Consider the following 87,995-nt stretch of genomic DNA (forward strand, 5'->3'; position numbering starts at 1 on the left):
TCATCAAGTTCAGCGTTAAGCGCTGTTTCAACGGTCACCTTGGTTAACATTTTACGGAAGTCATCAAGATCAGAAGGTGTCTTAATTGACTTAGCGGCTTCACGCGCAAATGCTTCTAGAGCTTTCTTATCCATGTTGCTTATCCTTAGCCATGACTGGCTTAATTATAAGCAGATACACAAATTAAATTACAGTCTCCATTAATGATTTACTTATCATTTACTAACTATAGCTACAGTGAGTCGACCAAGGTTCCTTACACACATTTTTATCATTACATATCCGATAATAGACACCGAAAAATTTATCCGCAGATACCCTACAATTTATATGCCAATGTAAATAATCCACCTGCAGAGCAGGCTGTCTCTTGAACACAAGTCCTGCTCAAGAGACAGAGCGAGTTCGTAGCCTTCAAGGATGGCTTGTAATTTGAGCCATCCTTCCCATAACGTCTTAACTGACGCTCTTCCATTTCTTTTGCTGTCTTTCCAACCACCAAGTCTTGCGAGGTGTTCATAAGCCCATTTTGCTGTTGGAACTTCCTTTGGTAGTGGTGTCTTTACTCTTTTCAACCAAAGCAACTTCCATGCTCTTGAGGACAAGATTCTCTCGCAACTAACGTCTTCGATTTGCTCATTGGCAAATTTTAATTGGAAGATTCTTACTGCTAAAAATGCATAAATTGTTGCTAATCTATCTAAGTTATCTTTACTTTGTACTCGAATGCCTTCCACTCCCGTTCCTTCACTTTTCCAAACTTTGTGGTACTCCTCAATTAGCCAGCGCTTTTCGTAATAACCGATAATTTTTAATGCATCTTCTGCACTATTAACAGGTTCACTGGTTAAAATATGCCAATTGAGCCTCTTCTCTCCATCACCGATTTCAGAGCAGCCAACATAGTTGAGAGAAATAGGAGCTCCTTTTTTATTCGAGGGTGTTTTTAAGGTCACCGCTGCATATTTTACATCCAGAGTGACTTCACGGGCTTTACGCCCCCCTCTTTGAGCTATTTGGATTTGACGTTGTTTCACACTTTGAAGTTCTGATGCAAAGTGATAAAGCTTATCTGAACCTTCTTCTATATGACGGCTCATCATTGAGCGCACAACAAAACGTTGCTGATTCGCCATTTTGTAAATGAGGTAATCGTAGATGTCGGCCTCACGATCACAAACCGATATTACGTTAACCATCGAGGTACCTAAACGGGCAGCCATATTGCGTGATGCCCTTTCCCATTTATAACCTTCTTTTTCTTCATAAGGTCGTTTTAACCCCTTACGGCGGATACCTCGAGTCTTGATATCTCTCGTCCATCGTTGTTGTTCAATTAGTCCAACAACATCAAGAGTTTTTGGAGCAAACAGCAAAATACTATGGGCAAACAACCCCCTATAGCGATTACCTTGGTTTACATGTCCTAAGTCCGCTCGAATAGAACGATGCTTGTAGCTTAAGGTAGTTGTATCTTCTAACGCGAGAAGGAGAGGGTAACGATGAACTTGATTGACGGTTGCTTTAAAGCCAGCTTCAGCAATATCGTCTGATGAGACATTGTCGTTCCGAATAAATCGGTAAGCGCCCTCCATACTTGCTGGAGAGTGAGATGATTTTACTACCGATTTACCTGGATGCTGAGCTAAGTCTGACGCCATTTTTACGAGTCTAGCCGTTCTTCTTGGGTCTCCAAGTGTAGCATGACCAAATTGTTCTTCAGCCCAATCATTATTGCTTTTAATCATCTCAAAAATCCTTAACTAAGTTCGTTAAAGATCTGATCGTGAGCCAAGAATTAAGTTCAAAAAAATCCCTCACATTATGCGAGGGACTTCTGTATAAAAGACAGCCTTCCTAGAAGGTGGTTTAAGGGTTGAAAACAAAAATATAACGTTTCCGATCCCTGCATCTCTATAAGAGGGTATACTATAGTCAGTTTACAATAAATCGTGTTTTAGTTTATATGAAGATATTACAGGTTATGGTTCACGGCTCAGCTCATAGCTATGCTGGTGGCACACAAAAAGCAATGGTTGAGTTAGGTAATAATCTCTCAAAAAGAGGGCATCATGTATCTTCCCTCTACAATGACACCAAACCGGGCAAACTTTTTTTTGAAGCAGAGCATAACGCTAACATAATAAACCTTTGTACTGAGATTAAAGGTCCTTTTCATAAAGGCTATAAATTACTAAGAGAATTAACACGGCCATTAAGAGATACGAAACTTAGTCCCTACTTTCCAAACCCAGTTCATAGAGAAAAAGCAAAACGTTTAGCTGCGCCGGTAGGTCAGTTTATTAAGCAATATCAACCAGATGTGATTTTCGCTTATGGTATTCAAGATCTTAACTCTATTGTCTGGGGCATTAGTGATGATAAAAGCAAAAACATTCCTATTTTACACCTTACTCATAGTGATATAAATGCTTACTATAAAGGACTCAGCTACTTTGACAAGGCTCGCATAAAGAACTGTTCAGCTGTTCACGCATCACTTCCTGACTTCGCAGATACTTTCGGTAGATTACTAGGTAGAGAGGTAATTGCAATCCCGAATACCGTTACTCCGCCAATTGAGTTTGCTAATTTAGACGATTCAAAATCGCGCAAACGAATAATGATGCATTCACGCTTAGATAAACAAAAGCAACAACACATGTTACTAGAGTCATTTGCTTTAGTTAAAGATGATTTTCCAGATTGGGATATTGCCATTTTTGGTGGTGAGAACACCAAAAACTATAAACAAAAATTACAAAACATTATTACTGAAAACAAAATGGAAGAGAGGGCGCATATATACTCTGCTACACAAAATGTAGAACATGAACTGAGCAAGTCAGATATTTTTGCATTTCCTTCTCTGTTTGAAGGGTGGGGATTAGTACTTACAGAAGCCATGTCCGTAGGCTTGCCCTGTATCGGTTTAAAAGGAACACCTGCAATCAATTACCTTATTACGACTGAAAATGCTGGATTGGTTTGTGACAATGATGTAATTGAGTTTGCACAACAACTTCGAACTCTGATGGCCGACAGTAAATTACGTCAAGAGTTTGGTAATAACGCTAAAATAGGAATGAAAAAATATCACATTGATCCAGTATGTGAACAATGGGAAGCGCTCATGGAAAAGATGGTTAATCGTCATTAGCACTCACTTAATCAAACTACTGTGAAACTAATTTTCTATTAATTTATAACAAAGTTGACAGACATATTTTTTGAAGCAATGACTTTAGATATACCAATTAAACCAACTCGCTACAAGCTAATCTCAACTATTAGGTAATACTAAGGTTCCAGCAATTGTACAACGTAGTCAACGAACTTTACTGTTCTTCACTGATATTTCAAAGTTAAGTTAATCACCTTACAAGGTTTGTTTTATGAACATCTTTCTTATCACTTCTCCCTTTCAATACATTTGTGCGAATGAAGCACGAGAGGCTTATAATACTAAAAACAACCTTCTAGTCTTAGTTCTGCAAGATACAGAAAAAGGTAAACAGCATTTAGCACAACTCTATGATAAGACAAAATGGGATCACATCATCGAAGTTCGACGCTCAAATAGAACATTTACCATACCTAAAGTACTAAAACAAATTAACAACCTCACAGCAGGAAAAACTATTGAGAACTTATTTTTCTCCGAGTACACCTCTTGGAGAACAAGGATGTTTCAAAGAAACTTGCCAGCTCAAAAACTTATCTTTATCGATGACGGAATGGCCAACTTATACGAATATTTTCAGTTTATCAAAGATAAAAAATCATTTACCCGAAAGCGCTGGCTGCAAGACTTTCTTATTGAGCTCCAAGGTTGCAAAAAGATTGGTACACTTCCTTACGCTGACAATTTTGAAATGTTCTCAATATTTGATATTCCCCACCCAGTCTGCCCATTAAAATTAAATAGACTTCATTCTATTAGACAGAAAATTGGTGCAGCCGCTTGTTATGAACCGACGGCACCTATCGCATTTATTGGTGAGGGAGCTATCGGAGATAAAAACCAACCAAGTATTAGTAACTACATTCAAAGATTAAAAGTTCTTATTGCCAATTGCTCAACAGATGTACTGTACTTCCCTCATCGAACAGAATCAAAGCAGGTAACAGAGGCTGTAAAATCATTACCTAACCTAATTTATCATCAAAGCGAAACTCCAATAGAACTAGAGATAGCAAACAAGGGCATTAAAATTTCGTCTATCACAGGAGTTACCTCAACCGCACTTTACACACTATCTTTACTGTATAAAGAGGTACCTATAACCGCGCATACCTATGAATCACATGTAGGTAATGAAATGATCGAGTTTTTAGTTGCCCATTTTGAAACACGAACAATACAAATGACAAACAATGCGTAAAGCTAATCATTACGCATTTTCATACCAATGATTGACATCTGCATTGTGTTTTTTAGGTAAATCATTGGTATCTAATCTTGGTAGTAATAGTAGGTGGTCACGTTCAATATCCGCGACTCGAACCTCTGTAGTGAAAGCGGCATTGCAACCTTGCTTCTCCAGTTCGGCCATAACCTTTTCACTCGATGAACCATACGGATAACACGCTGTCCACTCATCCATATCACAGCCAATTGAAGCCAAAAATTGTTTAGATTTACTTAGTTCTTGTTGCAAACTTTCACAATCTAGCTTGTTCCACCAATAGTGATCATATCCATGACACCCTACATGCATCCCATCACGAACTAGTTGTTCCAATTGATATTTATCCATGTAGAGTTCTCGACAAAATACTTTTTCGTCCATTCCTACATACTTTACAAACAATTTGTCCGAGATAATATTGCGTAGATTCTCAGGTAACACATGTTGTAACATGCGCTTTACAAAAACAACATTCTTACCATCAAAACGATTAGCAATTGCAACTTCAGAAAAATATTCTTCAAATGTCTTTAGCTTATATTCTTCACGATAGACTTCTATTTCACTTTTCAGTGAATTAACTAAATCATTAATATTGCTAGTAGAAGCTAAGATAAAATGAATTTTATTAACATCGAGTACCTTATGTTCCAGAACTGTCTTGGCTGGTACATAAAAAGAACCCTGCATGCCCATTTTTTTTAAGACTGGGTATACATGAGTAAAATGCTCAGCATAAGCATCATCAAAGGTTAAAAGCATCGCTTTTTCAGGCAAAGAAACACCCTGATACTTAGCCGCTAAAACTTGTTCCATAGTGATCACATTATAATGCTTAGCAAAAAACTCCAACTGTTCCACAAATAGGTCAAATTCAAGCCCTTTAATTTGTGGGTAACGAGACTGCTCAATGCGTCTAACGTAGTGATACATGACTATAGTTAATGCTTGAGGCATTATTCTCTCCTACATGATATTCGGGCGGTCTTGGTCGGCGTCACCTTTAAATAGAGTAAATGAGGCTTCATGTTCTAAACTTTGACGAGCAAAAAAGATAGATATGTTTTTTTGGACGAAAGGTTGAAAATAATCAGGAATAACAATATCGTCTGCAGCACCAACTTTAATAAAACCAGCGTTTAATAATTCATTCTCATCCATACCATATTGCATGATATCAAGGTACTCATGCCCTTTATCAGCAATTAGGTCATGTAAATTAGAGGATACTTTGCTGATAGCAGACAATTCACCCTGTATATCAACAACTCTCATAGCACTACTTTGTTTATAATTGACAACTCGAACTACCATAAAAGTTTTCAATTTATTTTGTTCATAAACACCAATAAACTGATAGTCGAACTTTGGGTGTTTAACAAAGCGTTCAACAAAGTAAACATAATCTTTTTGAGTTTTGTTTTGGAATAAATTTGCGTTAGCTAACTCTACTGAGAGATGTGGTTCTGTAATTTCTGCAACGGTAAAACCACATGTCGATACCAGACTTGGGTAGCAAAAACTCCTTGGTAACTTAGCAATTGAATACGTTTTTAATAACGCATTAACTAAAACCATCTGACTCATCTTCCCAACTTCAAAGCCTAGCGCCTGATACATAGGAAAGACAATCTGACTAATACCAATAGAACAAATATTCTTAATTGAAAACTCACGCTTTAGGAAGTTCAATAATCCTAATCCTAATCCTATATATTTGGGGCCTTCATTCACTTTCCATATCGCAAGCCAAACTTCTTTTTCTGGTTCTAGTTCCGCAGAGAAATGTGAGGTTGGAATGAATCCTAATACACCACATATTTGGCCACTTTTATTATGTCGAGCCATAATAAAATTATAGTAATCACCTTGTTTGCTCTTATGCTGCCAATCAAGCAGTTTCCGTGAAGTAACCAGAATATGATTTCTTGCCCAATGAGTATCGATATACTCTACCAGCTCTCTAACTTGATCTTGCTGGCACACCTCAAAAGTAAATCTAGCCATTCTTATCTTCCAAAAATAACGAAAGCACCTAAAGTGCTCTCGTTTATATTATATCGGTCCGCCTAAAGAAACCCATCTCACTAATCTATCTAGCGCAAACAAACCATCCCATGGTGAGTCAAAATGCGTCATATATCCCACGTCAGGACAACGCATAGCTCCTCTAAGCATAATCTCATTAGCAAATTGCAAACGTTTTTCGCCTGTCATTGCTAATCCTACGGTCTGAATATCTTCATGAACATTATCAATAATATCAAAAACATTATCGACTGCTTTTACAGTAATTACACGTTGATATGTCGGCTCAACCAAGTCATTTCCTTCATCATAAAGTACTGTCCAGCGTAAGTGTCTATCATGCCAGGACTCGCCAATAAAATCGTACTCCGCGATTTTTGAGCGAATTTTATTTACTTGGCCAATATCAGGAACTTGTGTTGGCAAACGTACTAGCGCTTTTTCCATTGCAAAAGAGAGCTTTTCAGCAAATTCTTTTGGTGAAATACTTCCACCCTTTTCAACAAAAATGGTATGAGGAGATGCGCAAGCAAACTGGTCAAATACACTAGAATCTGTTGCCGCTCGTCGAATAAGCTTACGAATAGCTTTATCAGAGTTCATTACATCATTGCCTATTACCATCATCGAGAGCTTCGGCCCAAATAAAATATCTTGGCTATTGTACTTTCTAGGCAACGCACCAACTGATTCAATCGCTTCTCTACCACCCCATGCAATTCGCACATCTGCATTAGCAGAAAATTTTTCAGCAATCTTAAGCTGATTCCGATCAAAGTAAACCACGGCGAGTGTTTGTAGTAGATCATTACCATAAATAGTATAGCCGCCCGGAGTGGTATAACTTAAATTTTTAAAAGTACTAAGTAATACTGGTAACGCTTGAGATTCACTTGCTGATACCTTCAGAATATTGGCATTTTTACTCAATATACTTTGTACGAGAGCGAACATTCCTAACAAAGGAACATTTCCAGATAACCAATGAGAAACCACCCCTCTTGGCATAGCTTTTAATGAGCTATGGCTAATATCTGCACGAGGCATAAAATTATCAAGAAAACCTCGCTGCCCATGTAAGGCTGAGCCTAGCAAGGCGCGTAAACGATTGGGTTCACACCAATCAGCTAAAAAATTAAGTCCTGTATGTCTATATGGGTCCAATTCTGATGTTTCAGGCCAAATTTTTCTAGCTTCATTCAGTAACCCTAAAATCGCTTCTAATGGTTGCTTCGCCAGCCATTTTTGCTTCTGCTTCAGCGAAGAAAAAATCAAATCTAATTGATTCGATGGTATTAGAGACTCATCTAATACCACTGGTGAATGATAAACAACCATATGCTCTAATTGGTTATCTAGTAACTTAGACGCAGATTTCTTGGCAACCTTCTCAGACATAACATCGCCACAACCACGCACCTCTGCCTTTCTCGCTCGACCGATAACTTTAAAACGCTTACCTGTTTGTCCGCATTCACAATAGGTATTTTCAATCACGCCTAAGTCATCTGTTAATACCACATTACCTGGATAAGAGTGCTGTAATGGACTTATGAATTCTAACAGGCCAACTTTGCCTTCTTCACATACCGACAAATCTGATTCATCGCGAACAATAACATCCGAATAAGCGTGTACGTGCTTCCATCCAGCCTTACAGTCTGGATAATTCAACCCCATCTGTTCAGTAAAGCCATAAATATCAATGACATTATCTGTTGGAATACCAAGAACCTCAGAAATGTCTTTATTAAATGTTATTTTATCAACCTTATCTGATTCTAATTTTTTCCAGCCGCCAATATGAATAACCTGAGATCCTTTTGGCAATGTAAATGCAATTCCTTTCTCTTTAAGTGTTTTAAATACCGTATGGTATAAAACGAATGTAAAACCGAAAACAATAACTGGTTCATCAGTTTTTAAAGAGTTTAAATGTTCGACAAATTGCTGCTCTAAAAATTCTAATGGTGCAGAAGGACAATCAGCATCAATAAAGTAGTGTGATGATGATGCAAAGTTAAGGTAGCCTTTCACTGCTGCAATTCGTGCACCAAGGTTACTCGCATTAGGGCTAGTTGGATCAATATCCATAATGCAAAACGGACGACGCTTTGAACCTAAAATCTCTTGCATCACCCTTGCCATTGCTCGGGTTTGACGACGAGCTGTTACCTTATCAAGCAGAACAGTACTTGGAATTCCACTCGTTGCTGATGACTGCAATTTTGTCTTAATAGAAGCACTATCCACAGAAGAAAGCTTATGCCCTAGTGCTTTAAATATATGAACAGGTATCGGGGGAATATCGGCAATTTCACCACTAAAAGAACATGGGTCAAACGCATTTTTCTGACAAAATTTACGGTACATTTCATTATTTTTATAATGATGCACAAGTTCATCGAGCAAGTTTGATTTAAATAAAGGAGCTTTGTCTGTCTCAGACAATTCAAAAGGACGAGCATCAAGAACACTTATTAAACTATCATTTTTTATAGACATTGCTTCACAATCTCTTTGACATCATCTTCAGTAAAAGCCACAGGGTTAGATTTTGCTGCTGGATCTTGCAACGCATTTCCAGCAATATCGTTCAATTGTTTATCTGTAAAAGTCATATTGGTTCGTTGTTCATTAACTAAACCATTCAGCAAAACGATAAGAGCCTCCATATTAGGAACCCCTGCATTTTCCATTAAGCTAGCATACTTTTTGGACACCAACTCATTTTGACAATTAAAATTAATCACAGCAGGCATTAGTAAGCCATTAGCTAAACCATGGCCAATTTTGAATTGACCTAGCTGATGTGCAATTGCGTGTGACAAACCAACAATACAGTGATTTTGTACCCAGCCTGCTAACATTGCTGCATACTGAAGATCGGATAACATTTCACTATCCCAAACATCCCTTAATAATTTAAAACGATATCGATAGACAAGAGACACCGCTTGTTCAGCAAAGGTTGCCATTAAAGGGTGTTCTATGACTGAAACATACCCTTCAATAGCATGAGAAAGTGTATCAGCCACCGTAGTTCGCAAAATATTTAAAGGAACTTCTGCTACTAAGTCCGGGTCAAGAATTACTAAATCAGGTAAAAAATCATGAGTCACAACTGCTTTTTTACTCTGAGTTTCTGTATCCAACATGACTGCTGCTGATGAAACTTCAGAACCCGCACCAACGGTGGTTGGAATCGCTGCAAACTTCGCACGCCCACGCAAAGGGGGAAGAGAAAATGGCCGGAAGAGCACTTCAGGCTCTAATGTAGGACACTCATAGAAAAGCCATGCGAGCTTAGCTCCATCAATGATAGAGCCTCCTCCTAAAGCTACAATATAGTCGGGCTGGAAAGCTTCTAACTCACCAATTACTCCTGAAAGTTCCTCTACACAAGGCTCACCCTGCCAAGATTTTTCAATAACACGTACACTTTGAGCGCTAATCAACCTAACAACTTGTTCAAAGTATTGCGACTTTCGAAATGAAGGACTAATAATAAGCGCAGCACGATTAGCAATAAGCCCTTTCAAGGCCATTCTAGCATTTTTACCATTTGCTATTTCACGCGCATTGCGAAATACAGGTAGAGGAAATCGAAGTTTAAGCATTACATTCTCTTACATTGAAGCCAGTTGAAGACGTTGAAGTTTTCCTGAAGCCGTCTTTGGTAAGGCATTAATTTGCTGGTATCGATGAGGCCGCATATGTACAGGTAAGTGCTTAGCGACTTCAATTTTTAGTTGTTCCACCACATGTTTAAAATCATCTTCAACATTAGATTCTAATACAATAAATACTTGAACAACTTCTCCCATATTACTGTCGGCATATGGAATACAAGCACACTCCAAAACCAAGTCACTTTGATTTATAATACGTTCAACTTGATATGGACTTACCTTTTTCCCACCAACATTAATTATTTCTTTTAAACGTCCCGTCAAATACAAGTAATCGCCTTCAACCTTACCTAAGTCACCAGTTCGAAAATAACCATCAATAAAACTCGTCAACGTTAAATCGCTGTTTTCATAGTAGCTAGTGAACATCCAAGGAGCTTTAAATGCGATCTCCCCTACAGTTCCTTGCTCGGCTTGAATACCATTTTCTTTAAAAATAACAAACTCAGCACCACGTGAAACATGACCAACCGCCTCATGATCATCAGCATGAAAGTGAGTAAAGACTGCTCGAGAGACCTCAGTTAATCCATAATGCATAACAAGATGTGTATTTGGAAACCACTCGGTTAACAATGCTTTGTCTTCAGGAGAAAGATATGCGCTTCCAAACTCAATATAGTTCAACTGAGATGCATATTTCTTAATAAGATCTTTCGACATTTGAGTTATAAACGACCATGCTGATGGTACCAACCCAAGCCCTGTAATATGGTGATTTTTAAATGCTTTAAATACCCCCTTCAAACGTTGCAAGGGGTAACCAACAACCAAAGCCCCTCCAGCGTATAACGTTGTTCTCATTCGTGCCATACCAAATGAATGGCTTAACGGCATTAACAATAGTTCAACATCATCTGCTGTATTACCAACTTGAGAGATAATATGCTCTGTTGCCTCAGTCAATTGGTTATGTGTCAAAGCTACACCTTTAGGTTCACCCGTTGTTCCACTGGTAAACATTAAATCAGCATAACCCAAATAACTAGCTTGACAGGTATCTAATTGGCTATCGCTATCTAGCTTTTGAATAAAGTTATGACAATCATCGATACACAAACTGGGGCGAACTTTATTGGTTACAAATCGCTTATAATTTTCGTCAACGTCTGTTGCTATATTGACTACTTTAGCCCCTGCATAATGAATAGCAAAGTAAACCACAATAAATGAGTAACTATTAGATGCCTTTACTAAAACAGCGTCACCAAAATCCACTTGTTGTTGCAGATTAAAAGCCACACGCTTTATATCTTTAGCAAGTTCCTCGTAAGTAATACCACTATTTTTATCGTGAATTGCTATTTTCTTAGGGATTGACTCTGCGTGAGCCAATACTTTTTCGACAATTGACATATGACTGTTACTCGTTATTCAACACAGCATCAATGATATCTTCTACGTCTTCAATCTCTAACGTTTGTTCAATATCCAATACTACGCCAAGATCCGACTCAAGAGCGGCTATAATACGCATATGAGCTAAAGAATCCCACTCTGGAATATCACCAACGGCAAGTTCATCTTCAACAACTTCTAGTGATACTTCTAGCACTTTCGCAATAAGCTTTTTTACTGACTCTTTAGTATTTGCCATTTTTCCTTTTTTCCTTTTTGCTGATGAACATTATATTTTACCACTCAACAGAAACATGTGCGAGACTAAGCATCAATGCAGAACTTATCATCACATTCTAAGAGATATAGATCGCGATAATTTAATACAGATAGTTTTTTACATCAGATACACTAATAGTGTTTTTCTTTCGCACTTTTCAGAAGAGCTAATAATCCGAACAATAGAATCCCACATGACAAAAAGGCTTATAGGGGCAATATGATGATTCCCTAACAAACCCTTTTACTGTCGATAACGCATTACAACAATGGGAGACCTAACACTACAAACTAAACCCATCATCAACCACAATATTCTGCCCAGTCACGTATTTAGACTGTTCAGATAACAGATACAAAACGGAACCAACCATCTCTTCTACATCAAGCATGCCTGCTCCATGTGTATTCTTCTTATAAGCTTCAAGAAACGCATCGGGTTGATGGTCAAACAGCCCTCCAGGACTGACACAATTGATTCGAAAGCGGCTATCGTTAATGTAGGCAGCGGCATATTTATTTAAATGAAGAAGCGCAGATTTAATGGCAGCATACTCCACTGGCATAGTCATTGGCGTATTGTCATAAATATCAAATTTTGGCGCAACCACGCCATAAATGGAGGAAATATTGACCAAAGAAAAAGGTGTTTTGTGCAGGTTAAAATAGGCTGCGCATTGTTGAGTAAACAAAAAAGCGCTACCTAAATGCAAAGAGAGATTTTCATTGAAGCTCTCCAAAGTTACATCAAAAAAGTGAGCACCATACGTTTTGTTTCTTGGGTAAGTAGCATTTACAGCACCATCAATATCGCTAAATTCAGCCAAAAACTGTTTTACGCTATCACTATTGGTAATATCAAAAGCTTTCAGTTGCAAACGAGTATTTGTTAAATCAACACTAAGATTGTTTAAACGCTCTTTCATTGTCTCAATGTTTATATCTGCAGCAATAACTTTGCCACCTTGCGCCAATATACCGGCAACCAATCGACAACCTAAAAGGCCAGCTGCACCTGCAACAATGATAGTTTTATCTTTTAATAAATTGTTCATTCTTCACCCTGAAGCAGTACTTCTGCGAACTTAAAATCGTAAATGTCATCAATGTCCACAGCTCTATGCTTAGGAACTTGAATACTGGTTACTTTTCCTGAAAATAGACCGTAGTTTGTCAGAACAAAGCTCGGCGTAGTAGCATACACCACGGTAGTAATGTCAAAAACATCCGGCGCATCCTGACGACGAGTCACCTTTTCGCTGGGTTGATTAACCAACTGAACAAAACCTTGTTCATCTTCAGCAACCATATTAAAAAATGGACTACGACTTGCTGGTGTCGTTGATATACAAATATCAGCACCTTGAGTAACCCGTTTATTGATTGCGTCTTCTACATCTTCAACGCTTCGCAAAGGGCTAGTGGCAGGAAGGCTAACAAAACCATCAAACTCACCCACATTCTCATTCACCCACTCAATCGCATGTCGCCATGACAGCCACTCAGGGCTAGTGTCTGAAGCGAGTTCATCTGGCCGATCTATTACTGTGGCTCCACACTGCTTAGCCACAGTGGCAATAGCCGGATCATCAGTAGAAACAAACACTTGCTGAATTGAAGGTGATGCTTTAGCCGTTTCTATGGAGTATTGCAATAATGGCTTACCCGCTAAAGGTTTAATATTTTTTCCCGGAAGACCTTTTGAGCCACCACGAACAAAAACAAATGCAAAATTTTTCATAGTTAATCGCTCACAATTTCAGATTTCTGCTTAATATTATCTATTAAGTAAATGGTTTCCGCTGCTTCACTTACTGTTATACATTGATTGCTTTCACCTTTAATACTGTTAACAAAGTCTTCCAGCATCAGCAGGTACATTTGGTTTTTATCCCATTCTGGTTCGCTATACAGCACTTCAGTCCCTTTAGCGGTGCAGAGCAATACCTCATTACCAACTAAATCCCAATCAACCCTTCCTTTACTGCCAATAAAAGAGCACTGGCGAGAAGCTTTACGCTGCAAAAAATCCAGATGAACATGAGCGACTGCACCTTGTTCTGTTAACAGAGAAATATCGGCCATATCTTCAACATCAAGAGCTAACTCTTGGGAGGAGCGTAAAATCGCATGCTGCAGTGAAAGCGGTCCCAATAACCAACGACTGTAATCAAGATCATGGCTCAGTTCCAGCAGTGCACCACCACCTAAGCTTGCATTAGCAGAAACACTATTACGAAAATCTTTTGTAGGCCTCCAATCTGGCAAATATTGACCAACGCTAACAAAGGCATTATACAGTGTACCTAACCCGTTTTTGGAAAGTAGGTTCTTCACAACATTCGTTGAAGGTAAGTAACGCAGGCAGTATCCTACTGCGACAGGCGTATCTGGGTACTTTTCAGTAGTTTGAATTAACGTCTCAACGTCTGCAGCGCTGGCTACCACCGGCTTTTCTATAAAGGTCGCTACTCCAGACTGTATAAAGGGAATAGCATGTTGCGCGTGACAAGTAGCAGGTGACGCGATAATCACCATATCTAATTGCTTTTCTATGAGCTCATCAATGCTAGCAACAATAGCATCACAGTCATTTACCTCTTCTTGAGGTTGTCGTCCACTGGCCGACATAGCGTATAAAGTCGCATTCGGAAACAACGTCTTTAAATTTCTGCGATGCCTTGTCGCTATGTTTCCAAGACCTATTACGGCAACTTTTTGCATTTATCTATCCATTTTTATATACAGGCATATTCTTGAGAGCTAAAGCAGTATCACTATATTAAACCCAAAGTATGAATATCTGCTTGAGCACGATTAAAATCGTCCATACGACCAATATCCAGCCAATACTCATGGATAGGAAACATTAGTATATTGTTTCGCTCTCTCATATGCTGCTCGAGCAGTGTCGGCATATCAATGGCGTGATTTTTAGGCACAGACTGAATCACTTGTGGCGAAACAACATAAATACCCGCATTAACAAAAAAACGTTGTACTGGCTTTTCTACCATACTTGTAATTTTGTTACCTTCACCATTTATCACACCATAAGGAATCTGATAGTCGTACTCACGTACACACATAGTGGCATCAGCGCCATTATCACTATGAAACTCTAAAAGGCGCTGAAAATCGACTTTAGTAAGAATGTCACCATTAATCATGATTAACGGTAAATCCTCAGGTAAATCATTAGGTAGCAAGCCAAGTGCGCCTCCCGTCCCTAATGGCATATCTTCATGAACATACTGAATGTTAATACCCAGTTTTTCTCCATCACCAAAGTACGCTTTAATTTGTTCTGGCATATAGTGAGTAGAGATATAAAAGTTGCTAAAACCAGCATTGATAAAGCCACGAATAACCGTCTCCAACATTGGTTTTCCACCAATTAGCAACATAGGCTTAGGGCAGTTATCCGTTAAGGGTTTTAAGCGCGTACCAAAACCGCCCGCCATAATAAAAACAGGATTATCATATTTAGGTTTACTAAGAACACCTTGTAGTGTTTCAAGGCCAACAACCTTACCTTGTGAGAGAATAGGTATAGATAAAATGCCTTTACTCTCCATCAAGCTAGCAAGCTTCTCACGAGACGTGCTCACGTCTGCTGTTACTGGCAATGTATTCATGACTTCCGTCACCGGAGCTGCAAGTGAAAGGTTATCCAATATCCCTCTACGAATATCACCATCAGTAACCACGCCAAGTAACTCATGGTGTTCATTTATCACCAATACTACTCGTAGTGCTTCGTTGTTAATAATTTCCAACGCTTCACGAATAGTACTGTTTGCCTTAATTAAGACATTGTTCCAGCAATGGCTCATCAGATACCTTACTTTTACTTAATTTGACTTCGACTAGGGTAGCAGGTTTGGCCTGCAAGCAAAGAGCGAGTAAGTGTTGCTCCCGCCCCAACTATACAACCTTGTTTCAATTCGACATTTGGGATAATGGTAGCGTTCGCTCCAATAAATACGTCTGCTTCGGTCTTCACCTGTCCACATAAGGTTGCACAAGGTGCAATATGATTATTCACGCCAATATTGCAATCATGTTCAACAACGGCAGCAGTATTTATAATGCTATGCTCGCCAATTACTGCACCAGCTTGTACTCTAGCGCCAGACAACACCTGAGTACCTTGCATAATCGTAGCATACGAAGAAACCATGGCATCTTCAGCCACCACAGTTGCGAACTTATATCCATTTTCTATATAAAGTTTAGTTAGATGTGCTCGAACCGTTGATCGCGGCAAAAAACCAATACCGTTGACCAATAAGATATCTTTAATTGAGTACTTAAAAACATCCTTATCAGAGAAAAGCTGTTTCACATTCGTAAATACCGCTCTTTCATCTACTTTGTCAGGGCTGACTATTGCTAATATTTCACGGTTTTGCTGTCGCAATATATCAGCAAGTACGCTTGCATGCCCACCACCACCAATAATAATAATCGGTTTATGACTATCCACTGATCAATTCTCCAGCACGGTAAGCTTTATTAGCTTTACAGCCCAATAGCTCCCAATATAAATAAGGGGACATACCATAACCTGGACGTTTAACGGTAAGATTGTCTTTGCTGAACATCTCACTAGGACGGATTGGCTTAGAAGCAACCAAACTTTTACGAGCTACAACTTTATTTTTTATTTCAGATACCGTAGGCGCTTTTATCGGTGACCCCAATGCTTTGTCCACTTGACGAATTGCTTCCGTCATTGCGGTTAACTCATTCGGCTCAAGAGAGGCTTTATGGTCAGGACCTTCCATATTTCGATCCAAAGTAAAATGCTTTTCTATAAGAACCGCCCCTCTAGCAACAGCGGCAATTGGAATCGTAATACCTTCACTATGGTCTGAATAGCCGATAGTAAGATCAAATGCATTAGCAATAGTATCCATCGCTTTTAAGTTAACTTCATCTAATGGAGCAGGATATTCCGTAGTACAGTGTAGTACAGTCACTTTCTGTTTAAGCTGGCTTTGACCTTCTATCGATGCATATGCTTGTTGAAAAGCTTCAGTACTTGGTTGTTCATCATTATCAGCAGTATACCCAAATGCTATCACTCCCAACGCCATTTCAATTTCCGCTAGCGTAGCCATACCAGTAGAAACAATAATATCGCATCCTGTTCTAGCATGCTCCAGAACCAGTGGAGCATTGGTTAATTCTCCAGAAGGTAATTTAAGACGCTTTAGTCCTAAATCATTAACTAAAAATGCCAAACTTTCGGAATCAAATGCTGTAGACAAAAACTCTATACCAAGCTTATTACAGTGTTCAATCAACTTGTGGTGAGCCTGATACGAGAGCTCTAATCGCGTTAGCATTTGTAATTGAGATTCTTCTTTCTTAGTGTTTTCGACTTGATACTCAGCTTGTTTAGCGGCTTCCGTTACCAAGTTCTTCGCCTTAAATGTCTGGAACTTAACAATATCTACACCAGCTTTATACGCGGCATCTACCAGCTCAAATGCTAAGTTTTCATCTCCATTATGGTTAACTCCTGCTTCTGCGATAATTAACGTCATCACTTACTCACTTAATATCATAAAATGTTTTACATGATTCAAATTGCAAGGTTCGAATCATATCAATAACTTGCGAACTAGAATCACCTTGCCCATATGGATTTATTACCACTTCATCATCGACAAGATAATCACGTCTTACCGCACTATTAATCGCTTTAACAATATCATCGGTATTAGCCGCGGCATCAATCACGCTTTTCGCGGCTAAACGCCCTTTTTGTCTAACACCAATATTTACCGTGGGCACATCAAACGATGGCACTTCAATAACCCCGCTCGATGAATTTCCAATCACTGCGGACGCAAGTTTTATCGCACTCAAGTAACGGACTTGTCCTAATGATGGTATAGCGAATACTCGGTCAGCATTTTTCGCCGCATAAGCTTCTAACAAAGGAATAATCTGGCGGCCACCATCATCAGCATTGGGATAAGTTAATATCACCTGATGATCTGGAAACTGATCCAACGCTTTTAGTAGTGCACTAAAACTGGCAGTAGGCTGCTCTTCACCTAAAGTAACCGGATGATATGTAACGACAAAAAATGGGCGCTCTAATGAAAAATTGAGAGAAGAAGAAAGCTCATCAAGCTCCATGAACTTGCCTCGTTTAAGATGATCAAGCCCAATGGCACCTACATTTCGAACTCTATCAGGATGTTCTCCCAACTGAATCACTCGCTGACGATATTCATCAGTAGATGTAGCATGTAAATAACTCAGCTTGGTAATGGCATGACGAATTGCATCATCATAAGCCCCTTCGGTTATTTCTCCACCATGAAGATGTAAAATTGGAATGCGCATAATCATGGCCGTTTGAGCAATAGCAAGCGCTTCAAAACGATCACCCAACAACACCAAAACATCGGGGTTTAACCGAGCTAAAGCATCAGAAAACCCAAGCACCCCCAAACCTATGCTTTTAGCTGTCCCTACAGCCGAATCTGATGACAGCAAAATCTCAATTTTTTCATCAATGTGAAAACCATCTTGTTCAATTTGCTGATAAGTTTCTCCATGTTCAGGCGACAAGTGCGATCCTGAAACTAAAAGCTGCAATTGCATCTCGTCATCTGCTTGAATGTCTTTCAGCAACCAAAACAACAAGCCATATTCCGCTCTTGTTCCAGTAAATACGGCAACTTTAATTGTCATCATTTCGCCTATTGGGTAAGTCTAATCACACTTTACAGGTGAACTTGGTAAATTAATCAAATGCGCTTCAATATATTCAGAATGCGTCAAATCCCCTCGCATCGCACCAGAAAACATAGGTAAACGATGCATCAACTGCCAGATAGGCCGAGTCATAACACCGGCGTTATTTGTCTGCTCTAATAGCAAGTTCCTGCTCTCTGCATCAGGGCATAGAATTGCATTTAACCAATAGTTCGACTGAGCATATTCTGGCTCAACGACAAACTGATAGTCACTTCCAGTAAATAGCGCTTGATACTGATGGGCAAGCTCTCTTTTCTGTTTTAAATAATGCGGCAAGGATTCCATCTGCGCGCAACCCAATGCGGCATTGAGGTTTGGCATTCGGTAGTTAAAACCGGGTTCATCATGATAAAACTCAAACGGGTGCGGAACCTTCGCTGTTGTCGTGACATATTTTGTTTTATTTCCTAGCGCTTCATCGTGACACAACACCATCCCACCGCCGCCGGTAGTAATAATTTTATTACCATTAAAACTAACCGCAGCTAAGTCACCAATAGTACCCGTGTGTTTTCCTTTATAAAAAGAGCCCAAACTTTCAGCAGCATCTTCTACTAATGCAATTTTCCATCTGCGACACACGGTAAGCAGCTCATCTAATTCAACTGGATGACCAAAGGTGTGCATAGGCACAACAGCAGAAATTTTTTGACCTGTTGATTTATGAACACAGCCGTCTTCTGTCGTCACTGCAAACTCATCAAGATAAGTTTCTAACGCTTTTGGGCAAAGCCCTAAACTAACAGGTGACACATCAACAAATACAGGCTCAGCTCCCATGTGATATAACGCATTACACGTAGCAACGAATGTCAGTGCTTGAGTAATAACTAAATCACCTCGCTGAACACCTGCCATATACAAAGCAGCGTGCAAGGCCGCGGTACCATTAACAGTTGCAACGGCTTTTGCCGCGCCAGTATAAGCTTCTATTTTTTTCTCAAAATCGTCTACAAATTTGCCGACACTGGATACAAAAGTGCTCTCAATGGTTTCCATTACATAGTTTTTCTCATTGCCTGAAAAACTGGGCGCATGTAAAGGAATAAACTCTTTAGTAGAGTATGTCTCTTGTACAAAATCAACAATGCGTTTAGCGGTTATAGTCATTACTTCTCACTACATTTTGCTGTCTAAGTATTTACCCGTTTCTTTATGTCCAAAATCTGGAATCATCTTAAAGAAAAGCTCGACAATCTGCTCTTTAGTCCACTCTTTGTTCTCTTTCATATCAGCGATCTGCTTTTCAAATAAAGCAAGTAATTGAGAGTCATATAGAGGGTCATTCTTGATAATGCCTAAGTTTTGGAATCGTTCCATATCCAATACTTCACTATCAGTAAAAAATTCTTCGAAATCTTTTTCACCTGTCGTATCACTCGCGGTAAATAGGCAGGGCCATTTGCCTTGCTCAGGCAAGGTTTTCGCTAGCTCTCTCGCCTCTTCTTCCGATGAGCACAAATACGGCTGGTAACCTCTTTGCTTTAGGTATTTTATCGCAATGTCTGCAAAAGAGATTAAATGCAAAGCTTCGCTGAGCTTAGGAAAGAAAATGTCTCTGTTTTCACCAAAAATACAAGACATTAAACATAGCTCACCTGACTCTTGAGGTGTCACGAAATAGCGCTTTATATCATTAGGAGCAACAATAGGTTGATTCTTCTGTAGTCTTTGATTAAACCCATGCAATAAAGAGCCATCTGAAAAGGCAACGTTAGCGAAACGAGCTGTTGAGATGGTTATCTGCTCACTTTTACGCATTAGGAACATTTCCATAATACGCTTCGATGCGCCCATCATATTGACAGGGTTGGCTGCTTTGTCTGTTGATACACAAAAATATTTTTTAACACCGGACTGAATCGATTGTTGAATGGTTTTGTCGGTGTTAAAAACATTAACATCGATCATACGCATCAAAGTGAATGGGTCTTTTTCACTGCGAACATGTTTTAGAGCTGAGAGGTTCAGCACATAGTCATATTCACCATCGGATTTGATGAAAGCATCATATTCGGTAGAACCAATATCTAATGCAAACGTTTGAAAATCTCCCCCAATATAGCCAAATGAACTTCGAATATCTCGAACCAGCTCAACCATATTGTTTTCACTAATATCCACAACATGCAATTTTTGAGGGTTACGTTTAAATATCTCTTTAGTGACAGCTTGGCCAATAGAGCCGGCACCACCTAACACCAAAAATTTAGATGTTGACACCTCAGCTCTTAGTGCTTTTTCGTTATCACTAATGTCTTTTTCAAACAGAGCATCAGAGCGACCAATCAATGACAAATATGCGTTCATAGTTTCAATTACTTCAATTCGTTTGCTAGATTTTAAACCATGCCTATCAATGGTGAAAGGATAACACTAAAAAAGTTAGTTCTATCATTCGGTAAACCGTCCTAGTTCAACCTATCATGCTAGTATTTCACCAGTTTTCCGTACATAATTATCAACATCATCAACAACCATTATTTAATAATTTTATGCATTTTCTGTTTCACTCGCTATCCCTAACTTCCTCGGGAGGAAGCCGAGTCACCACCAACTTGAGCAACTATCTTGTTGAAGAGGGACATCAAGTATCTATTATCATCGATCGAAATAGAATAGCATTCCCACTACATAAAGATGTGAAGGTTTACCACCTTAAAACCTTCACGATTAAAGATGTAACCCCTAAAGTTGTCGGTGATACCTCTCATTTTCAAAAACATGTAGCAACCAAAAGTGCAAAAAAGAAGAAGCAAAAACTGAGAGAAAAATACAAGGTCATAGAGAGTATTAATGAGTGGAAAAAGTACTTATTAAAACTGTTTACCTTTCCAACAAAATACTTTTTAGTTAAAAATTTCACCCAAAGAAATCATATTGATATTGTATTATGTGGTAATATTTATTACTTCTTGGAGCATTATTCTTTTTATTCAAACCAAAACCTTTGTGTTGTTCTCCATAATTCCCCTAAACAAGTTTTTATTGATCGCACGGTTAAGTCATTGCGCCCTATCAATAAAATATTCCAAGATATTCAATGCATTGGTGTTTCCGAGGGCGTATCACGTGAAATGAATATGCTCTATCCTGCACTAACAAAAAGAACTAAAACTATTTACAACCCCGTTGATATTGCTGCTATCAGAGAATTATCAACCGGAAGACTATCTGATTTTTTCATTAAAAATGATTACATCATTTCTGTATCTTCTCTCGCACCTGGAAAAAGAATTGAAAGAACTATAAGAGCATTTAGCCAATTGAATGATGAACAGTTATATTTGGTTATATTAGGTAAAGGACCAGAAGAGCCGAAACTAAAACAGCTTGCAGAAAATTTAGGGATTGAAGAACGCGTAATATTTAAAGGATTTGTTGAAAACCCCCTCCCCTATATGGCCCATGCTGAACTCTTATCCTTCACATCAGATTATGAAGGGATGGGGATGGTACTGATTGAAGCATTAGCTTGTAATACCCCCGTAGTTAGCACTAATTGCCCTAGCGGACCAAGTGAAATACTTACAGGTGAATTACAAAAGTACTTAATAGACATTACTGGCAGAGATGAGAATGATATTGTTGAAGATATCACTATTGCTATGTCTTCAATGTTAGCCAATAAACCGATGATTACTGATGACCACCTAAAACCTTTTGACCGCGCAAACATTATCAGTCAATGGGAAGAGGTGGCCACCAAATCGATGTATTAAACGTTACTTATTAAAGCGGCTTACATGCTCTAAGGCATCGTTTAGCTGCTTATAGTTAATTTCTCCGCCTTTTATCTCTCTATTGGTTTTGTCCATCAGTTGGTAAGCACCGCTAATCTTCACTTCTAAAATGCTTTCATCGCTTACCACGGCATAACCCCCATAACTTGAAGATAGAGTCCAATCTCGTTTCACTGGTGACGCTAGCAAGTCTTCACCAACAGAGTAATCTGCTAGCTCACTCGTTACCCCAAGATAATTCTTCATAAATGTAGGAACAACATCTTGATGACTGGTGAGTGCATCCGCAGGCCAAAGCATGCTATTGGCGCTAATTTTCGGGCCAAATATAGCGAAAGGCACCTTGATTTGGGCATCAGTAAAATTACTATTGTGACCCCAAAAATTCAGCTTATTATCATTCAATTCTTGAGCATGATCGCCAGTGATGATTACAACCGTATTATCGAGATCACCGCTTTGCTTCAACTTATCCAACACTCGTTTCATCTGGCTATCAACAAAGTGAGCACTGGTTTTATAACGATTAAAGAACTCTGTCGTATCTGTGTCATTATTCAATTTTAGATAGTTAAGGGTTTTCAGATAAGGCTCGAACTTATTTGGGTAGTCATCAGGAAAATCATAGCCATGGGGCGCATCATAAAATAAAAACGAGAAGGTCGGTTTCGTTTTATCTTTTTGATCATACCAAGCTAACCAATCATTGGTTAAATCAATATCTAACTCAGATGGTCGGCCACCTTCCGAGCCATCTACTCGTAAATCCGCCACATTGGTGAATACCGTTTTATCAAACTCTGGCGATCTCAGTTGGGCCGCAGAAAAAATGCCCAAATTATAATTTAGCTGCTGAAGCCTATCGATAAATAACGGTGCTTTTTGGTTTGCCAGAAAGCCGTGCCAATAAGTACCAGGAACACCATAAAACAAACCAAAAATACCCGTTCGAGTCGAGTTACCCGTCGACATATGGTTATTGAATATAATGCCATCTTGTTCTTCTACTACTGCCCATGTATTAGGGGTAATCTCAGCATTAAAGGTATCGGCGCGCCATGAGTCCACCACCAACCAAAGAATATTCACTGGCTTTTCTACTGGCTCAGTTTGCAAAGGATTTAATGGGTAGTGTAAATCGCTCTTTCGATCCATTTTCATCGACTGTTGGCGCTTTAACGCTTCTTCATCAATCCAGCCGTACTTACGCATCAATTTATTGGAAGTAGCCGGCTGGAAAAGAGGCAGATATCGCTTAACGACCGTAACAGGCTGGTAGGCGTGTGCAGCAGCCCAGATATGGATACCATTTGTCGCCAATAGAGCCAAAAAAGTCACAAATGCAAACTTTCGTCCAAGCTTATGTTGTGTGATCACTGGTTGACCATCTAGCCAGCGTACTAACATCCACTGACTCACTAACAATGCCGCGACACCTCCAATCACCATCGCCCAAGTAACCAGTGGAAAGCTTACAATCTGCCCAGATAAAATCATATTGACCACAACAAAGTTAATATGAAAACGGTACTGAGCAAACACAATGGTATCGATGAATAGAACCGCGATACCAATGGAGGCAATGAGACTTTGCACCAGCCTACGACTGCGAGTGGGGAGAAACAGAAACGGAATGCTAATCAACCCAACCACAGCAGACAGCAATACCATTTGGCTAAACGTACCTGCAAAAATAAACACTATTGCCTGAATATCACTAGGGAACTCTGGCAAGAATGCAAAGTAGCGACTCGATATAGCCATGGCGACCAAAGCATTAATAAGGATAAGCCACCCATGAGAGTGTAACTTCTGTTTAAACGAAAGCTTGTTCAATGTTTTCTCCACGAAACCTGATCAATAAAAAATCATACGACACAAAAAGATCAATCCAAAAATAAGTTACTCTTCAGAGTGGTAACCTATCAACAGTTGCTCAAAATCACTCTCTTGCCAGCAAATATCTCTTTTATTTTTTTCTTTATAGAATGACCGCTTTAATCGACTAAGGTTCGATTCTTTCCAAGAATCCCCCTCCTTAACACCACATTTATCAAAATCAATCAACCAAACGACACTATTGTTATCCACCAGAATATTATGAATATTGAGATCAGTGTGATTAACCTGCAGATCATGCATTTTTCTGATCTCCTTTCCTATTGATTGGTACAGTATGTTAGATAAAGGCTCTCTCTCCAATATCGAGACTAAATCATCCGTATTGGGGATTTTTTCACTTAACAGATCCGCTTGATAACAAAATGTCCGTTTTACTACTCTAGCAGCAATAGGCTTAGGGACATTAGCCCCACCATCAGCAAGCTTAGCCAACAATTGGAACTCTCGATACGCTCGGCTATTCTTCCAGCCAAAGAACAGATAATGGTCACTCACAATCTTGCCAAACAAGCCACCACGTCGATAATGACGAAGCGCTGCTTGAATGCCAGCTAGCTGAATAAACCAAGTGGTCCCTCGCCCCTGTGCTGCACCAATAACACGGTCTTGATGATGCCAATAATCAATATCAAAACTCTGCTCAACAGCCGAAGCTAATAACTTATCATCATACCAAATACGTAATTTGGGCTGCTTAATTTCGTTCATTATCAAACCAGTATATTTATCTATTCTATTGGCAGTTCATCTATAATGGACGCCTGCCAGTTGAGAAGCTTCATTCTACAGTTATCACTCACATTCTCAAATATGCCATCTTTATTGAATAGTACGTTGCTATTTCCCATTGGTATTAACCCGTCAATATCTTGAAGTTGCAACACTATCGCTGCATAATCCTTGAGACACCGAATCTGGAACTAATCATGCCCCTTTTCAATTCAGCACCTAAATCTGTCTGTTTTCTCCGCTTGTCAGCAATTGGAGACGTATGCCATGCCATCGCCGCAGTCCAAGCTTTGCAAAAACATTGGCCTGAAACTAAAGTAACCTGGATCATAGGCAAAGTAGAGGCGCAATTAGTTCAAGGATTAGAAGGTGTCGAGCTAATCATATTCGACAAGAAAGCTGGCTGGACTGGTATCCAATCCGTTTGGAAGGCACTAAAAGGACAACGCTTCGATGCCCTTGTTCATATGCAGCTAGCATTGAGAGCCAGTATTGTTACCCTTGGCATTCGCGCAAACTACAAAGTAGGTTTTAATCGAGAACGCGCTAAAGAAGGTCAATGGTTATTTACCAATCGAAAAATACCTGATACCCACTCTCAACATGTCTTGGACAGCTTCTTCTCCTTCATTCACTATTTAGGAGTACCTCGCAGCCAACCCGAGTGGCAGTTGCCTATTGATCAAGAGCATCTTCTCTTCGCTAAACAGGTACTACAAGGTAAGCCGTCCGTCGTTATCAGCCCGGCAGCAAGCAAAGATGAACGCAACTGGCAAGTTGAAAAATACGCCCAGTTTGCCGACTGGGTAACGAGTAAAGGTTATCAAGTCGTGCTATGCGGATCGCCATCAGAGCGCGAACTGGCACTTTCACAACGTATTCAAACACTCATGAACTCCACAGCGCTGGATCTAGTAGGAAAAACATCCTTAAAACAACTTACTGCAATATTAAGATATGCTGATGTTGTACTTGCACCAGACTCAGGCCCGGCACATATCGCGACTACCCAACATACTCTCGTAATCGGTTTATATGGGCATAGTAACCCTAAACGAACTGGCCCTTATAACAGTCAAAAATATGTTGTCAGTGTCTATGAACAATTTGCACAACAGCAATACAATAAGCCGCTCGAAGATCTCTCTTGGAGCTCTAGAGTAAAAGGCAGCCACATAATGGATGCCATCTCTCTAGAAGACGTTCAACAACGCTTTAACACCATCGAAAAAACCGAGGATAACCATGCCAAATAGCAGCGATAAAAAAATCACCGTCGCGGTGGCTTTAATTGTAAAGAATGAAGCTGATAACCTCGCCGGCTGCTTAGATACCGTTTCTAACTGGGCTGATGAAATTGTTATTCTTGATTCAGGAAGCACTGACAATACTGAGCAAATTGCCCGCAACTATACCGACAAATTTTTCACTAACCTAAATTGGCCGGGATTTGGTCCTCAGCGGCAGTTAGCCCAGCAATACGTAAAGTCCGACTACGTGCTCTGGTTAGATGCAGATGAACGAATTACCCCAGAACTACAAGCAAGCATTGAATCTGCAGTGACTCAAAACCAGCCAAATACCGTCTACAGAATGAATCGACTCAGCTGGGTATTTGGACGCTATATTAAACATTGTGGTTGGTATCCAGATAGAGTTGTACGCCTATATCCTACCCAACTGACCCAATACGATGATGCCCTTGTTCATGAAAAAGTGCAGGTAAACAGTAGTATGCAAGTCAAAGAGCTCAATGGGGATGCCATACATTATACTTATAATGATCTGCACCACTATCTTGTGAAGTCAGCAGGGTATGCCAAGGCATGGGCAGATCAACGAGAAAGAAGTGGTAAAAAAAGCAGTCTTTTTACGGGTATCACTCATGCATTAAGTTGTTTTGTGAAAATGTATTTCATCAAGGCAGGTTTCTTAGATGGAAAACAAGGTTTGTTGCTTTCCATCCTCTCTGCGCACTCCACTTTTGTGAAATACGCTGATTTATGGATTAGGACAAATACTGACAAGCCCAAGGATTAAGATCCGTTAACACCTGTTCTATATCGATACTGGTCATATTGCTCTGCTCTTCTTGGTTTTTACCACCTTGGGGAGTAAAGGCAATATGACGTTCAGCTGAATTTATCGGCATCCAACGCAAAGGTGTTGAAGACCGTTTTGCTGGGAAAAAGCCGACAGTAGGCACATCCAGTGCGGCAGAAATATGAAGAGGCCCAGTAGAACCCGCAATAAACAAACTGGCGCAAGCTAAAGAGCAGGAAAAATCCACTAAACCATCATTTTTATCATACACAACACAGTGATCACCTTGTGCTGAGATCAGAGATAGAAGTTTTCTCGCATTTTCCTCTTCACCTGGCCCTGCAGTTAACACCGTCTCAAACTCGCCATCTAAGCCACTTATCAATGCCTGATATTGCTCATTAGCAAGGGCATTTGAAGAGCCTCCCGTACCAGAGTGAACAAATACCCAAGGTAGATTCGAGTCAATCCCTAACTGCTTAGCTAACTTTGTTTTCTGTGCCGCCAACGCATCTTCATCAAACTGGAAATATGGCGCACTCGGCTCAATAATTGCTACATTGTTATCCGACAAAAAGACTCGAATTAAGTCCATATTATATTGATATTCAGGTTTTGCGGACTGAGAACGTCTTTGCTTAACTCGATGGTTATAGAAAATTTGCGCAAATTTGGTAGCCGGAGCTAAACGGTAAGGAATACCCGCTCGCCATACAAGCATTGCATTATACGTAGTAGAAAATAGATTAATTGCAGCGTCAAAATGACACTTTTTTATTGTTTGAAGCAGTGCATTATAATCAGACTTATCGGCGGATTTAGTTGGATCAATAATCACATCATCAATCCATGGGCACTGCCTTGCAAGTTCAGCGGTATAACGAGGAACTAAAGCTGTAATATGACTCTCTGGCATCGACTCTTTTAACATGGCGAAGCTTGGCCAGGCCAACATAAAGTCGCCAATTTTATCATTACGAACTACCAGTATTTTTTGCATATATAGCACCAAGTTTACAAACTAATCAGAGAAGTATCGTTACCGATATCATTTATATTCAACATAGACCCGTATAGTACCTGTATAGAGCCTCAAAATTAAATAGTTAATTTTATGCGCATTTGTTAGCATGATCGTTATGCACTTCTAAGTACAAGAAACGATAAAATGACACATAAGCACACATCTAAAGTGATCTACCCTGGTACATTTGATCCTATTACTAATGGGCATTTAGACCTGATTTTAAGAGCTGCAAAAATGTTTGATCATGTGGTCATAGGCGTTGCTGCCAGCCCGAGCAAAAAAACCATGTTCACCTTAGAAGAGCGAGTAGAACTAATAGAAACCGCGATCAGCAGCCACAACAATATATCCGTTGTCGGTTTCTCAGGGCTGTTGGTTGATTTTGCCGAAAGAGAACAAGCCAACTTACTCATTCGTGGTCTTCGAACCACAATCGATTTTGAGTATGAGTTTGGTCTAACAAATATGTATCGAAAACTTCTGCCAACTTTAGAGAGCGTATTTCTTACTCCTTCAGAAGAATACGCCTTCTTATCGTCAACCATCGTTAGAGAAGTCGCCATTCACGGTGGCGACATTAAGCAATTTGTTCCAGAAAATGTCGCGCTAGCCATTAGCAACAAGACCGCCAAAAACTCTTCCATCACAAAGACAGAAGAGTCGTAATTACTGAGCGACCTGCCAACGCAGATAGTAGTCTTGAAGCTTGCGGTACTCTTTGCCTTGTTGTGGGTTTGGATTATCAACCGCACTCTCTTCACTGTGCCACTGATCATCAGCCCATGGGTAGAGTTTTTCTGGCTGATATACATCATAGCTACCCTGCTCATTAATAACCCTTTGCGCGTTATAACCAAAGCTTTCTATCGATTGTGTAGAAAGCAGGTTGTTACCGCCTAAAGAGATATAACTGGCATCAGACAGACTGAAATTATACAAGGTCGGGAAAATATCCCGATGAGAACCAATACGCTGGCTATCATATTGAAATGGTACATTCTGTAAGATTTTCTGCGGCACATACAGATAGAAAGGAACAGCGTAATTAATGGCAAACTCATTGGCCAAGGTACCATCCAAGTAACGCATTCTATGATCACCCGTCCCTGCGATTAAGGTGTTATTGGCTAAGGGTGAACCTTTAATATTCGTTATAAACTGTCCAAAAGCGTCATTTGCATATTGGTAAGCACTCAAAAGAGCAGTTCCATGCTCCTTTAAAGGTCCTAATAACTGATTGAGTCGTTCACTTACCTCAACCGGCTTAACCTGATAACTCTCTGGCGCCTTAAACGGTGAATGGTTGGTCACAGTAAGAATATAGATCAATAACGGCTTATCACTGCTGTTTAATATTTTTTCGGCATATTTAAAAGCGTACTCATCAGGCACTCCCCATGTATCTGCGTATTTTTTGGCTTCAGGGAAGGTTCTAATAAGAGTATTTTCATCAACGATTTTATCAAACCCCTGCAAGGGCAGGTAATTGGCTAAATTACGCCACATCGCATTTCCTGGCGTAATATACACAACCTCATACCCTGCCCGCTTATAAGGCATTACTGCAGAGCCAGGCATAACCACTTTTTGCACACTAGAGTGACTAATGGAAGGGTTACTACTATGAAATAGCATCATCATCATGCTATCAATGGTTGCGGAGGTACTTGCTAAGAAACGCTTAAAGACAAAATCATCTTCAAACGGCTGACGAAGCGAAGCCAGTAGATCATTCTTTTCCGCGTCATCCTCTAGCAAAACATTACTGCCAAACCCTTCCATTAAGGTCATGACTATATGAGGTTTATTATTCTCAAGATATTCATTTGTCGGCGTGTGGTATTCAGGGGTTGGTTGCCCTAACACTTTGTTCATTTGAGTCGTCAGTAACTCTGCACCAATCGGTTCAAACTTGGTTTGTTCCTTATAGTCGCCTCTCGCCCAATCTAGAGCCATAAATGCATTGGGAGTCGCCTTATTTAGTACATCATAATCAGAGACATTAGCGTGATAACGTTTAAGGGGTAAGGTCGAAAAGCTACCACGGGCCAGTCCGACATAGACTAAAATTGCCACAAAAACGGCAATGGAAACCATTGACCAGTGCCATGACTTCGTCGCTAAAAAGCGCTTGCTGGCGATAACCTTGTGAAGAAGTTTTGATGCAGCCACAGTAATAGTTACAGTGAAAAGTAGCGCAAATACAATGGGGTAATCACTCCATGCACTTTCTAATACGGCTTTGGTATCATCATCAAACAGTCCAAAAACAAACACATCAAAATAGTTACCAAAAGTAATATAGTAGTAATAATTCCCGATGCTAAATGCTGTTAACAGAAAGAAAATAATACTGGCATAAGGAAGTAGACATTTCTTAACAAAATTAAATAGCGCAGGAAATGCGGCTACAACGATGGCCAATAAATAAAGGGGCGCGAAAGCGATCGTTGCCACTTTTAAGTCATATCGCAAACCAACAAATAACGCTCGACATAGATCCCAGTATCGTTCACCAAGCATAGTGACATCAATTTGTTGAAACAAAAAAATCACTCGGCCAGTGGTCAAAATTACACTTGAAATAAGTAATGCCGTAAGGACCCAAACAGTGATCCTTAAAAAGTTATTCTGAAAATTCATTGTTATCGCACTTTATTTTATTGGTTGGCAATCTGTACAAAAATAGCTGTTTCTTTGACCTATCTTAATTTGCTGAATGTCATTCGCACATCTAGGACAAGCCTCCCCAGCTCGACCATAGACCTGTAATACTTGAGCAAAATAACCCGGTTTGCCATCCACCTGATTAAAGTCTTTTAGCGTCGTTCCACCCTGCTTTATTGCAGTAGTAAGCACTTGCTTTATTTCAAAAACCAACTTATCCCACTGGTTTATCGTTAATTTACCCGCTTGCGTTAATGGATGAATACTTGCAGAGAAAAGTGACTCACTTGCGTATATATTACCGACACCTACCACCACTTTGTTATCCATAATAAACTGTTTAATAGCAACTCTTTTGCCTTGCGCTCTATCTCTCATATAGTCACAACTAAACTGGTCACTTAATGGTTCTGGCCCCAAGCTACTTAATAGCTGGCTCTCTTCACCAGCGTCCTGCCACAACCAGCTGCCAAAACGTCTCGGATCATTATATCTAAGCCGTTTTCCATTGGTAAGCACCAGATCAACATGATCATGTTTACCCGCGACATGTTCACCATCTAATATCCGCAATGAGCCAGACATTCCTAAATGAACAATAATGGAACCAATGGGGGTAACCAGTAACAAATATTTTGCTCGACGTTTAATAGCAACGATTTTTTGTCCTGTTAGCAGTTGAAGTTCATCAGGAATGCGCCAACGTAACTGTGGTTGACGTACAATTATTTCTTCAATTGTTTGATCTTTTATATGAGGTGTAATCCCCATTTTGCTCACTTCAACTTCAGGTAATTCTGGCATACATCCACTCAAAGCTTGCCAATATTTGCAGTTTGGCTTGATTGCATTTAATTAATAGGGAAAAGATAGCTTGGTTCAACAGAAACGGCTATCCAGTTTTGCTGCCAGTTTTTCATCAACCAAAACTTTGGCGTTTCATAATAAGTAATTCGCTGAGGCTCTTCTTTTTCTAAGTACCACACTTCAATCGTATTCGCCTTAGATAACGTTGGTTTTAATTGACGATAGGTATCATCACTTACCGCTGTTCCTACTAAATTTTGCCAACGCTGTACCAACTCCAATTCAGGAATAGAAAGTGTCTCCGTTGCTTTCCAGCCACTCGCTTCCCGTAAAAGCGACCAACGAGAAAAATGAATCTGTTGAACAGTTTGATTCGGGTTTAGCAAATATGGGTACTCATTCTGCTCCGGTTCAAGGAGGTGATTCTTAATAATGGTTGGCATATTAAGAATGATCATAAACATAATAACGCCCAACATCAGCACGTTATTCCAACCACGACGAGAAAGCTTCATTGCATTTCCTTATTTTACTCAATGAGTAACCAGTATTACGAATACCAGTCATTATTGCCAAGTCATATACTCAAGTGACCTCAAGATGCAGGATTCAGAGCTACATCAACAGGGTCAGTTCAAGAAAGATAATCGAAGGAATGGCATCCCCTTTCAAGGTTACTTGAGTATAGAATATATCAAAAATTGCAGACATAAAAAAACCCAGCTACAAGAGCTGGGCTTTTTGAAACTAGTAATCAATTACTTGATTTTTGCTTCTTTGTACATAACGTGCTTACGAACAACTGGATCAAATTTCTTGATCTCAAATTTTCCTGGCATGTTACGCTTGTTTTTATCAGTAGTGTAGAAGTGACCAGTACCTGCTGAAGAAACAAGTTTGATCTTCTCACGAATGCCTTTAGCCATTGCTTAATTCCTCTTAAACGTTTTCGCCACGTGCACGGATATCAACAAGAACAGCATCAATGCCTTTCTTATCAATAATACGCATGCCTTTAGCAGTTAGACGTAGTTTAACAAAACGTTTTTCGCTCTCTACCCAGAAACGATGAGTTTGTAGGTTCGGCAGAAAACGACGCTTAGTAGCATTTCGTGCGTGTGAACGGTTATTACCCGTTACTGGACGCTTACCAGTTACTTGGCATACTCGGGACATTAATGTCTCTCCAAAATCGTTTCAGCTCGATATCAACCTTGGTGGCCGAACCTCTCTATCTAATCATCAAGAAATGAGGTTAAAACCTATGGTAAATCCATACAAGGCTATCAAAGGTCGCGCATTATACTAACTTGACGTACATTGCTCAATACCCAGACAGATCCTTTTTGCAGGATTTAGTGATCTTTTTTACACAGAGCTGAATTTGTGTTCAAAAATAGTGCGCGGATCATAGCAGATTTAAGAGGGAGGGCAACTAGAAAAAATAGGTTTTATCAAGGTTATATGTCACAACTGGCCGATTATAAACAAAAATAGGGTTAGGCTAATCATTTTTTACGCTATTTGTCAGCATGTTAGCTTTTATTCTCTCTAATCTATATTTCAATAATACTACGCCTCAATGTCATTTTTTTATATCAAACCTTGCTCTGCAAATGACAAGACACTCTCTTCTGCGATGATAAAATGGTCTAACACTCTAATATCGACCAAAATCAACGCCTCTTTTATTCTAATCGTTACTCTAATATCTGACTGGCTAGGCTCTGATATGCCTGAAGGGTGATTGTGTGCCAAGATAACTGCCGCAGCATTATGAGCTAGAGCGCCTTTCACAACCTCTCTTGGATAGATGCTTGCAGCGTTGATTGTTCCTTCAAACAATATCTCTTCCCCTATAACCTGATGTTGATTGTTAAGGTATAAGATTACAAAACTCTCACGCTCTCTATTTTTTAATACGCTAGTTAAATACTGTTTAGTATAAAGAGAGCTATTTAACGTATCTCCCTTTTTAATGGTTTCCAATAGATAACGCTGAGCCATTTCTAGTACTGCCTGCATTTGGGTATATTTTGCCTCTCCCAACCCTTTGTGTGCACAAAAAGTCTCTTTCGTACTAGTAAACAGATTTTTTAATGAACCAAACTCTGCCAACAGATACTCAGCCAGCTCTATCGCATTTTTTCCCCTAATACCCGTACGAAGAAATATGGCCAGCAACTCAGCATCAGATAATGCTTTTACACCACGAGTTAGTAGTTTCTCTCGTGGCCGAGACTCCTTAGGTAATAATTTAATGCTCATGTCCTCTCCTTAATAGAACCAATACAGCTTAATAAGAGAGCCATTTCCTCACGGTCACAAACGACAAAACCTCGTTATACGACTAACAGAACTCTATAAAGAATGCTCTGTATCATCTATTACATATTTTTGAGACCGTTGCTCATTTTTTGCAAAAGTAGCGCCTCCATTGAAAGAAAATGCCTTATTTCCATTTCAATATCCTCAAATCTGCATCAATTCGGGTGCACTTTATCAATCACAATATGCTATGGTTTGGCCAGAATTTTAGGAGAACAATACATGCAATCATTATCTGGAAAAAAAATCCTGTTAGGTATTAGCGGTGGCATTGCTGCTTACAAATGCGCAGAGCTCACTCGACGTCTTGTAGAGCGAGGAGCTGAAGTTCAGATAATGATGACAAATGCAGCCAAAGAGTTTATTACTCCATTAACCATGCAAGCCGTCTCTGGCAGGCCAGTATCGGACAGTTTGCTCGATCCTGCCGCAGAAGCTTCAATGGGCCATATAGAGCTAGGAAAATGGGCTGATCTTGTTCTACTTGCCCCAGCAACCGCCGATCTTATTGCTCGTATTTCGGCTGGTATGGGGAATGACTTAGTTTCAACCGCCGTTTTGGCAACGGAAGCACCTATTGCCATAGCGCCGGCAATGAACCAACAGATGTACAGTAATATTGCTACACAAGAGAACCTCGCCACATTGCAACGCAGAGGAATGCACATTTGGGGCCCTGCTGCTGGTGAACAAGCATGTGGTGATGTAGGAATGGGCAGAATGCTAGAGCCGATGCAACTTGTGGAGCATTGCCAAGCTTTCTTTCAACCTAAATTACTGCAAAACAAAAAAATACTGATTACCGCGGGCCCAACTCGTGAAGCTATCGACCCTGTTCGCTTCATCTCTAATCACAGTTCTGGAAAAATGGGCTATGCGCTGGCAAAAGCCGCTCAGCAATTAGGTGCCGAGGTGACTATTGTTAGCGGGCCTGTTGCTCTTGCTGTTCCAAATGAAACGCACTGTATAAATGTTGATAGCGCTCAAGAGATGTATGATGCCGTCATGGCAAATAGCGTAGCTTCAGACATATTTATCGCCTGTGCTGCCGTTGCTGATTACCGTCCTGCTAATATTGAACAACAAAAAATCAAAAAGACAGATGACAGCGACTCTATGTCTATCAGCATGATAAAAAACCCTGATATTGTGGCAAGTGTTGCCGCACTAGCAGACAACCGTCCATTTACAGTTGGTTTCGCAGCAGAAACTCAGCAAGTGGAGCAGTATGCTCGTAGCAAACTACAAAAGAAGAACTTGGATTTAATTTGTGCCAATGATGTGTCCGTCGCTGGCCAAGGTTTTAACAGCAACAACAATGCCTTGCATTTATACTGGCCTGACGGGGAAGCAAATCTACCTTTAGATAGCAAAGAAAAGCTGGCCCATGAAATTCTGGTCAAGATTGCTCAACTAAGCCAATAACGTATTCAGTAGGTGAGCGATATATCTTCTTGTGACTATCGCTCTCAATTCGCTGTTATTTGTCCGTTATAAAAACTATTGTGATCGAAAATTATTATGAAAAAAATTGATTTAAAAATCTTAGATACTCGCATTGGCGACCAATTCCCACTACCCGCCTACGCAACAGATGGTTCCGCGGGTTTGGATCTTAGAGCGTGTCTTGATCAGCCTCTAACAGTAGAGCCAGGTGAAACTCACCTTGTACCAACAGGGCTTGCAATCCATATTGCCGATCCTACATTAGCTGCGACGATATTGCCTCGCTCTGGCCTTGGTCATAAGCACGGAATTGTATTAGGAAACCTCGTTGGTTTAATCGACTCCGACTACCAAGGACAACTGATGGTCTCTGTATGGAATCGAGGTACATCTACTTTTGTTATTGAGCCCGGCGATCGAATTGCTCAGTTAGTTTTTGTTCCTGTGGTTCAAGCTGAATTCAATATTGTTACAGACTTTGATGAAACAGAACGCGGCGAAGGCGGCTTTGGCCATTCCGGTAAACAGTAACTTATTCCAATACTAAGCAAACCTGTTCAGCGAAAACACATTAGCGTCTGCTCAAGGCTCCAAGCAGAGATGATAATTTATTTGTCATCTCTATCGCTCTCTCCTTATTAACTCAAGTGATGCTTTCTCACAGTGGATAAAATTAGTTAGCAAGCACCAACTTCTTTCTAAATGCTTATTTTTGTTAACTTCGTCTAACTAAACACTACGATATCTCGCCAGTCTCAGCTAGAATGTTGCAACAACGATTGTCGCCAATTTCCTCTTTGATTAACATCTTTATTGGCGTACCTAGGGTCTGTTTATCTTTCGAGAACAGATTTTGTTTAATCTGAAAGCGGTTTGAGCAAGGCATGAAGAGAGCAGCATAGTTTTTCTATGTAAACGACTCATAACACAGCTCAAGACGTTTTCAGATGAACCCTTCGGGCAGTGTTTGTTGCAAAAATAGTCGCGAAAGGTCAACAGACCCTAATATGAACAAAAGGAAACGAATAGATGACTGGTACTCGCAAATCTAACCGTCGTGAAGAGATTCTACAGGCTCTTGCCCACATGCTCGAGTCAACTGATGGTGCATCCAGAATCACCACAGCAAAACTGGCTAAACAGGTCGGTGTATCAGAAGCTGCTCTATACAGGCACTTTCCAAGCAAAGCTAGAATGTTTGAAGGCCTTATTGAATTCATTGAAGATGCATTAATGTCGCGAATAAATCGAATTCTCGACGACGAAAAAGATACTCTGCAAAGAATTCGTATGGTTCTACAATTAATTTTGGCTTTTGCTGAGATGAACCCTGGCTTAACCCGAATTTTGTCCGGTCACGCCTTGATGTTTGAAAACGAACGATTACGTACCCGTATCAACCAACTGTTTGAAAGAATCGAAACTCAACTTCGACAAATATTACGTGAGCGAAAAATCCGAGAAGGAAAGTCATTTCCTGTTGATGAAGGTATTCTAGCGGCTCAGCTACTTGGCCAGGTTGAAGGCAGTTTAAACCGATTTGTTCGTTCTGACTTTAAGTATCAGCCAACTGAAAACTTTGAAGAGTATTGGGCATTACTCAGCGCACAAATTCAATAGGCTCAGACAGTAATGAAAGATCTATACAAGCCAACATTCAGCCTCTCACTTATTTACCCCAAATATTGGGGAGTATGGATTGGCTTTGCCATTTTAGCGCTATTTGTGAATGTTCTTCCATACAAGCTGCTTTATTTCATTGGCAGAAAGTTAGGCCAATGGGGAATGAAGTTCAGTAAAAAACGCGTATTCATTGCTAACCGTAATTTAGAGCTTGCCTTTCCTGACATGTCAGAGCAAGAGCGTAGCACCATGGTGACCGAAAATTTCAAAAATACCGGATTAGCGCTCATCGAAACTGGTATCGCTTGGTTTTGGCCTGAGTGGCGCTTTAAGCGGCTGCTTAGTTTTGGCGACCTAGAAGAACTTTATCAGTTCGATCAAAATAAAAAAGGCGTACTGGTTTGTGCTGTTCATGCGCTTAATCTAGAAATTACCGCCAGAGCGTTTTCTACCGTCAACCTACAAGGTTATGGCGTTTATCGACCTCACAATAATCCTGCTTATAATTTTATACAGCACTGGGGACGAACCCATGGTGGAAACCAAGCCATTGATAGGAAAGATGTTAAAGGGATGATTCGTGCACTACGCGACGGCGCTCGTATCTTCTATTTACCAGATCACGATTATGGTAGACGTAAATCGGTCTTTGTTCCTTTTTTTGCGGTCGACAATGCCTGTACAACTACGGGCACCAGTATCTTAGCTTATACAGGGCAATGCGCAGTATCTTTTGTATCCGGCTTTAGAAATAATCAGGGTAAATATGACTTAATCGCCGAGAAATCCGTTCATGAACAGTATCCACAAAAAGATGAATACGCGGCGGCGATATTCGTCAATCAGCACGTAGAAAAAACCATCCTCAAAGCACCTGAACAGTGGATGTGGCTACACAAGCGTTTTAAAACAATGGAAGATATTAATATCCCTAAAGATACGCTGTATAAATGACGTCCATTTTTTTGGGGAGGGAGGTGAAACAGTCAACATCATCTCTATTTTTAGACAGTAACTGCATTTATTAAGGGGCACTATTTGCCCCTTAATTCTCATTCATAACTGCTGACTTTTATACGCCAAATGCTTCTCTGTAGGCTTTCACTTTTGCTAGCTGTTGAGCATTACCTTCTTCGTTTTCCAAATAGGCAATAATATCGCTAAGGCTAACGATAGAGATAATTTGGCAGGCGAAGTCTCGCTCAACTTCTTGAATAGCAGACAACTCACCTTGCCCTTTCTCTTGACGATCAATCGCCACCAGCACACCCGCAAGATTGGCACCACTCGCTTTAATGATCTCCATTGATTCACGAATCGCCGTTCCTGCGGTAATCACATCGTCAACCAACATTATGTTCCCGACCAGCGGTGCACCCACTAAACTGCCCCCTTCGCCATGGTTCTTCGCTTCTTTACGATTAAAACAGTATGGCGTATCAACATTATGATGATCCGCTAACGCCACGGCTGTCGTTGTTGCAATGGGGATGCCTTTATATGCTGGACCAAATAACACATCGTACTGAATACCAGAGTCAGCCAAAGCCGCAGCGTAAAAGCGCCCTAATCGAGCTAAGTCGCCCCCAGTATTAAACAAACCAGCATTAAAAAAATAGGGGCTTGTTCGTCCAGACTTTAGGGTAAACTCGCCAAACTTTAATACACCTTTTTCAAGAGCAAACTCTATAAACTCTCGCTGATATGCTTTCATTGTTTCTCTCTCTATCAATTGCTTACATTGTTTCCCATCACAGGAAAAAAAGACAAAAAAATAGCCCCTTAAAAGGAGCTATTATCTCAGTCAGCTAAAGTGGATTTCTGAATCTCCACAATATCGCTGATGCCCTGCTTAGCCAGAGCCAATAATTCTAAAAGTTCTTCATGACTAAAGGGTTCGCCTTCGGCAGTACCTTGAACTTCAATCATTTTCCCTTCTTCCGTCATCACTACGTTCATATCGGTATCCGCTGCGGAGTCTTCTACATATTCCAGATCGCACAGCGCTTCATTTGCAACCATACCAACAGAAACAGCCGCAACGTGCCCCTTCATTGGGTTACTTTTTAGTTTGCCTTTAGCAACCAAACCATTAAGCGCATCCGCCATTGCTACACTAGCACCAGAAATAGAAGCAGTACGCGTACCACCGTCAGCCTGAATAACATCACAATCAACCGTCACCATGATCTCACCCATAGCTTCTAAATCAACCACGGCACGCAAGCTACGAGCGATCAAACGTTGAATCTCCATTGTACGGCCCCCTTGCTTACCACTGGCCGCTTCACGTCGGTTACGAGTGTGAGTTGCTCTTGGTAACATGCCATACTCTGCAGTTACCCAACCCTTACCTTGCCCTTTCAGCCAACGCGGCACATTTTCTTCAACGGTGGCATTACAAAGCACTTTTGTATTACCAAACTCAACCAGCACTGAACCTTCAGCATAAGCTGTAAAGTTACGAGTCATTTTAATCGGACGAACCTGTTCAGGACTTCTGTCATTTGGACGCATTGGTAAATCACCTGTATGTAATGGATTTCATTTTCTGCCGGATTATATAAGAAATACCTTCGTCTTCCTATCCCCAAAAGATTCCGTCTTGGAAGTAACGCAACCCTGTCTTCTGTGCTACCATTGCCGCAACATTTTCATCTATTCAACCCAAGTAAATCCAAAAGGTAATTCAATGATCTACAGCATGACGGCTTATGCCCGAAAAGAAGTGAAAGGTGACTGGGGAAGTGCAATCTGGGAAATTCGCTCTGTAAATCAGCGCTATCTAGAGACTTACTTTCGCCTTCCAGAACAGTTTCGTAGCTTAGAGCCCATTCTAAGAGAGCGATTTCGCAAACGTCTGGCTCGTGGAAAAGTTGAATGCCACTTGAGATTTGAAGCAAACCCAGCCGCGAAAGGGGAGCTTACTATCAATGAATCACTTGCTCAGCAGGTGATCAATGCCGCCAATCAAATCTCATCCATGACAGGTGAATCTAACCGCATTAATCCATTTCAAGTAATGCAATGGCCGGGTGTAATGGAAACCCCAGAGCAAGACATGGACTCCATTAACAAAGAGTTATTGTCTGCTTTTGAAGACGCCATTAAAGACTTTATTGATGCTCGTGCTCGCGAAGGTTCCAACATGCGTGAACTGATCGAACAGCGCTTAGACGCCATCACATCAGAAGCAATAAACGTTCGTTCTCGCATGCCGGAAATATTAGAGTGGCAACGAGAGCGTCTAATCAGCAAGTTTGAAGATGCAAAAATAGAGCTTGAAGCCAACCGAGTTGAGCAAGAGCTGATCTTACTGGCGCAAAAAGTGGATGTAGCAGAAGAGCTAGACCGTCTAGACTCCCATGTTAAAGAAACCAAAAACATTCTTAACAAAGGTGGGGCTGTTGGACGCCGCCTAGACTTTATGATGCAAGAGTTCAATCGTGAGTCTAATACACTGGCATCGAAATCCATCAGCACAGATATCACCGCGTCAGGTGTCGAGTTGAAAGTATTGATCGAGCAAATGCGCGAGCAGATCCAGAATATAGAATAAGTTCAAATGACATTATTCGCCAGAGCCCTTAATTTTTAAGGGCTTTTTATATATTCATTACGTTTCTAATCAACTGTTCACTTCAGAGCTTTAAATAACAACGCCTTACCAAGACTTATTTCTTAGATGGTTCTTGGCTAACTTTTCATTACCACGTTTGTAGTTTCCGGTTAATCTGGCCATCAGCTGTTGCTGACCATTAAAATCACAGTCATTCAGCTCTTGTTCCACTTCTTTCGCTTTAGCCCCTCGCAAAACGGTGGCTCTCTTACCATGATGATAAATAGTCACTTCACCTTTAACTCGGTTAAATTTAAACCCCAAATCTTCATTCATCGCCAATCCTATCCTCATAATGGAACAGCCAAATAATGATCCATCAATAGCAAGCTGTCCAAAAAAATTTGTAGCCCATAGCTAACGTTAGCTATAACCTGCTCTCCCATAATTGACGTAGAATTGAATGAATCAACCACTCATCAAAGCAAAGATCCCGCATTAGTTGAGAATGATCCTTATATCGTGCTATCCTTCGCCTCCATTTTTTCGGTCTTTGGTTTTATTTCAACCACTGTCGATACTATCTTTAAGTCATACTGAATCTTTACGTCATACTGAAAGAAATAGCTTATTCAGTAATGTCAGTATTCAGCGTTACAACTCTTCAATATAAAGTGGAATCATAAAAGATGGCACAAGGTACTCTATATATCGTATCTGCACCAAGCGGAGCAGGTAAATCAAGCTTAATCAATGCGTTACTGGAAACTAACCCAACCTACGCAATGAAAGTATCTGTCTCCCACACCACTAGAGGGATGCGTCCTGGAGAAGAAGATGGTGTCCATTACCATTTTATTCAAAAAGAGCAATTTGAAGAGCTGATCGAACAAGAGCAGTTTCTAGAGTACGCGGAAGTATTTGGTAATTACTACGGCACTTCTCGCATATGGATAGAAGAGACGCTAAATAAAGGTATAGATGTATTTTTGGATATTGACTGGCAAGGTGCCCGTCAAATTCGTCAACAGATGCCACTAGCAAAAAGTGTCTTCATTATTCCACCATCCAATGGAGAACTGGAGCGCCGCTTAACCACTCGTGGTCAAGATAGTGACGCTGTTGTCGCAAAACGCATGAGCGAAGCAAAATCTGAAATGTCTCATTTCGACGAATATGATTACTTAATCATAAACGACGATTTTGATGTTTCTTTAATGGATTTTAAAGCTATTATTCGTGCAGAACGCTTAAAGCAAGATAAACAAGCCATTAAATATAGTGGTATGCTTACAGCGCTATTGGCAGAATAAGCCTTTAGACTGTATAATTTCTCGTCATTGTAAATATTAATTAACTAATTTGGAGTCCTCATGGCACGCGTAACTGTTCAAGATGCAGTTGAAAAAGTTGGCAACCGTTTCGACCTAGTTCTTATTGCGGCTCGCCGCGCTCGTCAAATGCAAACTGGCGGCAAAGATTCATTGGTGCCTGAAGAGAATGATAAACCAACGGTTATCGCCCTTCGCGAAATCGAAGAAGGTTTAATCACTAAAGAAGTTCTCGATGCACGTGAGCGTCAAGAGCAGCAAGAACAAGAAGCAGCAGAATTAGCCGCAGTAAGCAGCATCGCTCACAGCCGTTAATCACTCGCTAACTAACATCAAGTCAGCTTCCGAGACTACAATTTGTATCTATTCGATAGCCTCAAAGATGTTGCCCAAGAATACCTAACAGAGCCTCAACTTGAGGCTCTGCGTCAATCTTATGTGGTAGCAAAAGACGCCCATGAAGGGCAAACCCGTTCAAGTGGTGAACCGTATATCATCCACCCCGTTGCTGTTGCCCGCATATTAGCGGAAATGCGATTAGACCATGAGACGCTTATGGCCGCATTATTACACGACGTGATAGAAGATACGGAAACATCCAAAGAAGAACTTGCAGAGCAATTTGGTGTAACCGTTGCCGAGCTTGTTGATGGTGTATCCAAGCTGGATAAGCTTAAATTTCGCGATCGAAAAGAAGCACAAGCAGAAAACTTCCGCAAAATGGTTCTTGCCATGGTGCAAGACATCCGCGTTATTCTCATTAAGTTATCGGATCGTACACATAATATGCGTACCCTCGGTGCATTGCGTCCAGACAAACGCCGTCGTATTGCCCGTGAAACATTAGAGATCTATGCCCCACTCGCTCACCGTTTAGGTATTCACAATATCAAGACCGAGCTAGAAGAGTTAGGATTTGAAGCTCTCTACCCCAATCGCTATCGGGTTCTCAAAGAGGTTGTTCGCTCTGCACGCGGAAATCGTAAAGAGATGATACAGCGCATCCACTCAGAGATAGAAGGTCGACTTGAAGAAGTTGGACTCGCGGCTCGAGTCATTGGACGCGAGAAAAACCTTTTTTCTATTTACAATAAGATGCGAACCAAAGAGCAGCGATTCCACACGATTATGGATATCTACGCGTTTCGTGTCATTGTTGATAGTCCAGATACCTGTTATCGCGTATTAGGGCAAGCTCATAACTTATACAAACCTCGTCCGGGCAGAATGAAAGACTATATTGCCGTTCCTAAAGCGAACGGCTATCAATCTCTTCATACGTCCATGGTTGGTCCCCACGGCGTTCCTGTTGAAGTACAAATTCGTACTGAAGATATGGACCAAATGGCGGACAAAGGGGTAGCGGCACACTGGTCTTACAAAGCGGGCAGCGACACAAAAGGCACCACAGCACAAGTGAAAGCTCAGCGCTGGATGCAAAGCCTGCTTGAGTTACAGCAAAGTGCCGGAACTTCGTTTGAGTTTATCGAGAACGTTAAATCCGATCTGTTCCCTGATGAAATTTTTGTCTTCACACCAAAAGGACGCATTGTTGAGCTGCCTGCGGGTGCAACAGCGGTAGACTTTGCTTACGCTGTCCACACCGATGTAGGCAACACCTGCGTTGGTACCCGAGTAGATCGCCAGCCTTATCCGTTAAGTAAAGCACTGAAAAATGGACAAACCATTGAAATCATCAGTGCTCCCGGCGCCAGACCTAACGCCGCATGGTTAAACTACGTCGTAACATCCCGTGCTCGAACTAAGATTCGTCAGGTTTTAAAAACCATGCGACGTGAAGAGTCCGTCGCATTAGGGCGCCGCTTACTTAACCATGCATTGGGTCGTCACTCTATTGATAGCATCTATCCAGAAAACATTGAAAATGTCTTAACCGAGCTTAAGATTGCTTCTGTGGACGATCTCTTAGCAGCGATTGGGCTAGGTGAACTAATGAGTATCGTGATTGCTCGTCGTTTACTGGGTGATACCGATGAACTTACTGAAACCAGCTCACTGCCTTCTAGCTCGAATAAAAAGCTCTCTATTAAAGGCGCGGATGGGATCTTACTGACCTATGCGAAATGTTGTCACCCGATTCCGGGCGATCATATTATCGCTCACGTTTCTCCGGGACGCGGCCTTGTGGTTCATAGAGAAACCTGTCCAAATATTCGTGGTTATCAAAAAGAACCAGATAAATACATGAGTGTAGAGTGGGCAGAAGAGCACGAACAAGAGTTTATCTCTGAGCTACAAATTGATATGCAAAACCATCAAGGAGCGCTTGCTGAGTTAACTAACGTGGTATCACGTACAGGCTCAAACATTCACGGTATTTCTACAGAAGAAAAAGATGGACGTTTGTACACGATTACTTTGGCGTTAACCGCGAAAGATCGTATTCATTTGGCCAGTATCATGAAGAAAATACGTGTGATGCCTCATGCGTTAAAAGTACGCCGCAGACGACAGTAAGCAAGAAACTCAATTACCCAATTAAGAAGTCGATACGATAATATCGGCTTCTTCTTTTTAAAATCGAAAAAGTATTATGAACCCAGAACGCTATCAACGAATTCAAACCGTACTAAAAGCGAGACAACCAGATTTAACTTTGTGCTTAGAAGAGGTTCACAAGCCAAACAATGTCTCCGCGGTTATTCGTACTGCGGACGCCGCAGGGGTACATAAAATTCATGCTGTTTGGCCAAATGAGCAAATGCGCACATTAAGCCACACATCTGCCGGCGCGAGAAATTGGGTAGAAGTAGAAACACACAGCAATATAGACAGTGCCGTTACCCAATTAAAGCAGCAAGAGATGCAGATATTGGCAACTAACTTGTCTGACAACGCGGTGGATTTTCGCGAAATCGACTACACCAAACCAACCGCCATTATCCTAGGCGGAGAGAAACACGGTATTTCCTCTCACGCTTTATCGTTGGCAGATCAAGATATCATTATTCCTATGGTAGGCATGGTTCAATCTCTCAATGTCTCGGTTGCCAGCGCACTTATACTGTTTGAAGCACAGCGCCAACGTCAGCTAGCAGGTATGTACGATCGAGATGTATCCGCACTAAGCGAGCATGTTATCCACACCACTCTCTTTGAACGTGGTCACCCTGTATTGGCAAAAGTTGCAAAACGAAAAAAACTCCCTTACCCACCTCTGGATGATGCAGGACAGATCGTCGCCGATGAAGAGTGGTGGGCTGAGATGCAGACACGCTAATTCCAAACCGTACCATTTTAAGATCATCTGTTTTCAAATTGTCACCCACAAAAGCAAACGTTTGCTTTTTATATTCAAATCGATATAATCCCGCCCAATTCGATACAACTAGCAAAATGATTATCGAATAACACCACAAACCCGAGCCGATTCTGATTAACAGCAATCACAGAAACTGTATCGAGCTCAACTGAGTTATCCCATTCAGCGATAACGAAGAAACTGAAAATTAGGAAACGAAAATGACGACTCAAAGCGCTTCGCGTAAGTCAGAACTGGTCTACCAACTGAATGATAGACCACCACTACCACATACTATTTTTGCTGCAATGCAGCACCTACTTGCTATGTTTGTTGCAGTGATAACACCATCACTGATCATATGCCAAGCTCTTGGCGTCTCTGCCGAGCAGACCAACACCATCATTAGCATGTCTCTGTTTGCTTCTGGCATATCTTCATTTATTCAAATTCGCACCATTGGCCCTATCGGCTCTGGTCTTCTCTCTATCCAAGGCACCAGTTTTAACTTTCTCGGCCCAATCATTGGTGCTGGATTAGCGTTGAAACAAGGTGGTGCAGATATACCAACAATGATGGCGGCTATCTTTGGCACCATTCTGTTTGCCTCGACGGCAGAAATGCTTCTTTCTCGTGTATTAGAATACGCTCGCCGCATTATTTCACCATTGGTGTCAGGTATTGTCGTTACCCTCATTGGTCTAACCCTGATTCAAGTGGGGCTTGTTTCTATGGGAGGAGGTTACTCAGCACTGGGTGATGGAACATTTGGCAGTTTAGATAAACTCGCTTTAGCCGGTATCGTTCTCAGCCTAATTATTATTTTGAATCGCTCTTCAAATCCCTATATACGAGTGGCCTCTATCGTCATTGCAATGACCGTTGGTTATATCGTTGCCTACTTAATGGGTATGGTTGACACCTCATCAATGGCAGAAACAGCACTGTTTGCTGTACCAATGCCTATGCAGTTTGGTCTTAGTTTTGACTGGTCTCTCTTTATCCCGTTGGTCTTGGTGTTTCTTATCACCGCCATTGAGGCCATCGGTGACATCACCGCCACCTCAGAAGTCTCTGGCGAACCCGTTAAAGGACCCGTTTATCTAAAACGTATCAAAGGGGGCGTGTTGGCAGATGGCGTAAACTCCGCCATTGCAGCACTATTTAATAGCTTTCCAAATTCCACATTTAGTCAAAACAACGGCGTTATTTTACTTACCGGTGTGGCGAGTCGTTATGTAGGTTACTTTATTGCGGGCATGTTAGTGCTGCTGGGTCTATTTCCTGGTGTTGCGAGCTTTGTTCAGCTTATACCTGAGCCTGTACTAGGCGGAGCAACCATTGTGATGTTTGGTACTATCGCTGCGGCTGGCATTCGAATTATCTCACGAGAAGAATTAGACAGAAGAGCGATATTAATTATGGCGCTTTCTTTTTCCATGGGATTAGGAATTGCTCAAAAGCCAGAGATACTGCAATTTATGCCTGAATTCATAAAAAGCATTTTCTCATCAGGTATCTCAGCTGGCGGCATCACGGCGATTGTACTGAACATTCTTCTTCCACTAACAGATAACAAGCAACATACAACAACGGAAGAAACAAGCCCACTCAAAGAAGCGAGTGAGTCAGCCTCTTAGTTCTGTTGCTTTTATGTTGATGATCGTCAGGCAGTGCCTGACGATCATCTCTCGTTACAACCAGCTAGCCACCTCTTTTTCATCCGGTACACTGCCTTTATGAACAACATGTTCATCAATCACCACCGCAGGAGTTTTCATCACGCTATAGGCCATGATCTGTTGTAAATCTGTCACTTTAATCAGTTCAATCTCCACTCCCTGTTCTATCGCCACTTTTTCGATCAATGCCGCTGTCACTTGACAGTTTTTACAGCCCGAGCCGAGTACTTTTACTACTTTCATCTTTTATCTCCTAAAAAATTAACCAAATATAAATACATAATTAAATAGCCACCCCATTAGGGTAAATGCAGATAGCAGCACCAAAAACAGCACCAGTAATAACTTCCACATCATCACTTGCTTCAATAAAATAAACTCAGGAAAACTTGCCGCTACGGTACTCATACAAAAAGCCAAGGTTGTTCCAATGGGCAGACCATTGACAATCAAGCTTTCCATCACAGGAATGACGCCAGTAGCATTTGAGTACAAAGGGATACCAAGCAGCACCGCAGCAGGAACCGACCACCACTGTCCATCTCCCAAATGTGTTTCTATCCAGCCATCAGGAACAAAGCCATGTAGAGCCGCTCCTAAACCAACACCGATAAAAACCCATTTCCATACTCTCGCTACGATCTCTTGTGTCTCTTGTTTGGCAAATGTATGACGTTGCTTGAGTGATAAAGAAGGCACATTATCTCGATTCATAGAAGGTTGATGACGCTGCTCAATACCACGTTGTAGTGCCTCTGCGGCGAACGAATGCAACCAGCGTTCAGCTTTTATAGCATCAAGAAAAAAGCCACTCACAATTCCAATTGTAAGGCCTACCAAAATGTACATAAGAGTAAACTTCCAACCAAGCAAGCTCACCAACAAAAGCACCGCGACCTCATTGATAAGGGGAGAAGTAATTAAAAAGGCCATGGTGATGCCAAGGGGAATTCCTGCAGAGGTAAAACCGAGAAAAACAGGGATACTGGAACAGGAGCAAAATGGAGTAATTGAACCAAAGGTAGCCCCTAAACCATAACCTAAAAAACGCGGTTTATCGGCTAAATAATCTCGCACACGTTCAACATCTAATGATGCTCGAATCATAGCGATGACATAAATCATAACCAGCAATAAAACAAAAATTTTGGCGGTATCTTCAACAAAGAAATGCAGAGCATCACCCAGTTTACTCTGCGGGGAAAGTTGCAAAGTATCAAACACCAGCCAAGAGGCGAAATCAGTAAAGAGTTGAAACATAATAATCCTAGTTAATTCATCTTTACCCTAAAGACGGACAAAGATTAAAAAGGATTCACTCTTTTTTTAATTTTCTTTCTCTTCGCCATTTTCTCGGCGGGTAAAACAGCACACTTGATGATTCTCATCAAACTTAACCTTGCAGGAAACACTCAGTTGATGACGAAGCTTCTCCCTTGCTCGGCGAATTCTTGATTTTGTAGCTGGCAGGCTTAAACCGTGTTGTATGGCAAAATCTTGTTGATTCATTCCTTGCAAATCACAAGCGGTAATAATTTCTCTATCGGGCTGTTCGAGCTCAGACAACACTCTAGGCAGACAACTAATGGCAAGCAAATCAACGGCATCTAGCGATGTTTCACTCTCTTCAATATCATCAGCTAACAACTGAAAAGAAGGCTCTCTGGAGAGATCAATAATCAAGTTATGAGCAACTCGAAACATCCACGCCTTACTATTCTCCACATCACAAAATGCAGAACCTTGCCCCATAACCCGAATGAACACCTCTTGCAAAATATCATGGGCTCGCTGTTTATCCTGAGTCTGTTTATACAACCAAAGTGCCAATGTTTTTTCATTCGCATTCCAAGCTCGCATAGCACAAGGTAATGCATCACCGTCACTGTGATGATTTGTTACCGCCATAATAGATCCATTGTTGTGGTTAAAAGCTATTCAAGTAAAAAAGTGCTGTCGCTACTGACAACCACTCCATGACGCAGAAAGTTCTCACCCAATATCATGCTGTATTCGAATCGAGAACGATCTTGTAAATTAACATTAACTGTCTCTCTAATGTCTCCCACTTGCACATCCATTTTCACTACAGGCCGATGATTCGCTTTCTCTCCTGACTTTGCCTTAATTGTCATCATTCGAACTATGTCTCGAGTAAATGTTTGTTTTTGCCCTTGAGAGTTTCGGTATGTAAAGTCCACCATTTTTTTGCCGTCTTGTTCATACAAAGTAATGTCTTGCGCATGGATTGAGCTCATATCTGCCCCGGTATCTAACTTAACAGGAAAAGTCATCCCTTCTACCGTTGCATTTTCAATATAGCCCGCCTTAATCAATTGATGCGACTCAAGCAATAAATCGGTGCGGGTATTGATTAGAAGGCCATTTTTCCCCATACCCCGCCCGATATGGAAAGTTACTTGCTGATCTCCCTCATTTTCTAAGCTATCCAAGGCAACTTGATAGTCTTTGTACTGACCATTTGCTTCGATACGCATCTCAACAATAGGTCGAACTGAATTACCCACTTTAATTTTTCGCTCGACAGCTTTTACTTGCTTTTTCAACTCGCCATGGCGATCTTGCAAATAATACGTCACCTGCTGCCCTTTATTGGCACCAGATAACTCAAAACTAGGCAAGGTAAGTAGTGGCGTCTGCACGTTTAAATCAATCTCAGATTTAACCTCTACACCATCAATGAGCAACTCCTCTTCTGGAGAGATCACCAGTGGTCGCTTTTGTTTCATTCGGTCAGAAAACATTTCAGCCGGCTTATCCAGCAAATGTTTCTCATTGGCACTTAAAACAAAATTCTTACTTAATACGTCGGTCCCAATTCGTAATTGAGTACTGTTTTTTGAACGATCTTTTAGGTAAACCAATAAATGCGTCTCAAAACCATTTTTCCCTTTCACGGCAATATAAACCTCTGGTCTTTCCGTTTTGCCAAAGGTCAAAGTATCAATAAGCGGTAAGGTCAAAGACTCCGATTTGCCTTGCGCATCTTCAGTGGTAAAGCTCACCATATTGTTTTGTTTATCTACGTTGATATTGGTAGCGTGCATAACGGAATGACGACTGGTTAATGAGAAACTGGTTTCCATCGCCAGGTCTCCCACCATCAGTGTTTCTTGACGACCAACCAATTGCGCTTTGGGTTGTTCCTGTAAAAAATCATAACCGGCAAACACCCATGCATGTTGTTTCAAAAATGATTTACCAATAAGAATAGGCGCTGTAAATTTGGATCGATCCGTCAAGCTCGCTTCAGTATGAATATCAACATCGGCAATTTTCATCTTCAGGTCAATCACTGGACGATACAACGGCTCTTTACTAGTACGACTCCGTACAACACTAATGCGGTATAGAGGCCGGTCAAACTCCAGCACTTCGCCAGATAATGGATTCCGAATAGTAAAGCTAACCCTGACTTGTAGGTTTTCATGTTCGGCGTCATTAAATGCTTTTCGCCACCAATCACTCTCAACACCGCCAAAATCTACAATAACCTTCTTGAGTAACTCTCGATTGGTGAGCGCCTTATAGGTTGGATTTAAGCTATAGATCAAAATATCATCGGCATGCATTGAGGTGGTGTCTGCGCCAGTATCAATTTTCCCGACAAAAGGAATATCACTGTATTTACCAGATCCAGTAAAGTAGATATGCTCAAGACGCCCCAAAACGGTCTTCCCATCTAATGTATAGGCGGGGTATTGAGTGGTATATTTCGCATCTTTAGCAATCGCTAAATTTGAAGTAAATGTCACTACCATAGAAAATACAGCCACCAGCAGTGTTAACGCTCTAACAACTTTTTTCATTGAATATTCCCAGCCCAATACAAAACAAGAATCTAAATCTCTATTTGTCAGTTTTACAAAATGTCGTAATTTATTGATATCTTTTATTTATTTCATTACTGATTTTAGACGATATACAAAATAACAACAGATAGAATTGTGAAGTTTTGGTAAGTTTTTGCTCTGGATATTTTATTATTTGCCCCCATTTATAGAGTCATATACGGTTATAGCCAACATTACTAAAGAGAAGTACCCATGAGTCAAGGGATCAGCTTACAAATAGCAAAAGAGTTGAATGTTCGACCAGAGCAAGTCAACGCCACCATAAATCTGATCGACGAAGGGAGTACTATCCCCTTTATTGCGAGATACCGAAAAGAAGTCACCGGAGGTTTGGACGATACTCAACTGCGCACGCTTGACAGCCGACTCACATATTTAAGAGAAATGGATGAACGTCGTCACGCCATTATTAAATCCATTACTGAGCAAGGCAAACTTACCGCCGAACTAGAAAGAGAAATCGCTCAAGCAGACAGTAAAACTCGTTTAGAAGATCTCTATTTACCTTACAAACCCAAGCGCCGTACCAAGGGGCAAATCGCCATTGAAGCGGGCTTACTGCCTTTAGCCGACACGCTATGGCAACAGGCAAATACTCAACCGGAAATAGAAGCACAAAAATACCTAAATCCGGAAATGAAGATAACCGACAGCAAAGCAGCCTTAGACGGTGCCCGCGCAATCGTCATGGAGCGCATTGCAGAAGATGCGAATCTCATTGAAAAACTGCGTCGCTATTTGTCTAGCCATGCTGAGTTACAATCTCGTGTAATAGAGGGTAAGCAGCAGCAAGGGGAAAAGTTTAAAGATTACTTTGAACACAACGAAAAGATCACTCGCGTACCTTCTCACCGAGCATTAGCCATGTTAAGAGGACGTAATGAGGGTTATTTGCAACTCTCCATGCAAGCCGACCCTAATCAGTTAGAGTCGACCAAAGGCTCCTATTGCGAAGAAATTATAGGCAAACATTACGGTATACATTTAAGTGATGCTCCTGCGGACAAATGGCGTAAACAAGCGATTAGCTGGGCATGGCGTATCAAAATCTCTACCCACATGGAAACCGAGCTTATCGGTGCCATGAAAGAGCGAGCAGAAATTGGCGCCATTGATGTTTTCGCCAGCAACCTTAAAGATCTGTTAATGGCAGCACCAGCAGGACCTAGAGCAACATTAGGCTTGGATCCAGGATTAAGAACCGGCTCCAAAATGGCTGTTGTTGACAGCACAGGTAAAGTGTTAGCAACAGAGACTATTTATCCTAATCCGCCACAAAATCAGATAGATAAGTCTGCTCATACTCTTCAGCAGTTAATCAAAAAACACCACGTCGATCTTATTGCTATTGGTAATGGCACAGCATCTCGTGAAACAGACAGCTTTGTTGCCGATGCTTTAAAGCAGGCAAATCTAAGCGTACAAAAAATTATCGTTAGCGAAGCAGGGGCATCGGTTTACTCTGCTTCCGAACTGGCTGCAAATGAATTTCCCAATATGGATGTATCGCTTAGAGGTGCAGTTTCCATAGCCAGACGTCTACAAGATCCACTGGCAGAGCTGGTTAAGATTGACCCTAAATCTATTGGTGTAGGTCAATATCAGCATGACGTTAGCCAAGCTATGCTAGCAAAGCGCCTTGATGCCGTTGTAGAAGATTGTGTAAACGCTGTTGGCGTTGATGTAAACACGGCCTCTGCCGCTTTGCTTACCCGTGTGGCTGGCTTATCCAATACCATTGCACAGAATATTGTTAACTTTCGCGATGAACATGGTCGTTTTGAAAGCAGAACGACTCTAAAAAAGGTCGCTCGCCTTGGACCAAAAGCGTTTGAACAAAGCGCTGGTTTTTTACGTATTATGAATGGTAAGAACCCATTAGATGCTTCATCGGTTCACCCTGAAGCTTATCCTGTGGTAAAAGCCATTGCGGACAAAAATCATAAAAACATCCAAAGTCTATTGGCCGATAGTGCTTTCCTTACTGCATTAAACGCTAGCGATTACACCAGTGACTTGTTTGGCATCCCTACCGTAACCGATATCATTAAGGAGCTTGATAAGCCGGGTCGAGATCCCAGACCAGAGTTTAAAACCGCTACCTTTGCTGCAGGAGTCAATAAAATATCAGACTTGGAAGCAGGTATGATTTTAGAAGGGGTGGTGTCCAATGTGGCTAATTTTGGGGCATTTGTCGATATTGGTGTTCATCAGGATGGTTTAGTCCATATCTCTGCTCTGACAGATCGATATGTTGCCGATCCTCGTGAAGTTGTAAAAGCGGGAGATATTGTCACCGTAAAAGTGACAGAGATAGATGTTCAACGTAAACGTATTGCTCTCACTATGCGCTTAAATGATAGCTCTGCAAGTCATTCTCGAACAACCGATACGCCGCGTTCAAGTAATAACCGTAACGCAAAAGGAAACAACGCTTCGCCGCGTCAGCAACAAAACACACGCAAAGAGCCGCCAGCAAATAGCGCAATGGGTGGCGCATTCGCAGCAGCTTTTGCAAATAACAAACGAAACAAATAATAAGCGGAACTCGAGGTAGCGAGGTTACTGGATTTTGGAGACAGCATTTTTCCAAGTCCAGACCTCCCGCTAGCTCGTATTCTAGATACTCAAAGAGTATCTAGAGCACCGCAATCACCTCAGAAGGCGTATTTGGTGCGACGGCATGACCATAGTGATACTTAATCACTGTACGTCGACGCTCCATTTTTCCCTGAACAATTGCCGCTTCAACTAAACTTTTCGGTAACCGAAAGCGAATGGTATAACCCATTCCCTGTTTTTCAGAATAAGTTTGTAACGCAATTAACTCAAATAAGCGACTTAGTGTGTCTTTTGGCTCTTCACTGCGAGCAGAAGACGTATTAGCCTCATTATCCAACTCATAGTCAGGGTGGTCAGATGGCTCCCAAGCAGGTCGTTTCCGGCGTTTGTCTTCGGCCTTCACCCGTCTTTCTGCATTGGTTTTAGCCAGTTCTACTGGCGGCGTAACAGGTTCACGAACCTTATTATCTCTTGCCGCTTGTTCAGTTTGAACATTGACCGAAGGGGCAATCAGTGGCACGTTCACATTGGTCGGCGACACAATCATGACAAACCTCCTTCTACATCAACCAGTCCGAATATCAACTATATCCTGCTTGGTTAGGTTACTTATCGGCCAATTTGTTCAATTATTTACCACTAAATTGAATTAATTTGTCACAAAACAGATCTAATTCCGTCATGAAAGGCGCATGAGAAGAGTCAGAAAATACGTAATGTGTTGAATATGGAATGGTTTTTAGCAAATCATCTGCGACTTTTACCGGAACAAGCCCATCAAGCCGTCCATACAAACGCAGCAGCGGCATGGTCAGTTTTGCTAAATCGCCTCTCAAGTCGATCTCTGCGAGCAGTGCTAAGCCGAGTTTCAAACTATTTTCTGAAGGTAATGTTCGAGAGAGAACGGCTCTCTTTAACGTTTTAACGTCTTGCCTTGCTGTTGGGCTTCCCATCGCTTGAAGCGCCATAAATCGCTCAATAGTCGTTTTAAAGTCCACCATCAACTGTTCGGTAAAGGCATCCAGAACTTCCGGTTTGATTCCTCTCCATGGACGCTCTGCAGCAAATTTAGGTGAACTGGCTACAGTAATTAACTTAGAGACTCTTTCTGCGTGCTGTAAGGCAACCTGAGTAGCAATAAGCCCTCCTAACGACCAACCAACCCATATCGCCTTTTCCGGCGCGGCTTGTAGAACCAAGCGAACAATCTCATCTAAGTCTTCAGCGCCAACATCGGAGCTGTGGCCATAGCCGGGCAGATCAACAACGTGCACGGTAAAATGATGAGAAAGGGCATCAACGGTCTGCTGCCAAACTGCACCATTCATTCCCCAGCCATGCACCAAAACCAGGTCATCACCACTTCCTTCCCGCTGCCAATATAGTTCCGACTTCATTACATCTCCTACTTCTTTCATACATTTGTTATGCACTGCAATGCTAATTTCATTCAATACCAGCCGATAAGGTGTCAATCGCTATGGCTTTTCCATTGATACGACGTACATTACATCACCATTTTACATCCAATTGTCATCTATGTGGTCTCACCATCTCTCCGCCACTTGGTGAAACTATTTGGTGTAACCACTGCTTACGCTATTTTCAAACGAATCCAAGATGCCAGCAATGCGGTTTATTAACCCCCACACCAGTGAGCCAGTGTGGCCGCTGTTTAACGCAACCTCCACCATGGAACAGGCTGTACTGTATCGGAGACTATAGGTACCCACTCTCTTATTATGTGTATCAATTAAAATATGCAGGTATGTTCCAATACGCCTATGATCTAAGTTACTTACTTTCTCAACATATTGATACACCAGCACCTCTTATCACCTCTGTTCCTCTTCATTGGCGACGATACCTTAAACGTGGATTTAACCAAAGTGACGTTATTGCACATTACCTTTGCCAACACTTCTCTACGCCGTCAATTCTGAATAAGCAACTGTTTAAAAGAATCCGGGCCACGCCATATCAACAAGGGCTAAACAAACAGCAGAGGAAAAGAAACTTAAACAATGCATTTCGATTGCAAGAGCAACCACCTTATCAGCATATTGCGATTGTTGATGATGTCGTTACAACAGGTAGCACGGTACGACATTTATGCGATTTACTGCTTGATGTTGGCGTTAAAAAAATTGATATTTACTCTCTATGCCGAACACCAGAGCCATCATAAACAGAAAAATGAAATTTTATTGGCATCCTGGTAGTAGCAGAGTAGAATAAACTGAAATAACCTACCAAATAAGTCAGGTATTAGTCGTGTCAAATATTGTATCTATAACTGAAAATGCTCAATCTCATTTCGCCAAGCTGCTTGAACAGCAACCGGAAGGCACCAACATCCGTGTATTTGTGGTAAACCCAGGAACACCCAATGCAGAGTGTGGCGTATCTTACTGCCCACCAGAAGCGGTAGAAGCTGCCGATACCGAGATGCCATTTAGCGGTTTCTCTGCGTTTGTTGACGAACTTAGCATGCCTTTTTTAGAAGAGGCTGAGATTGATTTCGTAACCGATAAAATGGGCTCTCAGCTTACCTTGAAAGCTCCGAACGCCAAAATGCGTAAAGTCTCCGATGATGCATCTTTAATGGAGCGCGTTGAATACGCAATTCAAACTCAAGTGAACCCTCAACTAGCCGGCCACGGTGGTCATGTCAGTTTAATAGAGATAACCGAAGATGGTGTCGCACTGGTTCAATTTGGTGGAGGCTGCAACGGCTGTTCAATGGTTGATGTCACACTAAAAGAAGGCATTGAAAAAGAGCTTATTCAACAGTTTGAAGGTGAACTAACAGCGGTTCGTGACTCCACAGAGCACGATCGCGGCGAGCACTCTTACTACTAAGTCAATCCCACACAGATCTTTAGCTAAAGCCACCTGAATCGGTGGCTTTTATCTAACTAATAGTTCTCTTTCAAAAAAAGGTAAGTAGGCTCAGGGACTATTTTTCTAATTTGCTCAAAGTTTTTGTATTCAAGGTACTTACGTACGCTTGAAGCACTAATTACTTCACCATCGGTTGAAACCCTATCTATAATCTCAACATCTATGTTGTACTTCGGCAGTAATTCTTGCATCTTCTCGTTGTACTGTCGGGTAATTTCACATTTTGGTTCGTCACCCAAAAAGATGATATCTATATTCAACTTCTTAGCGATGTACTCACAAAAGAACCAAGCTTCTACTGAGGCATCGGCTTTTGCCTCTGAATTCTCTTTAGCAAAATAATCGGGATAAGTAAGCTCTGTACAGATGAACTTCCCCCCTCTTAGCACGGTCACATTATCCATATGAGCGGTGCTTTCAGAAACTAACTTTAACCTGTCTTCAAATTTAAAAAACGATTTATCCTCTTCTATAACAAAGATAAATAACTTATCGACCTGCTTAGAAGCGTGCTCAATAAGGTGCATGTGGCCAATCGTAATAGGATTGCAGTTTACAGCCACACTACCAACCTTTTGCTCGGGTTCCGGAGTGTAACTATCGAGCATTTCAAGATAACTATTCATATCGCACGACTCAAGCGCTTGTGCCGTTTGTTTATATAGAAAATACTTAAATTTCTCTAACACATCCAAGACTTTGTCATCTGGTTCAATAGAATTTGGAATCGATACGCGATGGCGATCAATCAATGGCAACAAAATATTATCGGAAATAATTTTGCCAATAACCTGATTACCTTTAGGTGAAAAATGACACTGGTGTTTGGTCAAATCAATAAAAAAGTCAGAGCCACGACTGACATCATTTAAGTCTATACGAGTAATACAGTCGTCATTTATATTATTAAACTCATCAAAGTCGAAAAACACCACGATATCATTTGGATTGATATCAGTTTGTACTAGGTTGTTCATTGCCAGCAGTAAGTTCATACCTAACACGCCATGATTCTCTAACTTAATGCCGTCATGCGCCCGATTGACTTGCTTTTGCACCTGACTAACCAAGGTATCTTCGTCACTCATACCAATAGAGAAAGTCGTTGATGACCCAAAAAATATCACTTTTCTATCCACTGTCTCAGGTTGATTTACCGTGGTACGTAACCCATTGCGAACGGATACTAGTGTATTTTCAAAATCTGAAAGTTGAACCTTTGTTGCTCTGATCACTGGAGGGGTATAACTAAACAGCTCATTAAATTTGTTATCATATTTTTCGGTATATAACTGCTTAATATAACTGGGTGGATTGTTTGTCTTACTCCAATCATTTCTGTTTGCTATGTATAGATAGCTATTTGCGATAAGATCTTTTTCCTGAGCAGATTTTCCTCTAAGCAGTTTTCCCTTTCCTGTCACTTGAATAAATGACGGAACACCTCCCTTACTAACAATGTAATCTTTAATAAAGCTTATTTTATCAACATCATACAAGTTATCATTGAGATCATCGATAAGACGAATTAGATTTGTCGTCCCTTCTTGAAAAGAAAAGTTATGTTCTTTTTCTAACTGTTCCATTTCTTCATATTTGTTGTTCATGATGTACAGATTTAGCAGGACAAAATAGTAATCCTGCCTCTCACCATCATAAAAAAGTTCTTCTGCATACTTTATAGCTTTGTTATAAGCACCCGATCTTATATAAAGTTTGACCAACTTAGTGTTCAAAATGAACTTACGCTTTCGCGAGCAAAATTCTCTTAATAAAAGGTATTTAGTCAACCTAGCTGTTAAAAATAAGCGTCTAAAATACATAAATGATGCCTTAAAACTTAATATCAAAATACTCTCAAACATGATACTTGGTAAGGGGTGAATATAGAGTTAATCGCTACGAATATAGCACTAACAGAAAACGCGAAGGCTATCATAAGCACTTGATAGAAAATAGTTTTCTAGTAAACGAAACTGGAAAACTATCTGTCGTGTTCCAAATTTAATCTAAATCTGCTCTAGATATTGCGGTTAACAAACTTTGATCAGCTCATCAAAACGAGCCAATCTCGTTCTCTAAGGTGAGGAGGGCAATAATATGAAGAAATATCAGATAGAAAGGAAAGACAACTACATTTAAAAAGCCAGCAATTTATATCACTGGCTTGGCAAAAATAGCTATTTTAGAGGAGGGGATACCTAGATTTGTGCCTCAATCATACTTTTTCCTTTAAAATCGTTGCCCATGGTAGGTTTTCGTCCCCCAACACAATAAAGTTTGGGTTCTCCAAGGTTTCTCTTTCGTTATAAGATAAGGCTTCTAATTGGGTACTTAATATTCGACCACCCGCTTCTTGAACAATGCACTGTGTCGCAGCCGTATCCCACTCTCCTGTTGGCCCTAAACGCAAATAACAGTCCACAGCACCTTCTGCGACTAAACAGGCCTTTAATGCTGCAGAGCCTAACGGAATCAGCTCATAGTTCCACGCTGGAGACATCTTATTGGTAATATTATTGATATTCTGTCGGCGACTTATAGCAATAGATAACGTACTGCTCTGCTCTTCATGTATCAGCGTTTTTATACGGATACTCTCGCTCATATTGGGAATCTTCCAAGCCCCTTTACCTTCATAGGCATAGTAAGAGACTCCAGATACCGGCGCATAAACAACCCCCATTACAGGCCGATTGTTTTCCACTAAAGCAATGATAGTGGCAAAATCGCCACTTCGGGCAATAAACTCTTGGGTTCCATCAAGTGGATCAACTAACCAGTAACGATCCCATTGGGCGCGCTTTTCCAATGCAATATCGGCCGCTTCTTCAGAAAGTACCGGAATATCAGGCGTTAATTCGCTTAATTTTTCAGAAATAAGCTTATGAGCAGCCAAATCTGCACTCGTCACCGGAGTTTCATCACTCTTAATAAAGGATTCATACTGATTGTTCTGATAGATATCTAAGATCAGTTGCCCGGCTGAACGAGCAATATCGATAACAGATGGTAAAAGGTGAGAAAGATCTTTTCGTAACGTCGACATTAACTATCCCTATATTTCTCTATTGGCAATGTGTCGCTGAGCCAACATAAGTGCCGCAATGCTTCTCGCTTCACTAAAATCCAAATGAGAAAGAAGATCTTCTGCCTGACTTAACGGCCAGCGAACAACTTCTAATGGTTCAGGCTCATCCCCTTCCAGTGACTCCAAATAGAGATCTTCGACCAAAAATAACGTCATTTTTGCCGAGAAGTATGAAGGAGCCAATATCACCTGTTTTAACGGCGTCAACTCTCTTGCGCCAAATCCAATCTCTTCTTTCAACTCTCTGTTAGCTGCCTGCTGAGGAGTTTCCCCCAGATCAACTAATCCTTTAGGAAAGCCCAGTTCGTACTCTTCGGTTCCCGCAGCATATTCACGAACCAGCAGCAAGTCCCCCTCTTCAGTAAGAGGAACCATCATCACGGCTTGCCTGCCACTGCGCTTCATTCTCTCGTATGTACGCTTTACACCATTTGAAAACTCTAAATCGAGAGACTCAATAGAAAACAGTTTCGATTTCGCGACCATCTCAACCGATAAAATTTTCGGCATTATTTTTTTTGCCATCTCTCTTCCCTTCCCTTGAATTAGTCTGGCGATCATTAATTACATACTAGCGCTCTTACTTACTATGTAAATAGATTCGTTGCCATTAGTATTCGCTAATACCGCACAACTCCGGAATAAACGAACGGATAACGTCCTTGTGCATCTGGATTACCCAGCCATTTTAACTGTGAACGCATTCCCGCAGGAAAGTCGCTATTCGGTTTAAACCATGCATCAAGCTTAACCTGCATATCGCGGCTTAGCTCAGCAGTAAACGCAGCAGCGAGCTGGCCATTTTCATGATTTGATTCAGCTGAAAGCACACTGTTCGCACAAGAGAGGTCTGCAATGATAGTGCCAAGGTTTAAGTTGCCTAACGGGCTATTTACTTCGCTGTTATTCCACACTAGTGTTCCTTGAGCGGCTTGACACCAAGGCTGCTCATAGCGGTATTGTTGAATGGCCAGTTCCACTTGCCCATTTGCATCAATAGGCAAAGGATAGTTGACTTTATCTTGAATGCTTTTTGCCGCAATGGATGCCACAACATTGTTAGCGTATAAACCCGAAAAATCGAAACCAACAATGCCTTTGCCGTTAAACCCTAAATCACTCCCATAACCAAAACGTAACGCATATTCCACTTTGCCTTTAAATAACTGACTTGGTGAAAATTGCCAACTCACCTTGCCTAAATTTTGTCCTCGCCAATTCAGCTGTTGTATATTTCCCTGCCATAGCGTGCCGCTTGCCCCGCTAACATCCATAGGTAAATTTGCGTAAGGCAACACAAACGACACTGGTGTATGCACAACTACACTCAAAGAGAAAAGCCCTGTAAAAAGGAAGATATACAAAATTATTCGTTTCACTCTACCCGCCTCGCTTTAGCTGCAAACGCTTTACATCGATCATGCCTTGTTTGTCAGCGGCAGAAATATCCATAAACTCAACGGCAATACCTTGCTGCTCTTTTAAATATTGAACCCAAGTAATAAATTGATTGAAAGGCACAGGTTTAATCCAAATCTGCAGCATTTCGTCCCTTGGCTGCATACGAATAAGTTCAATGTTGTAGCGCTTCACGGATTCCGAAATCACCTGATTAATGGCTTTCGTTGAGCTAGGCGCTCCAGAACTTTGGCGCAGCTCTACGATAGTATCGGCTTTATTTGTCACCCACTGCAGGAGCTGCTGTTCACTGGTTAACTTTAATTGCGCTTTTTCAGCTCTCGCAATAGTAGGTTGAGCGATTCCCCAGTATATGGCCGCCGCTACAATAAAAATGATCGCGCTCACTAGTAATCTTTGCTCTCTGACAGAGATGGTGCTCCACCACAAGCGAATAGAACTTAATTGCCCTTTCATTGCTTATTCCTTAATACAAAACTGCCTGACACCTTGTCCTGTTTTTTACTCAACGGACCTTGTACAACCGTGAACGTCTTAGCCAGATTTATACGAACCTGTTCAAAAGTCTGGAAATCCTTCATCACAGTTTGCAAGCGAACTTCTCCACGTTTAGCGTCATAACGAATATTTTCTATCTCAACCGATGGATATTTTTCTAATGCGCTTGGCAGTGACGATAACCAATCCAGCACGGAATCACCTGTCGTTCCGCCAGAAAGTCGAGCCACTTCATCATTCATCTGTCGCTTTAAATAACTGATAGTTGGGATTTTTCTTTTGTCAGGAAAAACCGTTCTAAATACCCGTTCACTTTCAGCTCGATAGGCGCTTGCCTGAGATTCAAATTGCTGTAGCTGAATAACGTTCTGCGCGACAATGACAGCAACAAAAAGTCCTGCTGCAATCACCGCTTTTCGCCACACTTTTAGCTGCTTAAATAGGGACGACTGCGACTTAAATGTACCCGTAAGCAAATTAATTGAAGAGAATATGGCTCCCTGGCTTAACAGGGCCATCACCAACTCTGGTTCTGCTGCTTTCCAATGTACGTGACTAACTCGGGTAACATCATGCTCATAAGGGGTGTATGAGGTCACCGTGACTGGCTTATCTTCACCTTGGCTCTGTAGAGAATGTAGAAAATGAGTGAGCCACTGTTGCTCAACCGCAACTCCAGAAAACTGATTTTGTCTAAACAGCCAAGTGTTACCCATTTGCAAAGCACTAACGCCGTCGGGTAATAGTGGCATAGCAAACAGATCAGGAATCACCTTTTTAACCGTAAGGCCTGCTTGTTTGAAATCACTGAGACAAGTCGTTAAATACTCTTTATCTACTCCTGCAACATAAGCATGGCTTGAAGTGCGATTAAGAATCGTAAAATGCAACTCCTCAACATCTTGAGCAATATTCTCTTCCAGTAAATAGGGCAGCATATTTTCGAACTGGCGAGATGCACCAGAGGGGATGTCGACCTCGGTAACGATGACATCACGGCTATCGAGTAATAGCACTGTTGTGCGATTCTCGGCATAAGGCAATAGCTCACTAAGCTGAGCTTTGTTACCCAGCTCGCCACTGGCAATTACATCATTTTGACTAGTAGACCAAACCAACCACGAAAGGGTTGCGTCATTTTCTCTACTTAACCGTACGGTCAGAAATTCACTCACTGATTCCTCCAAAGCGCCGACGAACAACTTCGACATCTTTTCTATCTTTAGAATAAAGCAGGCTTCTTATCCTGACTCTAGATTCATTAACGATGACCTGAGCATCAAGCTCAAAATAGTGACTATCTACAGTGAGATACCCTTTTGCTTTATCTTTGATGGTTGCATCAATCGTGGCAATATCCGACTCTAACAAAAAGTCGTTCACCGTCGCCCAACCATCAAAAGGACGATTATCAATCAGCGCTTTCGCGTTAGCGACACTTAATGCAGGAGAAAATAGAGCCGCTAATAGAACTCCACCCTCTTCAGATACGGTATTGACATTAAGTCGCCAGTCACTACTTGGAATGGCGCAAACAATAGAACCGATAGCGTCCATTATCTTCTGATCCATCTGCTGTATAGCACGAAGCTCCGTATTATCCGCTAAAATACCATTGGCCGTTAAATAGGGTGGACTTAATGACTCATAGCTACCATCTTCGGCTCCCAAACTAGAGCGAGCAACCGTGTCTTGATCCAGAAATTCCCACGCGGACTCTGCAATAACTTCTGCTTGGTAACTGTCCACATCCAGTTCATCTAATATCAATTGAAACAAGTTAACCAAATAAGGCTTAGTGTCTGTTGCTGTCTCCTGTGGCAAAGCAGAAAACACGTTAATGTTAAAGCAGGATTGCATATCTCGAATGCTTCCTTTCGCATCACCATAATCCAATGGGTAAACCTGCTCTTCCAGTGCCCAAGGCTGACTTAAATTTATGGTATCACCATCGCTATAACTCTCTGCAATACCATACTTAGCTAACGCTTCTACACCAATGCTATACCAATATGCTTGCTGGTGGTCCAGCCGATTTTCTGCTCGTTTAAAATTCACAAACAGACGCTCAGACATGGTGGCCGCAATTGAGATCATCATCGCCAAAATCATCATCACCACAATCAGTGCAGCACCTTGTTGCTTTTTCATTCGCTGACCATTAACCATTCTCGTCATCACCACTTTTGGTATTTAACGATGAACCGGCGGTTAAGTAAATCCGCTCAATGGTTCCATAATCCTCAAGCTCTAAGGTAAAGGCCACGGCTTTAGGCAGTGCGAGTTTTTCTGACCACTCTTCTTTCCATTCACCTTCTGAATAGAAACGCATTTTCAGCGAGGTGACTCTATCCAATAATGGAGTGGTGATCCCCTCTTGCCCTACAGGAGTATCGGGGTAACGCCACCATACCCTTTGCAATGTATCCGCGATGATCCGATAACCGACTTTTGATACTTCCCCTCGAGGAAAACGACTTTGCGGATTTAACCAACCTAAACGAACAAATAGAACGCCATTCTCATCAGAAGAGAGCAAACCACTGCCCCACTCAATCAGCATATCGCTGGCCACTTCGCCATTGGTGCGGAATTGTCTTAATGCTATTTGGCGAAAATCGTTATCAATGATCACCATGGCTCGTTGCAGTGCTTTTAATCGATCGGTTTTCTCTATCGATTGAGCGTTACTGCGCTGCACTTGGTCTAGTACTTGATAGGCAGAAAGACTTAATCCAGCAAATATGGCAATCGCTACCAAGACCTCAATAAGAGTAAAACCACACTGGCGGTTTCTTCTCAGGCTTCTGCTATTTATCGACATAGCTTCTTACCGTAACGATGGTACTTTTTTGCTCTTGATCAGTAGAAACAGTGACATCAAAAGCTTTAATAAAATCCGTTGCTGTGGCGACAGGCTTCACTGTCCAGTACCACTCTCGTCCAGCCATGTTACTCTTGCCGCTCCGCTCCGCGGTAAGCGACTCAGCCAATATTACTTTTGCCATCACATTGTCTACCACCATAGAAGCAAATGTTTTCTCTTCTAAGTACGAGAGGGTGTTACTGTGTTGTGTGGTAGCACGAATTACGCTGATGGCCGCGGTGGCAAAAATAGCTAAAGCCACCAGCACTTCCAGCAATGTCATCCCTCTGATTTTCTTTGTCATTGCCCCGCCCTTTTGGCGTATTCCATTGGCGTAACAAGGATAATCTCTCCATTCTCTTTTGCTTCTATGGTCCAGAGTGATTCTGGCTGAGATTCTGCAGAGATTGTCACAGAAAACGGGGTCACCTCACCGCTGGATAGCACAAAGACTTGCGGTGGTAATGATTGAGTTTTCTCATCTAACTCAGCAAACATCTCTTCATCAAATAGCGACTCCTGATTAAATAGAGTGTCATTGTTAGCCCAAGCATCACTGCCTAATTGAAAATCTACGCTAAGCCCCTGTTCAAAGGTGGTCTCTTTATAGGTTTTATTCTCTAAAGGTTGCCAGCCCTTTTCTGTTAACGTTACAAAACGGTAGTTATCACCACTATTATCAAACCGGACACCATAATCCCGACCATTTAGTATGGCGTCTTCATTAAGCAGTTGTAACTTATAAAAAAAGCGCTGAGCTTGTAACTTAGCAGTATCTTGCTGGTTATCTGGCAAAGTCATCACCACCGCCACTGCACTTAGCGAGATCAATACCATCACTAGCATGATCTCTATAAGTGTAAAACCGGCACTTTTTCTTATCATAATGTTAGCTGTCTAAGCGAAAGAAGATAAGCGGATGAAGAATCAGTGCGCATTAGCGAAAATCTTGTAAGTTCCAGTTACCAATATCAGCATTGGCTTCTTCACCACCCTCTTCGCCATCAGCACCAAGTGAGAAAATATCAATGGTTCCGTTATCACCCGGGCTAAGGTATTGGTACTCACGTCCCCAAGGGTCATTCGGTAGACGCTTGATATAGCCATTGTTGCGGTAGTTTCTTGGCTCTGGTGTGCCACTAGGTTTGTTCACCAATGCCTCTAACCCTTGATCTGTCGACGGGTAAACACTGTTATCCAGTTTATACATATCAAGAGCTTGCTCCAGTGCAGAGATATCCGAAATGGCTTTCTGTTGATCCGCTTTCTCTTTATTTCCAAGTAGGTTAGGAACAACAAAACTGGCCAATACACCCAAAATAACCACAACCACCATAACTTCAAGCAAGGTGAAGCCTGTCTGTTTTCTTTTCATTTTCTCTCCAACTAAATTAATGCTGTAATTGTTTGTTTATGATTTGGTTAACTGTCCACAATGAATAATTCATCAAAAGTAGCGGCTAAAAGTCAGTAAAACCTAGCCTGATACCAAATTATTCATTTCTAAAATAGGCATTAAGGTTGCCATGACAATAAACAGTACCACCCCTGCCATAACGGCAATCAATGCTGGGGTAAATAACCCTAGCGCAATATTGGTAGTGGATTCAAAATCTCGATCTTGGTTATCCGCTGCACGCGTTAACATCTGCTCCAGTTCACCACTCTGTTCACCACTGGCGATCATATGCAGCATCATAGGGGGAAAAAGCTTGGTTTGTTGCAATGACTTTCTTAAGCTCCCCCCTTCTCGCACTTTCTCTGCTGCTAGCAGAACTTCTCGTTTAACATACTGGTTGGTCATTACATCTGCCGCGACTTTCATTCCCTCCAATAGAGGAATGGCACTCGATGTACAGATGGATAATGTGCGAGCAAATCGAGAGGTATTTAATCCTCTCGCTATTTTTCCTATCAAGGGAAAGTAGAGCACCTTCCTGTCCCACGACAAGCGTGTCGACTCTTTCATCATGGCAAACTTAAATAACGCAATCAGAGCGATAATAGCCAACACAATCACCAGCCCCCAGCTCTGTACAAAATCACTGGCGCTCAATAAAAATTGGGTTGATGCCGGAAGCTCTTGTCCCATTTGCACAAACTGATCGACTATTTGTGGTACTACGCTGGAAAGCAGAAACGCCACAACACCGATTGCAAATACCGTTAGCACTACAGGATAGATCATTGCCTGCTGCAACTTAGAACGCATCTGCTGACGGTTCTCGGCGTAGTCCGCGAGGCGATTCAAAATAGTGTCTAAGTGACCGGATTTTTCACCAGCTGCCACCATAGAGCGAAATAGATCATCAAAAATATGTGGGTAGTCTGCCATGCTATCTGCAAGGGTATAGCCTTCAATAACGCGAGATCTTACTGCCATTATCATGGTGCGGATTCTTGGTTTTTCCGTCTGCTCTGCGACCGCTTTAAGACACTCCTCTAATGGCATCCCCGCTTGAACCAACGTAGAGAGTTGACGCGTTATTAAAGCCAGATCATTCACACTTATGCCGCGCTTAATTGTTGACGGCTGATGAGAGCTCGTAGACGTTTTCTTTGCTTTGGTTTCTACCACCTCAACAGGAATTAACCCTTGTTCTTTCAGACGCTGGCGAACCTGACGTGCATTGTCTCCTTCAACCACGCCTTTTTGCTGTCGGCCCTTTGCATTTAAGGCTTTATATTCAAATGCCGCCATCAGACTTCCTTAGTGACACGCATAACCTCTTCCAACGTGGTTATACCTAAGCGAACTTTATTTAACCCATCATCACGAATACTTGGTGTTTCTGCGCGAATCGATTTCTCAATAGCTTGCTCACCCACTTCTGAATGAATCAGCTCTTGCACATCGTCATTGATCACCAGCAATTCATGAATACCAGTTCGGCCTCGATAGCCTTTGTAATTACACTCTTCACAACCTTGTTTTTTATACAAAACTAACTCGTCATCCGCAGACAGAGAAAACAGCTTTTTCTGCTCACTGTCGGCTTGGAATGGCTGTTTACAGTCCGGACACAGTGTACGAACCAAACGTTGCGCTAATACTCCAAGCAATGAAGATGAGATGAGAAATGGTTCAACCCCCATATCCCTGAGACGTGTAATGGCACCCACAGCAGTATTGGTGTGCAAGGTAGACATCACTAAGTGACCAGTAAGAGAGGCTTGGACCGCAATTTGGGCGGTTTCTAAATCACGTATCTCACCCACCATCACCACATCTGGGTCTTGACGCAAAATCGCTCTTAAACCACGAGCAAAGGTCATATCCACTTTTGGGTTTACCTGTGTCTGACCAATACCATCAATATCAAATTCAATAGGATCTTCAACGGTAAGAATGTTGCGTTCGCTGCTGTTGAGTTCTTGCAGGCCAGCATAAAGCGTGGTGGTTTTACCTGAACCTGTCGGGCCTGTAACCAAAATAATGCCGTGAGGACGAGCGATCAGCTTTTGGAATGTGTCATGGTTCTGTGTAGTCATGCCCAAGCTGTGTAAATCAAGTTGAGTGGCATTCTTATCCAACAGACGCATAACCACTCGCTCACCATGTGACGATGGCATGGTTGATACACGCACATCCACAGCCCGACCACCAATTCTTAACGAGATTCGGCCATCTTGAGGTACGCGCTTTTCAGCGATATCCAGCTTAGCCATCACCTTAACTCGCGACACCAATAGCGGCGCCAACTTTCTACTCGGTGCTAACACTTCTCGCAGTACACCATCAACCCGAAAACGAATGGATAGCGACTGTTCAAACGTTTCTATATGGATGTCAGAAGCACCTTCTTTTATCGCTTCACCCAACATGGCGTTAATCAGCTTGATAATAGGTGCATCGTCTTCTGCTTCGAGCAAGTCTTCATTCTGCGGTAACTCTTCCGCTAATGAGAAGAAATCATCATTATCAGCACCGATATCTTCCATTAACTGACGAGCTTCAGAGGAGTTGCGTTGATAAGCCAGCGTCAGTTTTTTTTCAAACTCTTCTAAAGAGATAGCTACAGGAACAAATGGCTGAAGAGTCACTCGTTGTACTTCCGATAACGTCGTCACAGCGAGAGGTTCAACATAAAACAGCGTCAGCGGTTGAGCCTCTTTTTCATTGTTTTCCAATACTAGCTGATGCCGTTTTGCAAAACTAAACGGCAATCGAGACAAGTCGTCACCCATCCCTCGCATTATTTTGCCTCCAACTGATCAATAAAGGCTTGGAACTCTGCAGGATAACGCTTCTCAGAACCTATCTCCGGCAACACTGGAATCGCGTCATCTGAGAGCAATTTCAACCCTTGTTCGGCTTTAAATAGCTGCTCAGCACGGAAATAGTTGTACTTACGCTGAGTAATGCCATCCGCCGTCATACCATCACGAATAATGGTTGGTTTAATAAACACCATTAGATTGCGTTTTTCTATCTGAGTACTGGTGGATTTAAAGAGATGACCAAGCACTGGGATATCCCCTAAAAACGGCACTTTAGATTCGTTCTCCATGGCACGTTCGTCCATTAATCCACCCAGAACCAACATCTGCCCATCTTGAATCATTACTGAGGTATTCAGTTGACGTTTGGCAAAACGCACATCCACCGCACCACTAGCTCCCAAGACATTAGACACTTCTTGTTCAATATTAAGCTGTACTGAGTCGCCTTCATTGATTTGAGGAACAACTTTGAGCTTAATTCCCACCTCTTTACGTTCAACGGTTTGGAAGGGGTTACTATTACTTGAGCTGGCGGTAGAACCGGTGATCACTGGCACTTCTTCACCAACAATAAACGACGCCTCTCCATTATCCATAACAGTAATACTTGGAGAGGAAAGAATGTTAGAGTTTGAATCGGTAGAGACCGCACTAATCAAGGCCGTCCAATCGCCCATCAGCACACTTACCGCAGCACCATTCACTCCGCCTAGCGCACTGGCTAAAGTAGAGTAGTCACCCTTTGTAGTAGTCTCTTCATAATATTTGATCGCCCCCGTATTAGAATCTCTAATAGGTTTTTTCTCAGTAGTATCTTTGGCATTTTCTAAGCCAACCATCACCTGACCAATTGGCGCACCGGTATTTCCGTACTGAATAACGGCACCAGTTTCTAGGTTGCCCCACTGAACCCCTAAATTGACGCCATCACCTTCCGACATTTCTACAATCAGAGCTTCAATAAGCACCTGTGCACGACGAATATCCAATTGGGCAATAACGTCAAGCAGCGCTGTCATCACATCGGTTGGCGCGGTAAGTACCAAGGCATTGGTATCAGGGTGAGCCGCGATCATCACCTCTGTACGATTTGAACCAGACTGCTGCCCGGCGGTTTTCTTCTCTGACTGGATGTTATCTGATACCCCTTTAAGGACATCGACCATCTCTTCAGCTTTAGCATATTTTAAATAGACAACCTTATTGTTTCCTTTCGTTGCCATCTCAACATCTAACTGCATAATCAGTTTGCGCAGACGTTTTCTAACGGTAGGGTCGCCAGAAATCAATACGGAATTGGTTCTATCATCGGCTACCAGCTTTGGCTGTAAAAACTCAGGGGTATTTTTGGTATTGGCGGATTTATTTAACGCTTCCACAATACGTACCATCTCCGATGCAGAGGCACTTCTCAGTTCAACCACTTCAATCTCTTTGTCGCCGGCCTGATCCACTCGCTCAATAATTTCAGCAAGGCGGTTAACCACCGCAGCACGTCCGGTAATCAAAATAATATTGGCAGGGTCGTAATGCACAACATTACCCGCTCCTGCATTATCATTTAATTGACGAAGGAGAGGAGAGAGCTCTCTAACCGAGACATTCCGCACGGCAACCACACGGGTAATCACTGCGTCACCCTTTATTGACGAATCATCACCAACCACGGGAATGGCGGATGTTTTGGCATCTTTGGCTTTTATCACCTTTAAAATACCGTTTTCCATCTCGACAACCGCAAAGCCATACACTTCTAAAACATTAAGAAAAAACTGGTAGTATTGCTTTTCGGTGAGTACATCGTAGCTACGAACATCGATTTTTCCGCGCACAGAAGGATCAACAATAATGGTCTTTTCTAAATTTCGACCAACAATGTTAATAAACTCCTGTATATCTGTTCCTTTAAAGCTAGCGCTAAATTCGTTTGCCATGGCAGGCACACACATTAGACTTCCTGCCAGCAATAACGCACTTTTGCTTAACCACCCTTTCACTAGAAACTCCTAACTATCGCTAACACTTAATGTGCCAGCTTAAAATGCGATATATATTTCATGAAGTTGACCGTCACGATCAACCGTCAAATTTAATTCCGTTAGCTCATTTATAGATTGCCAAATCTTACTCATTGCAGTGGGATTAGTGAGGTCTTCACCATTTAATTGCGTTGCAATATCCCCTTCTTGTAATCCTACAGAGTCAAACAGCGCTCGCTCATTTCCAGGTCGAACACGATAGCCGAGCAAGCGATCATTTCTTTTTACCTGCGATAATCGTATGTAACGTAAGATACTTTGAGGATCTTCAACAACTTGCGCTCTAATGTCCGCTAATCGTACTTGGTTGTTTCCTACACCTTGAGAAGAAGTCACTGAATCTTGCTGTAACGCTCGTCTGCTGTACTCAATCCCTTCAAGCATTAACGTCTCATCTCTTCCTGAATTATCAATAATAACTCGGTCGATAAACACCGCTTTCAATTTTGCCTGAGTGCCTTCTATCTGTTCACCAATACCATAAGTAGACTGGCTGCCTCGATTAGCAATAATCGCCAAGCTGTTATTCTTATCTGACGTCGCAACGGCACCAACTAATACCAAATTCAATTTGGTTTTTGGTGCATCTTGAACAATAGGCTGTACGATAACAGGTGCGGTCTCAGAATAACGACCAAAGAGGTTGGCATTAACAAGGTTAGAGATATCGGTAGGTTTTTTGCCTGACAATTGTGTCACTTGAGATTGGTTTGCTTCCCATGAAGCAATGGTTGTGCTCGGTTGTTGTAGTTGCCAAAAAAGTTGCCCCAACAGCCACGATGAGCATGCAATAAATATTAGCGTTACAACAACACTAATAACAGATTGTGATTGTGTCCATAACAATGGTAACTTCCCGAAAAAGCGCATTTGCTTTTTATTCAGGCTCACAGTCGAGAGCATCCATAACCTCATACTAGTCAAAGACAAAAAAAAGAGTAGCGGAGAAGAATAGCATATCTTGATGATTATCTACGTAAGATAACTGCTACATTTTATTCTCGGCACTTGAAAAAATAGAGTCATATCACCATTTCTACACAAAATAGCAACAGGGTTTAGCGACTTATTTTACGGCATGTACCGAATTTACTTGGCTATAAGACCAGTATCATCCTGTAGCGTTCATTATTTTTAGGGTTGGGTATAAAAGTGAAATCAAATTCAGACACTGTTCGGCTAGATAAATGGCTTTGGGCAGCACGATTCTACAAAACACGCTCTATTGCTCGTAACATGGTTGACGGTGGCAAAGTACACTACAATGGACAGAGATCTAAACCCAGTAAACTCGTTGAACTGGGAGCAGTCATCACATTGAAACAAGGCCATGACGATAAGACGGTCATTATTGAAAAAGTTTCCGATCAACGTCGTGGAGCACCTGAAGCACAACTGCTTTATAGAGAGACAGAAGAGAGCATCGCGAAACGTGAAGAGAATCACGAGCAACGAAAACTAAATGCTTTCCATAGTCCAAGCCCGGATCGCCGACCGGATAAAAAACAGCGCCGTAATATTATTAAATTTAAACATCAATAAGCTGGAGTTTCCTGAAATGGCAAACAATGTATTAAACCGCTACCTATTTGAAGATCTTTCTGTTCGTGGCGAGTTGGTTCAACTAGATGAGACATACCAACAGATAATTTCCAGCAAGGAGTACCCTACTGCGGTTCAAAACTTGTTGGGTGAACTATTAGTTGCAACAACGCTGCTAACCGCAACCTTAAAGTTTGAAGGATCCATCACCTTACAATTACAAGGTGACGGCCCTGTTTCACTAGCGGTTATCAACGGCGATCACGATCAGAAGGTTCGCGGTGTCGCTCGCTGGGAAGGAGATATCGCCAACGATGCGAGTTTGCATGACTTGATGGGCAAAGGACACTTGGTGATTACCATTTCACCCAAGCAAGGAGAGCGCTATCAAGGTATCGTTGGTCTTGAAGGGGAAACCTTGGCTCACTGCCTTGAAGAGTACTTTGTTCGCTCTGAGCAGCTTAAAACACGACTTTGGTTCCGTTTAGGTCAACATGAAGGAAAAGCCCATGCTGCAGGTATGTTGCTACAGGTTATGCCGGATGGTACTGGTTCTGACAATGATTTCGAACATTTAGAGCAGTTGACTGACACAGTGAAAGATGAAGAGCTGTTTTCACTTCAGGCCAATGAGTTACTTTATCGCTTGTACAATCAAGAGACGGTTAAACTGTTTGATGCTCAACCTGTTGAATTTCATTGTGGTTGTTCACGCGAAAGAAGCGCCTCTGCCATCATTACGGTGGCAAAAGAAGAGGTTTACGACATGTTAACAACTGAAGGAACAATTTCTTTACATTGTGATTACTGCGGCACGAGTTATTCGTTCGACGAAAGTGATGTTACCGCTCTATATACACAAGCAGAAGCAGAGAACAAAACCGTTCACTAACATGCATATATGCAAACATTATTTTAATATTTAGATCAAGCCGGCAAAAACCGGCTTTTTTGTTACATAAAACCATATAAATCACCCAGTTAATCGACTCTCCACACATTTCTTACTTTCTTTTCTGTACAATATTTTGATCTAGCGCAAAGCTTTGCGTCCGCAACAACTGAAGCGTACTAAAGTGTGACGAACGAGCATAATCGATGTATTTTTCGTCAATTATTTTTGACTTATCTCCCTGTTTTCTCGCTTTCACGTTGATAGCATGGTGAACAGATTAAAAAAAAGAATTTACAAATTCCCTACAATTATCCAATAAGGAGCACCTATGACCGTAATGGAACATACTAAGGCTGCACAACTAGACCTAACTAAATACGGACTAACAAACGTAAAAGAGATTGTTCGCAATCCAAGTTACGAAATGTTATTCGCCGAGGAAACTCGTTCTGATTTAGAAGGGTATGAAAGAGGCGTAGTAACTGAGCTTGGCGCTGTTGCTGTTGATACTGGTATTTTCACCGGTCGTTCACCTAAAGATAAGTTCATCGTAAAAGATGCAACAACTGAAGAAAACATGTGGTGGACATCCGATCAAGTTAAAAATGATAACAAAGCTATCTCTACAGAGGTGTGGAACGAGCTTAAAGAACTAACAACAACACAGCTATCCGGCAAACGACTATTTGTTCTCGACTGCTATTGTGGCGCAAACGAAGATACACGTCTTTCTATCCGCTTTGTTACTGAAGTAGCTTGGCAGTGTCACTTCGTTAAAAATATGTTCATTCGACCAACAGAAGAAGAACTCGCAACGTTTGAACCTGACTTTGTCGTTATGAACGGCGCAAAAACAACAAACACTAACTGGGAAAAACAAGGCTTAAACTCAGAAAACTACACCGTATTTAACTTGACTGAAAAAATGCAGTTAATTGGTGGTACTTGGTATGGCGGCGAAATGAAGAAAGGTATGTTCGCCATGATGAACTACTTCTTACCTCTAAAAGGCATTGCATCAATGCACTGTTCTGCCAATGTGGGTGAAGAAGGCGATACCGCTATTTTCTTCGGTCTATCTGGTACAGGTAAAACCACACTATCAACCGATCCAAAACGCCAGCTAATTGGTGATGATGAGCACGGTTGGGATGATGATGGGGTATTCAACTACGAAGGTGGCTGCTACGCGAAAACCATCAACCTATCTAAAGAAGCTGAGCCGGATATCTACAATGCTATCCGCCGCGATGCACTACTAGAAAACGTCACTGTACGTAACGACGGTTCTATCGATTTTGATGATGGTTCTAAAACCGAGAATACTCGTGTTTCTTACCCTATCTACCATATCGACAACATTGTTAAACCTGTATCTAAAGCAGGACACGCACAGAAAGTTATCTTCTTAACAGCTGATGCATTTGGTGTGTTACCTCCGGTTGCTAAGTTGACTCCAGAGCAAACTAAGTACCACTTCTTATCAGGCTTTACCGCCAAATTAGCAGGTACTGAGCGAGGCATTACAGAGCCAACGCCAACCTTCTCTTCTTGCTTCGGTGCAGCGTTCTTAACACTACACCCAACTAAGTATGCAGAAGTATTGGTTAAGCGTATGGAAGCAGCAGGAGCAGAAGCTTACCTAGTGAACACTGGCTGGAACGGTACAGGTAAACGTATTTCTATCCAAGATACACGCGGTATTATTGATGCCATCTTAGATGGCTCAATCGAGAAAACAGATACTAAGCAAATTCCAGTATTCAACTTAGAAGTTCCAATGGCACTTCCTGGTGTTGACCCTGCGATTTTAGACCCACGTGATACTTATGTGGATCCACTACAATGGGAAAGCAAAGCTGAAGACTTGGCGCAGCGCTTTATCAAGAACTTTGAGAAGTATACTGATAACGCAGACGGTGCAGCATTAGTTTCTGCAGGACCTCAGTTAGACTAAATGACATAAAACTATGATAAAGCCCCTCAAATGAGGGGCTTTTTAATTGAATCAAATACTTTTTTACGGCAATCTCGTAACTCATATCGTTTAATATGGCCTTGCGTACTGCTTCAACGCTCTAGCTGCGCTTAAAAATGAGTAGAAGATATTGATGAGAAAAGCGTTATTTTTGACCATCACCACCCTTTTGTTGCTGTTATTAGCCGCTCTAGCAGGGCTCTATTGGGCAATGCAAAATCAATATGGGGTCAATATCGTCAACCAACTATTTGCGCGATATTCTAAGACACCAGTATCCATCAGTTCTATTCGTTATCATTACCCCAATCAGTTGTCGGTTACCGATGTTGAGTTACATCCCGAACAGCAACACCCCATCAATATAGATAACATCGATATTTGGTTAGATCTTTCCTCTCTATTATCTGAGCAGCAACAACTAGAAAGCGTTCTCATTAATGGGCTCTCTTTGCAAGATGGCTTACCTGACTTGCCCTGGCCAAATACTATAAAAGTAAAGCAGCTATCCATTTCTAACCTAGACTTTTCAGACGATAGCTTCATCGCCAGAGACGCCAGCATACAGATAAAGAACCCTCAGTTTGTCGCGCAGGGTCCCATTCCATTTGGCACCATTCAATTCTCGGCAGAGCAAATTTATTGGCAAGGTGAAGCATTTGACAGCGTCTTGCTTGACGCTGACTACAAACAACAAAACAGCACTATCTATGGCTTATCCTTCCGTTGGCGAGACGGTGAGTTCTCTGGCCAAGCAGAACAGTATCCTCACGGTTGGTCATTAATAAACGTAACGATAAACCAACTTCGCCTAGCAGCATCGCCATTAAACACTCTTGAACAAAACAAATGGCAAGCCATTACCAAGCATATCAGTCATATCAATAGCTTGGATCTGCTTGATAGCAGCATTAGCCTTAACAATATTCAGTTAACCAATGCCAACCTGTCGATTGAAAATCTAACGTTTCCATTTAATTTATGGCAGCAAAGCGAAGGATATATTTCATTAAATGCAGAAAGTATTGGCTATTTAAATCAACAATGGCTTGATCCTGTCTTCCAGCTCTACTTGCATAACAACAGCGTGCAATTAGTCGAAGGCAGTGTTGAATTCCAACAAGGTTTACTTCAAGCAAGTGGCTTATTTCAACCAAACAATTGGCAACTCTCTCATTTGTCCCTTTCTGGCATTAAATGGATAAGTGAACAATTGGATGACTTCGACCTAATAAGCAACAACATTAGTAATATCAAAAATTTATCGGTCAAAAAACTAGCAATCAAGCACGCTCAGATCATTCAGCTTGCCCAGAAACCTAATTGGCAATTGACAGGATTAGAGGTAAAAGGTGACAACCTTCAATTAGTAAAAGATGGAGAAATAGCACTTTGGAATGGAAAACTGGATATAAAGGCCAATAATGCAAGTTATGACCAACTGTATTCAAGCCTGCCAGTCATGAGCATGACAAGTGATAAGGGAATATGGCAGTTAAATGATCTATTTATTCCTCTTCGAGATGGTTTACTTGAGGCCAAAGGGCATTATCAACTGGATAAAGTCAGTCGCCCATGGAAAATTGAATCAACAGGGTATGGTGTACCAACCAACGTCTATCAATACTGGACTGACTTACCATTTAAACTTGAAGGTACCGTGGATTATCAGCTTACCGCTAATGGCCTTGCAGGTGACCCGCTAAACTTTCAACATAGCTTAACAGGGCAACTTTCTGCTTCACTTCGAGACGCTATATTAGTTCACCAGACCGGGGAGTCTGATATCGTCAGCCAACCTATCGATGTTACTGAACTCAAGATTATTGCTGACAGAGGTAGGGTGAAAATTGCAAACCAACAGATAAAAGGCGTAGGTGTCGCTGGTTTCCTTTCCGGACAATATGATTTGGTAGATAAACGCAATAATCACTTACAGTTAGAGTTATCTGAAAAGTGTACCCGTACTCACTATGATTTGCTAAACAACAGCACCGACACTCTCACCACCTGTGAGCAATAACAGATGGCTTGGTTTGAAAAACTCGGTTGACCTTCGGCCTCGGTTTTAACGGCCGTTTATTGTCACTTGATAGTGGGACAAAAAACGTTAACTGAGGGAACGCCTCTATCAAGATTTCTCTTTAAAAATCAACTACTCTACTGCGTTTTTGGTAATAGAACATAGGTACCTATAAACTCCACCGCCGCAATGTCGCCACTGTAGATGGTTACGTTAATAATAACCCGTGCTTTTCTGCCGTTCTTAAGCCTATCCAAGTCTCCACTGATTCCATCAAGAGAGGTGGTAGCTATTGGTGTCTCTTCAACGGGAAAGCGATATCTAATCTTACTGTCTGCCAAAACAATATCGGCATTTAGGTTGCGCTCACGCATCAGTAACCAAGTCATTCCCCAGCCTGTTAAGGTAGCCAAAGTGAAAGCGGAACCTGCGAACATGGAGTTACGCGGATTCAGGTTAGGGTTTAGTTGTGCACTACACTCAAACTGATAGCCAGTGTATTGATTAATTTTAATGCCCATTTTATCGCTAATGGGGATCTGCTGTTCCCAACGTTCTTGCAGCTCCGCGCACCATTGAGGTTTTCGTAAAATATTCTCCAGAGGATCAAGCTGCTTAACCATCTGCTGGTGACGGTTTTTGCCCACTTGATCACTGAGTTCACCTTTGCTTTCAAACTCATTCTTAGTGTAAAAAGCGATGGCTTCTTCGCGAGCATTACAAACCAGCCTTTTCACCCCTTCCTGACGCGCAAAAGATTCTAACGCCACCAAAATGAGTGAACCAAGCCCTTTATTTCGACGATTCGGCTTTACCGCCATATAACGAATCTGCGCTTCATTGTCTGGCGTAATATATAACCGCCCGACAGCCATTGGTCGCCCTCGGCCATCAACAATCATTCTATGGTGACTCATTTCGTCATACTCATCACGCTCAGATCCTTCAGGTAACCTAAGTGGCTCACGCAGCATTTGCCAGCGAAAGTGATAATACTTGGCTATCTGATTATCCGTTTTTGGCGTGATTAGTTTAAACATAATATTCCTTATTAAGGTGATTCAATCGTCGTCGACAACAACAGTGTCTACGTCATCCTTTTGCTCATTCTTTATACTTGTAACCAGAAAGTAACAGGGCCATCATTCACCAGCGACACTTTCATGTCCTGCGCAAATCGGCCTCTTTCGGTTGGCAGTACCGATGCACACTGATCAGAAAAATAATCGTATAAACGCTCCGCATCACTTGGGTGTGCACCACGAGAAAAGCCCGCTCTCGTGCCCTTCTTAGTATCTGCAGGAAGAGTAAATTGAGAAACTACGAGTACGCTACCACCAACTTGTTTCACATTTAGGTTCATCTTGCCATCATCATCAGAAAAAACGCGATATGTGGTTACTCGCTCCATTAAGCGCTTCGCTTTGGCCTCATCATCGTCTTTTTCTACACCAAGTAATACCAATAGTCCTTGGCCAATTTCTCCAACAATCTCACCATCGACTTTAACAGACGACTCACTTACTCTCTGAATCAACGCTATCACTCTCTTCCCTTCCTTCAATGCTTTCTTCAATGCTAGACGAGTGTACCATCTCTTGTGACAGACTCCACTGCTCACGCTCCCCTAAAGAAGCGGTAACTTCTGCACCAATAAGAACGATCAACCAGCACAAATAGACCCAGACAAACAGAATAGGGATAGCCGCTAATGCGCCATAAATCAGCTGATAGGAAGGAAACTGAGTGATATAAGCTGCAAACGCTTTTTTGCTGAGTTCAAACAACAACGCGGCAATTAGAGCCCCAACTGCCGCATTAACAGGAGCAACTTTTTTATTCGGCACCAACATATACAATCCCATAAAAGCAAAGAAGGAGAGAATAAGAGGAAGCCAGCGTAACAACAGATCGTAAATGCCTGAGAGGGCAGTACTATCTAAAAAACGCAATGAAGTAACGTATGAAGTGGCGGCAATACTCGCGCCAACCAGTATCGGCCCTAAAGTTAATACCATCCAGTACATAGAGAATGAAAATACAGCTCGACGTTTTTGCTCTATTCGCCAGATATAATTCAAGTTTTTATCGATATTAGAAATCAGCATCAACGCAGCAACAAACAAAAATGCACCACCTACCGCGGTCATCTTTCCGGTGTTCGCCACAAACTCTGCAAGGGCGGTCTTAACCGCTTCTCCTGCGGCAGGAACGAAATTTGTGATAACAAAATCTTGAATCACATTTCCCGCATCAGCAAAAACGGCAAACGATGATAACACCGATAGCAGTACCGTTAGCATTGGCACAATTGAGAGCAAAGTAATGTAAGCCAAGTAGCCAGCATTAACATTAATCCGATCATGATTCATCCGTGTTAAAAGATAACGCCCAAAGTGCACCGCTTGTCTCGTTATCAATTCAATTTTCAACTTGTATCTCCCTGCTAACTAAGCCAATCTATAATATCTAGAGTCCTCATCATATTAATAGAAAGGAAGCAAATATGCGCTATTTATTGGGCACTATTATGTCCATATTTATACTAACTGGCTGCCAGTCGACCTACTATTCTGCCATGGAAAAAGTCGGCTACCATAAAAGAGATATTATGGTTGATCGCGTTGAAGATGCCAGAAATTCACAACAAGAAGCCCAACAAGAATTTACCAGCGCCTTAGAAGCACTCTCTGCACTGACCAATTTTAACGGTGGTGAGTTGGAAACGGTTTATAACACCATTAATGATAAATATGAGAGCAGTGAAAGTGCAGCTCAGGATGTACGTGACCGTATTAGTGCTATAGAAGATGTATCTTCGGCACTGTTTGAAGAGTGGCAAGAAGAGTTGCAATTATACACCAGTGCTAGCTTACGCCGATCTAGTGAGCAAAAGCTGCGTGAAACCAAGTCATCCTACAACAAGATGCTAAATGCCATGAAAATGGCTGAGAAAAAGATGACGCCGGTACTCAATACCCTAAGGGACAATACGCTTTATTTAAAACATAACCTAAATGCCAGCGCCATTGGTTCGTTAAAAGGGGAGTTTTCTAATCTTGAACGAGACATTCAATACGCCATAAAGCAGATGAATTCAGCCATCAAAGAATCAGATGCTTTTCTTAGTAAGCTAAAACAAAAATAGAGTTACTCACCTATCAAGCATAAAAAAAGGGTGAGAAGTTATCTTCTCACCCTTTTTATTTAGCTATTCATGCTCGCCAATAAGCGGTACTTATTTGGCAGGACGGCTTGCACGCTTACGTTCGTTTTCAGTCAATAACTTCTTACGAATACGGATGCTTTCAGGTGTTACTTCTACCAACTCATCTTCATCGATAAACTCAAGCGCTTGCTCCAGAGTGTATTTGATTGGTGGTGACAGAACCTGTGCTTCATCGGTACCCGATGCACGAACGTTGGTTAGCTGCTTACCTTTAAGACAGTTAACGGTCAAATCGTTTGAACGGTTATGAATACCGATGATTTGTCCTTCATACACTTCATCAGCGTGCTCAGCAAATAGACGACCACGCTCTTGAAGGTTAAACAGAGCATAAGTTAACGCTTTACCTGTTGCATTTGAAATCAACACACCGTTATTACGTTGGCCGATAACACCACCTTTATGTGGTCCGTAATGATCGTAAGTATGGTAAAGCAGACCTGAACCTGAAGTCAGTGTCATAAATTCTGTCTGGAAACCGATAAGACCACGAGATGGCATCATAAAGTCCATACGTACACGGCCTTTACCATCTGGTGCCATATCCGTTAGTTCACCTTTACGGATACCAATGTTTTCCATGATACCGCCCTGATGCTCTTCAACCACATCAATCGTAACGGTTTCATAAGGTTCTAGTAGCTGACCATCTTCTTCTTTCAGAATAACTTCCGGACGAGATACCGCTAATTCAAAACCTTCACGACGCATGTTCTCGATCAGAATAGACAGGTGAAGCTCACCACGACCAGATACACGGAAACGGTCTGGGTTGTCAGTTTCTTCTACACGCAATGCAACATTGTGTACTAACTCTTTCTCTAGACGCTCTAGGATATTACGAGAGGTAACAAATTTACCTTCTTTACCGGCGAATGGAGAGGTGTTTACCTGGAACGTCATGGTTACTGTTGGTTCATCAACAGATAGCGGAGTCATCGCTTCAACATTATTTTGGTCACAAATCGTGTCTGAAATTTTCAGCTCACCCAGACCTGTAATTGCGATGATGTCACCCGCATTGGCTTGATCCGTTTCATGGCGCTCTAAGCCAAGGTAACCAAGAACGGTACCAACCTTGCCATTTCGTTTCTTACCATCAGCGCTGACAATAGTTACTTGCTGGTTAGGCTTAACTGAGCCGCGAGTTACACGACATACACCGATAACACCAACATAAGAACTGTAGTCAAGCTGAGATACCTGCATTTGCAGAGCACCATCAATATCAACGCTTGGTGCGTCTACAGTATCAACAACAGCTTGGAACAACGGTTCCATATCTTCACCAACCGTACCTTCTTCCATTGTTGCCCAACCGTTTAAAGCTGAAGCGTAAACAACAGTAAAGTCTAACTGCTCATCGGTAGCACCTAGGTTATCAAACAGATCAAATACTTGATCCATAACCCAATCAGGACGTGCACCCGGACGGTCAATTTTGTTGATAACAACAATTGGCTTAAGACCGTGTGCGAAAGCTTTTTGTGTTACAAAGCGAGTTTGAGGCATTGGGCCGTCAACAGCATCAACGATCAATAAAACAGAATCTACCATTGACATGATACGCTCTACTTCACCACCGAAATCGGCGTGTCCCGGAGTATCTACGATATTAATACGGTAGTCGTTCCAGTTAATCGCTGTGTTCTTAGCAAGAATGGTAATACCGCGCTCTTTCTCGATATCGTTCGAGTCCATAACACGTTCTTCTGCTTCTCCACGAGATTCTAGAGTACCTGATTGCTGAAGCAGCTTATCTACTAATGTTGTTTTACCGTGGTCAACGTGCGCGATGATCGCGATATTTCTTAATTTATCAATCTGTGGAGTAGCCATGAATTTTGAGTCACTCAATTATCAAGCAGGGTTCATTCGCTGCTTTTGGTTTAAAAAATCGGCGCTAATGTAGCAGATTTTTCTCTAAACAGCTAAGAAATGTGATCTGATACGACGAAAATTGTTCATTTTTTGTCAAAAATCCTACTTGTTAACCATAGTTTGCTTTGTAGAGCCAAGCAATCTTATTCGTTTTACATTAACGTTGAATATTAACCACTCATACCAAAGCTCTAAAAAAGTGGGCTCTTCTACAAATTTTTTCTACAGCAAAATCCATTAACCGCGTATAGCCCCTGCATCTCAAAACTGCTCAGCAATATGCTACACATTGACAGTTTTCATCTTGACTATTTACCTCAAACCATGCTGAATGAACAAGTAAGTTTATTGTAGCCACATCACATTGCACCAAATATGTGCAAACAGTGATCATTTTGGTGCACAGCCGCCATCAAAGAGCCGCTTTAAAATTACAAGCCCATGAAATTAAAAGGATTATAATAAGTGGCACGGTTTTAGCTTAGTAACAGCATCATAGATTAATGCAATTACTGCAAAGACATTAATCAATGACGATTTAGTAAATCGAAACTGTACCGCATTAATAACACTGGAGGTTATCCAAGATGTCAGTAGAAAATGTTTTATCGCTTATCCAAGAAAACGAAGTTAAGTTTATCGACCTACGCTTTACCGATACCAAAGGTAAAGAGCAGCATATTTCTATCCCTGCTCACCAAATCGACGCAGATTTCTTCGAAGAAGGTAAGATGTTTGATGGTTCGTCTGTTGCTGGTTGGAAAGGAATCAACGAGTCAGACATGGTCATGATGCCTGACGCAACAAGTGCTGTATTAGACCCATTCACTGAAGACTCAACGCTAAATATCCGTTGTGACATTCTAGAGCCTGCCACTATGCAAGGCTATGACCGTGACCCACGCTCTATCGCGAAACGTGCAGAAGACTACATGAAAGCTTCTGGCGTAGCCGATTCAGTATTGGTTGGCCCTGAACCAGAATTCTTCCTATTTGATGATGTTAAGTTTAATACCGACATATCAGGTTCTTTCTTTAAGATTGATGATGTAGAAGCGTCTTGGAACACTGGTTCTCACGTTGAAGGTGGTAACAAAGGTCACCGTCCAGGTGTGAAGGGTGGTTACTTCCCAGTAGCCCCAGTGGATTCATCTCAAGATATCCGTAGCGCAATGTGTCTAGTGATGGAAGAGATGGGACTGGTTGTTGAAGCTCACCACCACGAGGTAGCGACAGCAGGTCAAAACGAAATTGCTACTCGTTTCAATACCCTAACTGCAAAAGCAGATGAAATCCAAATCTATAAGTATGTTGTTCACAATGTCGCTCACGCGTACGGAAAAACAGCAACCTTTATGCCTAAGCCACTTGTTGGTGATAACGGTAGTGGTATGCACGTTCACATGTCTTTAAACAAAGATGGTGTTAACTTGTTTGCTGGTGATAAGTACGGCGGCCTATCTGAAATGGCTCTTTACTACATTGGTGGTATCATTAAGCACGCTCGCGCTATTAACGCCTTTGCTAATGCATCAACTAACTCGTACAAACGTCTTGTACCCGGTTTTGAAGCACCAGTAATGCTGGCGTACTCTGCACGTAACCGTTCAGCTTCAATCCGTATCCCAGTGGTACCAAGCCCTAAAGCTCGTCGTATCGAACTGCGCTTTGGTGACCCGACAGCAAACCCATACTTAGGTTTTGCAGCGATGCTGATGGCAGGCCTAGACGGCATTAAGAACAAGATTCACCCAGGTGAAGCAATGGATAAAGATCTCTATGACTTGCCTGCTGAAGAAGCAGCAGAGATCCCAACCGTTGCAGAATCATTGCAGCAAGCTCTTGCATGTCTTGATGACGACCGTGAGTTCTTGACTGCCGGTGGCGTATTCTCTGATGACTTTATCGATTCTTACATCGCGCTTAAGTCTGAAGATGTTGAGAAAATCAATATGGCGACTCACCCACTAGAGTTTGAACTTTACTACTCTGTATAATCGCCACGATTTGACTTGTTAATCGAAGCTCGCCATTTGGCGAGCTTTTTTGTTTCATGCTTTTAACACTCTGAATCGTCAAGCCAATCAACAAGAAAGCGCTCTAGCAATAGAGCAAACTCACCACCAGCCCTCGCAAAATCAGTTCATAATTTAATTCGTTGTCACTCACGGCCAAAGCGGCAAGCTAATTGCATTATTAGAGTCATACCAGAGGATGTCATCGCTGATAGCAACGATTTGCTCAGCAATGTAGAGAAATAGTGCTATTAACGCTACCGTTGCGCCGCACTATCATTCATACTAAAAATTGAGTTGCACAATTTTGGTGCAATGTTCAATAATAGAGCAGAAATAAGGAAACTGTTGTGACCAATGATCTTTCCACTGCCATTTTAGAGAATGTCGTCACCGCCACGCTAATGCTGGATGAGGACCTAGTGGTTCGCTACGCTAATCCCGCGACCGAGCAGCTTTTTTCACAAAGCACAAAACGTATTGTTGATAGCCCTCTCTCCAAACTGATTCAGCACGCCTCGATGGATCTGGCATTACTCACCCAGCCACTGCAGAGCGGACAGAGTATTACCGACAGCGATGTTACCTTTGTTGTTGACGGAAAACCTTTAATGCTAGAAGTGACCGCCAGTCCAATCACATGGCAAAAGCAGCTAATGCTGCTCATTGAGATGCGCAGAATTGGTCAACAGCGACGATTAAGCCAAGAGCTGAATCAACACGCTCAACAGCAAGCGGCAAAACTGTTAGTCAGAGGATTGGCTCATGAAATTAAAAACCCACTAGGGGGCTTAAGAGGCGCGGCACAACTGTTAGAAAAAATGCTGCCAGAACCATCATTAACGGAATATACCCAAATTATCATAGAGCAAGCAGACAGACTTCGAGCTCTTGTTGATCGATTATTAGGGCCACAAAAACCGGGCAAGAAACGGCCAGAAAACCTGCATATAGTGTTAGAGAAAGTGCGACAATTGGTGGAGCTGGAGTCCGGTTCTAAAGTGATTATTGATCGCGATTATGACCCTAGCTTGCCTGATCTGTTGATCGATGCCGATCAAATTGAACAGGCCCTACTCAATATTGTTAGCAATGCGGCACAAATACTGTCTGGTCAACAAGATGCCCGTATTACTCTAAAAACCCGCACGGTTCACCAAGCCAATATTCACGGTCAACGATATAAACTCTCAGCTCGAATTGAAATTATCGATAATGGACCGGGAATTCCCACTAAGTTGCAAGACACTCTGTTCTATCCAATGGTTAGTGGCCGAGAGGGAGGTACAGGGTTAGGGCTCTCTATTTCACAAAACTTAATCGATCAGCACAAAGGCAAAATCGATGTAGAGAGCTGGCCGGGTCGAACCACATTTACTATTTACTTGCCGATATAACGAAAGATAAATGCCATATAGGCATAAACAAGGATATTTATGAGTAAAGGATACGTTTGGGTTGTTGATGACGACAGTTCAATTCGCTGGGTAATGGAAAAAACCCTCTCTTCAGCGAAGATTCGCTGTGAAACTTTTGCTGATGCAGAAAGTGTTCTTACTGCATTAGAAAGAGAGTGCCCTGATGTGTTGGTGTCTGACATTCGTATGCCAGGTATGGACGGTCTGGATCTGCTAGGTCAGGTTCATCGCCAATATCCCGATCTACCCATTATCATTATGACAGCACATTCTGATCTAGATGCTGCCGTTAACGCATACCAACATGGTGCTTTTGAATACATTCCTAAACCATTCGACATTGATGAGACATTAACTTTAGTAGAAAGAGCCATCACTCACAGTTACGAGCAGAAGAGAAGCAATAACCTTGACGATACTCTTCCTAGTGATACTCCAGAGATCATCGGCGAAGCCCCAACCATGCAAGAGGTTTTTAGAGCAATTGGTCGTCTCTCTCGGTCTTCGATTTCTGTATTAATTAATGGCGAATCAGGTACAGGTAAAGAACTTGTGGCTCATGCACTTCATCGCCACAGTCCTAGAGCGAAAAATCCTTTTATTGCACTCAACATGGCTGCTATCCCTAAAGACTTAATTGAGTCGGAACTTTTCGGTCATGAAAAAGGAGCATTTACTGGCGCAAATAGTGTCCGTCACGGCCGATTTGAGCAAGCAAATGGAGGAACATTGTTTCTCGATGAGATAGGCGACATGCCTTTAGATATTCAGACACGGCTGCTTCGAGTCCTTTCCGATGGTCAGTTTTATCGTGTGGGTGGTCACTCTGCGATAAAAGTGGACGTTAGAATTGTTGCCGCGACTCATCAAAATTTAGAGCAGCTTGTTCATGAAGGGGATTTTAGGGAAGACCTTTTTCATCGCTTAAACGTAATACGCATACAAATTCCGGCGCTAAGAGAACGAAAACAGGATATAGAAAAGCTCTCACAGCACTTTCTAGTGCTTGCTGCTGAAGAGTTAGGGGTAGAAGTAAAAACCCTACACTCAACCACCATTGAGGCTCTTAAAAAGCTTCCTTGGCCGGGAAACGTTCGTCAGTTAGAGAACATTTGTCGCTGGCTCACCGTAATGGCCAGTGGCAGTGAAGTACTGCCTACAGATCTGCCTACAGAACTGGTACAAGAGAAGCCGGTACTGTTGGCATCTAATAGTGATAACTGGCAAACACAGTTAGATAACTGGGCAAGAGCAGCCCTCACCTCTGGAGAGACGGAACTGCTATCATACGCATTGCCAGAGTTTGAACGAATACTACTTACTGCAGCGCTCAATCATACCAATGGACACAAACAAGAAGCCGCTAAAGTACTTGGCTGGGGACGAAATACCCTAACGAGAAAACTGAAAGAGCTGAATATCAATTGATCTAATCACAACGTCAGCAAGCTGGGTATGACCATACTCCTCACCCAAAAGAGCCATCAACAGCTATGGTTAACAGATAAAGAAAAACAGCCTATTCGGCTGTTTTTCTCTGTTTCTGCTACAGACAAATCGACATTTCTCTCCATATACTTATCTAAACCTGTCTGTTGATAATGTGTACCATTCAATTTCGATACCACAGGTTTGTCCGACCAACATTAAAAGACCAAGCCAAGGACAACAACAATGATTAATAAAGAGCTGCCTTTAACAGATATTCATCGCCATCTTGACGGAAATGTTCGAATTGAAACCATTTTAGAGTTAGGCAGCAAATTTTCTGTTAACTTGCCCGCGAATGATATCGACTCTTTACGCCCATACGTACAGATAATAGAAGCAGAGCCTACACTCGTTGCTTTCTTATCCAAGCTTGATTGGGGCTGTGCCGTACTGGGTGATTTAGACGCTTGCCGTCGCATTGCTTATGAAAATGTTGAGGATGCCCTAAACGCTCAAATAGATTACGCGGAACTCCGTTTCTCACCATATTACATGGCGATGAAACACAATTTACCCGTAGCTGGAGTGGTTGAAGCGGTCATTGATGGTGTCCAAGCGGGTAGCCGAGACTTCTGCGTAAAAACCAACTTGATAGGCATAATGAGCCGCTCTTTTGGCACTGACGCCTGTCAACAAGAACTTGATGCTTTACTTAGCCAGAAGCAGCACCTAGTCGCGGTAGATTTAGCAGGAGACGAGCTCGGACAACCAGGAGAGTTATTTGTACCACACTTTAAACAAGTTCGTGATGCAGGACTTAGAGTGACCGTCCATGCGGGTGAAGCAGCTGGAGCTGCCAGTATGTGGCAAGCAATTGAAGAGCTAGGTGCCGAACGAATAGGTCATGGCGTTAAAGCCATTGAAGACACAAGACTGATGGACTTTTTGGTAGAGAAACGTATTGGCATTGAATCCTGCTTAACATCAAACATTCAAACTAGCACGGTACCTTCATTAGCTGAGCATCCAATTAGAGCCTTCTTACAACACGGTGTTCTTGCATCACTTAATACTGATGACCCGGCCGTTGAGGGCATTGAACTTCCCCATGAATACGAAGTCGCCGCTCCGCAAGCAGGATTAAGTACAGCACAGGTTCATCAGGCGCAAATTAACGGTTTGGATATTTCGTTTTTATCTGATGCAGAGAAAATGGAATTGAAAACAGAAGTCGCCCGTCGACAGTTAAACTCATCAACATAATATGGCTTGATGTGTGTGATTCATAAAGATGGTTAAAGCGCGAAAACAAACCATAAAATGTATTAGTTCCGACTAGATCTGACACTTCAATTTGAAAAGAAGAGAGTTACCCACTTTGATTAAGGTGCTGAATCTTAAATCAAAGAAAAGAGGTAACTCTC

82 protein-coding genes and 1 pseudogene are annotated in these 87,995 nt (G+C 41.7%); 28 read left to right on the forward strand and 55 right to left on the reverse strand.

What is annotated here, in order from left to right; all coding sequences use genetic code 11:
* Nucleotides 1-134: pseudogene (locus F0227_RS21970) on the reverse strand (IS256 family transposase); the annotation flags it as partial.
* Nucleotides 135-326: 192 nt separating this feature from the next.
* On the reverse strand, nt 327-1,748 hold the full coding sequence (locus tag F0227_RS12120; protein WP_171753471.1) for an IS4 family transposase: 1,422 nt from the start codon (nt 1,746-1,748) through the stop codon (nt 327-329).
* Nucleotides 1,749-2,032: 284 nt separating this feature from the next.
* Between F0227_RS12120 and F0227_RS12125 the strand changes: the two genes are divergently transcribed.
* Together F0227_RS12125 and F0227_RS12130 are read left to right on the forward strand one after the other, a co-directional pair.
* Nucleotides 2,033-3,160: a glycosyltransferase gene (locus F0227_RS12125; protein WP_171753472.1), complete on the forward strand. Its 1,128-nt coding sequence runs from the start codon at nt 2,033-2,035 to the stop codon at nt 3,158-3,160.
* Nucleotides 3,161-3,395: 235 nt separating this feature from the next.
* On the forward strand, nt 3,396-4,385 hold the full coding sequence (locus tag F0227_RS12130; RefSeq protein WP_171753473.1) for a polysialyltransferase family glycosyltransferase: 990 nt from the start codon (nt 3,396-3,398) through the stop codon (nt 4,383-4,385).
* A gap of 9 nt (nt 4,386-4,394) precedes the next feature.
* Here the strand turns inward: F0227_RS12130 and F0227_RS12135 are convergent, their stop codons facing one another.
* The 15 genes from F0227_RS12135 to F0227_RS12205 form a co-directional block, all read right to left on the reverse strand.
* Complete coding sequence (locus F0227_RS12135; protein ID WP_171753474.1) at nt 4,395-5,369, reverse strand: polysaccharide deacetylase family protein; 975 nt, start codon at nt 5,367-5,369, stop codon at nt 4,395-4,397.
* A gap of 9 nt (nt 5,370-5,378) precedes the next feature.
* Nucleotides 5,379-6,419 carry a hypothetical protein gene (locus tag F0227_RS12140; RefSeq protein ID WP_171753475.1) on the reverse strand — a complete coding sequence of 347 codons (1,041 nt, stop codon included), beginning with the start codon at nt 6,417-6,419 and terminating at the stop codon, nt 5,379-5,381.
* A 48-nt stretch (nt 6,420-6,467) separates the two neighbouring features.
* Nucleotides 6,468-8,945: an acyl-CoA reductase gene (locus F0227_RS12145; RefSeq protein ID WP_171753476.1), complete on the reverse strand. Its 2,478-nt coding sequence runs from the start codon at nt 8,943-8,945 to the stop codon at nt 6,468-6,470.
* Entirely contained in the window at nt 8,936-10,060 is a 1,125-nt protein-coding gene (locus F0227_RS12150; RefSeq protein ID WP_171753477.1) for an iron-containing alcohol dehydrogenase family protein, read from the reverse strand. The genes F0227_RS12145 and F0227_RS12150 overlap by 10 nt, the downstream gene beginning before the upstream one ends.
* A 9-nt stretch (nt 10,061-10,069) precedes the next feature.
* A complete protein-coding gene (locus F0227_RS12155) occupies nt 10,070-11,488 on the reverse strand; it encodes an AMP-binding protein (protein ID WP_171753478.1) in 1,419 nt (472 codons plus the stop codon).
* Between the two features lie 7 nt (nt 11,489-11,495).
* Nucleotides 11,496-11,729 carry an acyl carrier protein gene (locus tag F0227_RS12160; RefSeq protein ID WP_171753479.1) on the reverse strand — a complete coding sequence of 78 codons (234 nt, stop codon included), beginning with the start codon at nt 11,727-11,729 and terminating at the stop codon, nt 11,496-11,498.
* A 304-nt stretch (nt 11,730-12,033) separates the two neighbouring features.
* Nucleotides 12,034-12,804 (reverse strand): oxidoreductase, encoded by a 771-nt coding sequence (locus F0227_RS12165; protein ID WP_171753480.1) that lies wholly within the window; start codon nt 12,802-12,804, stop codon nt 12,034-12,036.
* Nucleotides 12,801-13,490 (reverse strand): acylneuraminate cytidylyltransferase family protein, encoded by a 690-nt coding sequence (locus F0227_RS12170; protein WP_171753481.1) that lies wholly within the window; start codon nt 13,488-13,490, stop codon nt 12,801-12,803. Before F0227_RS12170 ends, F0227_RS12165 begins: the two co-directional genes overlap by 4 nt.
* A gap of 2 nt (nt 13,491-13,492) precedes the next feature.
* Nucleotides 13,493-14,473 carry a Gfo/Idh/MocA family oxidoreductase gene (locus F0227_RS12175; RefSeq protein WP_171753482.1) on the reverse strand — a complete coding sequence of 327 codons (981 nt, stop codon included), beginning with the start codon at nt 14,471-14,473 and terminating at the stop codon, nt 13,493-13,495.
* A 53-nt stretch (nt 14,474-14,526) separates the two neighbouring features.
* Nucleotides 14,527-15,585, reverse strand: a complete 1,059-nt coding sequence (locus tag F0227_RS12180; protein WP_171753483.1) for a nucleotidyltransferase family protein — start codon at nt 15,583-15,585, stop codon at nt 14,527-14,529.
* A 14-nt stretch (nt 15,586-15,599) separates the two neighbouring features.
* The gene (locus F0227_RS12185; RefSeq protein WP_171753484.1) at nt 15,600-16,238 is read right to left on the reverse strand and encodes a NeuD/PglB/VioB family sugar acetyltransferase; all 639 of its coding nucleotides are present in this window, start codon (nt 16,236-16,238) and stop codon (nt 15,600-15,602) included.
* Entirely contained in the window at nt 16,231-17,304 is a 1,074-nt protein-coding gene (neuB, locus tag F0227_RS12190) for an N-acetylneuraminate synthase (RefSeq protein ID WP_171753485.1), read from the reverse strand. The genes F0227_RS12185 and neuB overlap by 8 nt, the downstream gene beginning before the upstream one ends.
* A gap of 7 nt (nt 17,305-17,311) precedes the next feature.
* A complete protein-coding gene (neuC, locus tag F0227_RS12195; RefSeq protein WP_171753486.1) occupies nt 17,312-18,466 on the reverse strand; it encodes a UDP-N-acetylglucosamine 2-epimerase in 1,155 nt (384 codons plus the stop codon).
* A 21-nt stretch (nt 18,467-18,487) separates the two neighbouring features.
* On the reverse strand, nt 18,488-19,636 hold the full coding sequence (locus tag F0227_RS12200) for a LegC family aminotransferase (RefSeq protein WP_171753548.1): 1,149 nt from the start codon (nt 19,634-19,636) through the stop codon (nt 18,488-18,490).
* Nucleotides 19,637-19,651: 15 nt separating this feature from the next.
* Nucleotides 19,652-20,842: a UDP-N-acetylglucosamine 4,6-dehydratase gene (locus tag F0227_RS12205; RefSeq protein WP_171753487.1), complete on the reverse strand. Its 1,191-nt coding sequence runs from the start codon at nt 20,840-20,842 to the stop codon at nt 19,652-19,654.
* 248 nt (nt 20,843-21,090) lie between these two features.
* Here F0227_RS12205 and F0227_RS12210 point away from each other — a divergent pair, with 248 nt between their 5' ends.
* Nucleotides 21,091-22,254 carry a glycosyltransferase gene (locus F0227_RS12210; RefSeq protein WP_171753488.1) on the forward strand — a complete coding sequence of 388 codons (1,164 nt, stop codon included), beginning with the start codon at nt 21,091-21,093 and terminating at the stop codon, nt 22,252-22,254.
* Between the two features lie 3 nt (nt 22,255-22,257).
* On the opposite strand, the gene F0227_RS12215 is transcribed toward F0227_RS12210, so the two are convergent.
* From F0227_RS12215 to F0227_RS12225, 3 genes are all read right to left on the reverse strand, one after another.
* Nucleotides 22,258-24,111, reverse strand: a complete 1,854-nt coding sequence (locus F0227_RS12215; RefSeq protein ID WP_171753489.1) for a DUF3413 domain-containing protein — start codon at nt 24,109-24,111, stop codon at nt 22,258-22,260.
* A gap of 66 nt (nt 24,112-24,177) precedes the next feature.
* On the reverse strand, nt 24,178-24,885 hold the full coding sequence (locus F0227_RS12220; protein ID WP_171753490.1) for a 3-deoxy-D-manno-octulosonic acid kinase: 708 nt from the start codon (nt 24,883-24,885) through the stop codon (nt 24,178-24,180).
* Nucleotides 24,886-24,905: 20 nt separating this feature from the next.
* The gene (locus F0227_RS12225) at nt 24,906-25,061 is read right to left on the reverse strand and encodes a hypothetical protein (protein WP_171753491.1); all 156 of its coding nucleotides are present in this window, start codon (nt 25,059-25,061) and stop codon (nt 24,906-24,908) included.
* A gap of 42 nt (nt 25,062-25,103) precedes the next feature.
* Between F0227_RS12225 and F0227_RS12230 the strand changes: the two genes are divergently transcribed.
* Nucleotides 25,104-26,162 carry a glycosyltransferase family 9 protein gene (locus F0227_RS12230; protein ID WP_171753492.1) on the forward strand — a complete coding sequence of 353 codons (1,059 nt, stop codon included), beginning with the start codon at nt 25,104-25,106 and terminating at the stop codon, nt 26,160-26,162.
* Nucleotides 26,152-26,946 (forward strand): glycosyltransferase family 2 protein, encoded by a 795-nt coding sequence (locus F0227_RS12235; RefSeq protein WP_171753493.1) that lies wholly within the window; start codon nt 26,152-26,154, stop codon nt 26,944-26,946. Before F0227_RS12230 ends, F0227_RS12235 begins: the two co-directional genes overlap by 11 nt.
* Here F0227_RS12235 and F0227_RS12240 read toward each other — a convergent pair.
* The gene (locus F0227_RS12240) at nt 26,915-27,949 is read right to left on the reverse strand and encodes a glycosyltransferase family 9 protein (protein WP_171753494.1); all 1,035 of its coding nucleotides are present in this window, start codon (nt 27,947-27,949) and stop codon (nt 26,915-26,917) included. The two genes, F0227_RS12235 and F0227_RS12240, sit on opposite strands and share 32 nt — an antisense overlap.
* A 168-nt stretch (nt 27,950-28,117) precedes the next feature.
* Here F0227_RS12240 and coaD point away from each other — a divergent pair, with 168 nt between their 5' ends.
* A complete protein-coding gene (gene coaD / locus F0227_RS12245) occupies nt 28,118-28,642 on the forward strand; it encodes a pantetheine-phosphate adenylyltransferase (RefSeq protein WP_171753495.1) in 525 nt (174 codons plus the stop codon).
* Here the strand turns inward: coaD and F0227_RS12250 are convergent, their stop codons facing one another.
* The 6 genes from F0227_RS12250 to radC all read right to left on the reverse strand — a co-directional run bounded on the left by F0227_RS12250 (nt 28,643) and on the right by radC (nt 33,718).
* Nucleotides 28,643-30,619, reverse strand: coding sequence for an LTA synthase family protein (locus F0227_RS12250; protein WP_171753496.1), 1,977 nt, complete (start codon nt 30,617-30,619; stop codon nt 28,643-28,645).
* 12 nt (nt 30,620-30,631) lie between these two features.
* Nucleotides 30,632-31,447 carry a bifunctional DNA-formamidopyrimidine glycosylase/DNA-(apurinic or apyrimidinic site) lyase gene (gene mutM, locus F0227_RS12255; protein ID WP_171753497.1) on the reverse strand — a complete coding sequence of 272 codons (816 nt, stop codon included), beginning with the start codon at nt 31,445-31,447 and terminating at the stop codon, nt 30,632-30,634.
* A 47-nt stretch (nt 31,448-31,494) separates the two neighbouring features.
* Nucleotides 31,495-31,965 carry a hypothetical protein gene (locus tag F0227_RS12260; RefSeq protein WP_171753498.1) on the reverse strand — a complete coding sequence of 157 codons (471 nt, stop codon included), beginning with the start codon at nt 31,963-31,965 and terminating at the stop codon, nt 31,495-31,497.
* A gap of 243 nt (nt 31,966-32,208) precedes the next feature.
* Entirely contained in the window at nt 32,209-32,376 is a 168-nt protein-coding gene (rpmG, locus tag F0227_RS12265) for a 50S ribosomal protein L33 (RefSeq protein ID WP_084884015.1), read from the reverse strand.
* A gap of 13 nt (nt 32,377-32,389) precedes the next feature.
* The gene (gene rpmB, locus F0227_RS12270; protein WP_004728407.1) at nt 32,390-32,626 is read right to left on the reverse strand and encodes a 50S ribosomal protein L28; all 237 of its coding nucleotides are present in this window, start codon (nt 32,624-32,626) and stop codon (nt 32,390-32,392) included.
* Between the two features lie 417 nt (nt 32,627-33,043).
* Nucleotides 33,044-33,718, reverse strand: coding sequence for a DNA repair protein RadC (gene radC, locus F0227_RS12275; protein WP_171753499.1), 675 nt, complete (start codon nt 33,716-33,718; stop codon nt 33,044-33,046).
* A gap of 282 nt (nt 33,719-34,000) precedes the next feature.
* Here radC and coaBC point away from each other — a divergent pair, with 282 nt between their 5' ends.
* From coaBC to lpxL, 4 genes are all read left to right on the forward strand, one after another.
* Nucleotides 34,001-35,203 (forward strand): bifunctional phosphopantothenoylcysteine decarboxylase/phosphopantothenate--cysteine ligase CoaBC, encoded by a 1,203-nt coding sequence (gene coaBC / locus F0227_RS12280; protein ID WP_171753500.1) that lies wholly within the window; start codon nt 34,001-34,003, stop codon nt 35,201-35,203.
* A 96-nt stretch (nt 35,204-35,299) separates the two neighbouring features.
* Entirely contained in the window at nt 35,300-35,755 is a 456-nt protein-coding gene (gene dut, locus F0227_RS12285; RefSeq protein WP_171753501.1) for a dUTP diphosphatase, read from the forward strand.
* A 498-nt stretch (nt 35,756-36,253) separates the two neighbouring features.
* Entirely contained in the window at nt 36,254-36,844 is a 591-nt protein-coding gene (slmA, locus tag F0227_RS12290; RefSeq protein ID WP_171753502.1) for a nucleoid occlusion factor SlmA, read from the forward strand.
* A 12-nt stretch (nt 36,845-36,856) separates the two neighbouring features.
* Nucleotides 36,857-37,801 carry an LpxL/LpxP family Kdo(2)-lipid IV(A) lauroyl/palmitoleoyl acyltransferase gene (lpxL, locus tag F0227_RS12295; RefSeq protein WP_171753503.1) on the forward strand — a complete coding sequence of 315 codons (945 nt, stop codon included), beginning with the start codon at nt 36,857-36,859 and terminating at the stop codon, nt 37,799-37,801.
* A 118-nt stretch (nt 37,802-37,919) separates the two neighbouring features.
* Here lpxL and pyrE read toward each other — a convergent pair whose 3' ends face one another.
* Together pyrE and rph are read right to left on the reverse strand one after the other, a co-directional pair.
* Entirely contained in the window at nt 37,920-38,561 is a 642-nt protein-coding gene (pyrE, locus tag F0227_RS12300; protein WP_171753504.1) for an orotate phosphoribosyltransferase, read from the reverse strand.
* 86 nt (nt 38,562-38,647) lie between these two features.
* Entirely contained in the window at nt 38,648-39,364 is a 717-nt protein-coding gene (rph, locus tag F0227_RS12305; protein WP_171753505.1) for a ribonuclease PH, read from the reverse strand.
* A gap of 175 nt (nt 39,365-39,539) precedes the next feature.
* Between rph and F0227_RS12310 the strand changes: the two genes are divergently transcribed.
* Complete coding sequence (locus tag F0227_RS12310; RefSeq protein WP_171753506.1) at nt 39,540-40,406, forward strand: YicC/YloC family endoribonuclease; 867 nt, start codon at nt 39,540-39,542, stop codon at nt 40,404-40,406.
* Nucleotides 40,407-40,511: 105 nt separating this feature from the next.
* Here F0227_RS12310 and F0227_RS12315 read toward each other — a convergent pair whose 3' ends face one another.
* Nucleotides 40,512-40,742 (reverse strand): hypothetical protein, encoded by a 231-nt coding sequence (locus F0227_RS12315; protein ID WP_171753507.1) that lies wholly within the window; start codon nt 40,740-40,742, stop codon nt 40,512-40,514.
* Between the two features lie 353 nt (nt 40,743-41,095).
* Here F0227_RS12315 and gmk point away from each other — a divergent pair, with 353 nt between their 5' ends.
* The 5 genes from gmk to F0227_RS12340 all read left to right on the forward strand — a co-directional run bounded on the left by gmk (nt 41,096) and on the right by F0227_RS12340 (nt 46,639).
* The gene (gene gmk / locus F0227_RS12320) at nt 41,096-41,719 is read left to right on the forward strand and encodes a guanylate kinase (RefSeq protein ID WP_171753508.1); all 624 of its coding nucleotides are present in this window, start codon (nt 41,096-41,098) and stop codon (nt 41,717-41,719) included.
* A gap of 60 nt (nt 41,720-41,779) precedes the next feature.
* Entirely contained in the window at nt 41,780-42,052 is a 273-nt protein-coding gene (gene rpoZ / locus F0227_RS12325) for a DNA-directed RNA polymerase subunit omega (RefSeq protein WP_171753509.1), read from the forward strand.
* 42 nt (nt 42,053-42,094) lie between these two features.
* The gene (gene spoT / locus F0227_RS12330; protein WP_171753510.1) at nt 42,095-44,215 is read left to right on the forward strand and encodes a bifunctional GTP diphosphokinase/guanosine-3',5'-bis pyrophosphate 3'-pyrophosphohydrolase; all 2,121 of its coding nucleotides are present in this window, start codon (nt 42,095-42,097) and stop codon (nt 44,213-44,215) included.
* Between the two features lie 76 nt (nt 44,216-44,291).
* Nucleotides 44,292-44,978, forward strand: coding sequence for a tRNA (guanosine(18)-2'-O)-methyltransferase TrmH (trmH, locus tag F0227_RS12335; RefSeq protein ID WP_171753511.1), 687 nt, complete (start codon nt 44,292-44,294; stop codon nt 44,976-44,978).
* A gap of 242 nt (nt 44,979-45,220) precedes the next feature.
* The gene (locus F0227_RS12340) at nt 45,221-46,639 is read left to right on the forward strand and encodes a nucleobase:cation symporter-2 family protein (RefSeq protein WP_171753512.1); all 1,419 of its coding nucleotides are present in this window, start codon (nt 45,221-45,223) and stop codon (nt 46,637-46,639) included.
* A gap of 54 nt (nt 46,640-46,693) precedes the next feature.
* Here F0227_RS12340 and F0227_RS12345 read toward each other — a convergent pair whose 3' ends face one another.
* The 4 genes from F0227_RS12345 to F0227_RS12360 all read right to left on the reverse strand — a co-directional run bounded on the left by F0227_RS12345 (nt 46,694) and on the right by F0227_RS12360 (nt 50,511).
* Entirely contained in the window at nt 46,694-46,924 is a 231-nt protein-coding gene (locus F0227_RS12345) for a thioredoxin family protein (RefSeq protein ID WP_171753513.1), read from the reverse strand.
* An 18-nt stretch (nt 46,925-46,942) separates the two neighbouring features.
* A complete protein-coding gene (locus F0227_RS12350; RefSeq protein WP_171753514.1) occupies nt 46,943-47,941 on the reverse strand; it encodes a permease in 999 nt (332 codons plus the stop codon).
* 66 nt (nt 47,942-48,007) lie between these two features.
* Nucleotides 48,008-48,589, reverse strand: coding sequence for a sigma-70 family RNA polymerase sigma factor (locus tag F0227_RS12355; protein WP_216613407.1), 582 nt, complete (start codon nt 48,587-48,589; stop codon nt 48,008-48,010).
* A gap of 26 nt (nt 48,590-48,615) precedes the next feature.
* Nucleotides 48,616-50,511 carry a RimK/LysX family protein gene (locus F0227_RS12360; protein ID WP_171753515.1) on the reverse strand — a complete coding sequence of 632 codons (1,896 nt, stop codon included), beginning with the start codon at nt 50,509-50,511 and terminating at the stop codon, nt 48,616-48,618.
* Between the two features lie 237 nt (nt 50,512-50,748).
* Between F0227_RS12360 and F0227_RS12365 the strand changes: the two genes are divergently transcribed.
* A complete protein-coding gene (locus tag F0227_RS12365; RefSeq protein ID WP_171753516.1) occupies nt 50,749-53,094 on the forward strand; it encodes a Tex family protein in 2,346 nt (781 codons plus the stop codon).
* A gap of 100 nt (nt 53,095-53,194) precedes the next feature.
* On the opposite strand, the gene F0227_RS12370 is transcribed toward F0227_RS12365, so the two are convergent.
* Entirely contained in the window at nt 53,195-53,665 is a 471-nt protein-coding gene (locus F0227_RS12370) for an ATP-dependent Lon protease (protein ID WP_171753517.1), read from the reverse strand.
* Nucleotides 53,666-53,747: 82 nt separating this feature from the next.
* The gene (gene bioH / locus F0227_RS12375; RefSeq protein ID WP_171753518.1) at nt 53,748-54,515 is read right to left on the reverse strand and encodes a pimeloyl-ACP methyl ester esterase BioH; all 768 of its coding nucleotides are present in this window, start codon (nt 54,513-54,515) and stop codon (nt 53,748-53,750) included.
* Nucleotides 54,516-54,598: 83 nt separating this feature from the next.
* Between bioH and F0227_RS12380 the strand changes: the two genes are divergently transcribed.
* On the forward strand, nt 54,599-55,306 hold the full coding sequence (locus F0227_RS12380) for a phosphoribosyltransferase family protein (protein WP_171753519.1): 708 nt from the start codon (nt 54,599-54,601) through the stop codon (nt 55,304-55,306).
* Between the two features lie 86 nt (nt 55,307-55,392).
* The gene (gene nfuA / locus F0227_RS12385; RefSeq protein WP_171753520.1) at nt 55,393-55,980 is read left to right on the forward strand and encodes a Fe-S biogenesis protein NfuA; all 588 of its coding nucleotides are present in this window, start codon (nt 55,393-55,395) and stop codon (nt 55,978-55,980) included.
* A 56-nt stretch (nt 55,981-56,036) separates the two neighbouring features.
* On the opposite strand, the gene F0227_RS12390 is transcribed toward nfuA, so the two are convergent.
* From F0227_RS12390 to gspC, 15 genes are all read right to left on the reverse strand, one after another.
* Entirely contained in the window at nt 56,037-57,629 is a 1,593-nt protein-coding gene (locus F0227_RS12390; RefSeq protein ID WP_253822090.1) for a citrate lyase ligase, read from the reverse strand.
* A gap of 611 nt (nt 57,630-58,240) precedes the next feature.
* A complete protein-coding gene (cysQ, locus tag F0227_RS12395) occupies nt 58,241-59,071 on the reverse strand; it encodes a 3'(2'),5'-bisphosphate nucleotidase CysQ (RefSeq protein WP_171753521.1) in 831 nt (276 codons plus the stop codon).
* A gap of 9 nt (nt 59,072-59,080) precedes the next feature.
* Nucleotides 59,081-59,638: an ADP compounds hydrolase NudE gene (gene nudE / locus F0227_RS12400; RefSeq protein ID WP_171753522.1), complete on the reverse strand. Its 558-nt coding sequence runs from the start codon at nt 59,636-59,638 to the stop codon at nt 59,081-59,083.
* A gap of 95 nt (nt 59,639-59,733) precedes the next feature.
* Nucleotides 59,734-60,492 carry a type II secretion system protein N gene (locus tag F0227_RS12405; protein ID WP_171753523.1) on the reverse strand — a complete coding sequence of 253 codons (759 nt, stop codon included), beginning with the start codon at nt 60,490-60,492 and terminating at the stop codon, nt 59,734-59,736.
* A gap of 1 nt (nt 60,493) precedes the next feature.
* Nucleotides 60,494-60,988, reverse strand: coding sequence for a type II secretion system protein M (locus tag F0227_RS12410; RefSeq protein WP_171753524.1), 495 nt, complete (start codon nt 60,986-60,988; stop codon nt 60,494-60,496).
* On the reverse strand, nt 60,985-62,205 hold the full coding sequence (gene gspL, locus F0227_RS12415; protein ID WP_171753525.1) for a type II secretion system protein GspL: 1,221 nt from the start codon (nt 62,203-62,205) through the stop codon (nt 60,985-60,987). The genes F0227_RS12410 and gspL overlap by 4 nt, the downstream gene beginning before the upstream one ends.
* On the reverse strand, nt 62,198-63,181 hold the full coding sequence (gene gspK, locus F0227_RS12420; RefSeq protein ID WP_171753526.1) for a type II secretion system minor pseudopilin GspK: 984 nt from the start codon (nt 63,179-63,181) through the stop codon (nt 62,198-62,200). The genes gspL and gspK overlap by 8 nt, the downstream gene beginning before the upstream one ends.
* Before the next feature lie 10 nt (nt 63,182-63,191).
* A complete protein-coding gene (gene gspJ / locus F0227_RS12425) occupies nt 63,192-63,854 on the reverse strand; it encodes a type II secretion system minor pseudopilin GspJ (protein WP_171753527.1) in 663 nt (220 codons plus the stop codon).
* Nucleotides 63,841-64,200 carry a type II secretion system minor pseudopilin GspI gene (gene gspI / locus F0227_RS12430; protein ID WP_171753528.1) on the reverse strand — a complete coding sequence of 120 codons (360 nt, stop codon included), beginning with the start codon at nt 64,198-64,200 and terminating at the stop codon, nt 63,841-63,843. The genes gspJ and gspI overlap by 14 nt, the downstream gene beginning before the upstream one ends.
* Complete coding sequence (gspH, locus tag F0227_RS12435) at nt 64,197-64,781, reverse strand: type II secretion system minor pseudopilin GspH (RefSeq protein ID WP_171753529.1); 585 nt, start codon at nt 64,779-64,781, stop codon at nt 64,197-64,199. Before gspH ends, gspI begins: the two co-directional genes overlap by 4 nt.
* A 52-nt stretch (nt 64,782-64,833) precedes the next feature.
* The gene (gene gspG, locus F0227_RS12440) at nt 64,834-65,271 is read right to left on the reverse strand and encodes a type II secretion system major pseudopilin GspG (protein WP_171753530.1); all 438 of its coding nucleotides are present in this window, start codon (nt 65,269-65,271) and stop codon (nt 64,834-64,836) included.
* A 102-nt stretch (nt 65,272-65,373) separates the two neighbouring features.
* The gene (gene gspF / locus F0227_RS12445) at nt 65,374-66,597 is read right to left on the reverse strand and encodes a type II secretion system inner membrane protein GspF (protein ID WP_171753531.1); all 1,224 of its coding nucleotides are present in this window, start codon (nt 66,595-66,597) and stop codon (nt 65,374-65,376) included.
* The gene (gene gspE, locus F0227_RS12450) at nt 66,597-68,093 is read right to left on the reverse strand and encodes a type II secretion system ATPase GspE (protein ID WP_171753532.1); all 1,497 of its coding nucleotides are present in this window, start codon (nt 68,091-68,093) and stop codon (nt 66,597-66,599) included. Before gspE ends, gspF begins: the two co-directional genes overlap by 1 nt.
* The gene (gspD, locus tag F0227_RS12455; protein WP_171753533.1) at nt 68,093-70,117 is read right to left on the reverse strand and encodes a type II secretion system secretin GspD; all 2,025 of its coding nucleotides are present in this window, start codon (nt 70,115-70,117) and stop codon (nt 68,093-68,095) included. The genes gspE and gspD overlap by 1 nt, the downstream gene beginning before the upstream one ends.
* A 39-nt stretch (nt 70,118-70,156) precedes the next feature.
* Nucleotides 70,157-71,005 carry a type II secretion system protein GspC gene (gene gspC, locus F0227_RS12460; RefSeq protein WP_253822091.1) on the reverse strand — a complete coding sequence of 283 codons (849 nt, stop codon included), beginning with the start codon at nt 71,003-71,005 and terminating at the stop codon, nt 70,157-70,159.
* A 306-nt stretch (nt 71,006-71,311) separates the two neighbouring features.
* On the opposite strand from gspC, the gene hslR reads away from it, so the two are divergent.
* The 4 genes from hslR to F0227_RS12480 all read left to right on the forward strand — a co-directional run bounded on the left by hslR (nt 71,312) and on the right by F0227_RS12480 (nt 76,597).
* Nucleotides 71,312-71,701 carry a ribosome-associated heat shock protein Hsp15 gene (gene hslR, locus F0227_RS12465; RefSeq protein ID WP_171753535.1) on the forward strand — a complete coding sequence of 130 codons (390 nt, stop codon included), beginning with the start codon at nt 71,312-71,314 and terminating at the stop codon, nt 71,699-71,701.
* A gap of 16 nt (nt 71,702-71,717) precedes the next feature.
* Nucleotides 71,718-72,593 (forward strand): Hsp33 family molecular chaperone HslO, encoded by an 876-nt coding sequence (hslO, locus tag F0227_RS12470; protein ID WP_171753536.1) that lies wholly within the window; start codon nt 71,718-71,720, stop codon nt 72,591-72,593.
* A 331-nt stretch (nt 72,594-72,924) separates the two neighbouring features.
* Complete coding sequence (pckA, locus tag F0227_RS12475) at nt 72,925-74,553, forward strand: phosphoenolpyruvate carboxykinase (ATP) (protein WP_171753537.1); 1,629 nt, start codon at nt 72,925-72,927, stop codon at nt 74,551-74,553.
* A 154-nt stretch (nt 74,554-74,707) separates the two neighbouring features.
* The gene (locus F0227_RS12480) at nt 74,708-76,597 is read left to right on the forward strand and encodes an AsmA family protein (RefSeq protein WP_171753538.1); all 1,890 of its coding nucleotides are present in this window, start codon (nt 74,708-74,710) and stop codon (nt 76,595-76,597) included.
* Nucleotides 76,598-76,734: 137 nt separating this feature from the next.
* Here F0227_RS12480 and F0227_RS12485 read toward each other — a convergent pair whose 3' ends face one another.
* The 3 genes from F0227_RS12485 to F0227_RS12495 all read right to left on the reverse strand — a co-directional run bounded on the left by F0227_RS12485 (nt 76,735) and on the right by F0227_RS12495 (nt 79,029).
* Nucleotides 76,735-77,637, reverse strand: a complete 903-nt coding sequence (locus F0227_RS12485; RefSeq protein WP_171753539.1) for a bifunctional GNAT family N-acetyltransferase/hotdog fold thioesterase — start codon at nt 77,635-77,637, stop codon at nt 76,735-76,737.
* A gap of 71 nt (nt 77,638-77,708) precedes the next feature.
* A complete protein-coding gene (dtd, locus tag F0227_RS12490) occupies nt 77,709-78,143 on the reverse strand; it encodes a D-aminoacyl-tRNA deacylase (RefSeq protein ID WP_171753540.1) in 435 nt (144 codons plus the stop codon).
* Nucleotides 78,115-79,029, reverse strand: a complete 915-nt coding sequence (locus tag F0227_RS12495) for a virulence factor BrkB family protein (RefSeq protein WP_171753541.1) — start codon at nt 79,027-79,029, stop codon at nt 78,115-78,117. Before F0227_RS12495 ends, dtd begins: the two co-directional genes overlap by 29 nt.
* Before the next feature lie 74 nt (nt 79,030-79,103).
* Here F0227_RS12495 and F0227_RS12500 point away from each other — a divergent pair, with 74 nt between their 5' ends.
* Entirely contained in the window at nt 79,104-79,745 is a 642-nt protein-coding gene (locus F0227_RS12500) for a DUF2959 domain-containing protein (protein ID WP_171753542.1), read from the forward strand.
* Between the two features lie 90 nt (nt 79,746-79,835).
* Here the strand turns inward: F0227_RS12500 and typA are convergent, their stop codons facing one another.
* Entirely contained in the window at nt 79,836-81,665 is a 1,830-nt protein-coding gene (typA, locus tag F0227_RS12505) for a translational GTPase TypA (protein WP_171753543.1), read from the reverse strand.
* A 629-nt stretch (nt 81,666-82,294) separates the two neighbouring features.
* Here typA and glnA point away from each other — a divergent pair.
* From glnA to add, 4 genes are all read left to right on the forward strand, one after another.
* Entirely contained in the window at nt 82,295-83,704 is a 1,410-nt protein-coding gene (gene glnA, locus F0227_RS12510) for a glutamate--ammonia ligase (protein ID WP_171753544.1), read from the forward strand.
* Between the two features lie 368 nt (nt 83,705-84,072).
* Entirely contained in the window at nt 84,073-85,119 is a 1,047-nt protein-coding gene (gene glnL, locus F0227_RS12515; RefSeq protein ID WP_171753545.1) for a nitrogen regulation protein NR(II), read from the forward strand.
* A 39-nt stretch (nt 85,120-85,158) separates the two neighbouring features.
* On the forward strand, nt 85,159-86,568 hold the full coding sequence (gene glnG / locus F0227_RS12520) for a nitrogen regulation protein NR(I) (RefSeq protein WP_171753546.1): 1,410 nt from the start codon (nt 85,159-85,161) through the stop codon (nt 86,566-86,568).
* A 246-nt stretch (nt 86,569-86,814) separates the two neighbouring features.
* Nucleotides 86,815-87,834, forward strand: a complete 1,020-nt coding sequence (add, locus tag F0227_RS12525; protein WP_171753547.1) for an adenosine deaminase — start codon at nt 86,815-86,817, stop codon at nt 87,832-87,834.
* Nucleotides 87,835-87,995 lie beyond the last annotated feature (161 nt).

Source organism: Vibrio sp. 99-8-1 (assembly GCF_013114595.1).
Lineage (GTDB): Bacteria > Pseudomonadota > Gammaproteobacteria > Enterobacterales > Vibrionaceae > Vibrio.

Bases quoted from the DNA above. Each gene is read 5' to 3' on its own strand.
- slmA (WP_171753502.1), top strand. From the start codon at position 36,254: ATGACTGGTACTCGCAAATCTAACCGTCGTGAAGAGATTCTACAGGCT.
- F0227_RS12345 (WP_171753513.1), bottom strand. From the start codon at position 46,924: ATGAAAGTAGTAAAAGTACTCGGCTCGGGCTGTAAAAACTGTCAAGTG.
- coaD (WP_171753495.1), top strand. From the start codon at position 28,118: ATGACACATAAGCACACATCTAAAGTGATCTACCCTGGTACATTTGAT.
- F0227_RS12310 (WP_171753506.1), top strand. From the start codon at position 39,540: ATGATCTACAGCATGACGGCTTATGCCCGAAAAGAAGTGAAAGGTGAC.
- rpmB (WP_004728407.1), bottom strand. From the start codon at position 32,626: ATGTCCCGAGTATGCCAAGTAACTGGTAAGCGTCCAGTAACGGGTAAT.
- cysQ (WP_171753521.1), bottom strand. From the start codon at position 59,071: ATGTCGACGTTACGAAAAGATCTTTCTCACCTTTTACCATCTGTTATC.
- coaBC (WP_171753500.1), top strand. From the start codon at position 34,001: ATGCAATCATTATCTGGAAAAAAAATCCTGTTAGGTATTAGCGGTGGC.
- F0227_RS12260 (WP_171753498.1), bottom strand. From the start codon at position 31,965: ATGAAGCTTTCTCGTCGTGGTTGGAATAACGTGCTGATGTTGGGCGTT.
- bioH (WP_171753518.1), bottom strand. From the start codon at position 54,515: ATGAAGTCGGAACTATATTGGCAGCGGGAAGGAAGTGGTGATGACCTG.
- add (WP_171753547.1), top strand. From the start codon at position 86,815: ATGATTAATAAAGAGCTGCCTTTAACAGATATTCATCGCCATCTTGAC.
- pckA (WP_171753537.1), top strand. From the start codon at position 72,925: ATGACCGTAATGGAACATACTAAGGCTGCACAACTAGACCTAACTAAA.
- F0227_RS12130 (WP_171753473.1), top strand. From the start codon at position 3,396: ATGAACATCTTTCTTATCACTTCTCCCTTTCAATACATTTGTGCGAAT.
- F0227_RS12370 (WP_171753517.1), bottom strand. From the start codon at position 53,665: ATGATTGTGTCGCCGACCAATGTGAACGTGCCACTGATTGCCCCTTCG.
- gmk (WP_171753508.1), top strand. From the start codon at position 41,096: ATGGCACAAGGTACTCTATATATCGTATCTGCACCAAGCGGAGCAGGT.
- gspH (WP_171753529.1), bottom strand. From the start codon at position 64,781: ATGATAAGAAAAAGTGCCGGTTTTACACTTATAGAGATCATGCTAGTG.
- F0227_RS12350 (WP_171753514.1), bottom strand. From the start codon at position 47,941: ATGTTTCAACTCTTTACTGATTTCGCCTCTTGGCTGGTGTTTGATACT.
- rpoZ (WP_171753509.1), top strand. From the start codon at position 41,780: ATGGCACGCGTAACTGTTCAAGATGCAGTTGAAAAAGTTGGCAACCGT.
- lpxL (WP_171753503.1), top strand. From the start codon at position 36,857: ATGAAAGATCTATACAAGCCAACATTCAGCCTCTCACTTATTTACCCC.
- gspG (WP_171753530.1), bottom strand. From the start codon at position 65,271: ATGAAAAGAAAACAGACAGGCTTCACCTTGCTTGAAGTTATGGTGGTT.
- rpmG (WP_084884015.1), bottom strand. From the start codon at position 32,376: ATGGCTAAAGGCATTCGTGAGAAGATCAAACTTGTTTCTTCAGCAGGT.
- glnG (WP_171753546.1), top strand. From the start codon at position 85,159: ATGAGTAAAGGATACGTTTGGGTTGTTGATGACGACAGTTCAATTCGC.
- pyrE (WP_171753504.1), bottom strand. From the start codon at position 38,561: ATGAAAGCATATCAGCGAGAGTTTATAGAGTTTGCTCTTGAAAAAGGT.
- gspE (WP_171753532.1), bottom strand. From the start codon at position 68,093: ATGCGAGGGATGGGTGACGACTTGTCTCGATTGCCGTTTAGTTTTGCA.
- F0227_RS12220 (WP_171753490.1), bottom strand. From the start codon at position 24,885: ATGAACGAAATTAAGCAGCCCAAATTACGTATTTGGTATGATGATAAG.
- F0227_RS12365 (WP_171753516.1), top strand. From the start codon at position 50,749: ATGAGTCAAGGGATCAGCTTACAAATAGCAAAAGAGTTGAATGTTCGA.
- F0227_RS12230 (WP_171753492.1), top strand. From the start codon at position 25,104: ATGCCCCTTTTCAATTCAGCACCTAAATCTGTCTGTTTTCTCCGCTTG.
- F0227_RS12150 (WP_171753477.1), bottom strand. From the start codon at position 10,060: ATGCTTAAACTTCGATTTCCTCTACCTGTATTTCGCAATGCGCGTGAA.
- F0227_RS12155 (WP_171753478.1), bottom strand. From the start codon at position 11,488: ATGTCAATTGTCGAAAAAGTATTGGCTCACGCAGAGTCAATCCCTAAG.
- F0227_RS12485 (WP_171753539.1), bottom strand. From the start codon at position 77,637: ATGTTTAAACTAATCACGCCAAAAACGGATAATCAGATAGCCAAGTAT.
- hslO (WP_171753536.1), top strand. From the start codon at position 71,718: ATGGCAAACAATGTATTAAACCGCTACCTATTTGAAGATCTTTCTGTT.
- F0227_RS12240 (WP_171753494.1), bottom strand. From the start codon at position 27,949: ATGCAAAAAATACTGGTAGTTCGTAATGATAAAATTGGCGACTTTATG.
- neuC (WP_171753486.1), bottom strand. From the start codon at position 18,466: ATGACAATTAAAGTTGCCGTATTTACTGGAACAAGAGCGGAATATGGC.
- F0227_RS12340 (WP_171753512.1), top strand. From the start codon at position 45,221: ATGACGACTCAAAGCGCTTCGCGTAAGTCAGAACTGGTCTACCAACTG.
- gspK (WP_171753526.1), bottom strand. From the start codon at position 63,181: ATGAAAAAGCAACAAGGTGCTGCACTGATTGTGGTGATGATGATTTTG.
- nudE (WP_171753522.1), bottom strand. From the start codon at position 59,638: ATGGCAAAAAAAATAATGCCGAAAATTTTATCGGTTGAGATGGTCGCG.
- gspJ (WP_171753527.1), bottom strand. From the start codon at position 63,854: ATGTCGATAAATAGCAGAAGCCTGAGAAGAAACCGCCAGTGTGGTTTT.
- F0227_RS12380 (WP_171753519.1), top strand. From the start codon at position 54,599: ATGGCTTTTCCATTGATACGACGTACATTACATCACCATTTTACATCC.
- F0227_RS12250 (WP_171753496.1), bottom strand. From the start codon at position 30,619: ATGAATTTTCAGAATAACTTTTTAAGGATCACTGTTTGGGTCCTTACG.
- F0227_RS12125 (WP_171753472.1), top strand. From the start codon at position 2,033: ATGGTTGAGTTAGGTAATAATCTCTCAAAAAGAGGGCATCATGTATCT.
- rph (WP_171753505.1), bottom strand. From the start codon at position 39,364: ATGCGTCCAAATGACAGAAGTCCTGAACAGGTTCGTCCGATTAAAATG.
- neuB (WP_171753485.1), bottom strand. From the start codon at position 17,304: ATGACGTTAATTATCGCAGAAGCAGGAGTTAACCATAATGGAGATGAA.
- radC (WP_171753499.1), bottom strand. From the start codon at position 33,718: ATGAGCATTAAATTATTACCTAAGGAGTCTCGGCCACGAGAGAAACTA.
- F0227_RS12135 (WP_171753474.1), bottom strand. From the start codon at position 5,369: ATGCCTCAAGCATTAACTATAGTCATGTATCACTACGTTAGACGCATT.
- trmH (WP_171753511.1), top strand. From the start codon at position 44,292: ATGAACCCAGAACGCTATCAACGAATTCAAACCGTACTAAAAGCGAGA.
- F0227_RS12480 (WP_171753538.1), top strand. From the start codon at position 74,708: ATGAGAAAAGCGTTATTTTTGACCATCACCACCCTTTTGTTGCTGTTA.
- F0227_RS12175 (WP_171753482.1), bottom strand. From the start codon at position 14,473: ATGCAAAAAGTTGCCGTAATAGGTCTTGGAAACATAGCGACAAGGCAT.
- F0227_RS12235 (WP_171753493.1), top strand. From the start codon at position 26,152: ATGCCAAATAGCAGCGATAAAAAAATCACCGTCGCGGTGGCTTTAATT.
- F0227_RS12500 (WP_171753542.1), top strand. From the start codon at position 79,104: ATGCGCTATTTATTGGGCACTATTATGTCCATATTTATACTAACTGGC.
- F0227_RS12390 (WP_253822090.1), bottom strand. From the start codon at position 57,629: ATGAACAACAAATATGAAGAAATGGAACAGTTAGAAAAAGAACATAAC.
- F0227_RS12165 (WP_171753480.1), bottom strand. From the start codon at position 12,804: ATGAACAATTTATTAAAAGATAAAACTATCATTGTTGCAGGTGCAGCT.
- dut (WP_171753501.1), top strand. From the start codon at position 35,300: ATGAAAAAAATTGATTTAAAAATCTTAGATACTCGCATTGGCGACCAA.
- F0227_RS12145 (WP_171753476.1), bottom strand. From the start codon at position 8,945: ATGTCTATAAAAAATGATAGTTTAATAAGTGTTCTTGATGCTCGTCCT.
- typA (WP_171753543.1), bottom strand. From the start codon at position 81,665: ATGGCTACTCCACAGATTGATAAATTAAGAAATATCGCGATCATCGCG.
- mutM (WP_171753497.1), bottom strand. From the start codon at position 31,447: ATGCCAGAATTACCTGAAGTTGAAGTGAGCAAAATGGGGATTACACCT.
- F0227_RS12410 (WP_171753524.1), bottom strand. From the start codon at position 60,988: ATGAAAGGGCAATTAAGTTCTATTCGCTTGTGGTGGAGCACCATCTCT.
- gspF (WP_171753531.1), bottom strand. From the start codon at position 66,597: ATGGCGGCATTTGAATATAAAGCCTTAAATGCAAAGGGCCGACAGCAA.
- F0227_RS12355 (WP_216613407.1), bottom strand. From the start codon at position 48,589: ATGGCGGTAACAAATCATCACAGTGACGGTGATGCATTACCTTGTGCT.
- F0227_RS12170 (WP_171753481.1), bottom strand. From the start codon at position 13,490: ATGAAAAATTTTGCATTTGTTTTTGTTCGTGGTGGCTCAAAAGGTCTT.
- F0227_RS12205 (WP_171753487.1), bottom strand. From the start codon at position 20,842: ATGAACGCATATTTGTCATTGATTGGTCGCTCTGATGCTCTGTTTGAA.
- F0227_RS12160 (WP_171753479.1), bottom strand. From the start codon at position 11,729: ATGGCAAATACTAAAGAGTCAGTAAAAAAGCTTATTGCGAAAGTGCTA.
- F0227_RS12140 (WP_171753475.1), bottom strand. From the start codon at position 6,419: ATGGCTAGATTTACTTTTGAGGTGTGCCAGCAAGATCAAGTTAGAGAG.
- F0227_RS12315 (WP_171753507.1), bottom strand. From the start codon at position 40,742: ATGAATGAAGATTTGGGGTTTAAATTTAACCGAGTTAAAGGTGAAGTG.
- F0227_RS12360 (WP_171753515.1), bottom strand. From the start codon at position 50,511: ATGAAAAAAGTTGTTAGAGCGTTAACACTGCTGGTGGCTGTATTTTCT.
- gspI (WP_171753528.1), bottom strand. From the start codon at position 64,200: ATGACAAAGAAAATCAGAGGGATGACATTGCTGGAAGTGCTGGTGGCT.
- F0227_RS12180 (WP_171753483.1), bottom strand. From the start codon at position 15,585: ATGAGCCATTGCTGGAACAATGTCTTAATTAAGGCAAACAGTACTATT.
- F0227_RS12120 (WP_171753471.1), bottom strand. From the start codon at position 1,748: ATGATTAAAAGCAATAATGATTGGGCTGAAGAACAATTTGGTCATGCT.
- glnA (WP_171753544.1), top strand. From the start codon at position 82,295: ATGTCAGTAGAAAATGTTTTATCGCTTATCCAAGAAAACGAAGTTAAG.